Genomic DNA, 113,596 nt, shown 5'->3' on the forward strand with positions numbered 1-113,596 from the left:
AACTACACTGTGGGGCGTAACTCGGGGGTGGGTCGATTCGGTAAGGAATGCGGGCGGCCCCGTTTTTCCCCGGTCTTCGGGGGAACTCGGCGGCGGCGCCTGTGCGTTCAGCGGTTGTACGCGGGTTCCGGCGGTGCCGGGGCCCTCAGTCTTCCGCGCGGGGTGTGCCGCCACCAGCGTTCGGGCCGGTGTAGTCGTCGCCGTAGGCGCCCTTGGAGGGACGGCGGCGGCGCATGGGCGGCTCGACGCCGTCCGCGAGACGGCGGGCGGTGAGCAGGAAGCCGGTGTGGCCGATCATGCGGTGATCGGGGCGGACGGCCAGGCCCTCGACGTGCCAGTTGCGGATCATCGATTCCCAGGCGGTCGGCTCGTTGAAGCCGCCGATCTCGCGGATGGACTCGACGGTCCGTGCGAGCTGGGTGGTGGTCGCCACGTAGCAGCAGAGGATGCCGCCGGGGACGAGCGCCTTGGAGACGACGTCCAGGCACTCCCAGGGGGCGAGCATGTCGAGGATGACGCGGTCGACGTCGGTGTCGCTCAGGTTGTCCTGGAGGTCGCCGACGGTGAGCTGCCAGGCGGGGTGCGGGGCGCCGAAGTAGCGCTCCACGTTCTGCTGGGCGATCTCGGCGAAGTCCTCGCGGCGCTCGTACGAGTGCAGCATCCCCTCGTCGCCGATGGCGCGCAGGAGGAAGCTGCTGAGCGAGCCGGAGCCCACACCCGCCTCGACGACGCGGGCGCCGGGGAAGATGTCGGCGAAGGCCAGGATCTGCCCCGCGTCCTTGGGGTAGACCACGGCGGCGCCGCGGGGCATGGACAGGACATAGTCGGGGAGCAGGGGGCGCAGCGCGAGGTAGGCGACGTTTCCCGTGGTGCGGACAACGCTGCCCTCGGGAGCACCGATCAGCTCGTCGTGGGGGAAGGAACCCTTGTGGGTGTGGAAGTTCTTCCCGGCCTCGAGCGTGAACGTGTAGTGGCGGCCCTTGGGGTCGGTCAGCTGAACCTGGTCCCCGACCTTGAAGGGCCCGCGTCGGCGGGCGGCACCGGTCGGTTCGGACATGTGAACAGCCTACCGGCCCGTTCGGGGGCCGAGGACCAGGGTGGCGGCGTCAGCTGGGGCGGGCCATGGCCTTGACGAAGGCGCGCTCCACGTCGGCGGCGGACAGCACTCCGTAGATCTCGCCGGAGGCCTCGACCACGAGGTACTCGGTGGCGGGCGTCGCCCGGAGGGTGTCGAGGAGCTCCTCGCCGGCCAGTTCGGCGGAGATCCGCATGCCTTCGGTGATGTCCTGGGCGAGGCCGCTGACGGTGACCCAGGGGCGGCGGTGCTCGGGCACGCCGACGATGGCCGCCTCGCGGACGACCGACATGGGGTCGCCGTCGGCGTCGACCACGACGAGGGCGCGGGCACCGGAGTCGTTGGCGCGGCGCAGGGCCTCGGAGAGCGGGGTGCCGGACTCGACGGGGACGGCGCGCCGGGTCAGGGCGCGGGCGCGGAGCTCGGGGAGGTGTTCGCGCAGGCGGGCCATGCGCAGGCTGTTCCCGGCGCCCGTCCAGATGATCGCGGCGAGGATCGCGGCGAGCAGGGCGTCGGTGACGGTGTCCATGCCGCCGATGTCCTGGGACTCGCCGCCGAGCGCGCCGGACTGGTTGAGCAGGGGCAGGCCGATCAGGACGGAGATGGCGAGCGCGCGGCCGACCCAGGCCGCGGCGATGGTGCCGCTCATGGGCTTGCCGGTGATCTTCCAGACGACGGCGCGGAGCATGCGGCCACCGTCCAGGGGCAGGCCCGGCAGGAGGTTGAAGGCGGCGACGATGAGGTTCGAGATCATCAGCCCGGCGAGCAGGACGCCGGGGACGGTGCCGGGCTCCACGAGGCGCATGGCCCCGTAGAAGACGCCCGAGAGGACGAGGGAGAGCAGCGGGCCCACGAACGCGAGGACGAACTCGCGTCCGGGGGTCTCGGACTCCTTCTCGATCTCCGAGACGCCGCCGAAGAACTGCAGCTGGATGCGGCGCACCGGCAGCTTGTAGCGCAGGGCGACGACGGTGTGCGCCAGTTCGTGGACGAGCACGGAGGCGTAGAAGGCGACGGCGAAGAAGAGCGAGACCAGGTAGCGGGCGGCGCCGAGTTCGGGCAGGACGCGGTCGAGTTGGCCGCCGAAGACCCAGGTGATGAGGGCGGCGACGAGGAACCAGCTCGGCGCCACGTACACGGGCACGCCGAAGGGGCGTCCCATCAGGAGCCCTCCCCCGGGGCCCTTCTTGTTCTGGGGCGGGGTGGGCTTCGGGGCGGGGCCGTGGGTGGCGTGCGCGAACTCGGGGTGCGTGTCGTGCGGGGTCTTCCCGGGCGTGTCGTGCGGGGTCTTGGTGAGGCGGTCGGCGGGTCGCGCGGGTTCGGCCGCGGGGCGCGGCGCTTCCGCGGGTTCGGTCGCCTGCGGGGTCGTCGCCTCGCCCGTCCGGTCCCGGGCGGTGTCCTCGGTGCCGTCGTCCCCGGCGGTGCCCGCGGCCGTGTCGACCGGACGTGGCGACTCCGGGTGGCCGGGGTCTTCCGCGGCGCCCGGCCGCCGGCCGTCCGTGCCGTCGGATCGCGGCCTGCCGCTCCCGCCGCTCTCGTCCACGATGTCCCCTCGTTCGAAGCGTCCCTCGCCCCTGCCCGGCGCGGTACACGCACGATCATGCAGGGCGAGAGGGTCTGTCGTCGATGGTATGCGGCCGTTGTCAGTGGCGGGTCGTAGGGTCTGTCCCTATGGAAAGAAGCACCGACGGTGTCGTGACGGCCGTGCGTCCGGCGTCCCTGTCGCCCTCGCGCGCCAGTGACTTCATGCAGTGTCCGCTGCTCTACCGGTTCCGGGTCATCGACAAGCTGCCGGAGAAGCCGAGCGAGGCGGCGACCCGCGGCACGCTGGTGCACGCCGTCCTGGAGCGGCTCTTCGACTCTCCCGCGGGCGAGCGGACGGCGACGAGCGCCAAGTCGCTGATCCCGGGCCAGTGGGACCGTCTGCGCGAGGCCAAGCCGGAGCTGACGGAGCTGTTCGCGGGCGACGAACAGGGCGAGCGGCTCGCGCGCTGGCTGGCGGACGCGGAGAAGCTCGTCGAGCGCTGGTTCACCCTGGAGGACCCCACCCGTCTGGAGCCCGCCGAGCGTGAGCTGTTCGTGCAGGCGGAGCTGGAGTCGGGCCTGAAGCTGCGCGGCATCATCGACCGGGTGGACGTGGCGCCCACCGGCGAGGTGCGGATCGTCGACTACAAGACGGGCAAGGCCCCCCGCCCCGAGTATGCGGAGGGCGCCCTCTTCCAGATGAAGTTCTACGCCCTGGTGGTGTGGCGGCTGAAGGGCGTGGTCCCGCGCCGCCTCCAGCTCGTCTATCTGGGCAGCGGCGACGTCATCACGTACGACCCCAGGATCGAGGACCTCGAACAGGTCGAGCGGAAGCTGCACGCGCTGTGGGAGGCGATCACGCTCGCCACCGAGACGGGTGACTGGCGGCCGAGGCCCACGAAGCTCTGCGGCTGGTGCGACCACCAGGCCGTATGTCCGGAATTCGGCGGGACTCCCCCGCCGTACCCCCTTGCGGTGAGGGTGCCCGAGTCCGAAGAGGACGCGCAGGGCAGAATGGCCCCGGGCTAGCGAAGGAGAGTTACGTGGCGATCCGTGTCCTACTGGTCGACGACCAGCCACTGCTGCGCACGGGATTCCGGATGATTCTGGAGGCCGAGCAGGACGTCGCGGTCGTCGGCGAGGCCGGGGACGGCCTGCAGGCTCTCGACCAGGTGCGGGCGCTGCAGCCCGATGTGGTGCTGATGGACATCCGTATGCCGCGGATGGACGGGGTCGAGGCGACCCGGCAGATCACCGGTCCCGGCCGGGACGGTCCTGCGAAGGTCCTGGTCCTGACCACCTTCGACCTCGACGAGTACGTGGTGGAGGCGCTGCGCGCGGGTGCCAGCGGCTTCCTGCTCAAGGACGCCCCGGCGAACGAGCTGGTGCAGGCGATCCGCGTGGTCGCGTCGGGTGAGGCGATGCTCGCGCCGAGCATCACCCGCAGGCTCCTCGACAAGTACGCCGGTCATCTCCCGTCGGGCGACGAGCCGGTGCCGGACACCTTGCACACGCTCACCGAGCGGGAGGTCGAGGTCCTCAAGCTGGTGGCGCGCGGCCTGTCGAACGCGGAGATCGCGGCGGATCTGTTCGTGAGCGAGACGACGGTCAAGACGCATGTGGGTCACGTGCTCACGAAGCTCGGCCTCCGTGACCGGGTGCAGGCCGCCGTGTACGCGTACGAGAGCGGTCTGGTGCGCCCCGGCGCCCAGTGACCGCGGCACAGCGGGACGAAGGAAGGCGGCCGCCCCTGTCGGGGGCGGCCGCCTTCTTGTGTGTCCGGGGGATCAGGCCTTGCTGAGTTCCCAGAAGCGGAACACCGTCGACGCGTCGAGGCAGGACTCCACGCCGTACACGTCGTCACGGATGACCGCGTACTGCTTGGCCTGCCAGACCGGCAGGATCGGCAGCTCGTCGGCGACGGTCTGCTGGAGCTCGGCGTAGTCCTCGTCGGTCTTGGTGCGGTCGGCCTCGGCGGCGGTGCCGGGGATGATCTTCCGGGTGATGTCGCTGTTCTCGTAGCCATTGGCCAGGACGTTGCCCTTGCCGAAGAACGGCTGCGTGAAGTTGTCCGGGTCCGGGTAGTCCGGCACCCAGCCCTTGACGTACACGCCGTACTTGCCGGACTTGATGTCCCGCTCGTACTGGCCGAATTCGATCGACTTCACGTCGGCGTCGAAGAGACCGCTCGCGTTGAGCTGCTTGGCGATCGCCTTGAGCTCCTGGTCGGTCGAGGGGCCGTAGCGCGAGGGCGTGGACCAGAGCGTGAGCTTGACCTTGCCGCTCACGCCCTCCGCGCGCAGGGCCGCCGCGGCCTTGGAGCGCTGCGGGCGGGCGCCGTAGGTGTCGAAGAAGGCGGTGTTGTGACCGCCGATCCCGGCCGGGACGATCGAGTACAGCGGCGTCGCCGTGTCCCGGTAGACGTCCTTGACCAGGGCGTCGCGGTCGAGCAGGTACGCCATGGCCTTGCGCACGCCCAGCTTGCCGACGACCGGGTCCTTCATGTTGAAGACCAGGTGCTGCACCTCGGCGCTGGTGCCCTCGACGACGTCGATGTTCTGGCTCGCGTCGGAGGTGTCGGCCTCGATGTCCGCGATGTCGGACGCGGCCAGGCCGCGGTACGCGATGTCGACCTTGTCGTCCAGGAGCGCCTTCTTCAGGCCCTTCTGGTCGTCGTGGAAGAACTTGAGGGTGACGCCCTTGTTCTTGACCTTGGCGGTGCCCTTGTAGTCGGGGTTGACCGAGAAGACCGCCTGGTTCTTGTCGAAGGAGTCGAGCTTGTACGGACCCGAGCCCGTGGCCTCGTCACCGCCGCGCAGCGCGTTCATGTCGTACGACGCGTGGTCGACGATGGAACCGGCGCCGGACGCGATCTTGCTGGGGAAGGTCGCGTCGGCGTACTTGAGCTTGAAGACGACCTTCTTGGCGTTCGGGGTCTCGACGCGGTCAAGCATCGGGAACATGATCGCGGGGCCGTCGTCGTCGTTGATCTTCATCATGCGGTCGAAGGAGAACTTGACGTCCTTCGAGGTCAGCGCGTTGCCGTTGCTGAACTTCAGCCCGTCACGCAGCGTGCATGCAAAGACTCTGGTCTCCGTGTCGGTGAAGCCGCACTCCTTGGCGGCCTCGGGCTCCGGCTCCGTGGCCCCGTTCGGGAAGCTCATCAGGGACTGGAAGACGTTGTTGAACAGGAGCCACGAGCCGGGGTCGTAGCCGGACGCCGGGTCGGTGGCCAGGACGTCGTCCGACATCCCCATCACCACGGATTCGCCGTCCTCCCCCGCTCCACCCGTTTCCGTGCCGCAGCCGGTCAGCAGAGCCGCGGCCAGCCCGCCCGAGAGGGGAAGGGCCAGCCACTGGTTACGCAAATTCACGAACGTGCCTTGTCGTTGATGTCATTCGGTGGAGCGAAGCCCGGCGGTCCTGTGTGCCGGTGTGCGCGGAGGTCAGCCGCTCACACCGCGGCCGAGCTCCCACAGCTGCAGGTTCGAGGACGAGTTGAGGGCCCACTCGACGCCCGTGATGTCGTCCCGGGCGGCGATGTACTGCTTGCCCTGCCAGAGCGGAAGCACCGGCACGTCCTCGGCGACGATGTCCTGGATCTTCTTGATGCTCTTGGAGGCGGTGAGCCGGTCCGCCTCACGGCGCGAGTGCGGCAGCAGCTCGTCGTTGATGGTGCTGTTCACGTACGGCGAGCCGAGGATGTTGTCCTTGTCGAGGAACGGCGTGAGGAAGTTGTCGGCGTCGGGGAAGTCCGGGAACCAGCCCATCCCGTAGACGTCGTACGCGCCCTTCTGCTCGGCGGGGCGGAAGGTGTTCCAGGCCGTGCCCTTGATCGACACGTCGAACAGGCCGCTCTCGTTGAGCTGCTTGCGAAGGACCTCGAACTCCTTCTTGGTGCCCGGGCCGTAGTGGTCCGTCGTGTAGTGCAGGGTGAGCTTCACCGGCGTGCTGATGTCGGCCTTCTGCAGCAGGGCGCGGGCCTTGGACGGGCTCGGGTTGCCGTACTGGTTGAAGAACGAGTTGGTGTGGCCGGTGATCGTGGCGGGCACCAGGGAGTAGAGCGGCTCGGCGGCATCGCCGTACACGCCGGAGGCGAGGGCCCCGCGGTCGACGACCTGCGCCATCGCCTGGCGGACCGCCTTGGACTTGACGGTGGTGGCGTCCGTGTTGAAGCCGAGGTAGCGGATCTCCAGGCCGGGCGTCTCGACCAGCTCGATGTCGTTGCCCGGGTCCGCGTCGAGCTGCTTGATCTGCTCGGGCGACATGGTGCGCGTCATCATGTCGATGTCGCCGCTCTTGAGCGCCTTGCCCATGGCGTCGGTTGACGCGTAGGTGCGCATCTCGATCTTGTCGCTCTTGGGCTTCAACACACCCTTGTAGTTGGGGTTCTTGGAGAACACCGTCTTGACGAGCTCGTTGCCCTCGACCTCCTGCTTGGCGGTGTAGGGGCCGGAGCCGTCCAGGTCGAAGCCGTCGCGCAGCTTGTTCTTGGCGTAGTGGTCCGAGCTGATGATGCCCGCGATGGGCGTGGCCAGCTTGTACGGGAACGTCGCGTCGGGGCTCTTGAGGTGGAAGACGACACCGCGGTCGCCCTCGGTCTCGATCGCGTCGACGTTGGACACCATGCCGGCGGAGCCGCTGGGGTCCTTGATCTTGATGTCCCGTACCCGCTCGATGGAGAACTTCACATCGGTGGCGGTCAGCGGCTTGCCGTCGGCGAACTTCAGGCCCTTGCGCAGCGTGCACTCGTAGCGCTCGTTGCCGGTGTCGGTGAAACCGCACTTCTCGGCGGCGTCGGGCTCGGGGTCTCCGCCGCCGCGCGGAGCGGCCATCAGGGTCTGGACCGTCTGGCGCACGACGTTCCAGGATCCCGCGTCGTAGGCGTACGCGGGATCGAAGGGGGCCGGGATCTCGGGTGAGGTGGAGAACCGGTCCGTGGTGCCGACGGCGATCGCGTCGTCTCCCCCGCCGTCGCCCGCCCCTCCGCAGGCCGCGAGCGCGGGAGCGAGCAGACCTATGACGGCCGGCAGCACCAAAGTCTTACGGTTCATGCTCGACGTTCTCCAGAGCTGTTGGTCCCGTCCGGACCGACAACGAGGGGTGGGGTCAGCCGGTCCGTGGGGGCAGGGCGATGTTCTCGCGATGACATTAGTCCGCACCGCCAGGAGGGCTGGAAGGGACCGGAGTTGACCCTCAATCACGCAGCGAAACCGGGCGCGGACACACCGATAACCCAACACGGGAAGGTTTCGTGAGGTTCCCCTCAATCGGGACACAACGCCACTCGACAACTCGCCCAAATCGGAGACCCGGCACAGCTCTGACCAGCTGTCGACCGTCCACGGAGTGGGAAAGGTCACATCTTCAACTGTTCAGCACTTTCCGGCCATCAATCCCTGCAGGAAAGGCAGGTCGACGTGTTCGAGGGACGGGACGACGGTCCTGCCCGATGCCGGTGCGATGGGCGCCACCGACGGTACGGCCACCACGCGGCAGCCCGCGGCCTCGGCCGCCGCCACGCCGGTCGCGGTGTCCTCGATGACGGCACATCTGGCCGGTTCCGCCCCAACCCCCGCCGCCGCGAGGAGGTACGGGTCCGGGTGCGGCTTGGTCCGGGTCACCTCGTCGCCCGCGACGGTGAGCGTGAAGTGGTGGGCCCCGATCGACTCGAGCACGCGGTCGATGATGCGCCGGTGCGACGCGGAGACCAGTGCCATCGGCACCTCGTGCGCGGCGAGTTCGGCGAGGAGTCTGGCGGCTCCCGGCATCAGCGGCAGCGTACGGCCGATGCGGTCCTCGAAGCCGTCGTTGAGCAGCACGGTCAGCTCGGGGACGGTGATGTCGGCGCCGGTGGAGGCGATGAGGAATCCGGCACTGCGCGTCATGGGGCCGCCGACGACGACGTCACGCCAGGCCTCGTCGAGCGTGTGTCCGAGTGCGGCGAAGACCTCCACCTCCGCGTCCCACCAGAACCCCTCGGTGTCCACGAGAGTTCCGTCCATGTCGAGGAGCACAGCCTGCAGGGCGGAGCCTTCGGCCGTTCGGGTACCGAGCGCGGGAACCGTACTGGTCATCCGGATACACCTCCATGAGGGACGAGAAGGCCGGCTGCCCCCTGGTGACGGGAGGGCAACCGGCCTGCACTGGACCGACCAGTGTACGACGGGACCGCTCAGCGCGCGTTGAAGTATTTCGCCTCGGGGTGGTGGATGACGATCGCGTCCGTGGACTGCTCCGGGTGGAGCTGGAACTCCTCGGACAGCTCCACGCCGATCCGCTCCGGCTCCAGGAGCTCGGCGATCTTGGCGCGGTCCTCCAGGTTCGGGCAGGCGCCGTAGCCGAGCGAGAAGCGCGCGCCGCGGTACTTGAGGTCGAACATGTCCTCGACGGCGGCGGGGTCCTCGCCGCCGAAGCCGAGCTCGGCGCGCACACGCGCGTGCCAGTACTCGGCGAGCGCCTCGGCCAACTGCACGGACAGGCCGTGGAGTTCGAGGTAGTCGCGGTAGGAGTCGGAGGCGAACAGCTCGGCGGTGGCCTCGCCGATCTTCGAGCCGACGGTGACGACCTGCAGGCCGACCACGTCGGTCTCGCCCGATTCCTCCGGGCGGAAGAAGTCCGCCAGGCACAGGCGCCGGCCGCGGCGCTGGCGCGGGAAGGAGAAGCGGGTGCGCTCATTGCCCTGGTCGTCCAGGATGATCAGGTCGTCGCCCTTGGAGACGCAGGGGAAGTAGCCGTGCACGACGGCCGCCTCCAGCATGTTCTTGGTGTGCAGCTCGTCCAGCCAGCCGCGCAGCCGGGGCCGGCCCTCGGTCTCGACGAGCTCCTCGTACGAGGGCCCGTCACCCTTGCGGGCCTCCTTGAGGCCCCACTGGCCCTTGAACAGGGCGCCCTCGTCCAGCCAGGACGCGTACTCCTTGAGCTGGATGCCCTTGACGACGCGGGTGCCCCAGAACGGCGGGGTCGGGACGGGGTTGTCGACGGAGACGTCCGAACGGGCGGGGCCCTCGTCCTCGGTGGTCTCCAGGACGGGGGTGTCCTTCTTCGGCACGCGGCGCTGCTTCAGCTCGGGCAGCGTGGCGCCGGGGACACCGCGCTTGACCGCGATGAGGGCGTCCATCAGGCGCAGGCCCTCGAACGCGTCGCGGGCGTAGCGGACCTCGCCCTCGTAGATCTCGTGCAGGTCCTGCTCGACGTACGCACGGGTGAGCGCGGCACCACCGAGGATCACCGGGAAGTCCGCGGCCATCTTGCGCTGGTTGAGCTCCTCCAGGTTCTCCTTCATGATCACGGTCGACTTCACCAGGAGGCCCGACATGCCGATGACGTCCGCGCGGTGCTCGGCCGCGGCGTCCAGGATCGCGGCGACCGGCTGCTTGATGCCGAGGTTGACCACGTTGTAGCCGTTGTTGGACAGGATGATGTCGACGAGGTTCTTGCCGATGTCGTGGACGTCGCCGCGGACGGTGGCCAGGACGATCGTGCCCTTGCCCTCGGAGTCCGACTTCTCCATGTGCGGTTCGAGGTGGGCGACGGCGGTCTTCATGACCTCGGCGGACTGGAGCACGAAGGGCAGCTGCATCTGGCCGGAGCCGAAGAGCTCGCCGACGACCTTCATGCCCTCCAGGAGGGTGTCGTTGACGATGTCGAGCGCCGGGCGGGTCTGCAGGGCCTCGTCGAGGTCGGCCTCCAGGCCCTTCTTCTCACCGTCGATGATGCGGCGCTGGAGGCGCTCGTCGAGCGGCAGGGCGAGAAGTTCCTCGGCCTTGCCCTCCTTCATCGACTTCATGTTGACACCCTCGAAGAGCTCCATGAGCTTCTGCAGGGGGTCGTAGCCCTCTTCGCGGCGGTCGTAGATCAGGTCATGGGCGGCCTTGACCTGCTCGTCGTCGAGGCGCGCGATGGGCAGGATCTTGGAGGCGTGCACGATCGCCGAGTCCAGGCCCGCCTTGACGCACTCGTCCAGGAAGACGGAGTTGAGCACGACGCGGGCGGCCGGGTTGAGGCCGAAGGAGATGTTCGAGAGGCCCAGGGTGGTCTGCACGTCCGGGTGACGGCGCTTGAGCTCGCGGATCGCCTCGATGGTGGCGATGCCGTCCTTGCGGGACTCCTCCTGACCGGTGCAGATGGTGAAGGTCAGGCAGTCGATGAGGATGTCCGCCTCGTGGATGCCCCAGTTGCCGGTCAGGTCGTCGATCAGGCGCTCGGCGATGGCGACCTTGTGCTCGACGGTGCGGGCCTGGCCCTCCTCGTCGATGGTCAGCGCGATCAGCGCCGCCCCGTGCTCCTTGGCCAGGGCGGTGACCTTGGCGAACCGGGACTCGGGGCCGTCCCCGTCCTCGTAGTTCACGGAGTTGATGACAGCGCGGCCGCCCAGCTTCTCCAACCCGGCCTGGATCACGGGCAGTTCGGTGGAGTCCAGGACGATGGGCAGGGTGGAGGCGGTCGCGAAGCGGCCGGCGAGCTCGGCCATGTCCGCGACGCCGTCGCGGCCCACGTAGTCGACGCAGAGGTCGAGCATGTGGGCGCCCTCACGGATCTGGTCGCGTGCCATCTCCACGCAGTCGTCCCAGCGGCCCTCCAGCATGGCCTCACGGAACTTCTTCGAGCCGTTGGCGTTGGTGCGCTCGCCGATCGCCATGTACGCGGTGTCCTGGCGGAAGGGCACGGTCTGGTAGAGCGAGGCGGCGCCCGGCTCGGGGCGCGGCTCACGGCGGACCGTCTCCACCCCGCGCACGCGCTCGACGACCTGGCGCAGGTGCTCGGGGGTCGTGCCGCAGCAGCCGCCGACCAGTGAGAGGCCGTACTCGCGTACGAAGTTCTCCTGGGCGTCGGCGAGCTCCGCCGCGGTCAGCGGGTAGTGGGCGCCGTCCTTGCCCAGGACCGGCAGGCCCGCGTTGGGCATGCAGGAGATCGGGACGCGCGAGTGGCGGGCGAGATAGCGCAGGTGCTCGCTCATCTCCGCCGGGCCCGTGGCGCAGTTCAGGCCGATCATGTCGATGCCCAGCGGCTCCAGGGCGGTCAGCGCGGCCCCGATCTCCGAACCGAGCAGCATCGTGCCGGTGGTCTCGACGGTGACCGAACAGATGAGCGGGAGGTTCGCGCCGGTGGCCTCAAGGGCGCGGCGGGCGCCCAGGATCGCGGACTTGGTCTGCAGGAGGTCCTGGGTGGTCTCCACCAGGAGCGCGTCGGCGCCGCCCGCGATCATGCCTTCGGCGTTGGTCTGGTAGGCGTCACGCAGCACCGTGTACGGGGCGTGGCCCAGGGTCGGCAGCTTGGTGCCGGGACCCATCGAGCCGAGGACCCAGCGCTGCTGCCCCGTCGATGCGGTGAACTCGTCGGCGACCTCGCGGGCGATGCGCGCGCCGGCCTCGGAGAGCTCGAAGTTCCGCTCGGGGATGTCGTACTCGCTCAGAGCCGCGAAGTTCGTGCCGAACGTGTTCGTCTCGACGCAGTCGACGCCGACCGCGAAGTACTCCTCGTGGACCGAGCGGACGATGTCCGGGCGGGTCACGTTCAAGATCTCGTTACAGCCCTCGAGCTGCTGGAAGTCGTCGAGGGTGGGGTCCTGTGCCTGGAGCATCGTGCCCATCGCGCCGTCGGCCACCACCACGCGGGTGGCGAGGGCTTCGCGGAGGGCATCGGCCCGGGTTCCGTTCGAGGAACCGGACGAGGGGGTCGGCAACGAGGCCATGAAAGAGCTCCCTGAGGTGCGACGGCTGTCGGCTTTGCGCTTCGGAGGAAGACGCACTCGGTCAGGGTAACGGGACGAAGGTCCACGGCGTGCGAGTGTTCACGAGGCGGACGCCCGGCGGGTCCGCCCTTCTCGGGGGTGTGGCGCGGCGCACGGCGGGGAACCGCGAGAATCCTGCGGGAACACGGCTTGAAACACAGCCTGCCGCTCTGTCGCGGGAGGTCGGCATCGACCGATAGTGTTCAGCATTGTCGAACGTTGGAGTCAGAGGGGACGGAGGAAGGGGCTGCGATGGCACGGAACATCCAGTCGCTCGAGCGGGCGGCCGCGATGCTGCGGCTGCTCGCGGGCGGAGAGCGACGGCTCGGCCTCTCGGAGATCGCGTCCGCCCTTGACCTGGCCAAGGGCACGGCCCACGGCATTCTGCGCACGCTCCAGGCGGAGGGTTTCGTCGAGCAGGAGTCGACATCGGGCCGCTATCAGCTCGGCGCCGAACTCCTGCGCCTGGGCAACAGCTACCTCGACGTGCACGAGCTGCGGGCCCGCGCCCTGGTGTGGACCGACGACCTGGCCCGGTCCAGCGGCGAGAGCGTCTACCTCGGCGTCCTGCACCAGCAGGGCGTCCTGATCGTGCACCACGTCTTCCGGCCCGACGACAGCCGCCAGGTCCTGGAGGTCGGCGCGATGCAGCCGCTGCACTCGACGGCCCTGGGCAAGGTGCTCGCCGCCTACGACCCGGTGGCGCACAGCGAGGCGGCCGAGGCCGAGGCCGATCGGCAGACCTTCACCACGCGCACCGTCGTGGACACCGAGGCCTTCGAGGGCGCCCTCGACCTGACCCGCGCGCGCGGGTACGCCGCCGACGTCGAGGAGACCTGGGAGGGCATCGCCTCCGTGGCCGCCCCCATTCACGACCGGCGCCGCATGCCGGTCGGCGCGGTGGGCATCACCGGTGCGGTGGAGCGGGTCCAGAAGGACGGGGAGCTGCGCCCCGACCTGATCGCGGCCGTACGGGACTGCGCCCGCGCCGTGTCGCGGGATCTGGGCGCCGGCCGCTTCTAGGCCCCGCCCGCCGAGCGTCCCGCCCCCGTTTTCCGCACGCCCGCGCCCGCCCGAGCCCCCTGCTCAACATGCAGGGGGCATTCTTCTGCGCGAACATCGTTGAACGACGTTTCACCCGGTGGCGACCCCTGTCAGCACCGATAACCCGAAACGATCAATAACGATCGTGTTTTCAATAACAGAACTCTTGACGGGCAAGTAACGGCGGGGTGAGACTCGCGTCCATCGGTCGGCATTGTCGAACACCTACCGGCATTACGCGCTAGAGTGTGACAAGGCCAAGGGCCGGCAACGACCTCACCTGAGGTCGCGGACCACCGGAGGGACCCGGGGTTCGCCTTCCCCTGGACGAAGGACAAAGGAGTCGCGGGTGTCCAGCTCCGACATCTTCATCGGCGAGACCATCGGTACCGCCATACTCATCCTGCTCGGCGGTGGCGTCTGCGCCGCCGTCACGCTCAAGGCCTCCAAGGCCAAGGACGCCGGCTGGCTCGCGATCACCTTCGGGTGGGGCTTCGCGGTGCTCACCGGCGCCTACCTGGCGGGTGGCGTGTCAGGCGCCCACCTCAACCCGGCGGTCACCGTCGGTCTCGCCATCGAGGGCGGCACCAAGTGGAGCGACGTTCCGCTCTACCTGGGCTCGCAGCTGCTCGGCGCGATCATCGGCGCGATCCTGGTCTGGCTCACGTACCTGGGTCAGTTCAAGGCGCACCTCACCGACCCGGCGATCCTCGCCGCGCAGCCGGTGGACGAGGGCCTCGTCGACCAGAAGGCCGCGCCCAAGGCCGGTCCGGTGCTCGGCGTCTTCTCGACCGGCCCCGAGATCCGCAACTACGCGCAGAACGTGCTGACCGAGGTCATCGCGACCGTCGTGCTGGTCCTGGCGATCCTCACCCAGGGCCTGAACGACAACGGCAACGGCATCGGCGTCCTCGGTGCGCTGATCACCGCGCTCGTCGTCGTCGGCATCGGTCTGTCGCTCGGTGGCCCCACCGGCTACGCGATCAACCCGGTCCGTGACCTGGGTCCGCGCATCGTGCACTCCCTGCTCCCGCTGCCCAACAAGGGCGGCTCGGACTGGACGTACGCATGGGTGCCGATCGTCGGCCCGCTGATCGGCGGCGCCATCGCGGGCGGTATCTACAACATCGCGTTCAAGTAGAACCGCGACAGCAGCCGATGACCGCCTGAGACAGACCGCCGAGCAAGAATTCAGGAGCACACCGTGACCACCGACGCACACACCGCTGGCCCCTTCATCGCGGCCATCGACCAGGGCACCACCTCCAGCCGCTGCATCGTCTTCGACAAGGACGGCCGGATCGTCTCGGTCGACCAGAAGGAGCACGAGCAGATCTTCCCGAAGCCGGGCTGGGTCGAGCACGACGCCACCGAGATCTGGACCAACGTCCAGGAAGTCGTGGCGAGCGCCATCTCCAAGGCGGGCATCACCCACGAGGACATCAAGGCGATCGGCATCACCAACCAGCGTGAGACCACGCTGCTCTGGGACAAGAACACCGGCGAGCCGGTGCACAACGCCATCGTCTGGCAGGACACCCGTACCGACGCCCTGTGCAAGGAGCTCGGCCGCAACGTCGGCCAGGACCGCTTCCGCCGCGAGACGGGCCTGCCGCTGGCCAGCTACTTCGCGGGGCCGAAGGCCCGCTGGCTGCTCGACAACGTCGAGGGCCTGCGCGAGCGCGCCGAGGCGGGCGACATCCTCTTCGGCACCATGGACTCCTGGGTCATCTGGAACCTGACGGGCGGTGTCAACGGCGGCAAGCACGTCACCGACGTCACCAACGCGTCGCGCACCATGCTGATGAACCTGCACACCATGAAGTGGGACGAGAAGATCGCCGAGTCCATCGGCGTCCCGATGGCGATGCTCCCCGAGATCCGCTCCTCCGCCGAGGTCTACGGCGAGGTCACCGGCGGCAAGCTCGGCGACGTCCTGCCCGGCATCCCCGTCGCCTCCGCGCTCGGCGACCAGCAGGCGGCCCTCTTCGGACAGACCTGTTTCGCCAAGGGCGAGGCCAAGTCCACGTACGGCACCGGCACCTTCATGCTGATGAACACCGGTGAGTCGGCCATCAACTCCTACTCGGGCCTGCTGACCACCGTCGGCTACCAGATCGGCGACCAGAAGCCGGTCTACGCCCTCGAGGGTTCCATCGCCGTCACCGGTTCGCTGGTGCAGTGGATGCGCGACCAGATGGGCCTCATCAACTCCGCCGCCGAGATCGAGACGCTCGCGTCGTCGGTCGAGGACAACGGCGGCGCCTACTTCGTACCGGCCTTCTCCGGCCTCTTCGCCCCGTACTGGCGCTCCGACGCCCGCGGTGTGATCGCCGGCCTCACCCGGTACGTCACCAAGGCGCACATCGCGCGCGCCGTCCTGGAGGCCACGGCCTGGCAGACCCGTGAGATCACCGACGCCATGACGAAGGACTCCGGCGTCGAGCTCACGGCCCTCAAGGTCGACGGCGGCATGACCTCCAACAACCTGCTGATGCAGACGCTCTCGAACTTCCTCGACGCGCCGGTGGTGCGCCCGATGGTGGCCGAGACGACCTGCCTCGGCGCCGCCTACGCCGCCGGTCTCGCCGTCGGCTTCTGGTCCGGCACCGACGAGCTGCGCGCCAACTGGCGCCGCGCGGCGGAATGGACCCCCCGCATGGACGCGGACACCCGCGCCCGTGAGTACAAGAGCTGGCTCAAGGCCGTAGAGCGTTCCATGGGCTGGCTCGACGAAAGTGGCGAGGAGTAATCACAATGACCACCCTGCAGAGCGTCCCTGCCCTCGGGACGCATCCGGCTGCCGGTTCCCACCCGAGCCGCGCCGAGACCCGGGAGCAGCTTTCCAAGGCGACGTACGACCTCCTGGTGATCGGCGGCGGGATCCTGGGCATCTCCACCGCCTGGCATGCCGCGCAGTCGGGACTGCGGGTGGCCCTGGTGGACGCCGGTGACTTCGCCGGCGCCACCTCCTCCGCCTCCTCCAAGCTCCTCCACGGCGGTCTGCGCTACCTGCAGACCGGCGCGGTGAAGCTGGTCGCGGAGAACCACTTCGAGCGTCGCGCGGTGTCCCGCCAGGTGGCCCCCCACCTGGCGAACCCGCTCACCTTCTACCTGCCCGTCTACAAGGGCGGCCCGCACGGCGCCGCCAAGCTGGGCGCGGGCGTGTTCGCGTACAGCGCGCTCTCCGCCTTCGGCGACGGCGTCGGCCACCTGCTCAGCCCCTCGAAGGCCGCGCAGGACGTGCCGGAGCTGCGCACGGACAACCTCAAGGCCGTCGCCGTCTACGGCGACGACCAGATGAACGACTCCCGCATGGCCCTGATGACGGTCCGCGCGGCCGTCGAGGCCGGCGCCGCCGTCCTCAACCACGCCGAGGTCACCGGCCTGCGCTTCACCCAGGGACGGGTCACGGGCGCGGAGCTCAAGGACCGCATGGACGGCGCCGAGTTCGGCGTCAACGCGCGGCTCGTGCTCAACGCGACCGGACCGTGGGTCGACCACCTGCGCAAGATGGAGAACCCCGACGCGGCGCCCTCCATCCGCCTCTCCAAGGGCGCGCACCTGGTCCTCAAGCGCACCGCCCCCTGGAAGGCCGCGCTGGCCACGCCGATCGACAAGTACCGCATCACCTTCGCCCTGCCGTGGGAGGACATGCTCCTCCTCGGCACGACGGACGAGGAGTTCGAGGGCGACCCGGCCGACGTGAGCGTCACCGAGGCCGACACCGCGCAGATCCTGGACGAGGCCGCGTTCTCCATCCGCGACCAGCAGCTGTCCCGTGACCTGATCACGTACTCCTTCGCGGGTCTGCGCGTCCTGCCCGGCGGCCCCGGCGACACGTCGAAGGCCAAGCGCGAGACCGTCGTCACCGAGGGCGCGCGCGGCATGCTCTCCGTCGCGGGCGGCAAGTGGACGACCTTCCGCCACATCGGCCGTACGGTCATGAAGAAGCTGGAGTCGCTGCCCGGCCACCCGCTCGGCGACGACTACGAGCCGATCTCGCAGCTGCAGAAGCGCCTTCCGCTGCCCGGCATCGCCAATCCGCGCGCGGTCGCGCACCGGCTCCTGGTCGACGGCCCGGCGCCCGGCCCGCGCATGGCGGCCGACACCGCCAAGCACCTGGCGACGCACTACGGCTCGCTCTCCTTCGACATCGCCCGCCTGGCGAACGAGAACCCGGAGCTCGCCGAGCGTGTCTCGCCGGACGCCCCGGAGATCTGGGCCCAGGTCGTCTACGCCCGTGACCACGAGTGGGCCGAGACGGCGGACGACGTCCTGCGCCGCCGTACGACGCTGACGATCCGCGGCCTCGCCACGGACGACGTGCGCGCCAAGGTCCAGGACGTGCTCGACGGCAAGTAGCCGCATCGGGAAGAGAGTTGACGGAGGGCGGTTCCCCGCGGGGAGCCGCCCTCCGGCGTGTGCCGGGCGGCGTGCTCCTCGCGCCCCGCCGTCGGCTACCGTCTCCGGGGCCCGGCGCGCCACGGCAGGCGCCGCCGCGAGCGGCCCTAGGAGCACCCTGATGACGACCGACGCCCGTACGCCCACCGACGCGCTGCCCATCACCCGCGTGCCCCGCACCGGCCTGCCCACCCGTGCGGTCGTCGTCGGCGACCCGGCGCGCGCCACCGCCGTCGCGGACCTCCTCCAGGACGCGAAGGAGGTGTCGTACCACCGCGAGTACCGCACCTTCACCGGCAGTTGGCAGGGCACCGAGGTCGTCGTCGCGTCGCACGGCGTCGGCGCCCCCGGCGCGCTGCTCCTCTTCCAGGAGCTGGCGGACGCGGGCGTCAGCACGATCCTGCGGCTCGGCACGGCCGGCGCGATCCGCCCCGGCATCCGCGACGGCGACCTGGTCATCGCGGACGCGGCGGTGCGCGACGACGGCGTGACCCAGCAGCTGATCCCCGCCGAGTACCCGGCGTTCGCGGCCCCGGAGGCCGTCATCGCGCTTCAGCGGGCGGCCCGCGTGGCCGACGCCCCGTACCACCGTGGCGTGGTGTGGACGCGGGCCGCGTTCCAGCCGGGCTTCCTGCCGCTGCCCGGTGAGGCGTACGCGGCCGCCGGGATCGCGGCCATCGAGATGGAGCTCTCGGCGCTGTACGTCTTCGCGTCCACGCACGGCCTCGTCGCGGGTGGCGCGCTCGTGATCGACGGTGCCAACGCCGACGAACTCGTCGACGCGGAGACGCCTTTCTCGACGAGCGGCTACGACCCGCACCGAGACGTGGTGGCCGAGGGAGTCGACCGGGGCGCACGGATAGCCTTGGACGCGCTTCGTCTCCTTGCCGCCACGGAACACTGACACGGAGCACTGACACCGAGCACTGAGCAGTCACCTGTACGACCTCTGTACGACCTCGTGGAGAACGGAACCGATGCACCCCACTGACCTGCCGGCCCAGGACCGGGGCGGATCCATCGATCTCCTGGTCCACGGGGGCGACGTCCTCACCGTCGACGCGTCGGGCACCGTCGTGCGGGACGGCGCCGTCGCCGTGCGCGACGGCCGCATCATCGAGGTCGGCCCCGCCGATCGGCTGCGCGCCACCCACGAGGCCGCCGAAGAGCTGGACGCCCGCGGCTGTCTCGTCATGCCGGGCCTGATCAACACGCACACCCACCTCGCGATGACCCTGTTCCGGGGCATCGCCGACGACGTCACCCTCCAGGGCTTCCTGGCCCGCGTCATCCCGGCCGAGGCGGAGCGGCTCTCGCCGGAGACGGTGACGGCGGGCATCCGGGGCGCGATCGCGGAATCCGTGCGCGGCGGGGTCACCGCCGCGCTCGACATGTACTGGTTCCACGAGGCCGCCGAGGCCGCCGCCCGCGAGGCAGGGTGGCGCCTGCTGACCGGCCCCACGTTCATGGACGTGCCGGGCCCGCCGGACGGCCGCCCCTACGCCGACCGGCTCGGCTGGGCAGCGGCCGACCTGGCCGCCCGCACCCCGGCGCCGGGCACCCGCCCGGTGGTCTTCGCGCACTCCGCGTACACCCTGGTCCCCGAGCAGCTGACGGCGATCGGCGCGCTCGCCCGCGAGCACGGCGCCCTGCTGCACCTCCATGCCGCCGAGAACGCGGGCGAGGTGGAGATGGTCGCCGAGCAGCACGGCATGCGTCCCGTGGAGCTGCTCGACTCGCTGGGCCTGCTCGGCCCGGACACGCTGCTCGCGCACGCGGTCGACCTCACGGACGCGGAGATCGCGACGCTCGCCCGCACGGGCACGGCCGTCGCGCACTGCCCGGTGTCGAACCTGAAGCTGGGCTGCGGCATCGCGCGCGTACCCGACCTGCTCGACGCGGGCGTCACGGTGGGTCTCGGCACGGACGGCGCGGTGAGTTCCAACACGCTGGACGTCCTCGGCGCGGTGAAGATGGCCGCTCTCGTGCACAAGGCGGGCGGCGACCCGACGGCGGTCGGCGCCGAGCAGGCCGTGCGGATGGCGACCGTTGAGTCGGCGCGGGCGCTCGGCCTCGGCGACCAGCTGGGCTCCCTGGAGGCGGGCAAGCGCGCCGACCTGATCGTCCTGGACCTCTCCCGGCCGCACCTCACCCCGCGGCACGACCCGTGGTCGATGCTGGCCTATGCCGCCACGTCCGGTGACGTGCGGGACACGGTGGTCGACGGCCGGGTTCTGATGCGGGACCGTACGCTGGTGACAGTGGACGAGCAGCGCGCCCTGCGCGCGCTGCGGGACGCGGCGGACTCCGCGGCACCCGGTCCCGCCGGCACGACGAGCACCTCCGAAGTGGCAAGCACCGTATGACCATCGAACCCACCCGCGGTTTCACCGGCCGCGCCCGCGCCGCCGACCGCGACCCGCGGCTGCCCCCCGGGCAGTACGACGCGGCCGACGGCTGGCCCGTCCTGTCCGCCGAGGTGACGCCCGAGCTCTCGCCCGCGGACTGGACGTTCCGCGTGGACGGCCTCGTCACCGCCCCGCGCACCTGGACGTGGGACGCGGCGCACGCGCTGCCCGCGTCCGAGTACCGCGGTGACATCCACTGTGTGACCAGTTGGTCCAAGTTCGGGGTGCGCTTCGGCGGGGTGAGCCTGGACGCGTTCCTGGCCACCGCGGGGCCTCGCCCGGAGGCCACGCATGTCGTCGCGTGGTCGCACACGGGGTACACCACGAACCTTCCGCTGGCCGATGTGACGGACGGCAAGGCGTGGATCGTGTGGGAGTACGGGGACGGCCCGCTGCCTCCCGAGCACGGCGGCCCGGCGCGGCTGATCGTCCCCCACCTGTACTTCTGGAAGAGCGTGAAGTGGGTCGCGGGGCTGCGGCTCCTGGACCACGAGGAGCCCGGTTTCTGGGAGCAGAACGGCTATCACCACCGGGGGAATCCCTGGCGGGAGGAGCGGTACGCCGGTGACTGAGACCTTCGTTCCCCCGACGCGGTTCGCCGTGCCGGGGCGGATCGCGGTGAGCGAGAGCACGGCAGCGCAGTGGCAGCGGGCCGTGGTGGTGGACGTCCGGCGCGAGAACGCGGCGGGTACGGTGTCCAGCTTCCGTCTGAAGGTGCCCCACTGGCAGGGGCATCTGCCGGGCCAGCATCTGATGCTGCGCTTGACCGCCCCGGACGGATATGTGGCCCAGCGCCACTACTCGATCGCCTCCCCTCCCGAGGAGGGCGGCGAGATCGAGCTGACCCTGGACCACGTGCCGGGCGGCGAGGTGTCGGGCCATCTGCACACGGTCGCCCGCGTCGGTGACGTGGTGGAGGTGCGGGGGCCGCTCTCGGGGTTCTTCGCGTGGCCCGGGGACCGCCCCGCGCTGCTGCTCGGGGCGGGCTCCGGTGTGGTCCCGCTGATGTCGATGCTGCGGCACTGGCGGGGGGCGGGGCGGCCGGTGCCGTTGCGGCTTCTGGTCTCTGCGCGGACGCGCGAGGATTTGATCTACGCAGACGAGTACGGCGATGAGACCACGGTGGTGCTGACGCGGGCGGAGGGCCGGCTTCGCGCCGAGCACCTGGCCCCGTTCCTCGGCCCCGGTCAGCCCGAGGGCGGCTGGGAGGCGTACATCTGCGGGTCGAACGGCTTCGCCGAGCATGCGTCGCGGCTGCTGGTGGCCGGTGGCCAGCCGGTTGACCGCATCCGGATCGAGCGGTTCGGGTAAGGCGAGATGTCCTCGAACACCGGACGGGCTGACTCGTCAGCCCGTCCGGTGTTCCATGGACCTTCCTACGGCGAGACCTCCTCCAGCCTCCGCCCGGCAGTCTCCTCGGCCCCGACCGCCGCCACCACACACCCCACCAGCGCCACGGCCCCCAGCATCACGAACACCGTGGACACGTTGCCGCCCGCGTAGACGACTCCCACCACGATCGGGCCGAGGATCACCCCGAGCCGGTTCATCGCCCCGCCGACACTGCTGCCGAGCGCCCGCATCCGCGTCGGGAAGAGCTCCGGCGTGTAGAGGTACAGGCAGATGTTGGAGCCGAAGAAGAACACCGCGGCGAGCGAGGTCCACACCAGGACCTGCACCGGCGTGTCCGCGCCGACGGCCGCGAGCGTCACCAGCATCACCGCCGCCCCGCCCAGACAGCCGGCGATGACCTTCCTGCGCCCCACCCGGTCGACCGTGAGCGCGGCCACCAGGCATCCGAGGAGTCCCGCGCAGGACGTGACCGTCGAGTAGAGGAGCGCGTCGGAGAGGGTCAGGTCGTAGCGGTTCTGGTAGATCGTCGGGAGCCAGGACGTGATGCCGTAGTTGACGAAGTAGCCGGTGAACCAGAGCACGCCGATGATCAGTGTCCGGCGGCGGTAGCGGCCGGTGAACAAACCGCGGAGACCGGAGGCCGCCTCGCCGGGGGCCGCGACGGGAAGTGCCTCGGGAACGGGCGGCAAGGGTTTCTTCGTGATCCGCTCGACGTCGGCCTCGATGCCGGACATCACCGCGTCCGCCTCGGCGAGCTTCCCGTGGTCCGCGAGCCACCGCGGAGACTCGGGGACCTTCCGCTGCACGAGGATGCAGAGCAGGCCGGGCAGCGCGGCGATGGCGTACATCCAGCGCCAGCCGAGCATCGGCACCACCCAGGCCGCGACCAGCGCGCCCACGGTCAGGCCCGCCGGGAACACCAGCTCGTAGAGGAGGACGAACCGGCCGCGCTGGTGGCTGCGGGTGATCTCGGCGATGAAGGTCGCCGCCACCGGCACCTCGCCCCCGATCGCCAGGCCCTGGACGAACCGCAGGGCCATGAAGGCGTCGGGCGAGGTGGACACGGACAGGGCCAGGTTGGCGACGCTGGACAGCGCGATGCACAGGGCGATGACCTTCACGCGGCCGATGCGGTCCGCGAGACGCCCGGAGAGCAGCGCCCCGATCAGCATGCCGATCGAGCCGACGGTGAGCAGCAGTGTCGCGGCGGACGTGCTGAGGTCCCACTCGTGGCGCAGTTCCGGCAGGGCGTAGGCGATCAGGAGCTGGTCGAAGGCCTCGAAGAAGGTGACCGCGCCCACGATGAGCCGGACGGTGACGTGCCAGCGGCACAGGGGTAGCCGTTCGAAGCGGGCGGCTATGGCGGCCCGGACCGATGGGTCCGGGGAGGCGTCGATCGTCATGCGGGCACTCCGCTGCTGAGGGGGCGGGGACGAGGGGAGGAACGCGACGGCCACGGAGTCTGGGGAAACTCAAGCCAAGAAGCGAGTAAGCGCAAAGTTTCTAAGCGCTTAAGTTGTACCGTCCCGGCACCGGAGCCCGTCAAGAGTCTCCGCAGGGGAAATCCACGAAGACCGTCGACGGACAGGTCTTGCGCTTCAGATATTTAAGCCCTTAGATTTCTAGCGCTTACCGAAGAGCATCCGGAACTCGCCTGAGACACGCGGCGGTTCACCCCCGGACACCGCACGCAAGGAGGCCCCATGCCCCGCATCCCAGCCGACGAGGCCCTCATCGCGGGCGAGTGGCGACGCGGCGCGGGCGCCCCGGCCGACACCGTCGACCCCGCGACGGGCCGCGTGCTCGCCACCGTCCACGCCGTCTCCCCCGACGAGGTCGCCGAAGCGGCCGAGGCGGCGGCGAAGGCCGCCGCCGACCCGCGCTGGCGTGACCTGCTGCCCCATCGGCGCGCCCTGCTCCTGCACCGCGTCGCCGAGCTGATCGAGGCAGCCGCGGACGACCTCGCGGCCCTGCAGACCGCCGACACCGGCAAGGCGCTCACGGAGACCCGCGCCCTGGTGGCGAGCGCGGCGGCCACCTTCCGTTACACGGCCGCCGCCCTGGAGACCGCCGAGGAGGCCGTCACCCCCTCGCGCGGCGACTACGTGACGATGAGCGTGTACGAGCCGATCGGCGTCGTCGGCGCGATCAACCCCTGGAACTCCCCGGTCGCCAGCGACGCCCAGAAGCTCGCCCCGGCGCTCGCCGGCGGCAACGCGGTCCTGCTCAAGCCCGCCGAGTGGACCCCCCTCGTCTCGCTCGCGCTCGGCCGCCTGATCAGCGGCGCCCTGGCGGAATTCGGCCTCCCGGCCGGTCTGCTCTCCGTCCTCACCGGCCGCGGCAGCGTCGTCGGGGACGCGATCGTCCGCGATCCCCGCGTCGGCAAGGTCACCTTCACCGGCGGCACGGGCACGGGCCGGACGCTCGCCCACGCGGCGGCCGAGAAGCTGATGCCGGTCTCGCTCGAACTGGGCGGCAAGTCGCCGACGGTCGTCCTCGCCGACGCCGACGTGGAACAGGCGCTGGCCGGCGTGCTGTTCGGGATCTTCTCCTCCAGCGGGCAGTCCTGCATCGCGGGCTCCCGACTCTTCGTCGCCCGCGCTCTCTACGAGGAGTTCGTCGGCGAACTGGTCGCGCGAGCAGGGAAGTTGCGCGTCGGGCCCGGCACCTCCCCCGACACGCAGGTCGCGCCCCTCGTGCACCACAAGCACCGGGACGCCGTCGCCTCGTACGTCGATCTCGCCCGCGAGGAAGGCGCACGGGTGCTGTGCGGCGGGGGCGCGCCGGAGGGTGCGGAGTACCGGGACGGGGCGTACTACCTGCCCACCGTCCTGGACGGTCTCCTCCCTTCCTCGCGCACCTGCCAGGAGGAGATCTTCGGGCCCGTCCTGGTCGCGCTGCCCTTCGACGACGAGGACGATCTCGTGCGGCAGGCCAACTCCAGCGTCTACGGCCTCGCCTGCGGCATCTGGACCCGCGACCACCGCGCGGCCTGGCGGATCGCGCGCCGGGTCGACGCGGGCACGGTCTGGATCAACACCTACAAGCAGTTCAGCATCGCCACGCCCTTCGGCGGCATGAAGGAGAGCGGTCTCGGCCGCGAGAAGGGCCGCGACGGCATTCGCGCCTACCAGCGCCAGAAGTCCCTGTACTGGGGCCTCTCCGACGCGCCTCTCCCCTGGGCCAACTGAACCCCGTACCTCTGCACCTCTGGAGCCGGTCATGCCCCACCCACCCATCGCACGGCTGCGCGCCCTGCGCTCCGTCGAACTGCTCACGCCTTCCTTCACCGAGGCCGCCGACTTCTACCAGGAGGTCTGGGGCCTGGAGACCGTGGAGTCCGAGCGCGGCGCCGCCGCCTGGCTGCGCGGCACCGGCGACGAGCACCACGCCCTCCAGCTCACCCGCGCCGACCGCACGGGCCTGGGGAAGATCTCCTTCGCCGTGGGCACGCCCGCCGAGGTCGACGAGGCCGCCCGCAGGCTGCTCGCCCGCGGCATCACACCGGTGGCGGGGCCCGGCCCGCTCGACCAGGTCGGCGGCGGCTACGGCCTGCGCTTCACCGACCCCGAGCACCGCCTGATCGAGATCAGCGCGGAGGTCCACGCGGTGCCGCCGCGCGGCCGGGACGGCGCCGTGCCGGTCGGCGTCACGCACGCCGTGCTCAACACGGCGGACATCGACGCCTCCGTCGCCTTCTACCGCGACGTCCTCGGCCTGCGCGTCTCCGACTGGTCCGAGCACCAGATGGCGTTCCTGCGCTGCAACGCCGACCACCACTGCATCGCCTTCAACCAGGCTCAGTGGGCCTCGCTCAACCACGTGGCGTACGAGATGAGTTCGGTCGACCACTTCATGCGGGGCCTCGGCCGGCTGCGGCACCACGGGATCGACCCGCAGTGGGGCCCGGGACGGCACGGTCCCGGCAACAACACCTTCTCCTACTTCACCGATCCCTCCGGGCTCGTCTGCGAGTACACCTCCGAGGTCGCGCAGATCGTCGAGGACGCCTGGATCGCCAAGGTCTGGCGGCGGGTGCCCGAGCTCTCCGACCTCTGGGGGACGGCCGGACCGCCGTCGAAGGAGATCCGCTGCCACATGGCGGGAGCGCCCGACCCCGGCCCGCTGTCCGCCCGGAACGAACCGGAGGTTCACGCATGAGCGCCGTACGCAAGGTCGGCATCGTCGGCTGGGGCGCCATCGGGCGCGTCGTCGGCACCGCGCTGGCCGAACAGCGCGTCGCCGGGGCCGAGTTGACGTGCCTCGTCGACAACCGTCCGCTCGGCGAGAGCGCCCCCGCCCCGCAGGTCTCCTTCGACGAGGCCATGGAGCGCTGCGATCTCGTCGTCGAGGCGGCGGGCCAAGGAGTCGTACGGGAGTGGGGCGAGCGTGTCCTCACCTCCGGGACCGACCTGCTGATCGCCTCGACCGGCGCGCTCACCGACGAGGAGCTCGCCAAGCGGCTCCTCGCCGCCGGTCCCGGCCGGGTGTACTTCACCGGGGGCGCGGTCGGCGGGCTCGACCTGCTCCAGGCGGTCCGTTCGCTGGGGCCGCTCGACGAGGTGCGGCTCACCACGACGAAACTGCCCGCAACCCTCGAACAGCCCTGGATGGACGCGGAGTTGCTGGCCCGGATGCGGGCGGCCACCGGCCCGGTCGAGGTCATGTCCGGGACCGCGCGCGATGTCCCCGTGAAGTTCCCCAAGTCGACGAACGTCGCGGCCTCGGTCGCGCTCGCCGTCGGCGATCTGGACGCTGTGCGGGTCCGGGTCGTCGCCGACCCCGGCGCCCACCACACGCGGCATGTCGTCGAGGCGTCCGGCGCGCACGGCTCGTACCGCTTCGAGGTCGCGCATCTGCCGGACCCGGCCAACCCGGCGACCAGCCAGGTCGTGCCGTACGCGGTCCTGCGCAGCCTCGCGGCGCTCGCGGGCCGCACGGGGCAGATCCTGTGACCGCCGTCCACGTGGAGGAGGCGGGTGAGCAGGGCCCTCTCCTGCTCTGCCTGCACGGCATCGGCTCCTCGTCGGCCGCCTTCGCACCGCAGCTCGCCGAGCTGTCCGCGTACGCGCGGGTGGTGGCCTGGGACGCTCCCGGGTACGCCAAGTCCGCCGACCCGGAAGGCCCGTTGGACCTGGACGGCTATGCGGACGCGGCAGCCGCCCTCATCCGGGAACGCGGCGCGAGCGCCCATGTCCTCGGCGTCTCGTGGGGCGGGGTGATCGCACTGCGGCTCGCGACCCGCCACCCCGAACTGGTCGACTCCCTGGTGGTGGCGGACTCCAGCGCCGGTTCCGGCACCGATCCCGCGAAGGCCGACGCCATGCGGCAGCGGGCCGCGGAGCTCGCGGAACTCGGGCCGCGGGAGTTCGCGGAGCGGCGTGGGCCCCGGCTCGTCTCGCCGGACGCGCCCCCTCGGCTCGTCCGCCGGGTCGTCGACACCATGGCCGCCTCCGTGCGCCTGCCCGGCTACGCGTACGCCGCCGAGTCCATGGCCGGCGCCGACCTGCGCCCCGAGATCCCCACGATCACGGCCCCCGCCCTCGTCCTCTGCGGCGACCAGGACCGGGTCACCGGCGTCGAGGCCTCCCAGGCCATCGCCGGGGCCCTGCACAAGACCGCCTACGTGATCGTCAAGGACGCCGGTCACCTGGCCAACCAGGAGCGGCCCGAGGCCTTCAACGCCTGGGTCCTCTCCCACCTGCGCATCACCGCCCGTATCCCCGAAACCCCCGCTTTCGAAGCGCCCACCCCCGAACAGGAGCTCTCCTCATGCCTCTGACCACCACCGAGTACGACAACGGCGGCGACCTCGGCAAGTACACCGACTCACTGATCGCCACCAAGGAGTCCCGGGTGGCGGACTTCAGCACGCTGTCCTTCCAGGAGAAGGCGGGCCCGCAGTACCGCCGCGGCCAGATCCGTTACGTCGGCTCCGGCGCGACCGGCAACCACGAGAACGACAGCCGCATCCTGCCGTCCGGCGGCTTCACCTTCTCCAACATGCTGCTGCCGCCCGGCGCCGAGGGCCCCGAGCACACCCACCACGACGTCGAGGAGGCCTTCTTCGTCCTGGAGGGGCAGGTCAAGGTGGGCATCCACCGGGGCGCCGACGAGGCCGAGTACCGCACGCTCGGCTACCGCGACATGATCGTGGTCCCGGCGGGCGTGGCGCGCTCCCTGAAGAACGAGGGCGACACCGACGCGCTGTTCTGCGTCGTCATCGGCACGCAGAAGCCGCAGGTGCCGACCTACCCCGAGCACTCGCCGATGCACGGCGTCACCCGTGACTGACGACCGCACCACCGACGACCGCACCGTCGTCATCACCGGCGCGGGCCGTGGCCTCGGTCTTGCCATGGCCCGCCGGGTGGGCGAGGACGGCTTCCGGGTCGTCGTCGCCGAGGTGGACGCGGGGCTCGGCGGCGAGGCCGTCGCCGGGCTGCGCGCCGACGGCCTGGACGCGCATTTCGTGCGGTGCGATGTCGCGGACCCGGAGTCGGTGACCGAACTCGCGCAGTATGTAAGGGACTTGGGCCCGTTGTATGGCCTGGTCAACAATGCCGCGCTCGCCAACGGCGTCGGCGGCAAGGAGTTCCAGGACATCGAGGTCGAGGTGTGGGACCGCCTGATGGCGGTCAACGCCCGCAGCCCGTGGCTGGTCGCCAAGGCCCTGCACCCGCAGTTCCGCTCCCCCGGGCGGATCGTCAACATCGCGTCGGACGCGGCCCTGTACGGGTCGCCGCGCCTGGCCCACTACATCGCCTCCAAGGGCGCGGTCATCGCCCTGACCCGGGCGATGGCACGCGAGCTCGGCGACCAGGGGATCACCGTCAACGCGGTGGCGCCCGGACTCACCGAGGTCGAGGCCACCGCGACGGTGCCCGCCGAGCGGCACGCGCTCTACCGGGGCAACCGGGCGATCTCACGCCCGCAGCAGCCGGACGACCTCGTCGGGCTCGTCTCCTTCCTCCTCTCCGAGGAATCCCGCTATCTGACCGGACAGGTGATCGCCGTCAACGGCGGCTTCACCATGAACTGACACGACGGAGCCACCACTCATGGATCTGGGCCTCTCCGACCGGACCGTCCTGGTCACCGGCGGCAGCTCGGGCGTCGGCCTGGCCACGGTCCGCGCCCTGCTCGACGAGGGCGCGCGCGTCGCGACCTGCGGGCGCGACGCCGGCCGTCTCGCCGAGGCCGCGGCCGGCCTCGGCGGCGGTGACCGCCTCCTCACGGGCGTGTGCGACGTACGCGACGCGGACGCCGTGCGGGCGTTCACCGAGCGCGCGGCGGACACCTTCGGCTCGCTCGACGGGCTCGTCAACAACGCGGGGCAGTCCCGGATGAAGGGCCTGGCCGAGTCGACCGCCGAGGACTGGCGCGACGAGCTGGAGCTGAAGTTCGCCGGGGTCCTCAACCCCCTGCACGCGGCCCGCCCGCACCTGGCGGTGTCGGACGCGGCGAGCGTCGTCAACGTCAACGCCGTGCTGGCCAAGCAGCCCGAGCCCCGCCTCATCACCACGAGCGCCGCCCGCGCGGGCATCCTCAACCTCTCCAAGTCCCTGGCCACGGAACTCGCCCCTGAGGGCATCCGCGTCAACTCGGTCTGCCTGGGCCTGATCGACACCGGCCAGTGGACCCGCCGCCACGCGGCCGCCGACTCCGGCCTCAGTTACGAGGACTGGCAGGCGGAGCTCGCGGCGGACCGCGGGATCGCACTCGGCCGCCTCGGCCGGGCGGAGGAGGTCGCGTACGCGATCGTCGCGCTGCTCTCGCCCCGCGCCTCGTACACCACCGGCACCAGCATCGACGTCTGCGGCGGCGTCGGCCGCGGCATCCTCTGAGGAGCTCACCCATGCCACCCACCCCCTCCACGCCACCGACGCGTCACGCCACCGGCGGTGACCTCCTCGTCGCCGTCCTGCGGGAACTCGGCATCGACACGGTCTTCGGCATCGTCAGCGTGCACAACCTGCCGCTGGTCGAGGCGGTCGACCGGGAGCTGCGCTTCGTCCCGGTGCGCCACGAGGCGACCGCCGTGAACGCGGCCGACGCCTACGGCCGTGCCCGCGGTTCGCTCGGCTGCGCGCTCACCTCGACGGGGACGGGCGCGGGCAACGCGGCCGGTTCCCTGGTCGAGGCGCTGAGCGCGGGCACCTCCGTCCTGCACGTCACCGGGCAGGTGGAGAGCGAGTTCCTGGGCAGCGGCCGGGGCTTCATCCACGAGACCAAGGACCAGCTGGGCATGCTCAGGGCGGTCTCCACGTACGCGGCGACCATTCCCTCGGCGGCGGACGCGGGCCGGATCCTGCGCGAGGCGGCCCGTTCCGCCCTGACGGACCCGTGCGGCCCGGCGAGCGTCGAGTGGCCGGTGGATCTGCAGTACGCGGCCCAGACGGACGCCGCCGAACCGGTGACCGCTCCGGACCTGCCCCAGCCCGCCGAAGCTGAACTGGACGCGGCACGCGCCTTGTTGGCGTCGGCCGAGCGCCCCCTCGTCTGGGCGGGCGGTGGTGCCACCCGCGCGGGCGCCGAGCTGGCCGAGCTGCTGCACGTCACCGGCGCCGGGCTGCTCACGTCCAACTCCGGCCGCGGCGCCGTGCCCGAGGACCACCCGCAGGTCATCGGGAACTTCGCCACCACACCGGCGGCCCGGTCCCTCCTCGCGGACGCGGACCTGCTGCTGACCATCGGGACGCACTTCCGGTCCAACGAGACCGCCGACTACGGGCTCACGCTCCCCGAGGCGCACATCCAGATCGACGTCGACGCCGACGCCCTCGGCCGTGTGTACCCGGCTCGGCACGCCCTGCACGGTCACGCGCCCGCCGTGCTCGCGGCCCTGCTCCCGCACGCGCGCCGGGCCGACGAGAGCTGGACGCGTCGGGTCGCCGCCGTCCGCGAGGACGTCCGCGCCACCCTGCACGACAACATCGGCCCGCAGGCCGCGATCTGCGACGCCATCCGTGCCGCGCTGCCCCGCGAGGCGGTCGTGGCCCGCGACGTGACCATCCCGTCCAGCAGTTGGGGCAACCGGCTCCTGGAGATGTACGACCCCCGCGACAACGTCTTCCCGCGCGGCGGCGGCATCGGGCAGGGGCTCGGCATGGGCATCGGCGCGGCACTCGCACGGCCCGACGCGCCCACCGTCGTCCTCGCCGGCGACGGCGGGCTCGCCGTCCACCTGGGCGAACTGCTCACGCTCGCCCAGGAGCGGCCGCGCCTGACGCTGATCGTCTTCAACGACGGCGGCTACGGCGTGCTGCGCAACATGCAGGACCGCTACAGCGAGCGCCGTTCCGGAGTCGATCTCGCCACTCCTGACTTCGAACTCCTGGCCAAGGCCTGTGGGCTGCCGTACGCCAGGATCGCCTCCGAGGAGCACGCGCGGCCGGTGATCGGCCACGCCGTCGAGTCCGACGGGCCGACCCTCGTCGAGGTGGACCTGGCCCGCCTGGGGCCGATGAAGAACCCGTTCACCCCGCCCGTCAAGATCCCCGGCCAGTGAGCCAGTGAGGAGGACTTCACCATGAACGAGAGCGAACTCACGCTGCTTGTACGCCGCATGACCTGGGAGGCGGACGGCGTGCTCTCCGTCGAGCTCGTCCATCCGGACCGCAAGCCCCTGCCCGCCTGGAGCCCCGGAGCGCATCTCGACCTCCACACGGGCGGCCACGTACGCCAGTACAGCCTGTGCGGCGACCCGCGCGACGCGTCCGTGTACCGCATCGGTGTCCTCAACGAGGCCTCGTCGCGCGGCGGTTCGCGGCACGTACACACCAAGCTGCGGCCGGGACAGACGGTCACCGCCTCCGAGCCGCGCAACCACTTCGGCCTCGAGGAGGCCCCCGGCTACCTGTTCGTCGCGGGCGGCATCGGCGTCACCCCGCTGCTCGCCATGGCCCGCGAGGCCGCGCGGCGCGGCGCCGGCTGGCGGATGGTGTACGGCGGACGCAACCGGGGTTCGATGGCGTTCCTCGACGAACTGGCGTCCTTGAGCGGCGACTTGACCGTCGTACCGCAGGACGAGCACGGGCACATCGACCTCGCGTCGGCGCTCGACGGACTCCCCGCGGGGACGCTCGTGTACTGCTGCGGTCCTGAGCCGCTGCTCACCGCCGTGGAGGCGCTCTGTCCGGCGGACCGGCTGCGCGTGGAGCGGTTCGCCGCGCCCGTCGTGGAGCAGGCCGGGGACGCATCGGCGTTCGAGGTGGAGTGCCGGGCGTCCGGCCTCACTCTCTCCGTGGGCGCCGACACGTCCATCCTGCGGGCCGCCGAGGACGCGGGCCTGAGCGTCAGCAGTTCCTGCCAGGAGGGCATCTGCGGCAGCTGCGAGACGCGGGTGCTCGACGGCACGCCCGATCACCGCGACTTCCTGCTCAGCGAGGCCGAGCACGCCGCGAACACCTCGATGATGATCTGCGTCTCGCGCTGCGCGTCCGGCCGTCTCGTCCTCGACCTGTAATCCCCCACCGGAGGCAACAGTGACCACCACCTGGCCGTACCTGGACATCCACCAGTCCCGTACGCACGAGCCGACCCCTTACGAGTACAAGCTCGCCGCCACCCTCGAAGAGGTCTTCACCAAGGAGGGCCATGAACTCTCCGATGTCATCAATGGGCTGAACGCCCGTCAGGTGCACGCGCCCGACGGCGCCCCGTGGACCGAAGAGTCTTTCCGTGCCGAGATGAACCGACTGGGAGCGTGACCCCCATGACCACCCTTGCCGGCCCGACCGCTTCCGCCGACCACATCTACGCCACCGGCCTGCGCAACCAGTGGCACCCCGTCGTCCCCTCGGACTTCGTGGCCCCCGGCGCCATGCGCAAGGTCACCGCGCTGGGCGAGCAGTGGCTGCTCTTCCGCCGCTCCGACGGCGCCCTCTCGATGCTCGCCGACCGCTGTCCGCACCGCGGGGCGCCCCTCTCCCTGGGCAAACACCTCGGTGACCGGGTGGCCTGCTGGTACCACGGCGTGGAGGTCGAGACCGACGGCACCGTCTCCTCCGTACCGGGTCTGCCCGGCTGCAACCTGGAGGGCAAGAAACTCGTCACGTCGCTTCCCGTGCGCGAGATCGGCGGCGCGATCCTGGCGTACTTCGGCGACGAGAAACACCCGGAGCCCGCCGAGCTGACGCTGCCCGAACCGCTCACCGACCCCGAGGTCGACGCGATCCTCTGCTACGCGGAGTGGGACGGCCCCTGGCGGTTCGCTGTGGAGAACCTCCTCGACCCGATGCACGGCGCGTTCCTGCACCACGAGTCGCACACGATGTACGACGGCGACACCACCGCCAAGTTCCGCATCCGGGAGACGGACCGCGGCTACTTCTTCGAGAAGACCGACCAGCGGGGCGTCAACTTCGACTGGGTGGAGCTGTGCCGCACCGGTGTGGACTGGGTGGACCTGACCATCCCCTACCCGCCGTCGGCAGGACCCGGCGGCCCGTTCGGGATCGTCGGCATGGTCTGCCCGGTCGACGAGAACCGCACCGGTGTCTTCTTCTGGCGCTACCGCCGGGTGCAGGGCTGGCAGCGCGACACCTGGCGCTTCCTCTACAAGACGCTCATCGAGGAGCGCCACTGGCAGGTCCTCGAACAGGACCGCGTGATGCTGGAGGCGATGCCCGCCGACGCCGACCAGCGCGAGAACCTCTACCAGCACGACCTGGGCGTGGTCCGGCTGCGCCGGATGTACCGCGCGGAGGCGGAGGCCCAGGCGTCCGCCTCGTGACGGCTCAGGCCTCCGCTTCGTGAGGGGCGTCGGAGTCGGTGATGGACCGCTCCAGCTTGGACATCAGCCGGGCCAGCTGACGGCACTCGGCCGGGGAGAGTCCGTCGAGCATCCGGCGTTCGTTGTCGAGGTGCTCGGCGAACACCTCGTCGATCTTGGCGAGGCCCGATTCGGTGAGCCGTGAGTAGACGACGCGGCGGTCCTCGGCGTCGCGCTCGCGCACGATGAGGCCGTCCTTCTCCAGGCGGTCGATGCGCAGCGTCACGCCGGCCGATGACACGAGTCCGGAGTCGGCGAGCTGGCCCGCCGTGAGCCGGTAGGGCGCCCCGGCCCTGCGCAGCGCGGTCAGCACGTCGAACCCGGCGACCGCGAGGCCGTGCCGTTCGATCGCCGTGGTGAGCCTGGTGTTGTAGCGCAGGAAGGTCCGGTGCAGTCGCGCGAGGACCTCCAGGGGCGCGGTGTCGAGATCCGGCCGTTCCCTCGCCCAGTCCTCGATGATCGACGCGACCGCGTCCCGCTGGGGCCCCGCCGACTTCTTCCCGGCCATCTGCCGTAGCCTCCCTCTCGCCGTCCCGCGGCCAGTGTCCTGCCGCGGTCAGTACGGAAATCTTAGCCCTGAGAGAAGTGCGCGTTCGCGGGACCACCTGCACGACGGCGTGGGGACACGCCATACTCGTCCGATACATCGGATGTCTTTTGTCTTGCGAGGCGAGGTCCCCATGGCTGTCACCGACGAAGCCATCGAAAAGATCAAGGGAATGATCGTCTCCGGCGCCCTGCGCCCCGGCGACCGACTGCCCAAAGAGAGTGAACTCGCCGCCGACCTGGGCCTTTCACGCAACTCACTGCGCGAGGCGGTGCGCGCCCTCTCACTGATCCGCATCCTCGACGTACGGCAGGGCGACGGCACGTACGTCACGAGTCTGGACCCGCAGCTCCTCCTCGAAGCCCTCAGCTTCGTCGTCGACTTCCACCGCGACGACACGGTCCTGGAGTTCCTCGCGGTGCGCCGCATCCTGGAACCGGCCGCCACCGCGATGGCCTGCGTCCACATCACCGAGGCCGAACTGGACGTGCTGAGCGCACAGTTGGACGCGCTCGGCCCGGCACCCTCGGTGGAGGAATTGGTCGCCTGCGACCTGGAGTTCCACCGGGGCATCGTGCAGTCGTCCGGCAACTCGGTGCTCTGCTCGCTCCTTGACGGCCTCTCCGGGCCCACCACCCGGGCCCGCGTCTGGCGCGGCCTCACACAGGAGGACGCCGTCAGCCGCACCCTGCACGAGCACCGCGCGATCCTCACCGCGCTGCGTGCCCGCGACGCCGAGGCGGCCAGGTCATGGGCGACGGTGCACATCGCGAGCGTGGAGCAGTGGCTGCGCTCGACGCTGTGAAGCACGGCTTCTGAGGGAGTGCGCGGGCCTCCCGCGGGGCAATGATCCATCCATCGCGGCCCGCGCAAGGGGGCTGCGGAGGGACCCGCCGGACGCCGTAAGGTTGGGGCGTACGTAAAGGACATCGGAAGGAGGCCTGGGTGATCGAGCTCGAGGGAGTTCCCGAGCTGGTCGACCCGGTCATGGTGGCCGCGTTCGAGGGCTGGAACGACGCCGGCGACGCCGCCTCCACCGCGGTCGCGCATCTCGACAAGGAGTGGAAGGGCGAGGTCTTCGCGGCGCTTGACGCCGAGGACTACTACGACTTCCAGGTCAACCGCCCCACGGTCTTCCTGGAGGGCGGCGTCCGCAAGATCACCTGGCCGACGACCCGGCTCTCGGTGGTCCGCGTGGGCGGCGACAAGCCGCGCGACCTCGTGCTGGTGCGCGGGATCGAGCCGTCGATGCGGTGGCGGTCGTTCTGCAACGAGATCCTGGGGTTCGCCCATGAGCTGGGCGTGGAGCTGGTGGTGATCATGGGCGCACTGCTCGGTGACACCCCGCACACCCGCCCCGTCCCGGTCAGCGGCGTCACGTCCGACCCTGACCTGGCCCGCACCATGGACCTGGAGGAGACGAAGTACGAGGGCCCGACGGGCATCGTCGGCATCCTCCAGGAGGCGTGCACGCATGCGGGTGTTCCGGCGGTCAGCCTGTGGGCGGCCGTCCCGCACTACGTCTCGCAGCCGCCGAACCCGAAGGCCACGCTGGCCCTCCTGAACCGCCTGGAAGACCTCATCGGCCTGCGCATCCCGCTGGGCGACCTCGCCGAGGACGCGCGTGCCTGGCAGGTGGGCGTGGATCAGCTGGCGGCCGAGGACAGCGAGGTCGCCGAGTACGTCCAGTCGCTCGAAGAGGCGCGGGACACGGCCGAGCTGCCCGAGGCGACCGGCGAGGCCATCGCCCGCGAGTTCGAGCGCTATCTGCGGCGACGCGACGGCGGCGGCCCGCCGCAGCCCGGTGGCCACGCCACGGAGGGCGGCGACACGGCCCCGTATCTGCGCGACAGCCCCGGCGACCGCACGCGGCCGGCGAAGCCGCAGACGCGTCCGGACACGGAACCTGGGCCCGGAGCTGCAACGGAATCGGACGAGGAGAGCAGCGACGAATCCGGACCCGCTGATTCCTCCGAGGACTGACAGCGGCGTAGAGCGAACGCGATGGGGCGGCACCCGGGAGGGTGCCGCCCCATCGCGTTCTACGTCTGGCCGGATTGAGGCGTGACATCGCCTTCCGGACGAATTGCACGGGCTTCCCCGATCCCCTTGATTTCAAACCCAGTTGGGGCAAAGGGGGTGGACGACCGCGCCGGGCGGTAGCAGGGTGTGCCCCGGAACGCGCGGCCACAGCGCGCGGCACGGCACCCATCCCCGAGCTCTCCACCTTTGTCGAGCAAGGGGACGCCCCATTGATCGAAGGGAGCGGTGAAGCGATGACCGACCAGGTAGAGCCGGCAGGGGGCCCGGGAGCCAGTGGCCCCGGACCTGACGGGGCGGGATTCACCTACCGCGCGTCCGAGCAGGAGCTGATCGTCGTCGCACGGCCTCAGGCCCGGTTGCGGGCCGGGGCCGAGGGCGTCCGCTCGGCGGCGGGTTCCGACGTGTCGGCCCTGAACATGTTCCTCGGCGACGAACAGCTCGCCCTTGAACCGCTGTTCGGCAACGAGGAGCGGCTGCTCTCCGCGGCCGGGCGGCTCGGCGCACCGGACGGCGGTGACGACGACGTCCCCGACCTGGCGCTCTTCTACCGCGTACGCGGCGGCGAGAGCCGGGCCGAGGAACTGCGCTCGCGGCTCGCCGCGCTGCCGGGGATCGACACGGCGTACGTGAAGCCGGGTGCCGTACCGGCGTCGCTCGGCTCGACCGACAAGCCGCAGACCCCGCTCCAGCCCCGGTCGGGAGATTTCGGAGCGCCCGACGCCGGCGAGTCCGCGCGCCGCAAGGAAGGCGCCCCCGTCACGCCCGACTTCACCGGCCGCCAGGGCTATCTGCGCCCCGCGCCCGAAGGCGTCGACGCTCACTGGGCGTGGCAGCGGCTCGGCGGTTCGGGCGAGGGCATCACGGTGATCGACGTCGAGGGAGCCTGGCAACTGAGCCACGAGGACCTGGCGGGCAAGCTCGCCGGCGTGGTCATCGGGACGCCCGTCCAGGACGTGGCCTGGCGCAACCACGGCACGGCGGTGATCGGCGTGATCGGCGGCGACCGCAACCACGTGGGGATCACGGGCATCGCGCCCGAGGCGATGACCGCGACGGCCTCCTTCCAGCCCCTGGGCACCGCGGCGACGATCCACGCGGCGGCGGAGCGGCTCGGCCCCGGCGACCTCGTGCTGATCGAACTGCACCGCCCGGGGCCGCGGTTCGACTTCGGGCCGCGCGACGACCAGCGGGGCTACATCGCCCTGGAGTGGTGGCCGGACGACTACGCGGCGATCCGGTACGCCACCGCGAAGGGTGTCATCGTCGTGGGCGCGGCGGGCAACGGCGCCGAGTCCCTGGACGACGCGCTGTACGAGCGCAGGCCCGACGGGTTCCCCGCGTGGTGGCGCAACCCCTTCAACCCCTCCAACCGGCCCTCGGGCGCCGTCCTGGTCGGCGCGGGCGCGCCGCCGCCCGGCACTCACGGCCGCGATCACGGCCCCGACCGCTCACGCCTGGGGTTCTCCAACTACGGCGCCCGCGTGGACGCCCAGGGCTGGGGCCGTGAGACGACCACGACCGGCGGCTCCTGGAACCAGCCGGGCGATCTGCAGGGCGGCCCCGACGAGATCGCCTGGTACACGGACACGTTCTCCGGGACCTCGTCCGCCTCACCGGTCGTCGTCGGTGCCCTGGCCTGTCTGCAGGGCATGCTGAAGGCCGCGGGCCAGCAGCTGATGACCCCGGAGCGGGCGCGTGCGATGCTGCGCTCGACGGGCTCGCCGCAGCAGGACGCACCGGGCCGGCCGGCCTCGCAGCGGATCGGCAACCGCCCCGACATCAAGTCGGCGGTCACGAACCTGCTGCCGTCGGCGGTGGGCTCGGGCCGGGCCGAACGCTACTGGGACGAACTGATCCCGTATCCCCCCGAACTCCCGCCGCGCCTGCGGCTGTTCGTCGCCGGCGAGTGGCGCAACCTGAACGACCCGTCCCCGGACATCCGCCAGGCGGTGCGCGCCGCCTTCGCCGGAGGACACCCCGACGTACGCGTCTGGTTCTCGGACGACGAGGTCGTCGGCCTGGTCGTCACGGGCTGAAGCATCACAACCATTGAGGGAAGGTGGCACACGCATGAGCACCACCCCGCAGATGAGTCCCCTGCAGCAGCAAGGCCAGCAGCAACAGGGCCGGCAGGGCCCGAGCACCGCGCCGCCCCAGCAGTTCGGCCAGCAGCAGCAACAGCAGCCGTTCGGTCAACAGCCCTACGGCCAGCACCAGTCCGGCCAGCAGGGCATGCCCGGCATGCAGGGAACGCAGGGAATGCAGAGCCCCCAAGGGATGCAGAGCCCGCAGGGCATGCAGGGAATGCAGGAAATGCAGGAGATGCAGGGCATGCAGGGTGCGCAGCAGCAGGCACCGCCGCACCTCCAGCAGCAGCTCCAACAGCTCGGCCGGCAACAGCCCTACCAGCAGCTGCTCCAGCAGCTGGGCCAGGAGAACATCCCGCAGACGCAGGCGCCCGAGATCTCCACCCAGGCGGTCACGTCGAACGTCGCGACATCGTTCTGGGACGTCGTCCAGCCCCTCCCCGGCCAGGCTTCGGCCCTCTACCTGTGGGTCGACGACGCGTGGCGGGTGTTCATCAACCCCAACCCGCGGGCCCGCGAGGAGGTGCAGGTGGCGTTCGCGTTCGGCCAGCGGGTGTACGGCTACTACGACGCCGGCAACCCGACGTATCTGCTGGCCATCGTGGTCACGAAGTGACGGTCACCGCCGTCGCGTGAAACAGACCGCGGCGCCGGGCGGAGTCCTTCCCGCCCGGCGCCGCTCTCCGTGCCGGATGAACCCGGCGGTCGCCGAGTGACTACAGGGCCACGCCGAGCAGCGCGTCGACCGCGCGGGACACGACGCCGGGCGCGCCCTCCTCCGTGCCGCCCTCGGCCTCCTGGCGGGCGGCCCACGCGTCGACCGCGGCGAGCGCGGCCGGTGCGTCCAGGTCGTCGGCCAGTGCTTCGCGCATCTCCTCGACGAGGGCGTCGGCCGAGGGTCCGTCGGGACGCGAGACGGCGGCACGCCACCGGCCGAGGCGCTCCACGGCCTCGGTCAGGACCGAGTCGGTCCACTCCCAGTCGGCGCGGTAGTGGTGCGCGAGGAGTGCGAGGCGGATCGCGGCCGGGTCGGTCCCGTCCCGCCGCAGCTTCGACACGAAGACCAGGTTGCCCTTGGACTTGGACATCTTCGCGCCGTCCAGGGCCACCATGCCGGCGTGCACGTACGCCTTGGCGAAGGGGTACTCGCCGGTGAGCGCCTGGGCGTGCGAGGCACCCATCTCGTGGTGCGGGAAGGCGAGGTCGGAGCCGCCACCCTGCACGTCGAAGCCCATGCTCAGGTGGTCGAGGGCGATGGCCACGCACTCGATGTGCCAGCCGGGGCGGCCACGGCCGAGCGAGGCGCCGTCCCAGCTCGGCTCGCCCTCACGGGCCGCCATCCAGAGCATCGGGTCGAGCGGGTCCTTCTTGCCCGGGCGGTCCGGGTCGCCGCCGCGCTCGGCGGAGAGCAGCTTCATCGCGGCGGCGTCGAGTCCCGACACCTCGCCGAAGTGCGGGTCGGACTCGACCGAGAAGTAGACGTCGCCCTCCAGCTCGTAGGCGGCACCCATGTCCCGGAGCCGTTCGACGAGCGGCACGATGCCGGGTATCGCCTCGACGGCTCCGATGTAGTGCTGCGGCGGGAGCAGACGCAGGGCGGTCATGTCCTCGCGGAACAGAGCGGTCTCGCCTTCGGCGAGCTCGACCCAGTCCTTGCCGTCGCGGGTGGCGCGTTCCAGGAGCGGGTCGTCCACGTCGGTCACGTTTTGGACGTAATGAACCTGCCGCTTGGTGTCGAGCCACACGCGCTGCACGAGGTCGAACGCGTTGTAGGTCGCCGCGTGACCCATATGGGTGGCGTCGTACGGAGTGATGCCGCAGACGTAGATACGGGCGACGGGACCGGGGTCAAGGGTGACAAGACCGCCGGTCGCGGTGTCGTGGATCCGGAGGTCGCGGCCCTTGCCAGGAAGGGCGGGGACCTCAGAAGCGGGCCAGGCATGCATTCCATGAGCCTAACCGGACGGAGCGTCCGCATACGAGTGGGGGGCCTGGCGTGGGCGCCTTCTTCGGGCGTGGGCGCCTTGGGCGGGGCCACTGCACCACCGCTTCGCGGCGGATCTTTTCCCGCCCACCCACCCGATCACCCGGCAGCGAGCCGCAAGGCGAACAGGTGGACCGGTTCAGACCGGCGGCCACGGAATGGCCGGCCACTCCCCGCCGGGTACCGGGTGCTTCCCAGAGGCCAGCAGGGCGTCCACCCTCGCGCGGAGCGCGTCCACCTCCGCGCCAGTGATCAGCTTCCCCAGCCGGAGGGCCAGCGGCGCCTCGCCGACCAGCGCGTCCCGCAGGGACTCGAGCACCCCCACCGCCTCGGCGGAAAGCGGCTCTCCCGCCCACCCCCACAACAGCGTGCGCAGCTTGTCCTCGGCGTTGAAGGTGACCCCGTGGTCGATGCCGTACAGGCGCCCCGCGTCGGTCAGCAGATGCCCGCCCTTGCGGTCCGCGTTGTTGATCACGGCGTCGAGCACCGAGAGCCGCCGCAACCGCTCGTCGTCCTTGTGCACGAGAAGGGCCGTACGCCCCTCCCCCACGTCGGCGAAGCCGATGGCCTTCCAGCCCTCACCCGGTTCCGCGCCCTCGACGAGGGCCAGCAGCTCCCCGCCGTCCTCGGCGGACTCCGGGTCGGTGTCCGAGCCCTCGATCCACAGCTGGCACATGCCCTCGCCGTGCGGCCCGTCCCGCAGGACGGTCGGCGGGACCAGGCCCCACCCGGTCGCCTCGGAGACCTCGTACGCGGCCACCTCCCGCTGCGCGAGCGTCCCGTCGGGGAAATCCCACAGGGGACGCTCCCCGGCGACGGGCTTGTAGACACAGGCGGCTTCCCGGCCCTCGTACGAGATGGAGCAGTAGAGGACCGCGTTCGAGGCTTCACGGATGCGTCCGCGGACGGTCAGCTCGCCTTGGGCGAGCAGTTCCACGGTGTCGGCGCCGGAGGCCGGACTCACGCGCCCCGCCGGTATCCGTTCTGCCGCGGGCATACGTGTCCTTCCGGGTCGAGCGGGAGGCTGCACAGCGGGCACGGCGGCCGCCCCGCGTTCACGACGTCGAGGGCGCGCTTGGCGAACGCGCGCGCCTGCGCCCCGGTGAGCCGCACGCGCAGCATCGGCGGCCCGTTCTCCTCGTCCTGCAGAAGCCTTTCCTCGGCTTCCGCGAGATCCTCGTCGGACTCGGCGTCCAGCTCGACCAGAGCCTGCGCCTCGACGATCATCCGCTCCTCGTCGCCGTCCCAGGCGAGGGCCATCGTGCCGACGCGGAACTCCTCCTCGACGGGTGCGTCAAGGGGCGCGCTGTCACTGACCTCCGAGGGGGCCACCGCGGGCACGGGGGTGTTGCCGCCACTGCGGCGCACCACCTCGTCCAGCAGCTCTTCCATGCGTTCTGCGAGGGCGGCCACCTGCGTCTTCTCCAGGGCGACACTGGTCACCCGGACTCCCGCGGAGGCCTGGAGAAAGAAGGTACGCCGTCCGGGGAGTCCGACCGTTCCGGCCACGAAGCGTTCCGGCGGGTCGTAGAGGAACACCTGACGCGACACGTCCTGTCTCCATTGGGATCGACTGCGGTTGATCATTTGCGCTCGTTCGGCGCGACGACTGCACCCTACTGCGGGTGACGATCACGGTGCTCCCGCATCGCCTCCCACCGCCGCGTCGCTGCCCGACGGCTCCACGCGGGGCGCGAGCGACCCGAAGTCGCCGGTGTCCCCCAGGCGTACGAGGAAGGGGCGCAGGCGCGTGAAGCGGATGGCGGTGACGGAACAGGGCTCCACGGAGATGCGCTGGAAGAGGTCCAGGTGCAGGCCGATGGCGTCCGCGACAAGGGACTTGATGATGTCGCCGTGCGAGCACATCAGATAGACCGCGTCGGGGCCGTGATCGCGCTCCACGCGCGCGTTCCACTCGCGTACCGCCTCGGCCGCCCGCGTCTGCATGGCCCGCATGGACTCACCGCCCGGGAAGGCGGCGGCCGACGGATGCTGCTGTACGACCTCCATCAGCGGCTCGTCGGACAGCTCGGCCAGCTTGCGCCCCGACCAGTCGCCGTAGTGGCACTCCCCGATGCGGTCGTCGGTGTGCGCCCGCAGGTCCGGCCGGGCGGCGAGCAGCGGCGCGACGGTCTCCTGACAGCGCTGCAGCGGGCTCGCGACGACTTCGGCGAGCGGCAGGTCCGCGAGGCGCCCGGGCAGTGCGGCGGCCTGTGCGGCGCCGCGCTCGTCCAGGGCCACGCCGGGGGTCCACCCGGCGAGCAGGCCCGCGGTGTTGGCGGTGGATCGTCCGTGCCGGACGAGGATCAGCGTGGGCATGCGGGCCAGCCTAAGCCGACGCGGGGGTGCGCCCCGAGCGGAGGTTCGGAAGAATGCCCTCCGTGATCGTGGACTGCGCGATGTATCGGGACGGGCGCCGCACCGAGTGTGCGGCGGACTTCTCGGATGCCCTGGGCGAGGCACGTGCCGCGGGGGACGCCTTCGTCTGGGTCGGCCTGCACGAACCGACGGAGGAGGAGTTCGACGAGGTCAGCAGGGAGTTCGGGCTGCATCCGCTGGCGGTGGAGGATGCCTTGAAGGCGCATCAGCGGCCCAAGCTCGAGGTGTTCGACGACTCTCTTTTCGTGGTCCTGAAGCCGGTCGTGTACGAGCCGGACAGCGACGCCGTGTCGTCGGGCGAGGTCATGGTCTTCATCGGCGATGGCTTCGTGGTGACGGTCCGGCACGGCGAGGGCTCGCCCCTCGGTGCCGTACGCCATCGCATGGAGGCGGAGCCCGAGATGCTCAGGCACGGCACGACGTCCGTCCTGTACGCGGTCGCCGACGCCACGGTCGACCACTATCTGGAGGTCGCGGCCGAGCTGCAGACCGACCTGGAGGAACTGGAGGCGGAGGTCTTCTCGCCCGACAGCGGGGGCAGCCGCAACACGGCGTCCCGGATCTACCGCTTCAAGCGGCAGATCGTCGAGTTCCGCCGGGCGACGGGGCCGCTGGCGATGCCCATGATGCGGCTGTCCGGGTCGGGCCCCTTCGCGCCCAACGTGCCGTTCGTGAAGGACACGGCCCGGCCGTTCTTCCGTGACGTCAGCGACCATCTGACGCGCGTGAACGACTGGGTGGACAGCCTCGACCGGCTGGTGTCCGACATCCTCTCCGCGCACCTGGCGCAGATGAGCGTGCGGCAGAACGACGACATGCGGAAGATCTCGGCGTGGGCGGCCATGGCCGCGGTGCCGACGATGATCGCCGGCATCTACGGAATGAACTTCGATCACATGCCCGAGCTGCGCTGGCTGTGGTCCTATCCGGCGGTGATCCTGCTGATGGTCGGGATCGAGTTCTTCCTCTACCGGCTGTTCAAGCACCGCGGCTGGCTCTAGGCGCCGCGGTGCGTGCGGGTCAGGCGAAACCGGCGACCGATGTGGCGGGTCCGCCGAGGGCGTCGCGCCGCTCGGGCATCTTCAGGGACACCATCCGCCGCCAGCCGCCGAGCCGTTCGAAGGCGTAGAGGGCGTTGACGCCCGAGGCGAGCGCCGCCGACTTGGGCTTCGGCCAGCCCAGGATGCGTCCCATGTGGCCCATCACGGCGATGCTCACGTCGCGGTACACGCGGGTCTCGGCGCGGGCGCACTCGTGCAGGGTGTCCAGGATCGTCCGCCCGTGGCCGGCCGCCGCCAGGCCCAGCAGTTCCTCGTGGCAGTACGCCAGGTGGTTGTCCTCGTCGTGACAGATCATCCGGATGGCCTTGCCGACCTCGGGGTGGTCGCCGAAGTACGTGACCAGCATGTCCATCTGGTCGGCGGCCCGCTGTTCGGTGACGCGGCTGTGCGCGAGGTAGACGACGACGTCCCGCTCGGTCAGCGGTTCCTCGCGGCGCAGCTTGTCGTGCGCGAGGCCGATGCCCTTGCGCTCAAGAAGCATCGTGTAGTCGGTCTCGGGCGGGACCGGGACGGGTTCCAGGCCGCGCTTCTTCAGCAGGGCGTTGAAGATCCGTCCGTGCTTGTCCTCGTCGGCGCCGTGCCGGGTGACTTTATGGGTGAGGCCGCGGTAGCTCTCGGGGAGCAGCGCCGCGATGCGCCCGTTCTCCCAGCCGCCCTGCGTCTCTCCGCTGGCGGCGATGGAACAGAAGAGCTGGAACGACTCGTCGTTGTCGAGGATCTCCTCGAAGACACTCCTGGCCGACAGCATCAGTGGCACCTCCATGCCTCCGCGCGGACCTCCGCAAAGAACAAGTCAAATGCGGTGGCGCGGGCATGGCAACAGGTGTCACGTACAGCTCCGCCAAACGAAGGACAGTTGCCCCCGGGCGGAGCCGTAACCGACGGGCTCCATGGCGCGTTGTGCCCCGTGACGGCCGTGGCGGGGAAGACCCCCGAGCCCCCACCACGGCCGCAGAACTTTTCCCCCGGGTTACGCCAGGCCGGCGCGCTCAAGCGCCTGCGTACCCGCGCGCAGGGCCGCGATCCGCTCGTCCAGCGTGAAGCCGGCGGGCGCCAGCGTCAGCGTGGTGACCCCGGCGGCCGCGTAGGCCCGCATCCGGTCGGCGATGCGGTCCACGGAGCCGAGCAGCGTGGTCGAGTCGATCAGCTCACGCGGCACCGCGGCCGCCGCACCCTCCTTGTCGCCGGACAGGTACTTGTCCTGGATCTCGGCGGCTTCCTTCTCGTAGCCCATGCGCTGGGCGAGCTGGTTGTAGAAGTTCTGCTTGCGGCTGCCCATGCCGCCCACGTAGAGCGCGGTGTACGGGCGGAACATGTCCGCGAGGGCGCTGACGTCGTCGCCGATCGCGAGCGGCACCGTCGGGACGACGTCGAAGCCCTCCATCGTCCTGCCCGCCTTCTCGCGCCCGGCGCGCAGGTGGCGGATGGCGGTCTCCTCCAGGTGCTCGGCGGAGGGGAAGATCAGCAGGGCGCCGTCGGCGATCTCGCCGGTCTGCTCCAGGTTCTTGGGGCCGATGGCGGCGACGTACAGCGGGATGTGCTCGCGCTGCGGGTGGACGGTGAGCTTGATGGGCTTGCCCGGTCCGTCCGGCAGCGGGAGCGTCCAGTGCTCGCCCTCGTAGCTGAGGCGTTCACGCGTCATCGCCTTGCGGACGATCTCGACGTACTCGCGGGTGCGCGCCAGCGGCTTGTCGAACTTGACGCCGTACCAGCCCTCGGAGACCTGCGGTCCCGAGACGCCGAGGCCGAGGCGGAAGCGGCCGCCGGAGAGCGAGTCGAGCGTGGCGGCCGTCATGGCGGTCATCGCGGGCTGCCGGGCCGGGATCTGGAAGATCGCGGATCCGATGTCGATGCGTTCGGTCTGCGCGGCCACCCAGGAGAGCACCGTCGCGGCGTCCGAGCCGTAGGCCTCGGCGGCCCAGCAGACCGCGTAGCCGAGCTTGTCGGCCTCCTTGGCGACGGCGAGGTTGTCCGCGTCCATCCCCGCGCCCCAGTAGCCGAGGTTGATCCCGAGCTGCATGGCCGAATCCCCTTACTGAGCAGTAACGTCCCTGTGCCGGGGACTGTAGCGCGTGGGCGCGGGGCCCGTCAGCGGCGGGCGCGGGGGTGGCCGGGGGGTTCGCGGGTTTTCCACAGGCGCAGGTTTGTCCACAGCCCCTCACGCCGCTGGAGCACGGCCAGTAATCTCAGCGCCCATGGAGCAGAGGCATCTCGGCCGTACCGGCCTTCGCGTGTCCCGGATCGGACTCGGCACCCTCACCTGGGGCCATACCCAGGAGAGCGACGCCGCCGATCTGCTGAAGGTGTTCTGGGAAGCCGGTGGCAGCCTCGTCGACACGGCCGATGTGTACGGCGACGGGGAGGCGGAGTATCTGCTCGGCCGACTCATAGAACGGCTCGTTCCGCGCCGCGATCTGGTCATCGCGACCAAGGCGGGCAGCGTGCCGGACCCCGACCGCCGCTTCGACGGCTCCCGGGGCCACTTGCTCTCCGCGCTCGACGCCTCCCTGGCCCGCCTGGGGACGGACTACGTGGACCTGTGGCAGCTGCACGCCTTCGACCCCTGCACACCCCTGGACGAGACGCTCCAGGCCTTGGACATCGCCGTCAGCAGCGGCCGGGCACGCTATGCGGGCATCTCGAACTTCTCCGGCTGGCAGCTCGCCAAGGCGGCGACGTGGCAGCTCGCGGCCCCGGGCACACGGACCCGTCTCGCCGCCGCGCAGATGGAGTACTCCCTGCTGCAGCGCGGCGTCGAGCGGGAGCTGCTGCCCGCCGCGACGGACCTCGGCGTGGGCCTGCTGCCCTCGTCGCCGCTCGGCCGCGGCGTGCTCACCGGGAAGTACCGCCACTCCATCCCGGCCGACTCGCGCGGCGCCTCCGACCACCTCGCGCCGTTCGTCGCGCCCTACCTGGACGACGCCGCGGGCCGCATCGTCGACGCGCTCGCCACGGCCGCGGACGGCCTCGCGGCCACGCCCCTGCAGGTCGCCCTCGCGTGGGTGCGCGACCGCCCCGGAGTGACCGCGCCGATCGTCGGCGCGCGCAACGCGCAGCAGCTCACGGCCGCATTGTCAGTGGAGACCCTTAGTCTTCCTGACGAGATCTGCCGGGCGCTCGACGACGTGTCGGCGCCCGTGCACCGCTACCCCGATCACGACTGGAGCACGCTGTGAGTACGGAGCCGGAGACCGCTGCCGCGGAGGAAGCGGAGGCCGCTGCCCCGGAGGAGACCGAGGCACAGGCTCCGGAGGCGACCGGGGCACAGGCTCCGGAGGCCGCCGCCGACACAGCCGCCGCGGAGGGCGAAGCCGCCGCGGAGAGCAAGGAACTCTCCGAGACCGAGGCGGAGATCGCCGCCCAGCGGGAGCTCCAGGAGCGGATCGCCGAGCGGAAGGCCGCCAAGCAGGGGCCGGTCGACGCCGGAGCCAAGCTCAGCGGCAAGGCCGCCGACCTGCTGGCCGCCGTGCGCGCGGTGGAGAGCGGCGAGAAGCCGGTCGAGGGCGCCTTCAGCGAGCCCGCGCCCGCGCCCCGCAGGACCGCGCCGGAGCCCGTGCGGCGGACCCATCCCGTCGCGGCGGCCCCCTCGGGCCCCGGCGACGAGGCCGTGGAAGCGGTCCGTGCCGTCCTCGCCGACGGAGGGGCGCCCGCCGCCCTCGCGGCGCGGACGGCGGCGGTGCTCGGCGAGGGTGCGGATGACCAACTGCGCGCGGATCCCTGGCAGTTGCTGCGGGTCAGCGGCGTGCGCACGGAGCAGGCCGACGGGTTCGCGCGTGCGCTGCTCGGCGCGGAGTGCGGGCCCGACGACGAGCGCAGGGGACGCGCGATCACCGCCTGGCTTTTGGAGCAGGCGGCCGTCGCCGGGCACACGGCCCTGGACGCGGCGGCGCTCACCGCGGCGCTCGGTCAGCGCGCCGTGCCCGATCCGGACGCGGCGGTGCAGAGCGCCATCGCGGAGGGCGACATCCTGGTCTTCCAGGACGCCGTCGAGACACCAGGAGCGCCGGCCCCCGCGCGGGAGGAAGCCGACGGAGAGGCCGAGGAGACCGAGCAGCCGGTCCGCGTCCTGGTCGGCCTCGAGCAGTACGCCCTCGCCGAGGAGAGCCTCGCCGACGGCCTCGCGCGCGTGATCAACTCCCTCTCCAAGGAAGAGGGTTCGGGCCCCGAGGCCGCCGACTGGGAGTCCGCGGCAGGCGAGGCGTCGGGTTCCACCGCCGAGCTGATCCGGGCGGTGGCCGGTCACGGTCTCGTCCTGCACACCGGCGGCGAGGCGGCACGCGCCGAGCCCGCCGCGGTGCTGAGGGCCGCCGCGGGCCTCGGCCTGCGCGCCTGGGCGGCCACGCACAGCTCCGCGGGCCGCCGTCGCGTCGCCGGACTCGCGGGAGCGGACGGGACGGGCCAGGCCGAGGCGGGCCCGCAGGAGAGCGGCACCGCGACCGTGGCCGGGCTGCTCACGGGAGCGGAGGGCCCGGGGCGCGACAGGGACGGCGCGCTGGCCCTCGACCTCCTGGTGGTCCTTGACGCGCCGCAGCTGGACGTGGAGACCGCCGCGATGCTGGTGGAGTCCCTGCCGGACGGCGCACGGCTGGTGCTGAGCGGCGACCCTGGGGTGCTCTGGTCGGCGGGCCCGGGCCGGGTCTTCGCGGACCTCCTCGCGGCGCGCTGCTGCCCGCAGGTCGTCTCACGCGTCCCGGACCCGGGACCCATCGGGGAGCTGGTGTCCGGCATCGGCATCGGCGAGCTGAACCAAGTCGAGGCGCCGGGCAAGGAAGTCGTGATCGTCCCGGTGCGCGACGCGGGCGAGGCGGTCCACCGCACGGTCCAGCTCGTGGCGGACTCGGTGCCGCGGGCGATCGGGGTGCCCACGGAGGACACCCAGGTGATCACTCCCGGGCACGGTGGGGCCGCCGGCACGCGTGCGCTGAACACCGCGCTCAAGGAGCGGCTGAACCCCGGCCCCGGCAAGTTCGCCGGGTTCGACCCCGGCGACCGCGTCGCCCACGTCCCGGCGCCCGGCCGCACGACCCTCGGCCGGGTCCTGCGGGCCGACGCGGAGGGGCTGCACCTGGAGTGCGACGGCGCCCCCGTCGTCGTGGCGAAGGAGCAGGTGGAGCAGACGGTGCGGCACGCCTGGGCCCTCACCGCGCACCAGGCCGTGGGCCTGAGCTGGCCCGCGGCGGTCGTGGTGCTGCCCGGTGACGCGACCGCGGCCTTGAGCAGGCCCTGGGTCTACACCGCGTTCAGTCGCGGTGAGCGTCACCTGTCGGTGGTCCAGGGCGCCGAGCAGGCACTGCCGCGCGCGGTGGCGGAGATCCCCGCCAAGGCCCGCACGACACGCCTCCAGACGCTCCTGCGCCCCCAGGTACCCGCCGCGCCCGCCGCGCCCGCCGCGTCCTGAGGCGAGAGCCCTTCCCTCGCCCGCGGGTGCCGGTGACCGCCGGGACCACCGGCACCCGCGGGCGCGAGGGTCAGCGATCCGCGTCCAGGGGGCTCCTGTCGTCGTCGACGTCCACATCGTCCACTTCATCGACCCCGTCGAGTTCCTCGAGCGCCGCCACGGCGTCGACCTCGATCCCGTCGTCGTCCGGCTCGTCGTCGAAGACCGCGCTGACGTCGAACCGGCAGAGAACCCGGTGCGGATCCGCCTGGTCGAAGGGGGTGTCGAGCCACTCCCCCGGCTCGGGGGGCTCATCCGCCGCGGTGACCCAGAGCGTGGAATCGCCCTCCTCCAGGCCGAACTCCTTGTGCCGGGAGGCGATTTCGTCCGGTTCGAACTCACCGAAGAGAACGCCGAGCGCGGCATGCACACTGCTGCCGGCCGCCGTGGCCGCTGGGCTCTCGCCCGACGTGCCCTCGTCGAGGTCCGCGATCCGCTGGGCCTGCGCGAGGAGCCGCTGCGGCTCCGCCACGGCGTAGTCCCTGCGGATCAGCACGCTGAGCGCGTTCGCCTCCTCCGGGCCCTGGTACGGCGGCAGCACTCCGCTGTCCGAACCGGGGATCTCGAAGGGGGTGACCTCGTCATGGCGGTCGTAGAGAAGCTCGTCGTACTCCTCGGCCGCGGCGGCCAGCTCGTTGAACGCTTCGTAGACGGCCGGGTCGTCCTCACCCGACCTGCGTTCGACCGCGGCAAGGTGACGGTCGAGCGCGGTCTTGACCGCCTCGGCGGCGGCGCGTACCTCGGCAGCGGTGGGCTGCGCAGCATCAGACATAGTGCAGACGCTATCCGTACCGGGCCTGTACTTGCACAATAGATGCGATGCCGGAATACGAATTTGTCGACGTGTATGTGCCGCGCGGGGTCACCCGCAAGGAAGCGACGCGCCTGCTGACGGACCACGCGGAGTACGGGCACTGGGAGTTGGACCGCCTGAGCCTGCGTACGGACGGGAGCCGCAGGGTGCGGCTGAAGCGGCGGATCATCCGCCAGCTGCGGGCCACCTGGTGAGGTGAGCCAACGAGCGGGGAGGGTGCCCCGACCAGGCGGGACACCCTCCGTGCTGCGTACCCGCGCAAGGGGCGACGCGCGCCCTGATCAGGCGTTCGACCGCGTCCTGCGGTACAGCACCGTGCCCGCGAGCAGCATGCCCGCACCCACCGGAAGGACGACGCCGACCGGCAGCTCGCTGCCCGTCTGTGCCAGCGTCTCCGAGCCCTTGGGCTGCGCGATGGTCTGCGCCCCCGGCTGATTCGGCATCGCCCGGTCGTCCACCGGCTTCTCACCCGGCGCACCGGGGTCCCCCGGCTCTTCCTGCCCGCCCGGATTCTCCGGCGTCCCCGGCTTCCCCGGTGTCTGGGGCTTCTCCTCCGAGCCGCCCGGCGGCTGCTCCGGCTTCGTGGGCGGCTTCCCGCTGCCCGGCGGGGTTCCCTCGCCCGCGTCGTTGGCGCAGTCGTTGCCGCCGGTCGCGTTGCCGAGGCCGCCGATGGTGACGCTGTTGCCGCAGACGTTCACCGGCACGTCGACCGGCAGTTGGATGTCGTTGCCCGAGGCCACGCCGGGCGAGTCACTGGAGTGCCCGTCCGCCGAGGACCCGCCGCCCGAGGGCTTGCCGTGGCCGCTGCCACCCTCGTCGGAGGTGTTGACGCAGTTGTTGCCCGCCGCGGGGTTGAGCACCCCGACGACGTTGACGCTGTTGCCGCAGACGTTCAGCGGCACGTTGACCGGGAGCTGGACCGAGTTGCCGGACGCGACGCCCGGAGAATCCGAAGCTCCCCCGCGGGCGCCCGAGTCGGCTTGCGCGTATCCACCGCTGATGGCGAGCACGCCCGTCGCGGCCGCCACCGTGATCAGGCCTTTACGAGTGACCTGTCGCATAGGTTTTCCCTGCCTTATGACCTTCAGGAATGCGTACGCGCCTCGGGGCGCGCACACCGAATGCCGGAAGGCCCCGGAGTGCGTGGCTCGCACTCCGAGGCCGACAGACTCAGACCCTCATGGGGTGAGGCACTGCAGCGTCACTTGTTGACGCAGGCGTTGCCGAAGGCGGGGTTCAGGAGCCCGATCACGGAGACCGTGTTGCCACAGACGTTCACCGGAACGTGAATGGGCGCCTGGACGACGTTGCCCGAGAGCACACCGGGGGACTTCACGGCGGCACCCTGGGCGCCGGCGTCGGCAGCAGCGATACCCGCACCAGCGAGCACGAGACCACCAGTGGCAGCCGCAGCAGCGACGATCTTCTTCAGCATTATTCCTCCTTGTTGGCAATGCGATCCCAGCCGCGGACCGCACCACCTGTAACGAGCAGGAGGTAATGGGGCTACGAGCCTATGGCCCCTTTCACTCTTTTCAGTCAAGTACGCACGCGCTGACGATTATTGGAGTGTCGTTCCGGCGTGCGCCCGTCGTCCTCCGGGGGCGCGTGAACCGGCGTTCAGGACGCGTCGATGAACCGGTCGAGCACGCGCACGCCGAACTTCAGGCCATCCACCGGAACCCGCTCGTCCACACCGTGGAACATGCCCGCGAAGTCCAGCTCCGGCGGCAGCTTCAGCGGCGCGAAGCCGAAGCCGCGGATGCCGAGGTCGTCGAAGGACTTGGCGTCGGTGCCCGCGGAGAGCATGTACGGCACGGCGCGGGCGATCGGGTCCTCGGCCTGGAGCGCCGTCTGCATGGCGTCGACGAGCGCGCCGTCGAAGGTGGTCTCCAGGGCCTTGTCCGCGTGCACGTCCGTGCGCTTGACGTGCGGGCCGAGCAGCCGGTCGAGGTCGGCGAGGAATTCCTCCTCGTACCCCGGCAGGAAGCGGCCGTCGACGTGCGCGGTCGCCTGCCCGGGAATGACGTTGACCTTGTAGCCAGCGCCCAGCTGGGTGGGGTTGGCGGTGTTCTTGAGCGAGGCGCCGATGAGCTTGGCGATGCCGCCGAGCTTGGCGAGCGTCTCGTCCATGTTCTCGGGGTCGAGCTCGGTGCCGAGCGCGTCGCCGAGCTCGTCCAGGAAGTGCCGCAGCGTCTTGGTCACCCGCACCGGGAACTTGTGCCGCCCCAACCGGCCCACGGCCTCGGACAGTTCGGTGATGGCGTTGTCCTTGTGGATCATCGAACCGTGGCCCGCGGTGCCGTCCACGGTCAGCTTCATCCAGTGCATGCCCTTCTGGGCCGTCTCGATGAGGTAGAGCCGCAGGTCCTCGTTGACCTGGTAGGAGAAGCCGCCGACCTCGCTGATGGCCTCCGTGACGCCCTCGAAGAGCTCCGGGTGGTTGTCGACGAGGTAGCGCGCGCCGTACGTGCCGCCGGCCTCCTCGTCGGCCATGAACGAGACCACGATGTCGCGCGGGGGCTTGCGCCCGGTGCGCATGCGTTCCCGGACGACCGCGAGGGTCATCGCGTCCATGTCCTTCATGTCGACGGCGCCGCGGCCCCACACGCAGCCGTCCGCGATCTCCCCGGAGAAGGGGTGGTGCTGCCAGTCCTGCGCGTTGGCCGGTACGACGTCGGTGTGGCCGTGGATGAGCAGCGCGGGCCGGGAGCGGTCCTCGCCCTCGATGCGGGCCACGGTGGAGGCGCGGCCGGGGTGCGACTCGAAGATCTGCGGCTCCAGACCCACCTCGGCGAGCTTCTCCGCGACGTACTCGGCGGCCTTGCGCTCGCCCGGGCCCGAGTGGTCGCCGTAGTTGCTCGTGTCGATGCGGATGAGATCGCGGCAGAGGTCGACGACCTCGTCCTCACCGGTGACGGTCCGCGACCGGTCCGCGTCGCCCGCCCTGTCGGCCCTGCTCGGCTCGCTCACGATGGTTCCTCCCGCTATCGCTGCTGGTGGTCCCCCTCATCCTCCCGCGTTCCCCCTCCGACACCCAAGACCGGGCACCCGCCGTCATGCGCCGTTCACGCACCTGACCTGTGTGATCGGAGGCCCCCGAATGTTTGCTATGGTTTTCCACGTCGCCGCGGGAAACCGCGAGAGACCACCGGTCCGGGTGGCGGAATGGCAGACGCGCTAGCTTGAGGTGCTAGTGCCCTTTATCGGGCGTGGGGGTTCAAGTCCCCCCTCGGACACAGAGGTTGACCACGAAAGCGCTGGTCGGGAGCGATCCCGACCAGCGCTTTCGCGTTGCCCGTGACATGGGGCGCTTCCCCCTGTACGCCTGCGGGAGAGGCGCCGTGCCGGATTGATCACCGGCAGCGGGAGTCGGGGTCCTCGGCCGGCTCCGTCCTGCCCGTCACGGTGAGCGGCCCCGCGGGGACACAGTGCGTGTTGTCCTCGGGCACACCGGTGTGCTCCACGCCCTCGTCGTCGCGGTAGTGCCACGCGAACGGCACACCTCGTGCCGTCATCACATCGGGGCCGTCCATGAGCTGGAAGTGCAGATGGGGCTCGGAGGAGTTGCCGGAGTTGCCGCATTCGGCCATCTCCTCGCCGGCCGTCACCCGGTCCCCCACGGCCACGCGCAGCGAGCCGCGCCGCAGGTGCGCGAAGGCCGCGTACACGCCGTCGCCGAGGTCCAGGATGATGTGGTTCCCCATGAGGTGGCTCGGCCAGCCGAGACTGCGGACGAAGCCCTCCAGGTAGAGGAAGAGGAAGGCGGGCAGCGACATGCGCGACAGATGGTCCCGCTGGCGCCGTCCGGTCGCGACGACGACTCCGTCGGCGGGGGCGAGCACGGGCATGCCGTAGGTGGGATAGAGGCGGGGGCGCCGGGCGAGCGGCCAGAGCCAGCGGAAGGGCGGAGCCTGCGGCGGGACTCCGTCGCCGGTCGCTTCGGGGACGTGCTTCAGGTCGATGGCGTAGGTCTGCGCATGGCTGTGGGTGTGGCTGGGAACCTTCGTGGCCGGACCGTTGAGTGCCATCCAGCGCCCGGCGACAGGGGCGCCGAGCACCACCGGCTCGCGGTCCTGGGGCGGGCGCTGGGCACGTATCAGGGTCACGCGCATGGTCTGACCGACGATCAGCAGCGCCACCCCGGTGAACCAGAGCGGGCCGAGCCCTTGACCGTTCACCACGACGCACAAGGCACCGGCGGCGAACACCAGGCCATAGCGCTTCCACAGCATCACGAGCATGTGCACCTCTTCGCAGGCGTGTCAGGTCGGGCGGCGCCCGCATCCTGTCATGGTGGAGTGGCAGGTTCCGGCGGGGATCGGCTTTCGGTCAGGCTCCGACGGTGGCCAACTGCCGGCTGGCGAGGCGCCGGTAGGTGGCGTCCTCCGCCATCAGCCGGGTCGGTCAGTTCCTTTCCCTGCCCACGGTCCCGCCGGCAGAGGAGCGAGCCCACCTGGTCCGCGTCGCCACCGCGCTCCGGCGCCCCCGGCAGGGGGCCGTCAGCCCGGTCCGTCGGGCGGCAGGGCGCGCCGTAGCAGCCGCTCATGGACGAGGCGGCCCACCAGCGCCCCGCCGTACACGACGAAGCCCACCCCCACCAGCCAGGACTGCAGGATCAGGACGGTGCCGAACGGGCCGTACGTCACCGCGTTCGACGCGATCAGGGGGGAGAAGACGAACTGCGAGAATACGCGCAGCCCGAGCAGCCCGAAGGCGGTCACGGCGGCCCCGGGGGCCAGGGCCCGCCAGCGGATCCGGCCGCAGAGCAGCAGGCGCTGTGACCACCAGAAGAAGAGGAACACGCCGATGGTGTCGCCCACGGTGACGAGAGCGGTCTCGGCGGCCGACGACTCCTTCGGGGCGGGCAGGGTGACGAAGAGCAGCAGGAAGAAGACAAGGACGGCCAGCCAGACGACGTGCCGCCACATGGTGTGCCAGCGCGCCGACGGCAGGCCCCACGCACGTTCGTAGCCGGTCTGCACGGCGGATCCGAAGGTCACGCCGAACGCGGCAAGCGCGGCGAGACCGAGTGCCGTGGTCCGTTGCAACGCCCGCCCCGGCACGCCGAAGAGCTGCTCGATCTCCTCCTCCGGCACCTCGGACACCCCGAGACCCTGCACCAGCCACCGGGCGAACCCTTCTCCCCTCGCGAGATCGGCCGCGGCGACCACGACGAGCAGCGGCACGAGAGTCAGGAAGCTCAGCGCCGCGAAGCCCATCGCACGGTGCATCAGCTCCATCTCCCGTCCCCGGTTCCAGGCGAGCCCGGCGAACGACGAGGACGCGAACAGACGGCGGTGCGGTCGCAGGGGTCGACGTCCGTCATCCGGCGGCGTATCGGGTGCAGAGGGCATGTCGGATCGAATACCCGCAATCACCACGAAACCAGCCCGAGGTACCGCCGAACGGGCACCCCACCGGGCTGCTGTCTGCCCAGGGGATCAATCTTGAGGATCACGGACTCCGTCCCACAGATCCCCATGGCGGCGGTGTGCCGGGGTGAGGCCCTGCGTGAAGTACTCGTCGTAGTACTCGTTCTCCACGTGGTGGGCCTGCAGCCAGACGCCGGGGACGTGGATCGCGTCCGTGTGCGCGGGGAAGCGGCGGTGGGTGCGCAGGATGTACGTGCAGATGTCGCGGGCGCACTCGATCACCCGCTCCTCGTACTCGCTCGCCTCGGCGAGATAGCGCCGGCCGTAGTCCTCCCGGTAGATGCGGGTGAACACGTCCTTGTCGCCGTAGACGCCCCCGGGGCCGAACTTCTCGCGGATCACCGCGTCCACCGCGTCGGACATCGAGGCGAACGCGGGCGGGCACGTCGCGGAGATCAGCTGCTCGCCGTCCGGTCCCTTCAGGCCCACCGGGTGCGAGCGCACGTTCGCGTACTTGGGGAGCGGGATGTGCCAGCGCCAGATGTCGGCCGGGCGCCAGCGCGGGGTGACGAAGGTGAAGCCGAGCATCCTGCCGTAGGCCCGGGAGAACTTCGGGTCTCCCAGGGCGATTTGAGGGTTGATGGAGGCGTGGATCCAGGCGCCGAGGCCCATCGCCTCCGCCACCAGCATCAGGTTCTGCAGCAGCAGGTCGGCCTCGATCTGGGTGCGCAGCGGACCGAGGGCTCCCAGCGGGAGCTTCAGCTTCTCGTTCAGGAAGCCGTTCTTGATCCACTTCTGCACGCCCGCGGGACGGTAGAAGTTCCGGTCGTCCACCAGCGTGGGCCGCGCCCCGTCCGGCTGCGTGAGCAGGTACATCAGGGCGTTGATGTACTGGTGGGACAGGTCGACCACCGGGAAGAGGACCGTCGTGCCCGGCAGGTTCGACAGGAAGCGGTTCGAGTCCAGGTAGGCGGGGAAGTCCCGCAGGCCCTCCGCCACGTCCAGGCGGTGGTCGAGGACCTTGACCTTGGCCTCCCGGGCGCGGGCGGTCAGGGTCGCGTCGTCGAAGGGCTCCTCCGGCGCCGGCGGCAGCTTCCGCAGGTAGTACGTGCCCGTGTCGTTGATCAGGAAGAAGTGCGTGCCCTGCGCGTTGTCGGGACTGCCCGCGGTGCGCCCCGCCATGGTCAGGTTCGGCTTCGCCATGATCGGTTTGCCGTTGCGCGGGTCCTCGAAGGGGCGGTCGGGCATGGTCAGCCCCGTACAGCCGGTGAGGGCGATCAGGACCGCCTCCTCCAGCTCGGTCAGGGGCTGCGGGGCGTCCTTGGAGACGTAACTCATCGAGCCCGCGGGGACGGTGGCGCCGCGGCTCACCCGGTGGGTGCGGCGGCGCCAGACCGTCTCCAGAAGGGGACGCACGAAGAGGTCGGCGAGCCCGGGGTGGTGGCCGTCGTCCCGGTTCTCGGGCCCGGCCTCATCCGGCGGCATCACTGCCTCCGTCCCGCACCGGCTTGACCTGCCGCCACGGCGCGAACGCGCTCGCGTCGCGGGGCAGCAGGCCCGCGAGGTCGGGTGCGTGCCGCTGGATCACGGACTTCATGCCGCTCTTCTCGACCCATTCGATGCCGAGCGGCGTGTAGATCTCGGGGCGGTAGTCGACGGTCAGGAAGCGGTCGCTCTGCAGGCGCCGGGTGGCCATCAGGATGAAGACGCGGAAGGCCGTGTCGCTGAAGCCGAAGCCGGTCGGCGGGTTCTCGGCGAACAGGCCGACCACGGTGTCGATCTCGTCGACCGAGCTGTAGACGTCCTTGAGGCGCGCGACGGTCTCCGGGTCCTGGCTCAGCTCCTCGAAGTGGCGGATGCGCGGCTTGTGCAGGCCCGCTCGGAAGTCGTTGTAGCGCGGCACGCCCCGCCTGCGGGTGCGGACGAGGTCGACGACCGACAGGTCGATGATCTCGCCGTCGCGCTCGAAGCGCTGCAGCGCGCGCGGGAAGTTGTTCAGGGTGATCGCGCCGGGGTGGGCGATGCCCAGCGAGTAGAGGGTGTCGGCCAGGCCCGTCTTGCGGATGGCGGCCTCCGCGGCGGCGCCCTGGATGTCCTGGAAGGTCAGGCTCTCCAGGCGCTGCCCGAAGTGGTGCTCGCGCATCACGTAGTCGTCGGGGATCAGCGGGTGCATCCGGTAGACGGTGACGAAGTCCTCGGTGAGCGAGTACGGCGCCGCGTGGTGGTCCGGCAGGGTCTTGGGGATGCCGGTCAGCGAATGGGACTCCAGGAGCCACAGGCCCAGCTTGTTGAGCCAGTTGTTCGGCGGGCCCTCCCAGTTGGTGTGCAGGCCGAGGTCGATGGCCTCGGTGGCGAGGATCGCCGGGGTCCACTCCACCGTGTGGATCTTGGCGATGAGGGCGGAGACCACCAGACGCGCCGTGTGGTAGACGCTGTCCTCGCTCATCGCCGGATACTCGCGGCGCAGGGCGGCGCAGACCGCGTTGTGTTCACGGGCGAACAGCGTGTGCATGGCGCTGAGGCCGAGCCACCAGCTCTCGTTGAAGCCGGTGAGCGGGATGCCGTTCTGGCCGGTGGGCAGGTGGCCGTCCTCCAGGCGCAGGTCGGCGCTGCCGTCGGCCTCGCGCAGGAACCTGGCGGTCTGCTCGTCCGCGCCGTACACCTCGGAACCGTCCCACCAGTGGGACGCCGTGTTGGCGAAGAGGATCGGCGGCTGGTCGCCGGGGAGCTGGATGCCCTCGTTCTCGGCGAAGCGCATGACGTTCTCGGGCGGGCCGCCGGGGGTGTTGTGCCAGGTGCTGCCGGGCGGCAGCGGGACCTCGACCGCCTTGCCGCCCGCCGGATAGCGGCGGTGGTTGACCCAGTCGTGGACCTGGAACTGGATCCAGGCGGCCGCCAGGACGTTGAGCGAGGTCGCGGGGATGAAGGTGTCGCGCTGGAGGAGCGTGCGGCTGACGGTGACCGGGTTCGGGGTGTCGAAGAGGTCGGGCCGGTAGTCCGGCTTCAGGTTGCGTCCGAAGGCCGCGCCCACGGCTCCCATGGAGGGCGCGGAGAGGTCGTTGTACGTCCCGTCGTACGACCGGGCCGTGCGCAGCCGTTCGTCGACCGGCGGCGGCACCCGGACGGCCTTCGGCGGCGCCTCGTGGACATCGGTGTCGATGAGATTGAGGCGCCGGAGCACCTTGCGCAGGAAGACCAGGTTCAGCAGGCTCGCCGACACCGGCAGCCTGTGCCACGGCACATAGCGGTTGAGCGCGCCGAAGAACCGTCCGACCGGGATGCCGAGGACGGTGTTGCGCAGCGGCTCGCCGGTGGTGAAGCGCAGGCCCTGGCGGTGGGCGACGCTCGCTTCGTACGCGGCCTTGCGGGCGCGGTTGAGATTGCCGAGGGGCCGGAACTCGTCGGTCGTGTACCAGGGGTTGAAGGCGAGCTCCTCGACCCGGCCGGCCGCCGCCTGCGCGTCGGCGGTGGCCAGGTCCTGGCGCGGCACGGTGAGGCGTGCGACGGGCACGGGGGGCGCGACGGTGTCCTTCCACTCCACGGAGCCGTCCTCGATGGGCGTGCGCTGTTCGTCCACGTACCGCTGGACGCACAGGTCGAAGACGACATCCGACGTGACGAGTCGGTGCGCCAGCTCCCGGTGCAGGAAGCCCGGGTCGCGGCGCTCGGGCTTGGGGTCGGGGGCGCTGCCCACGACGGGGCGCAGGAGGTAGCGGACGGGGCCCGCCTCGCCCCAGAGGATGGCGCCGCGGCTCCAGTACGTCTCCTTGGCGAGGCTGGTGACCTTGTGCCGGGTGGCCGCCTGGATGTTGCGCCGCATCCGGGTCGCGGTGGAGAACCCGACGGCGAGCGGGAGCTTCACGAACAGGCCGAAGGCCTTCTGCAGCGCGGTGTTCGCGCCCGCCATGGCCTTGGCGAAGGCCACGAACTCGCGGGCGTCGCGGGCGTGCGACACCGGGAAGTTGGTGGCGAGCAGGTCATGGCTCTCCTCGGCCGACACCGTCACCCGCACGGCCACGCCACGCAGGTCGGCCACGGCGTCGGGCTGCCGGGTGCCGCTTGCGTTGGAGAGCCGCACGGTCGCCGCGTACGCGGCGCCCGGCCGGGCGAATCCGCCGCGCAGGGCCTCGGGGAGGTCGTCGTGGAAGGTGAGGCGGGCGTTCTCCACGCCGAGCGCGGGTTTCGCGTGCTGGGTGCGGGCGAGCGAACCGGCCGCGCCGGTGCGCCGGTTCTTCGCCTGGACCTTCATGATCTCGCGGGCCAGGCGCTCGAAGAGACGGTGTTCCGCCTCGGGGCTGCCGCCCACGTATCGCTCGTAGGTCTGCTCGTACTGTCCGGTGTCGGCCATCAGGCGCTTCCTTCGCACGCAGGCATACGGGACGGGGCTGGGTCAGGGCATGGCGCCCTGTGCGACGACAGGGCTCTAGGACGCTACTGGCGGCACCGGACGGCCACAGCGCGGGTTCCCGCCTATGTGCGGGGCACGGTCCGGGCGTCGAACAGGCAGACGGGCGGCGGTATTTGGGCCTGTCGGGCGGCCGAGGGCGGGCGTGCGGCGCGGCGCGGGTGATCGTCGGGCTGTCCCTCTGGGGTCTCCTCCCCCAGCAACCCCAGGAGCGGGGCACGCCGGTGGCCGGTCCGTGCCGGGTGGGCGGGGCACCGGCACGCGCGAGGTGACTGCGGTCCGGGCCGATGGTGTGTCGCAACTCCGTTGCCGTCGCCGCCCGTTCCGGGGGGAACCATGCGCGACCACCACGCCCGGGCTCCGTCCTTCAGCGATCTGCGCCGCCCGTACAAGGCCGGCGCGGACACCGGCCCCGGTCCACCCGGACCTGGTGGAACGGCTGCTGGCGGACACGTCGCAGCCCGACCCAGAGGCGTGGTCCCGCACGCGCTCGCGACGTGCGCGGCGGTGCGCGAGCCGGCGCCGCGCTACCCGCAGATGGACAGCCTCGCCGGGCTCGCGGTGGTGGCGCCCCTCGCGTTCTTCGCGACCCGCCTCGCGCTGACCCGCTCGATCCCGTTCACGTACTCCTTCGAGGACCACGGGCCGGGGCACTACGTGAACGCGCCGGCTCCGCCGGGGGTCATGAGCGAGTACGGCGACGTCCTGTGACGCGGCGCCAGGTGCCTGGAGCCCCTAGTCGATGAAGGCTCCGTCGACGTAGACCCAGGTCCCGTCGACGCGCTCGAAGCGGCTGCGCTCATGCAGGGCGTCGGGGCGGCCCCCGTCGGTGTAGCGGGCCCGGAACTCGACCGTGCCGGTGGTGTGGAACGCGGTCCCCTCAGCCGTGTCCAGGATCTCCAGCCCGACCCAGCGCATGCCCGGGTCGAACTCGACGCGGGGCGGCCGGGTACGGGGGTGCCAGGTGCGCAGGAGGTACGCCTCGTCCCGGACGGCGAAGGCGCAGTACCGGGAGCGCATCAGCTCCTCGGGAACGGCGGCCGCGGCCTCCCCCTTGTGCAGCCGTCCGCAGCACTTCTCGTACGGCTCGGGGTGGCCGCAGGGGCAGGTGGTCTGAGGGCGGGGGGCACGTCGGGACATGCCGACCATTGTCCCCGACGCTACGGGGCGAGGATGTCCAGCTCATGCAGCGCTCCCACCGCGATCTCCCGCGTCAGCTCCTCCGCGCGCGCCGGATCGCCCTCCCGCACCGCCTCCGCGAGCCTGACGTGCAGGGTGACGGCGGCCGGGTCCGGGTCCTCGAACATGACCTGATGGTGGGTGCGGCCCGCGAGGACCTCCGCGACGACGTCGCCGAGGCGGGCGAACATCTCGTTGCCCGACGCGTTCAGGACGATGCGGTGGAAGTTGATGTCGTGGAAGAGGTAGCCCTCCAGCTGCTGGCCCCGCGAGGTGGCGACCATGCCGAGGGCGCATTCGGTGAGGGCCGCGCACTGCTCCGGGGTGGCGTGCTGGGCGGCGAGCCCCGCGGCCGCCGGTTCGATCGCCGAGCGCAGGACCGTGAGGGAGCGCAGCTGGCGGGGCCGGTCGGCGCCTGCCAGACGCCACCGGATGACCTGGGGGTCGTAGACGTTCCACTCCGCGGTGGGCCGCACCGTCACACCGACCCGGCGCCTGGACTCGACCAGGTGCATCGACTCCAGGACCCGCACCGCCTCGCGCACGACGGAGCGTGACACCTCGAAGCGCTGGGCGAGCTCGTCGGTGCGCAACACGCTGCCCGGCGGGTACTCGCCACCGGTGATGGCTGGCCCGAGGCTTTCCAGTACGCGAGCGTGCAGCCCACGGGCCTGATCGGTCATGTCGTCAGGGTATGTGGGGACCCGCGGGAACAAAAAGTCAGACTTTTGTGTCACAGCCTCTTGAATTTGTCAGACCTAATGGGTTTCAGTGACGTGAACGAGCCACGGGTCTCCCCCGTCCCGTGGCTCGTTCCGGACCGATGGCTCGTTTCGGACCGATGTCGAAGAAGACAGCGAGGCAGGACAGCGATGAGCACCCCCCACGTCGTCGTAGTGATGGGCGTGGCAGGAACCGGCAAGACGACGATCGGTCCCCTGCTCGCGGCACAGCTCGGCGTTCCCTACGCCGAGGGCGACGACTTCCACCCCCCGGCGAACATCGCCAAGATGTCGGCCGGGACCCCGCTGACCGACGACGACCGCTGGCCGTGGCTCGATGCCATCGGCGCCTGGGCCCACGGCAGGGCCGGACTCGGCGGCGTGGTCAGCAGCTCGGCGCTGAAGCGCTCCTACCGCGACCGTCTGCGGGCCGAGGCGCCCGGCATCGTCTTCGTCCACCTCACCGGAGACCGGGCCCTCATCGAGGACCGGATGTCCCACCGCCAGGGCCACTTCATGCCGACGGCCCTGCTCGACTCGCAGTTCGCCACGCTGCAGCCGCTCGGCGCGGACGAGGCGGGCGTCGCCGTCGACGTCACCGGCAGTCCGGAAGAGATCAGCGAGCGCGCCTTCCAGGCACTGGCCGCGCTCGACCAGTAGGTCCCCGCAGTTCCCCGTAGCTCCCGTAGGCCCCCCTTCCCCCGCACCCCCCTCCCCTGACGTACAAGGAAGACACCGTGACCAGTCTCAGCGTTGAGATGCTGGCAGCGGACGCCGTCGAGCCGATCACCTCCGCTGGCCATGCCCAGCTGGGTATCGCCGTCCTCGCGGGCATCGCCGTCATCGTCCTGCTCATCACGAAGTTCAAGCTGCACGCGTTCCTGGCCCTGACCATCGGTTCGCTCGCCCTCGGCGCCTTCGCGGGCGCCCCGCTCGACAAGGCGATCGCCAGCTTCACCGAAGGTCTCGGCGCGACGGTCGCGGGCGTGGGTGTGCTGATCGCGCTCGGCGCGATCCTCGGCAAGCTGCTCGCCGACTCCGGCGGCGCGGACCAGATCGTCGACACGATCCTCGCCAAGGCGGGCGGGCGCTCCATGCCGTGGGCGATGGTCCTGATCGCCTCGGTGATCGGGCTTCCGCTGTTCTTCGAGGTCGGCATCGTGCTGCTGATCCCGGTCGTCCTGATGGTCGCCAAGCGCGGCAACTACTCGCTGATGCGGATCGGCATCCCGGCCCTGGCCGGTCTGTCCGTGATGCACGGGCTCATCCCGCCGCACCCCGGCCCGCTGGTCGCGATCGACGCGGTGGACGCGAACCTCGGCATCACCCTCGCGCTCGGCGTGCTCGTCGCCATCCCCACGGTGATCATCGCCGGACCGGTCTTCTCGAAGTACGCGGCGAAGTGGGTGGACGTCCCCGCCCCCGAGAAGATGATGCCGCAGCGTCCTTCGGAGGACCTGGAGAAGCGTCCCGGGTTCGGCGTGACGGTCGCGACCGTGCTGCTGCCCGTCGTGATGATGCTGGCCAAGGCCCTGGTCGACATCATCGTCGACAACCCCGAGCACACGGTGCAGCGCGTCTTCGACGTCATCGGCTCACCGCTGATCGCGCTGCTTGCGGCGGTCATCGTGGGCATGTTCACGCTGGGCCGTGCGGCCGGCTTCACGAAGGAGCGTCTCTCGACCACCGTCGAGAAGTCGCTCGCGCCGATCGCCGGTGTGCTGATGATCGTGGGCGCGGGTGGTGGCTTCAAGCAGACCCTCATCGCCTCCGGTGTCGGCGAGATGGTCCTGGACATCTCCAAGGACTGGTCGATCCCGGCGCTGCTGCTCGCGTGGCTGATCGCCGTGGTGATCCGCCTCGCCACGGGTTCGGCGACGGTGGCCACCATCTCGGCGGCCGGTCTTGTGGCACCGCTGGCCGCGGACATGTCCGACGCGCACACGGCGCTGCTCGTGCTGGCCATCGGAGCGGGTTCGCTCTTCTTCTCGCACGTGAACGACGCGGGGTTCTGGCTGGTGAAGGAGTACTTCGGGATGAGCGTCGGGCAGACGATCAAGACCTGGTCCGTGATGGAGACGATCATCTCCGTGGTCGCGGGTGGGCTGGTGCTGTTGCTCTCCCTTGTGATTTAGCCGGGCCGGGGGCCTTGGTTGCCGTCATCACCGGCTTCGCCGAGTTCGTCCTCAAACGCCGGACAGGCTGGATTCCAGCCCGTCCGGCGCCTTCACTTCCGCCACAGCGGATGCTCCCTCTCCGCCCACTCCGGGTCGACGGACCCGGTCCGCATCCCCCGCCGCGCCTCCGGGTCCGCCCACGCCATCCCCACGTGCCCGGCGGTCACCACGCCGAGCGTCAGGGCGAGCCAGTCGTGGACGAACGTGCTTCCCGTACGCCAGGACAGCGGGGTGAGGTGCGTGAACCACATCAGCAGGCCCGTGCCCAGCATCACCAGGACCGCTCCGGCGAGCCAGCCCGCGTACAGCTTCTGGCCCGCGTTGAACTTTCCCGCCCGGCGGTGCGGGTTCCGGCGCCTCAGCCACGCCCTGTCGTGCGGGCCGAAGCGGTTCAGGAGGCGCAGGTCGCCGCGGAAGGCGCGGGACGCGAGGCCCGCGAGGAAGGGCGCGGGGAGCAGCAGGCCCGACCACTCGTGGACGGTCACCACAAGGGCGCGGCGCCCCACCAGTTCGGCCAGCTGAGGAACGTACAGGCACGCCGCGGTCGCGACGCACACCCCCATGAGTAGCGCCGTCACCCGGTGCACCCACCGCTGTGCCGGGCTGAACCTCCGCACTCGCGCCGCGGCCGCCTCAAGCCGTGGGGTTGTCGTCCCTGCCATTCGAATCACCCACCCACGCGTCGACGTCGTAGCCCCGCTTCTCCCAGTAACCCGGCTGCACCTCGTCGGTGAGCGTGATCCCGGAGAGCCACTTCGCGGACTTGTAGAAGTACATGGGGGCGACGTAGAGGCGGACCGGGCCGCCGTGGCTGTGGCTCAGGTCCTTGTCCTGCATGCGCAGCGCCACCAGGACGTCCTTCCGCCGGGCCTGCTTCAGCGTCAGGCTCTCGCTGTACGTGCCGTCGAAGCACGTGAAGCGGACGGCGCGGGCGGTGGGGCGCACCCCTGCCGCGTCCAGGATGTGGGAGAGGCGCACGCCCTCGAAGGGGGTGTCCGGCACCCGCCAGCCCGTCACGCACTGGACGTCGCGCACCAGGCGGGTCTGCGGCAGGGCACGCAGCTCGGTCAGTGTGTACGTCGTGGGGCGGTCCACCAGGCCGTCGATCTTCAGGCGGTACGTGGACGCGCTCTTGTGCGGGACCGAGGAGGCCACCGAGTAGTAGCGGAATCCGCCCCCGTTGGGGAGCAGGTCCGTCAGGCCCGTGGGGTCCTTGTCGGACGCGGCGCCCAGGAAGGATTCCAGGCCCCGCTGGAGCTGTGGCGCGGCGGCCACCCCCGCGACGCCGAGGCCGAGCATGCCCAGGACCAGACGGCGGCCGACCGGTGTCCCGGCGCCACCGTCCTCTTCGGGCGGGTGCGGAAGGGGAGTTGTCACCCCCCGATTCGAGCACCCGCGGACCCCCGGGTACAGGGGCCGCGGGTGTCCGTCAGCGTTTCGTCATACCTGGGCGCGCGGCTGCTCGCCCGGTGCCTCCGCCGCCTTCTCCAGCTGGAACGCCTCGTTGCCCAGGCCGATCCGTGCGTGCGCGTCCGGCTTGGTCGAGCGCAGGAACAGGCCGTAGACCACGCCGATGAGGGCGGCGAGCAGGATGATGCCGGGCAGCACCCAGCTGAGCGCCGAACCGGAGTCCGCGCCGACCAGGACGTCGAAGTCCTTGACGGTGAAGCCCGCGATGACGAGCAGGCCGGCCGCGGCGAGGGCGGAGGCAGTGATGCGCCAGGCCTGGGCCCGTGCGGCGCCGCGTCGTACGAAGAAGACGATGACCGCGACGGACGCCGTGGCCATCAGGAGGATGACGCCGAGGGCGCCGATGTTGCCGCCCCAGGTGAACAGGTGCAGGACCGGGGCGGTCGGATCGCCGAACGGGCCGTCGTCGGTGACCGCGAAGGCCACCACGATGACGACGGAGATGACCGTCTGGAGCAGGGAGCCGGTGCCGGGCGCGCCGGTGGAGGTGTTGGTCCTGCCGAACGCGGCGGGCAGCAGACCCTCACGGCCCATGGCGAAGGCGTAACGGGCGACCACGTTGTGGAAGGAGAGGATCGCCGCGAACATGCCGGTCACGAACAGGACATGGAGTACGTCGGTGAAGGTGCCGCCGAGCCGGGACTCGGTGAGCCCGAAGAGCAGCCCCGCGCTCTGTTCCTGTGCGGCGGAGACGATGCCGGAGGGACCCGCGGCGACCGAGAGCGCCCAGGAGCTGATCGCGAAGAAGATCGCGACGAAACCGACGGCGAAGAACATCACGCGGGCGACGACGACCTGCGGGCGGCTGGTCTCCTCCGCGTACACGGGTGCCTGCTCGAAGCCGGTGAACGCGGCGATGCAGAAGCAGAGCGAGGTGGCGACGCCCGCGCCCGTGAGGGTGTCGAAGTGGAACGCTTCCAGGGACAGGCCTTCCTTGGCCGGGTCCGCGATGGCCGCGATGTCGAAGATGACGACGAGCGCCACCTCGATGAGCAGCAGCACGCCGAGCACGCGCGCGTTCAGGTCGATCTTCAGCCAGGCGAGCACGCCGACGACGGCGACGGTGACAAGGGCCGGTATCCACCAGGCGACTTCGACGTCGAAGTAGGTGTTCAGGAGCCCGGACACCTCGAAGCCGAGAAGGCCGTAGAGACCCGCCTGCAGCACGCTGTAGGCGACGAGTGCGACCAGCGAGGCGCCCGCGCCCGCGGTGCCGCCCAGGCCCCTCGATATGTACGCGTAGAAGGCGCCCGCGTTGTGGACGTGCCGGCTCATCTCGGCGTAGCCGAAGCTGAACAGACCGAGGACCACGCCGAGGATGAGGAAGAGCAGCGGCTGTCCGACCACACCCATCACGCCATATGTGGTGGGCATGACACCGGCGACGACCATGAGCGGTCCGGTCGCCGCGAGCACGGACAGGAGGAGGCCCGCCGTGCCGAGCCGGCCGGCGCGCAGTGCCGTCTCCTGGCCCTTGTACGTGCTGATCCCGCTGCCGTCGGCGGCGCCCTTGGGGCTCGCGGGTCTCGTGTCGCTCGTGCTGCTCGAACTGCCCGTCGCCATGGCGCGGTTGTCCTTTCGAATCGGCCGGTTGGTGCGGTGGGTCAGGCGGAGCCGAGCGCGGCGCTGCGCGCGGCGGTGAACGCCTTGTACGGGTCCCGGTCCGGGTACGACCAGGGGGCTCGGGTCGCGTGCCGCCCGATGCGGTGGAAGAGGGCGGCCGCCTCGGCCGCCCGGCCCTCGCAGAACTTGGCGTGAGCGAGGAAGTTGAGGTCGACGAGGCCGCGCGGGTGGGTCCCGCCCGTCGGCAACTGCCACTCCAGCCACCAGTCGAAGGCGGCCTTCATGACCTGCCGGGCCCGGCGTCCCGTCCAGTGCTCGGAGGCCGCCGGGTTCACGGGCTCGCTGCCCGCGGCGGCGAGCACGCGGTAGCGCTCGGCGTGCGCGATGACGGGCAGGACCGCCAAGGGCGAATCCGCGGGCGCCTGTTCGGCCGCCCAGGCGGCGAAGTCGTACACCTCGTGCAGCGGGTCCTGGCCCGCGGCGGGGCGTCGCTCGGCGAGCCTCGCCACCATCAGGTGGTGGGCGTGATGGTGCTCGGGGTGCCGGTGGCGGACCTCGTCGAAGAGCCGGACGACGTCCTCCTCGCGGCCGAGGGAACGCTCCAGGGTGAGCAGTGCGAGCCACGGCGTGGGGTCGGCGGGCAGCAGCGCGGCCACTTCGCGGCAGGCGTCCCGCGCCTTCTCGGAACGCCCCTTGCCGCGCAGCGCGAGGTGCACGGACGCATAGGCGAGCAGCACGAGGACATCGGTGCTCTCCGGCTCGGCGAGCCGCCAGTCACGGGCCCAGGCGGTGGTGGTCTGCTCCTGCGCGAGTACGTCGAACCGGTGGCCCCTGCGGTCCCAGTCGTCACCGGTGGCGGCCAGCAGCGCGCGGACCTCGGTCCAGCGGCCCTGGGCCAAGGCGGTACGGGCGTCGGCGAGTTCGGTGTCGTCGAGTGCGGAGTCGAAGGCGTAGGCCGCCCGCTTGCGGGAACGGCCCAAGGGGGGTGGGGGTGGTGACACCGCGGGACTTCCTCCCCGGCGCGGCTCGCGTACGGATGATCACGCACAGCAAAGCGGTAGGCAGCCCTCCAGTCAAGGTCTGCCTTACCCGGGCCCCTTCACCAACTCGTTTCAGAATCCTCAGACTTCACCCCCCACCTGCGGAGTTGACCGACAGGACACGATTCGGACAAGCGGCGACGATCACGTCATGACGTGGCGAACGCGCCCGTCAGCTCACCGACTTGGCCGCCGCCCGGCCCGCCGTGCGCCCCGAGAAGAGGCAGCCGCCGAGGAAGGTGCCTTCGAGCGAGCGGTAGCCGTGCACTCCCCCGCCGCCGAAGCCGGCCGCCTCCCCCGCCGCGTACACCCCGGGCAGCGGTTCGCCGCCCTGGGCCAGGACGCGCGAGGACAGGTCGGTCTCCAGGCCGCCGAGGGTCTTGCGGGTGAGGATGTTGAGCCGCACGGCGACGAGCGGGCCCGCCTTGGGGTCGAGGATGCGATGCGGGGCGGCGGCCCTGATGAGCCGGTCGCCAAGGAACTTGCGGGCGCCGTGGATCGCGGTGACCTGGAGGTCCTTGGTGAAGGGGTTGGCGATCTCGCGGTCGCGCGCGGTGATGGTGCGGCGCAGCGCGGCCTCGTCGATGAGGGGTTCCTTGGTGAGCGCGTTCATGCCGCGCACCAGGGAGGAGAGGTCCTTCTCCACCACGAAGTCGGCGCCGTTGTCCATGAACGCCTTCACGGGGGCGGCCACGTCGGCGCGTGCCCGGTCGATGACGCCGCGCACGGACTTGCCGGTGAGGTCGGGGTTCTGTTCCGAGCCGCTGAGCGTGAACTCCTTGCCGATGATGCGCTGGTTGAGCACGAACCACGTGTACTCATAACCCGACTTCATGATGTGTTCGAGCGTGCCGAGGGTGTCGAAGCCGGGGAAGAGCGGCACCGGCAGCCGGTCGCCGCGCGCGTCGAGCCAGAGCGAGGAGGGGCCCGGCAGGATGCGGATGCCGTGGTTGTCCCAGATCGGGTTCCAGTTCTGGATGCCCTCGGTGTAGTGCCACATGCGGTCGCGGTTGATGAGCCGCGCGCCCGCCTCCTCGGTGATGCCGAGCATCCGTCCGTCGACGTGCGCGGGCACACCGGAGACCATCCGCTCGGGCGGAGTGCCGAGGCGCTCGGGCCAGTTGGCGCGCACGAGGTCGTGGTTGCCGCCGATGCCGCCGGAGGTGACGATCACCGCCTGGGCCCTGAACTCGAAGGAGCCGGTGACCTCGCGGCTGCTTGCCGTGCCGCGCTCGGCGTCGGAGGGCGCGAGGACCTCGCCGCTCACGGTGTCGACGCTGCCCGCGCTGCGGGACAGACCCGAGACGCGGTGGCGGAACTTGAGCTGGACGAGGCCGCGGGCGACGCCTTCGCGCACCCGGCGCTCGAAGGGGGCGACGAGGCCGGGGCCCGTGCCCCAGGTGATGTGGAAACGCGGCACCGAGTTGCCGTGCCCCTGCGCGTCGTAGCCGCCGCGCTCGGCCCAGCCCACCACGGGGAAGAACCGCACGCCCTGCCCGTGCAGCCAGGGCCGCTTCTCGCCCGCGGCGAAGTCGACGTACGCCTCGGCCCATTTGCGGGGCCAGTGGTCCTCGGGGCGGTCGAAGGCGGCCGTGCCCATCCAGTCCTGGAGGGCCAGGGCGCGGGAGTCCTTGATGCGGAGCCTGCGCTGCTCCGGGGAGTCGACGAAGAAGAGCCCGCCGAAGGACCAGTGCGCCTGGCCGCCGAGCGACTGCTCGGGCTCCTGGTCGACGAGGATGACCCGGCGGCCCGCGTCGACGAGTTCCGCGGTGGCGGCCAGGCCGGCGAGGCCCGCACCGATCACGATGACGTCCGCGTCGTAGGCCATCCGGGGGTTCCTCCTCAGCAGGTGCTTACTGGTGAGTTCAGATCCTGAGTAACCGCGGGAGCGGCGTCAACCTTCTGGGCCCGGCAACCTCGGGGATGACGGCCTCGCTTTTAATAATGGTCAGCATTAACATAACTGTATGGCCAGGACCTCAGGACCCGAGACCCGGGAGAAGCTGATCCGCGCCGGCGAGGAGGTCTTCGCCGCGCAAGGCGTGCACGGCGCGCAACTGCGGGACATCGTGCGACTCGCCGGACAGAGCAACCCGTCCGCCGTCCAGTACCACTTCGGCAGCCGCGCGGGCCTCCTGGACGCCGTCATGGCCGAGCGCCAGACCCGTACGGAGAAGATGCTCACCGCCGAGCTGCGGCAGGCACCGGACGGACTCCGCGGGCTGCTCACGGCCCTGGTGCACGCGGAGGCCACCGAGCTCCGCTCGGAACGGGGCCGCCGCTGCCTGCGCATCTCGGCCCAGCTCAGCCACGAGAGCGGCGTCCGCACCCGCACCCCGCACCCGACGCTCGACGGCACCGTCTACTGGGACCTGATCGGCCGCGTGGAGGACTGCCTCACCGATCCCCCCGCCGTCCCCGATGTCCCCGATGTCCCCGATCTCCCCGAGCCGCTGCGCCTTGAGCGGCTCGACCTCGCGCTCACCCTGATCGGCGCCGCCCTGGCCGACCGCGCGGGCCAGTACCTGGCAGGCACCACCCCCCTGACCGACGAACCGCTCTTCCTCGCGGATCTCGTCGAGACCACCACGGCCCTGCTTCGGGCCCCCGTCCCGCGGAGACAGACATGAGCGCAGCGCACGACCTCACCGGCAAGACCGTCGTCATCACCGGAGCCGCCCGCGGCCTCGGTGCCGAGGCCGCACGCCAGGCGGTCGCCGCCGGTGCGAACGTCGTCCTGACCGACGTGCTCGACAAGGAGGGCGAGGTCACCGCCGCCGAGCTCGGCGAGCGCGCCCGCTTCGCGCACCACGACGTGACCTCGGAGGAGGACTGGCAGCGCGTCGTGGCCCTCGCGGTCGGCGAGTTCGGCGGGGTCCACGGCCTGGTCAACAACGCCGGTATCTCCACGGGCCAGTTCCTGGAGTCGGAGTCGGTCGAGCACTTCCGCAAGGTCCTCGACATCAACCTCACCGGCGTCTTCATCGGCATGAAGAGCGTCGTCCCGGCCATGAAGGAGGCCGGTGGCGGCTCCATCGTCAACATCTCGTCGGCGGCCGGGCTCATGGGCCTGGCTCTCACCGCCGGTTACGGCGCGTCCAAGTGGGGCGTCCGCGGGCTCACCAAGATCGGCGCCGTGGAGCTCGGCACCGCCCGCATCCGCGTCAACTCCGTCCACCCGGGCATGACGTACACCCCGATGACCGCGCAGGTGGGCATCGAGAAGGGCGAGGGCAAGTACCCCAACACCCCGATGGGCCGGGTCGGCGAGCCGCACGAGATCGCGGGCGCCATGGTCTTCCTGCTCTCCGACGCCGCCTCGTACGTGACCGGCGCCGAGCTCGCCGTCGACGGCGGCTGGACCGCGGGCCCCACCGTCAAGTACGTCATGGGTCAGTGAGATCGGCGGTGGGGTTGGATGGTCGGCATGACGACGAACAGCCGGCCCGTGCCCGATCCCAGCGAAGAGATCCTGCCCATCGTCGACGAGAACGACGAGGTCGTCGGCGAGGCCCCGCGCGGTGAGGTGTACGCGCGCGGCCTGCGCCACCGCTGCGTCTTCATCCAGGCGCGGGACGCCGACGGCCGCGTGTTCGTGCACCGGCGCACGCCGGTCAAGCTGGTCTTCCCCTCGATGTACGACATGTTCGTCGGCGGTGTCGTCGGGGCCGGCGAGTCCTACGACGACGCCGCCCTGCGCGAGGCGGAGGAGGAACTCGGCGTCCACGGCCTGCCGCGGCCCACACCGCTGTTCAAGTTCCTGTACGAGGACGGCGCGGGGCACAGCTGGTGGTCGTACCTGTACGAGGTGCGCTGTGACCTGCCGGTGGACCCGCAGGCCGAGGAGGTCGCCTGGCACGCCTTCGTCACCGAGGAGGAGCTGGCGGAGCGGCTCGGCGAGTGGGCGTGGGTGCCGGACGGGCTCGCTGCGTACGAGCGGCTGCGGGAACATCGCGCCAGCTAGGGTCGGCTGGTGAGCAACTTCGTACACAGCCTTCGCCTGTGGTTCGCGCCCGAGCGGATCCGGGACGAGGGCGACACCCCCGACTACCGCTTCTCGCTCGCCAACGAGCGCACCTTCCTCGCCTGGCTGCGCACCGCGCTCGCCCTCATCGGGGGCGGTTTCGCGGTGGACCAGTTCCTGCCGGACCTGCGCTGGGGGTGGCGCATCGGGCTCGCACTGGCCCTGCTCGCGGCGGGCGTGCTCAGCTCGCTGCGCGCGGTCAATCACTGGGTGCGCTGCGAGCGGGCGATGCGGCGCGGCGAGGATCTGCCCGTCTCGCGCTTCCCGACCGTCCTGAGCCTGGCCGTCGCGGTCGTGGCGCTCGCCATGGTCGTCGTCGTGCTCTTCGGGTGGGAGGGGTGACCGACCGGGAGGTGGCCGTCCCCGAGCGCGATCCCGGGCTGCAGCCGGAGCGCACCCGGCTCGCATGGCGGCGTACGACCCTGTCCTGCACCGTCGCGTCGGTCCTCGCGGCGCGCGCCGCCCTCCAGGAGGGCACCACCGCGGTGGCCGTCGTCGCCTGCGCCCTCTGCCTGCTCCTGTGGCTCGGTTTCCTGGTCGTGGCGCACCGCAGGATGACCGAGCTCGCAGCGAGCAGCAGGCCGCTCCGGCTTCCGGCGCGGGCCGCGGCGACGGCCGCCCTATGCACGATGGCGCTCGCGGTCTGCGCGAGCGCCATGGTGTTCTGAGCGGCCCGGCGCGAAAGGGCGCCGCCGTCAGTGCCCGGCGGGCCCTTCCTCGGTCGTCCAGTCCACGGTGACGACGATCTTGCCCCGGGTGCGGCCCTCCGCGTTCAGGCGGTAGGCGTCCGCCGCCCGCTCCAGCGGGAACGTCTCGGAGACGTGGACCGTGACGACGTCCTGCTCCACGAGCTGCGTGAGGCGCTGGAGATCGTCCGCGTCCGGACGCACGAAGCAGTAGTGGCCGCCGAGGCCGATGACCGCGCCGTCCGCGATCGACGCGAGACGGCCGTCCGGTGCGAGGAGTTCGGCGGACACCTTGAGGGTGTCGCCGCCGATCGTGTCGAAGACCGCGTCCACCCCGTCCGGGGCGAGGGCCCGCACGCGGTCGGCCAGACCGTCGCCGTAGGTGACCGGCTCCGCGCCGAGTTCCCGCAGGAAGTCGTGGTTGCGCTCGCTCGCGGTGCCGATGACGCGGGCGCCCGCGTGCCGGGCCAGCTGGACGGCGATCGAGCCGACGCCGCCGGCCGCCGCGTGCACGAGGACGATCTCACCCTCCGTCACCGCGAGCGTCTTGACGACCACCTGATAGGCGGTGAGCCCGGTGAGCGGCAGGCCCGCGGCCTCCTCGAAGGTGAGGTTGCGCGGTTTGCGGGCCAGGGTGCGCACGGGCGCCGCCACGTACTCGGCGAAGGTGCCGCGGGAGAGGAAGTCCTCGCGTACGTAGCCGATGACCTCGTCCCCCACCGCGTACTCCGGGACGGAGGCGCCCGGCTGCACCACGACGCCCGCAACGTCCCAGCCCGGGATCACCGGATAGACGGGGTCGAGGATGGCGTCGAGGTGCCCGCCCATGCACTTCCAGTCGACGGGGTTCACCGACGCGGCGCGGACTTTCACCAGGACGGAGTCGGGGCCGACCTTGGGGTCGCGGACGTCGCCGTACTCGAGGACTTCGGGGCCGCCGTACCGGCGGTAGCTGATCGCCTTCATGGGGTCGGCTTCCTGGGAGCGCCTTCGTGGGATCGCCCTGGTGGGGCAACGGGGCGGGGCTGGTCCGGTGGGTCCGGTGGTGGAAACATCCACGAGGCTTCCATATCCCCATCAATGGGGCATTGGGTACTAGCCTGAGAGGGTCACCGCCTCCCACAGAAGGTGTAGTCGCCATGACCACGCTCCACCACGAACACCCCGTCCACGAGCACGTCCACGGCCCGGCCTGCGGCCACCCCGAGGTGCCGCACGGCGACCACGTCGACTACGCGCACGACGGCCACATGCACCGCCTGCACTCCGGCCACTGGGACGAGTGCGAGCCGGCCGAGCACTCGGTGCACGAGGGGCACGACCACCGGCACGGCGAGGGCTGCGGGCACAGCTCGGTGCTGCACGGCGACCACGTCGACTACGTCCACGACGGCCACCGGCACGCGGCGCACGACGGGCACTGGGACGATCACTGAGCCTCCGGGCCGCACCGAGGGGCAACCGCCTCCGCCGACTTCCCCCGCACGGGCGCCGACTGGCAGTCTGTGGCGGGGGATCGGCGTGTGCGGGTGTCTGCGCCCCGCCGCGATCCCGATCACGTTCCCCCTGCGCTCTGGACTACATACCGACTGGTCGGCATCATGAACGTCAGCGCGACGCAGCGCGCACTCGACGACGACCGTCCGACCAGGAGCGAAGATGAGCTCAGACCATCCACCAGGCCTCGACCTCGACCAGTTGCGCGGCCATCTGGACCGCGAGCGGCCGGGCCTCGTGGGCGGCCCGCTCACCGCCCGGCTGATCGAGGGCGGCCGGTCGAACCTCACGTACGCCGTGACGGACGGCACCACGCGCTGGGTCGTACGGCGGCCACCGCTCGGGCACGTCCTCGCGACCGCGCACGACATGAAGCGCGAGCACCGCGTGATCAGCGCCCTGCACCGCGGGACCGAGGTACCGGTGCCCGCCCCGGTGCTGCTCTGCGAGGACGTCGACGTGCTCGGGGCGCCCTTCTACGTCATGGACTTCGTGGACGGCACGCCGTACCGCACCGCCGAGGAGCTCGCCCCGCTGGGCGCCGAGCGCACCCGCGCGGCGGTCATCGGACTCGTCGACACCCTCGTCGACCTGCACTCCGTGGCCCCCGAAGCGATCGGTCTCGGTGACTTCGGACGGCCCGAGGGCTTCCTCGACCGCCAGCTGCGCCGCTGGGGCAAGCAGCTCGACGCCTCGCGCAACCGCGACCTGGCGGGGATCGACGAGCTGCACGCCAGCCTGGGGCGGCAGCTGCCCGTCTCCCCCGCGCCGACCGTGGTGCACGGCGATTACCGCCTCGACAACGTCCTGATCGGTGAGGACGACCGGATCAAGGCGATCCTCGACTGGGAGATGTCCACCCTCGGCGATCCGCTCACCGACCTGGGCCTGCTGGTCATGTACAGCGCCCGGCTCGAACTGCCGGACTCCCCCATCAGCACCACGGCGGGCGCGCCCGGGCACCCGGAGGCCTCCGAGCTGATCGAGCGGTACGCCGCGCGCTCGGGGCGCGACGTCTCCGCTGTCTCCTGGTACACGGCGTTCGCGTGGTTCAAGCTCGCCGTGATCCTGGAGGGTATCCACTACCGGTACACGCTCGGCCAGACGGTCGGCGCGGGCTTCGACCGCATCGGGGAGCTGGTCCCCGTCTTCATCGAGCACGGCCTCACCACCCTCCAAGGACGACAGGAAGGCTGAGACAGCCATGGACTTCGCATTCGACGCCCGTACCGAAGAGCTGCGCGACAGGCTCCTCACCTTCATGGACGAGCACGTCTACCCGGCGGAGAAGACCGCCGAGGAGCAGCGCGCCCTCCTCGACTCGCCCTGGGACACCCCGGCGATCGTCGGCGAGCTGAAGGCCGAGGCACGCAAGCAGGGCCTGTGGAACCTCTTCTTGCCGGACGCCGAGCACGGCGCCGGGCTCACCAACCTGCAGTACGCCCCGCTCGCCGAGATCACCGGGCGCTCCCCGCACCTGGCGCCCACCGCGCTGAACTGCGCGGCCCCGGACACCGGCAACATGGAGGTCCTCGCCCAGTTCGGCAACGACGAGCAGAAGAAGCAGTGGCTGGAGCCGCTGCTCGCGGGTGAGATCCGCTCGGCATTCGCGATGACCGAGCCCGAGGTGGCCTCGTCGGACGCCACGAACATCACGACGCTCATCGAGCGCGAGGGTGACGAGTACGTCATCACCGGGCGCAAGTGGTACATCTCCGGGGCGATGAACCCGGACTGCCAGATCTTCATCCTGATGGGCAAGACGGACCCCGAGGGCTCGGACCCCCGCCGCCAGCAGTCCATGGTCCTCGTGCCGCGCGACACCCCCGGCGTCGAGGTCCGGCGCGCGATGCAGGTGTACGGCTACGAGGACCACTCCCACGGCGGGCACGCCGAGGTCGTCTTCGACGGGGCCAGGGTCCCCGTCAGCAACCTGATCGGCGAGGAGGGCGGCGGCTTCGCCATCGCCCAGGCGCGGCTCGGCCCCGGCCGCATCCACCACTGCATGCGCCTGATCGGCATGGCCGAGCGTGCCATCGAGCTGATGTGTCAGCGCGCGGTGGCGCGTACGGCCTTCGGCAAGCCCCTCGCCCAGCAGGGCGTCGTCCAGGAGTGGATCGCGGACGCCCGGGTCGCGGTGGAGCAGCTGCGGCTCCTCGTCCTGAAGACCGCGTGGCTGATGGACACCGTGGGCAACAAGGGCGCGCACACGGAGATCCAGTCCATCAAGATCGCGACCCCGCGGACGGTCGTGGACATCCTCGACCAGGCGGTGCAGCTGCACGGCGCGGGCGGTGTGAGCCAGGACTTCCCGCTGGCCGAGCTGTGGGCGTCTGCGAGGACTCTGCGTCTGGCGGATGGCCCGGATGAGGTGCACCAGCGGTCGCTGGCTCGGCGCGAGCTGAAGAAGTACCTGTAAGGACCGCTACGGCCGCAACGCCCTCAGCAGCAGGTCCGCCAGGTGGTCGGCGACCTGCTGCGGGGTGAGCGGGCCGTTCGGGCGGTACCAGGTGGACAGGTGGTGGACGGAGCCGAAGTGGTAGTCCACCACCAGGTCCGCGGGGGTCGCCTTGGAGAAGACGCCGGCCTCCTGGCCCTCCTCGATCAGCGCGCGGAACCGCTCGTGGTAGCGGCGGCGCTCGGAGCGCACCTGCTTGTTCTTCTCCGGGCTCAGGTGGTGCATGGAGCGGAAGAAGATCGAGGCGTCGTCGAGGTTGTCGATCGTCGTGACGACCACGTCCGCCGCCGCGTCCCGCACCCGCTGCTCGATGGGCGCGTCGGCGTCCGCGTAGGCGTCCAGACGTTCCTGCTGGACGCGCAGCACCCGCGCGTACACCTCGTGCAGGAGGTCGTCCTTCGAGCCGAAGTAGTGGTAGAGCGCGCCCTTGGTGACGCCTGCCGACTCCACGATCTCCTGCACCGATGTGCGGTCGTAGCCGCGGTCGGCGAAGAGCCGCGTGGCGGCGGCGAGCAGCCGCTGAGGGACGGGCGTGCCGTCACCGTCCGTCGTCCTGGCCACTGCCGCCACCTGCCTTTCGAGGTATTCAGCTCTCGTCGTGCCGAGAGCCCGTGTCGATGCGGGAACGCAGTTCCCGCCGGAGGATCTTCCCACTTGTGGTCTTCGGCAGCTCCGGCAGGATCTCGACCGCGCGGGGGTACTTGTACGCCGCGAGCCGTTCCTTGCAGTACGCCGCCAGGTCGTCCGGCGCGACGTCGGCCTGCGGGCGCAGGCTGACGAAGGCCTTGACCGTCTCGCCGCGGTAGCTGTCCGGGACGCCGATGACCGCCGCCTCACGGACGGCTGCGTGACTGTAGAGGACGTCCTCCACCTCGCGCGGCCATACCTTGAAACCGGACGCGTTGATCATGTCCTTCTTGCGGTCGACCACATAGAGCCAGCCCTGCTCGTCCATGAAGCCGATGTCGCCGGTGCGCAGCTCGCCGTCGGGGAACGCCTCATCCGTGGCGTCGGGGCGCTTCCAGTAGCCGGGCACGACCTGCGGGCCGCGCACGGTGATCTCGCCCTGCTCCCCGAAGGGGACGTCCACGCCGTGGTCGTCGACGATCCTGACGACCGTCTCGGGACCGGGGACGCCGACGGCGAGGGTGCCGGACACCGGGTCGACCGGCGCCTCCTGGCCCGGCGGCACGGAGGCACAGGGCGCGGTGCACTCGGTGAGGCCGTACCCGTTGTGGATGTAGGGGCCGAAGCCCGCGCGGAACTTCTCCACCAAAGCGGGCGGCAGCGGCGCGCCGCCCGAGGAGATCATCACGAAGGAGTCGAAGTGCTCCCGCGAGGCGGAGGGGTGGGCGGCCAGCGCCATGAAGGCCGTGGAGGGGCCCACGGTGTACGCCGGCCTGTGCTCGGCGAAGGCGTCGAGGACGACCCCGGCCTCGAAGCGGTACGCGAGCGCGAGGGTGCCCGCGTTGGTCAGACAGGCGGCGACCTGGGCGACCATGCCGGTGATGTGGAAGAGCGGCGCCATCGCGAAGTAGCAGGCGCCTTCGGGGATGCCGGAGCCGGTGCGCTGCCGCTCGGCGTTGTAGGTGATGTTGCCGTGGGTGTTCATGGCGCCCTTGTGCGTGCCGCTCGTCCCCGACGTGTAGCTGATCAGCGCGATGTCGGCGGGGCCGAGCTGCCGGTCGCCGGGGGCCGGGAGTCCCTGCCGGGCGACGGCCACCAGGTCCTCGGCGTCGGCCGCCTGCGGGAGGCGTTCGAAGTCCAGGACGCGCGTGTCGTTCCGGGTCTGCAGATCGAGCTGGCACGCGGTGAGCACGATGCGTACGGGCGAGGCGGCGGCCGTCTCGCGCAGATACGTCTCCCACGCGCGGTCCGCGCAGATCAGCGCGGTCGCGTCGGCGTCCGCGAGGACGTGCCCGACCTCCGCCGACTTGTACATCGGGTTCACCGGCACGACCGTGGCGCCCGCCTTCCACGCGCCGAGCAGCGCGATCACGAAGTGCGGGGTGTTCTGCAGCAGGATCGCGACCCGGTCGCCCCGGGCAAGGCCGCGGGCGGCCAGGTGCCCGGCGACGGAGTCGCTGAGGGCGTCCACCTCGCGGTAGCTCAGGCGCCCGTCGAAGTAGGCGAGTGCCGTGTGCTCGGGGGCCCTCAGCACCGCGGCCCGGAAGGCGTGCACGACGGACGCGGCGGGTTCGACCGGGCCGCGCTGGGCTTCGGTGAGGCGGCCGAGCCAGGGCTTGGCGGCGTAGATGGAGGCACCGGCGGCCGTGGAGGAGGTCGTGGAGGAGTCGCTCACCGCTCCGTCGCCTCCCACTTCTGCTGGATGTGGTTCATGCCGGTGAGCCACTTGTCCGGTTCGGCGGCGCGGATGCGGTAGTACTCCGCGACCTCGGGGTGCGGCAGGATCAGGAAGCGGCCCTCCTCCATCCCGGCGAAGAGCGCCTGCGCGACGGCGTCCGGCTCGATCGCGGTGGGGGTGAGCACCAGGTCGCCCGCGGTGCCGGTGGCGGCGAGCATGTCGGTGCGCACGCCCTGCGGGCAGATCGCGTGGACGTCGATCCCGCGGTGGCGGTAGGTCAGCGAGAGCCACTCGGCGAAGGCGTACGCGCCGTGCTTGGTGACGCTGTAGGGCGCGGCGCCGATCATGGTGAGCAGCCCCGCCGCGGAGACGGTGGAGACGAAGCGGCCGCTGCCGCGCTCCAGCCACTCGGGCAGCAGGGCGTGGGCCGCGCGGACGTGGGCCATGACGTTGACGTCCCAGGCCGTGGCCCAGACCTCCTCGGGCGCGGCCTCCGAGCCGCCGGAGCCGAGGCCCGCGTTGGCGCAGTACACGTCGATGGTGCCGCTGAGCGCGTCTCTGGCCTCCGGCACGACCGTGGACGCGTCGCCCGGTACGGCCACGGCGCCGATCTCGTCGGCCACCGCCTTCGCCTTGGCGGCGTCCAGGTCGTTGACCACGACCCGCGCCCCGGCGGCGGCGAACCGGCGGGCCAGCGCGGCCCCGATCCCGCCTCCGGCACCGGTGACGACAACTCCCTTGTCCTGCAGGGTCTCCACGATCAGTCTCCTTCGACTGCGGCTCCGCTGTGATCGCAGACTAACCAGTCGGTATGTTCGGATGGAAGAGGCCAGGGCAGCCAGGTTCGTTCCCCGGCCGCGGTCCGCGCGCTAGCGTGCGTGGGCATGACAGCCACCGCGCACACGGAGGTCTCTGCATGAACCTGTCCCGCCGCAGCTTCTCCAGACGGGGCCTGCTGGCCGCCACCACCGCCACGGCCCTCACATCGGCGGCCCCGGCGGCCGCCGCGGGAGGCGGGGGCGGATCGGGCGGCGGCCGGCGGCTGCGCACCGGCTTCGATCGCCTGGCTGCCGACGGCTACGCCCTCCTGGACGGCGAGCGGGTCGGCGTCGTCACCAATCCGACCGGCGTGACCAGGGACGTCCGCCACATCGTCGACGTCATGCACGCCGACGAGCGCGTGAACCTCGTCGCGGTCTTCGGCCCCGAGCACGGTTTCCGGGGGACGGCCCAGGCGGGCGGTTCCGAGGGCCGGTACGACGACCCGGTCACCGGGCTGCCCGTCTACGACACGTACCAGAAGAGCGGCAAGGCGCTCGCCGACATCTTCACGGCCTCCGGCGTCGACACGATCGTCTTCGACATCCAGGACGTGGGCGCGCGCTTCTACACGTACATCTGGACGCTCTTCGACTGCATGGAGTCCGCCGAGCTGGCGGGCAAGCGGTTCGTCGTCCTCGACCGGCCGAATCCGGTGACGGGACGCGCCGCGCTGGGGCCCGTGCTGCACAAGGAGTTCGCGACGTTCGTCGGCCGGCAGCCGATAGCGCAGGCGCACGGCATGACGGTGACGGAGCTCGCGCTGCTGTTCAACGGCGAGTTCCTGGAGCGCCCGGCCGAGCTGGAGACCGTACGGATGACCGGGTGGAAGCGCTCGGACTTCTACGACGCGTCCGAGCTCCCGTGGGTGCCGCCGAGCCCGAACATGCCCACGCCCGAGACCGCCCTGGTCTACAGCGGCACCTGCCTCTTCGAGGGCACGAACCTCTCCGAGGGGCGCGGCACGACCCGCCCCTTCGAGTTGCTGGGCGCCGAGGGCATCGACCGGAAGTGGGCGGCCGCCGCGAACGGCCTCGGACTGCGCGGCGTGCACTTCAGGGAGGCCTATTTCGCGCCGACGTTCTCCAAGTTCCAGGGCAAGACGGTCGGCGGTGTGCAGCTCCACGTGCACGACCGGGAGTCGTTCGACCCGGTGCGCACCGGCATCGCGCTGCTGGTGACCGCCAAGAAGACGTGGAGCGGCTTCGCCTGGCGCCCCGACAACTGGATCGACAAGCTGACGGGCACCACGCGGGTCCGCACCATGATCGACGCGGGCGCGGACACGGACGAGGTGGTGGCGGGCTGGCACGACGACCTCGCGCGCTTCCGTGCCGTGCGCAAGCGGTACCTCCGCTACCCCTAGGTCCTCGGTGGGGAAGGCCCCACCGGCGAGAGGGGTGCCTGTCGGCTGGCAGGTGCCCCTGGCGGGCCGGAATCCTGATCCTCAGCTCCGTACACCCGAGTTGAGGAGATCCGGCATGGCACGGACAGTACGACGCATCGCTCCCCTGGCGGTGGCCGGCACGCTCGGCCTGGGGGTGCTCGTCGCCCCTCGGGCCGCGGCGGCGCCGGCGTCCACCGATCCGGTCCCGGCGATCGAGCGCGCGGCCCATCCCTTGCGCTCGACCGATCCCGGCGGCTCCACGAAGGACCTGCGGCCGATGGGCCGGATGGTGGGTGACGCTTCGGTGGTGGGCCTGGGTGAGGCCACACACGGTTCGCACGAGTTCTTCACCATGAAGGACCGGGTTTTCCGCTACCTCGTGGAGGAGAAGGGGTTCACCACCTTCGCGCAGGAGGTCAGCTGGACCACGGGGCTGCGTTTCGACGCGTACGTGCGCGGGGGCGAGTCGGACGTGCGCGCGCTGGTCCACAAGGAGCTGGCGAAGACGCCCTGGGACACCGAGGAGTACGTCGAGCTCCTGACGTGGATGCGCGCGTACAACGACGAGCACCCGAACCGGCAGGTGCGCTTCATGGGCAACGACCTCAACTACCCTCAGATCGGCACCGAGTTGTTCGACGGGGTGGAGGACTACGTCCGTGCCCACGAGCCCGGCCTGCTGCCCAGGATCACCGAGCTCTACGCGCCGATCCGCCGCCTCGCGGACGGGGACGCGTACATGGGCAGGCCGCTCGACGAGCGCAAGGAACTGGCCGGGAAGGCACGGGAGGCGCACGACCTGCTGGAGAAGCTGCGCCCCGCGTCGCCGGACCGCGCGTTCACGATGGCCCTGCAGCACGCCCGGTCCGTCTCGCAGACCGCCACGATCTACGCGTTCCCCCTGGACACTCCCGAGGGGATCAAGGACGGCATGCTCTATCGCGACCGTCTCATGGCGCGGAACACCGCGTGGTGGCAGCGGCAGACCGGCGACAAGGTGCTCCTGTCGGCACACAACGCCCATGTGGGGTACGAGAGTTACGATCCCCGCTACCCGAAGATGCAGGGCGCCTTCCTGCGGGACCGGCTCGGCAAGCGCTACGTCAGCATCGGTTTCACCTTCGACCGGGGCTCGCTCATGGCGCAGAGTGCGGAGTCCGAGGTGTGGAAGCCACGCTCCGTGGGCGCCGCCACGCGCGGGATGAACGAGCACACGCTCGACAAGGTGCGGCACGACGACTACTTCCTGGACATGCGGACCGCTCCCGCGACCGCCCGGAAGTGGCTGGGCAAGAGCCGTCCCACCAAGAGCATCGGCACGGCGTTCCCGGACGGCCCGCACAAGATCCGGCTCGCGCCCTCGCACGACATCCTCATCCATCTGCACCGCGTCACCGCAGCTCACCGCCAGTCTCAATGACCGAGACAAGCCGTCCCGGCTATTGACTGCCCCCTACATCCAACGCGACAGTGCCGGTCGTGCGGAGTGAAACGACAGCAGCAGAGAAACAGCAGGTCCAGGACGCCGACGGCAGCCCCGAGAGCATGCGCCGGGTGGCCGTCGCGTCCTTCATCGGGACGGCCATCGAGTTCTACGACTTCTACATCTACGGCACGGCGGCCGCGCTCGTCCTGAACGAGGCGTTCTTCCCGACCCTGGACCCGGTCAACGCCACCCTCGCCTCCTTCTCCACCTATGCGGTGGCGTTCGCGGCGCGGCCCATCGGCTCCGTGGTCTTCGGACACTTCGGCGACCGCGTCGGCCGCAAGTCGGTGCTCGTGGCCTCGCTGCTGCTGATGGGTCTGTCGACGGCGCTGGTCGGACTCCTGCCCGGATACGGCACGTTGGGCATCTGGGCGCCGGTTCTGCTCATCCTGCTGCGCTTCCTGCAGGGCATCGGGCTCGGCGGCGAGTGGGGCGGGGCCGCGCTGCTCGCGGTGGAACACGCGCCGAGGAAGAAGCGCGGCCTGTACGCCGCCTTCCCGCAACTCGGCCCGTCCGTCGGGTTCTTCGCGGCGACCGGTGTCTTCTGGCTGCTCTCGGCTGTCCTTTCCGACGACGCGTTCCGCACCTGGGGCTGGCGCGTGCCGTTCCTGCTCTCCTTCCTCCTTGTCGGCGTCGGACTCTTCGTACGTCTGCGCATCAGCGAGACACCGGTCTTCGCGAAGGTCATGGACGCACAGGAGGCCTGCAAGGTCCCCACGCTCGACGTGCTGCGGCACCACCCGCGTGAACTGCTGCTCGGCGCGGGCGGGATGGTCGTCGCGTACGGCCTCTTCTACACGGCGACGACGTACTGCCTCGCCTACTCCACCGGCACCCTGGGCGTCTCCCGCAACACCATGCTGGGCCTCTCGCTGGTGGCCTGTCTTTTCCTCGCGGCCGGTACGTGGCTCGCCGCGACGCGCTCGGACGGTGCGGGACGCCGCAAGCTGGTTCTCGTGGGCGCCGGGCTCGCGGTGGTGTGGGGCCTGGTGCTCTTCCCGCTCCTGGACACCGAGCAGCCGGTGCTCATGGCGCTGGCGCTCGGCGGCGCGCTGTTCTGCATGGGGGTCGTGTACGGGCCGATGGGCGCCTACCTTCCGGAGCTGTTCGGCACGAAGGTGCGCTACTCGGGCGCCTCGCTCGCCTACAACCTGGGCGGGGTGCTCGGCGGCGCGGTCTCCCCTCTGGTGGCGACGCGGCTGCAGTCCGCGTTCGGTTCGTCCTCGGTGGGCTGGTACGTGAGCGCGATGGCCGTCGTGTCCCTGGTGTGCGTCCTCGCGCTGCCGGAGACCCGGGAGCGGGAACTGACGTGACCCGGTGACCGTGGTGGGCGCCTGTCCCAATGCGTGCTGCGGGACATCTGGTCAGTACACCGGGGCCGCAGGACGATGGTCCGCGTGGAGCCCTACTGGGAACTGACCTTCGACGCCGACGGGGATGTCGACACCACGCAACGCGACCATCTCCTCGCCGAGGTGGCCGACGAGAACGTCACCGATCTCCTCGTCCTCGCGCACGGCTGGAACAACGACCAAGACATGGCGACCGACCTCTACCGGCGGTTCTTCGCGCCGTGCCGGGACCTCGCGGGACCGCGCGTACGCCTGGGATACGTGGGCGTGCTCTGGCCCGCCATCCGCTTCCCCGACGAACGGATCCCGGACTTCGAGCCCTCGGTCACGGCCACCGGGCCGGGGCCCGTGCCGGGCGCGGGACCCCTGCTCGACGAGCCGACGCGGCTGCTGCTCGCCCGCACGTTCCCCGATCACGACGACGACCTGCGGCGGATCGGAGCACTGCTTGAGGAACGCTCCGAGGTGACCACGCGCTTCTACGAGTACAGCCGCCTCGTGCGCAACCTGGTCGCCGTGCACCAGAACAGTGCCGCATGGCGCTTCGCCAACGACACCTGGACGGGCCTGCCCGCCATGCTGACCGACGACGCGGTCGAGGTGTGCCAGGTGTTCGCCGCCGCGATGGAGGGCACCGGCCAGCAGGAGCTCTTCGGCAGCCTGCGCAAACGTCTGTGGAACGGGGCGCACGAACTGCTGCGCCAGGCCAGCTACTACGCCATGAAACGCCGGGCGGGCTCCGTGGGCCAGCTGGGGCTCGGCCCCGCGCTCGGACTGCTCGCCCGGGAGGCACCGGACGTACGGGTGCATCTCATCGGGCACAGCTTCGGCGCACGGCTCGTGTCGTACGCCCTGCGCGGGATGCCGGCGCCGGTGCGCAGCGTGAAGTCCACGACCCTGCTGCAAGGGGCCTTCTCGCACTACGCGTTCTCCAAACGCCTGCCGCACGCGCCCTCGCGCAGCGGCGCGCTCAACGGCGTGCAGCGGCGGATCGACGGGCCGCTGGTGTCCTGCTACTCCCGGCACGACGACGCCCTGGGCAAGATCTATCCCCTGGCATCGAAGATCGCCGGTGACTCCTCGACCTTCCTCGGCCTCTGGGAGCGCTGGGGTGCCATCGGGTACGACGGCATCCGGGCGGTGGACGGCGCCAGGCGCGTCAAGCTGGGCCGGGCGATCCCGGCCAAGGGGTGCGTCAGTGTGGACGCGTCGGCGGTGGTGCGGCGCGGCGGTCCGCCCTCCGGCGCGCACAGCGACATCTGCCACGAGGAACTGGCGCGTGTCGTGTTCGCCGCAGGGCGGATCGCTCTGGCCTGACTCCTCCTCGTCTAGCGGTGCTCGGGGAACTCGACGACCTGCTGGTAGGTGGGCCGGTTCTGCCACTGGATCGGCCCGTGCGTGATGCCGCCGAGCGCCCGGTGGATGATCGAGTCCGCGCACCACTGCTCGCCCGGCTTGCAGCTGTCGTCGCCGGGATAGACCTCGGTCGCGGGCTTGGCGACGGCCTGCGTCAGGGTGGCGAGGAGCGCGTCACGGCAGGCGTCCAGCTTCCCCGCGCCGCAGTACGCGTCCCCGAGCCCGCCTTCCACGGGTTGCCCGAGCACGGCCCGCAGATCCTTGTCCGCGTAGCCCCACCAGCCGTACTGGAAGGCCGATCCGGCGTGCGCCCCGGTCGGACCGTGCCCGGCCGACGGTGACTCGTCGGTGCTCAGCTGCGCCGTCAGCGCCTCGTACAGCTCCTTGCCCAGGCCCGGCTTGAACTCCGCCTCGATCAGCAGGGGCCACCAGGCGTCCATGATGCGTACGGCGTCGGGGTGGGCGTAGGTCTTGGAACCCGCCGCCGTCTGGTTGCGCTGTGAACCAGCCTTGTGCCAGGCCTCCAACTGCTGCACTGCCTTGGCCTGTTGGGGGTTGGTCACGGGCTTGCTCCGCACCACCTTGAGCAGTTCGGGAAGCACCTGCTCGCCGCGCAGATCGGTGACCGCCGCCTCGGACATGGCCTGGGTCAGCGAGGCGCGCGTGACGCCGCCCTCCTCGGTGAGCTTCTTGACCCGTCCGTCGAGCAGGTCACCGCGGTGCACCGCGCTCACGCCGAAGCCCGCCGTGCTGAAGTCCTTGGCCTGTTTGTTGTTCCAGGAGATGTAGTAGTCCTGGTTGACGGACTGCGGGTGTTCTGACGACGGGGTCCGTGCCGACGTGTTGTTCTCCGGGTCGAAGTCCGTCCATTCATATGCCGGTTGGGCCGTGACTGGTAGGGCGGGGTCGACGTCCTTCGCGCGCTCGGGGTTGGCGCCGCTGTTGTAGTACGCGGTGTCGCGCGAGTCGGCGTAGAACCAGTTGAAGGCGTAGCTGATGTTCTCGGCGGCCTTCTTGAACGTCGACGCGTCCTTGACGTACGTCGGGTCGTTCAGCATCTGGAAGCCGATGATCGAGTCGGCCTCGTGACGGTAGGTGGAGCGCAGCGAGACGTACGCGACGGGCTTGCCCGCCACGCTCGCGCGGTGCGTCACGACGCCGTACTTCGTGCGGAACACCTGCATGCGGTAGGAGCCCGCGGCGGTGGAGTCGGCGAGGGTCGGCTTCCAGGCGTTCTTGCGCTCGAGCTTCTCCATGGGCGTGCAGGTGCCGTCGTGGAGATAGTGGGCGGACTGCTTGGTGGGGGCGCCGCCGCCCGGTTCGCAGAGCTCGACGGCGTAGGTGTCCGTGATGTCCTGCCCGGCGGACGTGGCCGACCAGGCGTAGTCCTGGCCGCGCCCCAGCTGGACGTACATCCCGACGCCCGCGAAGGAGACGCCGCGCGCGCTGATGCCGGGGCCCTGCAGTTCCTGCTGCATGAGGAGCTGCGGGGCGAAGTAGCCGGTCTGCGGACCGAAGACTGCGACCGGGTTTCCGCTCGCGGTGTGCTTGCCGGAGACGAGGAGGGCGTTCGACATGCCCTTCTTGTGGCCGTCCTGCTTGAACAGGTCGGCGGGCAGCACCCCGTCGTCGTACATCCCCTGCAGGGGCTTGAGCTTCTTGGGCGCCTTCACCGGGTCCTTGGGGGCCTCGGACGCGGACTTGGCGCCGCCCTCGCGGTCGTACACGAGCTGCTCGCGTTCGACCGAACCGGCGTCGGGCATCGCGGTGCCGCGGGCGTTCTCCGGTTTGCCGGCGTACGGGAAGCTCGTGCCGTCGTGGATGGTCCGGACGGCCTCGGGGTCGTTGCGGGCGCGGAAGGACTCCCAGACCTTCGTGCCCTTCTCGACGCCGTACTTCTCCTGGGACTTGAGGAGGGAGAGGGCCGCGTCGACCTCGCCGCCGCCGCCGTTGCCGAAGAGACCGCCGACGACGGACGCGAGCGCGATCATGTCAGTGATCTTGAAGGGCTCTATCTCGCCGATGTTGGTGATCGCGTCGATCTTGCCGGTGAGGACGTACTCACCGGGAAAGTAGCGGCCGTTCTTCGACTTCACGCGGTAGGCGTTGAGCCCGTCGATGTAGGCCTGGGCGTCCTCCATGGCCTGCTTGCCGCGCTCGCCCTGCGTCGACCTGATGTACTCGACCTGCTTCTCCAGGTCCTTCTCCGTGTACGGGGCCTGCGGCCAGAACTGCTGCTCGAGGCCCTGGTTGGCGAGCGCGCCGCCCGCGAAGGAGGTCAGCTCGCCGCGGCCGATGTGCCGGAACAGGTCGATCAGCCAGAGCCGGTCCTGCCCGGCCGCGAAGCCCGCGCCGAACTCGGTGCCGTAGCGCGTGGAGCCCTTGATGTGCGGGATGCCGTACTTCTTGTCCCGGGTGATCGTCACGTCGTCGCGCGGCCTGGTGACGGAGGCGACCTGGCCGTCGCGGACGCCGAAGGAGGCGTCGTTGAAGAACTCCGTCAGCTTGTCGTCGGTGAGGGACGGATAGCCGGAGGAGAGCGCGTCGTACGGGCCCAACTGGTCGTTCGCGTGCTTGGGCTGGGTGCCGAGGACGCGGTGGGCGAGTATCTCGGCGAGCGTGGCGTTCCCGTTCGCGCCGGGCGGAAGGATGTCCGCGCACTGCCCCTCGCAGTAATCCGTGACGGCCGGTGGGGGCTCGTCGGCTTTCGCCGCCGCCCCCGGCTGCGGCGCGAGGAGGGACGCGGCGAGGGCGAGCGCCGCGGTGGCGGTGAGGGTTCTGAGCCGGACGATGCGTGGTCGCATGTGTGCTCCTTCGGGCTCCGCTTGTGCACCTGTGGGAGGGAGTTGGGGCGGAGGTTACTGGCGGGTTGCCGAACCGGGAAGATGAACATGCGTCGCCTTTCCAGAATCCGCACATCGGCACTGCTCACAGCCCTGCGTGTCGGGCCCGATGACATCCGTCCGAAATCGGATGCCTCACAAGGGAGCCGAATCGCGTGTCGATACGTCTACTCGGCAACGTCCGAGAACGTGCGACGGAGGTGCAGGGCGATGGCCGGATTCCGGAGTCTCGCGAGACAGGTGCGTGATCCGCTGAGCGATTTGGCACTGCGGCGGTATTCACTGCGCAAGTGCCTGGAGAGGTTCGCCCCTTACGGCCACCGGGCGACCTGGGACCATTTGTGCTCCCGGGCGGGCTTCGGGCCCGAGGACCGCTCGCCCGATCCGGCGCGGTTGGTGGCCGCGCTCGACGAACTGGAGGCGGCACGTGCGGTCTGGCTCGCCTACGAGCGGGACTTCGCGGAGCGCCGACGCAAGGAGAAGCACGACGGGCTGCGCCGGCCCGGCAGCGTGGACGACTGGCACCGGTGCACCTGGGGCGGGTTCGGGGTCGCCTGGTGCGACGATCCCGGCATCCACCCCTCGGGACCCCTCGCCGAGGTGCTGCGGCGGCTGATCGCGGCGCTGGAGCGGGAGCCGGGCACGTTCTGCCCGGTGTGCGACCGCACCGACCTCGTCTGGACGCACGGGCTGGCGCACGAGCCCTCCGCGGGCGCCGTCTGCACGGGCTGCGGCATCGCCGTGCCGGCCCCGGTGCTCACGCCCGACGCGATGGCGCGGGCACGCCGGGCACGGCCGCTGGTCTCCGCATGACGTCCGGCCGGAGCGTCCGCGGGCGCATACGGGCTAGGGCGTCGCCACGTCCGTCTGTATGGCCAGCTTGAACTCGGCGAACATGAGCGGCGCGGCGATCTTCACGTCGCCGGGGCCGCGCGCCGACATCTTCAGGCCGATCGGTGTCTGCGGGTGGACGAACATCTGCCACATGTGCGTCCGGTACTGCCCGCCCCTGGTGGGCGCCCAGTCGATGGTGGCCGTCGAGTCGTACCCGGTGGAGTGCCCGAGCGGATCGCGCACGAAGCGCGCGCGGTACTCGGTGGGCCGGTCGTCCGGCTCCCAGAAGATCATCGCCGACAGGGTGCCCCAGCCGTGATGGCTCGGCCAGATGAGCCCGGACCGGGCGTCCGGGAAGCCTGACGGGCTGGTGGCACCCTTGCCGGGGTCGTGCATGTGCCACGGGTCGTACGACTCCTCGGTGCCCGTGTACGGAAAACGCACGAGGTGGTAGCCGTCGCTGTCGTAGGCGATCTTCTGCCGCCCGCTGCGCGAGGCACTCCACAGCAACGAGCAGATGACTGTTCCCATCGGCCTTCCCCCTGTGAGTCGTCTGTGTTCGTCGTCTGTGCTGTCCTGTGGTGATGCAGGTATGTCTGAACGGCGCCCGCGACGCGGGCGATGGTGCGTTGATCCCTCTCTCACCCGGGGCGATGGCCGAGTCCGTGGCGGCGGCCGTCGCGGCCGGTGCGCGGGACGTTCATGTTCACCCCAAGTCCCCCTGTGGGCAAGACACGTTGGCGCCACGTGCGGTTGCGGCCGCGCTGGCAGCGGTCCGCTCCGTGACCTCCGTACCGGTCGGGGTGACCACGGGCGCCTGGGCCGGATCCGACCCCGGGGAGCGGGTGGCGCACATCCGCGCGTGGACCGTGCTGCCCGACCACGCGTCGGTGAACTGGCACGAGCCGGGGGCGGAGGCGGTGGCCGAGGCGCTGATGGACCGGGGTGTGGGCGTGGAGGCCGGCATCTGGTCGGGCACGGACGGCACGGAACGCTTCATGGCGTCGCCGCTCGGCCCACGCGTCCTGCGCGTCCTCGCCGAGGTGACGGATCCCGACCCCGGTACGGCCCGCGACTCGGCCCGCGCCCTCCTCACCGCGCTCGGCCGGGCACACGGCCGCCCCGTCCTGCTGCACGGCGAGGAGGGTGGCACCTGGCCCGTGCTGCGGCTCGCGGGACGCCTGGGCCTCGCCACCCGCATCGGCCTCGAGGACACGCTGGTCCTGCCGGACGGAGAACGGGCCGCGTCGAACGCCCAGTTGGTGTCGGTGGCGCTCTCGATGCTCAGCACGCCCTCACCGTAGGGACGGGCCCGGACTCGGAGGGCGTGACGCTAGCAGGCACATATTCGGTCGCTCCAGCGCTTTGCCGTCGGCACAGTTGGTGTCGATGACCGTCGAATTCCCGTGCCCACACGGCACGTAGAACTCAGGAGCCCGCCCCATGTCGACGCTGCGCGTCACCGCCGAAGTGCTGACCATCCACGAGCATCCGAACGCCGACGCCCTCGAACTGGCCCAGGTGGGCCTGTACCGCGCGGTCGTCGCCAAGGGCGCCTACCGCACCGGCGACACCGCGCTCTACATCCCCGAGCAGTCCGTGCTCCCGGCGGAGCTGATCGATGAACTGGGGCTCACCGGACGGCTCGCGGGCGGCAGGTCGGACCGGGTCAAGGCGGTACGGCTGCGCGGCGAGCTGTCACAGGGCATCGTGTGCCGGCCGCGGGCGCTCGCGGAGGTGGACCTGGCGCGGGCCGCGGCCGAGGGCACGGACTTCGCGGACCGTCTCGGGGTCGTGAAGTGGGTGCCGCCGATACCGCCCACCATGAGCGGCGACGTCGAGCCCGCGCCGGAGCTGCTGCCGTGGGTGGACATCGAGAACGTCCAGCGCCACCCGGACATCTTCGCGCCCGGCGAGGCGGTGGTCCTCACGGAGAAGCTGCATGGTTCCGCCTGCCTCTTGACGTACGTCGCGGGTGAGGGCGAGGACGGGCGGGTGCATGTCTCGTCGAAGGGCTTCGGCTCCAAGTCCCTCGCCCTGAAGGAGGATCCGCGCAATCTCTACTGGCGCGCGGTGCACGGCCACGGAGTCGTGGCCGAGGCCGCCGCCCTGGCCGAGCGGCTCGGCGCGCGCCGGGTCGGGATCTTCGGTGAGGTGTACGGAGCGGGGGTCCAGGACCTCACGTACGGCGCGGACGGGCGCCGCGAGACGCTCGGCTACGCGGTCTTCGACGTGAGCGCCGACATCGACGGCGAGGTCCGGTGGCTGGACCCCGTGGCCCTGCTCCAGGACCGGCTCCCCTTGGTGCCGCGCCTGTACGAGGGTCCGTACGACGCCGAGCGCGTCCTGGAGGTCGCCTCCGGCCGCGAGACGGTGTCGGGCCGCGCCCTGCATCTGCGGGAGGGCGTCGTGATCCGGCCCGCGGTCGAGCGGTACTCCCCCGTGACCGGCGGCCGCGCCATCGCCAAGGCGGTCAGCGCGGACTACCTGACGCGGAAGGGCGGCACGGAGTTCGAGTGACTCCGCGGGCCGACGAGCGGGCGGACGAGCGGGCAGCCGCGTCAGCGGCCCCTCTCGTCCGTCACCCGCACCCCGTCCGCGATCCCCACCACCAGCACCCGCGTCCCCTCCTCCAACGGGCGCCAGCGGTGCGGTAGTTCCGCCGCGCAGTACAGCGTGTCCCCGCGGTCCAGGCGGTACACGGAGTCGTCCGCCTCCACCTCGGCCGAGCCGTCGGCCACGTACAGGATCTCGTCGTTGCGGTGGCGGTACTCGCGGCCCCAGTCGTGATCCCCGGTGAACTCCAGTGCGTGCAGCCGCTGGTGGCCGCGGACCAGCGGACGCATCCGGGCCTCCCGGCCGCCCTCGCCCTCGCCCACCGAGGCCGAGCCGCCGCGCACCACGTCCACCGGCCTCGGCGGATCCGCCGAGGCGAGCAGCTGCACGGCCGTGGTGTCCAGGGCGTCGGCGATGCGCTGCAGCGATCCCATGCTGGGCCGGGAGCGGCCGTTCTCCACCTGACTGAGGAAGGGCGCCGAGACCCCCGCCCGCGCCGCCACGTCCGCCAGTGTCAGGTCGAGGGCCCGGCGGAGCCTGCGGATCCCGGGACCGACCTGCGGGACGCCCGCCGCACTTTCATCACTCGTACCCATGTCCCTCAGCCTATCCGGCGGGTTAATCTCTTCGACACCACTTAAGAAAGTTAAGTGACCGAGCGAACCGGACCGAGAGGACGGGACTTCCATGACCCGCGTGGACCAGAATCAGCGCCGCCGCCGCGGCACCGGCCTGATGGCCCTGGACGAGGACGCCGCTTACGGCGGCTACACCCTCTTCGCACCGCTCACCGGAAGCGGTGAGGTCTATCTCATCGACGCCCACGGCGAGATCGCCCACCAGTGGAACCTCCCGCACCGCCCGGGGCGGCACGCGCGGATCCTGCCGAACGGCAACCTCGCCTACAACGGCGTACTCCCCGACGAGCCCGCGCTCTTCCCCATGTGGCACAAGTACCGCGGCGGGATCATGCAGGAGATCACCCCGGACGGCACGGTCCTGCGCGAGCACCGCGACCGCTTCCAGCACCACGACGCGCACCACTACGGCGACGGGCGGCTCCTCTACACCGCCCTCGAACCCCTGACGGGCCAGGACGCCGCGGCCGTACGCGGAGGCGTGCCCGGATCCGAGGCCGGCGACGGGACCGTGTGGGCCGACACCATCGTCGAGGTGGACGCCGAGGGGAACACCACCTGGGAGTGGAAGGTCTCCGAGCACCTCGGGCGCGCGGACTTCCCGCTCCACCCGGACTACGCCCGCGAGCACTATCCGCTGATCAACAGCGTCCTGCCGACGAGCGACGGCAACATCCTCGCCAGCTTCCGCTCGGTCTCCGCCGTCGTCGTCATATCCCGTGCGACGGGCGACATCATCTGGCGCTCGGAGCCCGGCGTCGTCTCCCAGCAGCACTGCCCCACCGAGCTGGAGAACGGCAACTTCCTCGTCTTCGACAACGGCGTCTTCCGGCCGCACTGGGACGTGCCGTTCAGCCGGGTCATCGAGATCGAGCGCGCCGGCGGCAAGGTCGTCTGGGAGTACCACGACCCGGCCCGCGAGTCGTTCTTCGCGCCGTTCATGGGCAGCGCCCAGCGCCTCCCGAACGGCAACACCCTGGTCACCGACTCCCCCGCGGGCCGCCTCTTCGAGGTCACCGCGGACGGCTATCTCTGCTGGGAGTACGTCGTGCCGTTCTTCGGCGGCTACGCGGAGGAAGAGGTCCGCAAGCTCTTCCCCTCCGAGCCCAACGCCGTCTTCCGCGCCTATCGCTACGCCGCCTCCGAACTGCCCTGGCTCACCCCGGCTCCCGCTCCAGCGAAGGGCTGAGCCCGTGGTGGCCGCCGTCGACGAGCGCCTTCCGCTGCCGCGCCTCGCACCGCTCGCCCTCCAGCACCTCCTCGCCGGGATCGCCGCGCCCGTCTCCTCGGTGATCCTGATCGGCACGACGCTGCGGCTGACCGCCGCTCAGACGGCCTCGCTGCTCAGCGCGACGCTGGTGCTGTGCGGCATCGGGGCGCTGCTCCAGTCCCTCGGGGTGCGGGCGTTGCGGGTGGGCGCCCGGCTGCCGTTCCTGATGCTGCCGGGCGGGGCCGCGGTGGCGATCTTCCTGCAGATCGGGAAGGAGTACGGAGCCGCGACGGCGTCCGGCTCCGTCCTGATCGCCGGGGTGTTCCTGATCTGCGTACTGCCCTTCTACGGACGCGTGGTGCGGCTGTTCCCGCCCCTGGTGATGGGGACGACGGTCGTCCTGATCGGCATCAACATGATCAAGGTGACGGCGCCGATGGTGGCCTCCGGGCCGGGGCCGGGCTTCGCGACGCTCGGCGTCATCGCGCTCCTCTTCCTCGTCCTGCGGGGCGTCTGGCGGCAGATGGCGGTGCTCTTCGGCCTGGTGGGCGGCACGGCCGTCGCGCTCCTGCTCGGCACGGACATCCATCTCGCCTCCGGCGCCGCGTTCGCGCTGCCGGACCCCTTCCCGTACGGCGCCCCGCACTTCGACCTGCTCGCGGCGATCCCGCTCCTTGTCTTCGCGCTCGCCTCGCTCGCCGAGGCCACCGGCCAGACCGTGCTCAACAGCGAGGCGGTCGGCCGCACCCCGGACGCGGGCCGGGACGTACCGCGCATCGCCCGCGCCGACGCCCTCGTGTCGCTGGGCGCGGGTGTCTTCGGCACGTCGTTGATGGTGACGAGCGCCGAGAACATCGGCATCGTCCAACTGACGCGCGTACGCAGCAGGTTCGTCACGGCGGGTGCGGGTGTGCTGCTCGTCGTCTGCGGTCTGCTGACCCCGTTGACGCGTCTCCTGGCCGCCATCCCCGAGCCGGTGGTCGGCGCGGCGGGCCTGGTGATCTACGCGGTGATCGCCGTCCTCGGCTTCAGCATGCTGTCCCGGGTCGATCTCACGCACGGCACCGACAGCATCGTGGTGGCTCTCGCCCTGGTCGTGGGTCTGCTTCCGGTGATGACTCCCGGCCTGTACGCGCCGCTGCCGCCCTGGGCGCACACCATCTTCGGCAGCGGAGTGGCCGCCGGAGCGCTCGCGGCGGTGATCCTGAGCGCGGCCTTCCGCCACCTGGGACCGCGAGAACGGCCCGAGGTGACGTCCGAGGTCACGACTGAGGTCACGACTGAGGCCGGCGCTCCACCAACAGACGGGAGCCGGTGAGGCGTTCGCCGAAGACGTCGTCGGGGTTGGAGAGCACGCAGTTCTCCAGGGAGAGGCAGCCGCAGCCGATGCAGTCGGTGAGGTGATCGCGCAGCCGCCCCAACTGCTTGATCCGCTCGTCCAGTTCGGAGCGCCAGTCCTCCGAGAGGCGTGCCCAGTCCTCGCGGGTCGGGGTGCGCTCCTCGGGGAGCGAATCGAGCGCCTCGCGGATCGTGGCGAGCGGGATGCCGACGCGCTGGGCCGCGCGGACGAAGGCGACGCGGCGCAGCGCGTCACGGTGGTAGCGGCGCTGGTTGCCCGAGGTGCGGCGGCTGGTGATCAGGCCCTTGGTCTCGTAGAAGTGCAGGGCGGAGACGGCGGCGCCGCTGCGGGCCGAGAGCTGGCCGACCGTGAGCTCGTGGATCTTCTCTGGGATCTGGGGCACCCGCCCCACCCTAATGGCAGGTCCAGGGGCCGCCGAGGTCCGGCCCGTTGACACACGTCGACACACGCAGCATGCTGAGCAACCGCTTAGTTTGCATTCTTTGAGGAGGCCAGTGACATGGCAGAGCCGAGGATCTTCGCGTCGCCCGACGACCTGCGTGCCGGAGTCGGCGAGCAGCTCGGACACAGCGAGTGGCTGGAGGTCGACCAGAAGCGGATCGACCTGTTCGCCGACGCCACGGGCGACCACCAGTGGATCCACGTGGACGCGGAGAAGGCGGCGCAGGGCCCCTTCAAGACGACCATCGCGCACGGCTACCTGACGCTGTCGCTGCTGCCGAGCCTGGTGCCGGGGGTCATGCGCGTCGAGGGCATGAAGATGGGCGTCAACTACGGCACCAACAAGGTCCGCTTCCCCTCGCCGGTGCCCTCGGGCTCCCGCGTGCGGGCGACCGCCGTGCTCAAGGAGGTCGAGCAGACCAAGGACGGCGGCGTACAGGTCACCGCCGTGGTCACCGTCGAGCGCGAGGGCTCCGAGAAGCCCGCCTGCGTCGCGGAGTCGGTGTCCCGCTACTACTTCTGAGGCGGGCGGGTATTTCTGAGGCGGGCGGCGCTCAGGAGGCCCGCTGCCGGGCCCCCACCATCCGCAGCACGAGGTCGGCGTAGAGCGCGCCGACCTCGTCGGGCGTCCGGGTGCCCGCCACGTTGAACCAGCGGGCCACGTCGATGCAGAGCGAGAGCACGGCCAGCGTGGTGCCCGGCACGTCCTCGACGTCGAACTCCCCGTCCCGCACCCCGTCGTTGATCATGTCCCGCACCGCGGCGTCCGACTGGCGGCGCAGCGCGACGATCTCCGTGCGGTGCTCGTCCCCGAGCGCGTCCAGCTCGTACTGGACCACGCGGGCGGTGGTGTGATGGTCGGCGTGCCAGCGGACGAAGGAACGTACGGCGTCGTCGAGCCGCTCCGCCGCGGTGCCCGGAGCGTCGGCCGCCTCGCGCAGGAGCCGCAGCGCCTTGTCGTGGCCGATGCGGCTGATGCGGTGGAGCAGCTCTTCCTTGGTCTTGTAGTGGATGTAGAGCGCCGCCGGGCTCATGCCGGCACGGCCCGCGATGTCCCGGGTCGTCGTCGCGTGGTACCCACGCTCGGCGAAGGCCTCGACGGCGGCGACCAGCAGCCGCCGCGCCGCATCAGGCGTGACCTCGCCCCATGGCAGGTCCTCGCCCTCGGTCTGCTCCGCCGTGCTCATCGCCCACTCCTTCCGCCGGTCGGGAGGGACACCATACCCCTGACGGTGAGCAAGCGCTTAGGACGCCGGTCAGGCCACGGGCTTGAACGGGTCGTGTTCGGCGAGAATCTTCTCCAGACGGGCCTGGTCGACACGGCTGACGAGCTGGTCCGCCTCCTGCCGGTCCCTGATCACCTTGGCGAGGGTGAACGCCGAGGTCGTCAGGTACAGGACGGAGATGGCGAGGAAGGCGCGGATCCATCCGCTGACGTCGAGGCTGTAGACGCCGATCGCCACGGCGCCGATCGCCACGGCGAACGACGCGATGGCCTGACCGTAGTAGGCGGTGGTGCTCTGCTGCTTGACCGGTGCCGGTGTCTCACTCATGGTCAGAGCTTCGCCCGCGGGGCGCCGCGCCACATCCGTTGCCGTACTCAGCTCACGTACTCAGCCCGCACGTCGGTCACCCGCGCTCAGAACGCCGAGACCCCGGTCAGCGCCCGCCCGATGACCAGCTTCTGGATCTGGCTCGTGCCTTCGTAGAGCGTCATCACGCGCGCGTCGCGCAGCAGCTTGCCCGCCGGGTACTCGTCGATGTAGCCGTAGCCGCCGAAGACCTGGAGCGCGTTGTTGGCGGCGCGCACGGCGGCCTCGGAGGCGAACAGCTTGGCCTTGGAGGATTCCGTGGTGAAGGGCTGCCCGCGGTCGATGAGGTCGGCGACCCGCCAGGTCAGCAGGCGGGCGGCGTCCACGTCCACCGCGATGTCACTGATCAGCTCCTGCACCAGCTGGTGCCCCGCGATGGCCTTGCCGAACTGCTCGCGCTCGGTCGCGTACGTCACGGCCGCGTCGAGGGCGGCCTGGGCGATGCCCACGCAGCCGGCGGCGACCGACATCCGCCCCTTGGCGAGCGCCGACATGGCCACCGAGAAGCCCTTGCCCTCGGGCGCCATCATGGCCGACGCCGGGACACGGACGTCTTCGAGGACCAGCTCGGCGGTGGCCTGGCCGCGCAGGCCGAGCTTGCCGTGGATCGTGCGGCGGCTCAGGCCGGGGGTGTCGGTGGGCACGAGGAAGGCGGAGACGCCCTTGTGCCCGGGGGCGTCGTTCGTCCGCGCGAAGAGCAGCACGACATCGGCCCAGGTGCCGTTCGTGATGAACATCTTGGAGCCGTTGATGACGTAGTCGCCGCCGTCGCGCACCGCCTTCGTCGAGAGGTTGCCCGCGTCGGACCCGGTGCCCGGCTCGGTGAGCCCGAAGCACCCGACGAGCTCCCCGGAGGTGAGCCCCGGCAGCCACTGCCGCTTCTGCTCCTCGCTCCCCCAGTACGCGATGGTCTTGGCCACGAGACCCAGCGAGACCGACACGATGCCGCGCACGGACGAGTCGCCGCGCCCCAGCTCCTCGGTCACCAGGCAGTAGGCGAGGTGGTCGCCGCCCGAGCCGCCGTACTCCTCGTCGACGGTGAGCCCGAGGAAGCCGACCTCGCCGAGCTTCTTCACGATGGACCGGTCCACGCTCTCGGCACGGTCCCACTCGATGACATGGGGCGCGATCTCGCGGGCCACGAAGTCCTTCGCCAACTGCCGGACGGCGGACTGCTCCTCGCTGAGCTCCAGATTCATCGCGTGGCACCTCTTCGGGTCGACTCGTGGACCAGTCCGCGGACCGGCATGTGGCACGGATTTAAATTAGCACTGCTAGTTTCTTACGGCAGCCCTACTATGTGCCGCATGGCCCGACCGCGCAAGCCCCTCCTCAGCAGAGAACGCATCGTCGAGACGGCGCGCGCGCTCGTGGACACCGAGGGCCTCGCCGCCGTCTCGACGCGTCGCCTCGCCGCCGAGCTCGGGGTCAGCGGGCCCTCGCTCTACAACCACTTCCGCACGAAGGACGAGATCCTGGAGGCGGTCGCGGACTCGGTGAGCGCGCAGGTCGACCTGTCGATGTTCGAGGCCGCCGACGAGCGCGACTGGCGCACGGCACTGCACGACTGGGCCGTCTCCTACCGCGCGGCGCTCACCCTGCACCCCAACATCGTTCCGGTGCTCGCGAGCGGCCCCGGCCGCCGCCCGGCCGGACTGCGGCTCGCGGACGCGGTGTTCGGGTCCATGGTCGACGCGGGCTGGCCCGCCGCGCAGGCCACCTCGATCGGCGCCCTGATGCGGTACTTCATCATGGGCTCGGCGCTCGGCTCCTTCGCCGGCGGCTTCGTGGACGACGCGACCGCGTACGACCCGGCCGACTATCCGCACCTGGGCCAGGCCCACCTCCTGGCCGAGCGCCAACAGGAGATCGACGAGCGCGCCTTCGAGACGGGCCTGCAGGCGCTGCTCGACGGGCTCGCGCTGCAGTACGCGCAGGTGGCGGCCCCCGCAGCGCGGACAGCACGGTGACGGTCCGGCGCTTGGCGGGGGCCGAGGCATGCGAGGCGCACCTCGGTATCGCGGACTCCGGCAGGTAGATGTAAAGTCCATCCGTCTTGCCGGGCGAAACATGGACGTAACACGGGAGTGAGCCGTGCGGCACTCAACGGACGCCGGTCGCCTGCCTTTTGGCGCGCCGGTCTTCGCCGCCCAAGTCCTGCGCGGCCAGGCGCAGGTCACCTTCCTGCCCAGCGCCGCGGCGGGCGCCGTGTTCTGTGCGGCGCTGTTCGCGGCGGGCTGGGAGTACGGGCTCTACGGCCTTGCGGGCACAGCCGTCGGCACGGCCACGGCGCGGCTCCTCGGGGCGGCGCGGGACCGCGTGACGACCGGGCTCGAAGGCTTCAACGCCTGCCTCACCGCCCTGTGTTTCGCGGTGTTCCTCGGCGCCGGGTACCTGTCCACCGCCGTGCTCGCCCTCGCGGGCTGCGTGGTGGTCACGGTCGTGACGGCGGCGGCCTCCAACGTCCTGGCCGTCTGGGGGCTGCCCTCGCTCACGCTCCCGTACTGCCTGCTCGCGAGCGTGACGACCATGGCCGCACCCGGCTTCGAGCGGGTCTGGCACCACAGGGTCGACCCGGCCGCGCTGACGCAGGCGGCGAGCGGCCCGACAGCGCTCCACCCCCTCGATCTGGCCGACGCGTTCTTCGCGGGATTCGCCCAGATCTTCTTCATGCCGCAGTGGTACGTCGGCGCGGTGGTGCTCCTGGGGCTCTTCGTCGCGAGCCGTCGCGCGGGGGCCGTGGCCTGCCTCGGCAGCCTGACCGGCATCGGCACCGCGGTCGCGCTCGGGGCGCCGGCCGCGCGGATCGCGGACGGCACGATGGGATACAACGCGGTGCTCGTGGCGCTCGCGCTGTGCGGCGTCTTCCTGCCCGTCCGGGGCATGACGCTCGCGTACGCGCTCGTCGGCGCCGCCACGGCGACCATCGCGGGTTCGGCCCTGACGGCGCTGCTCGCGCCGTCCGGCGGGCACGCGTTCACCTGGCCGTTCGTGCTGACGACGCTCGCGTTCCTGGCGGCGGCGAAGTCCTTCTCGCGCCTGGGCGGACCGGCCGCGGCGCCGTCGGAGGAGACGGAGCCGCAGCCGGTCACGTCCGCTGCCCTCAGCGGGAACTCGCCCGCCCCGCAAGCACCTTGATGGAGATCAGGGCGATCACCGCGAGGCCGATGATGTACGCGGAGACGGCCATCGAGGTGCCCGTCGCCTCCAGGAGCAGCACCATCACGAAGGGCGCGAGCCCGCCGCCGAACACGGCCGCGATCTGGTAGCCGAGCGAGGCTCCCGTGTAGCGCATCTCGGCGGTGAACAGCTCCGCGAACAGCGCGGCCTGCGGCCCGTACATGATGCTGAGGAAACAGCTGGTGACGAAGGTGCCGACGGCCAGCCACAGCAGCGAACCGGTGTCGATGAGCAGGAACATCGGCACCGCCCAGACCGCGAGCCCCGCGGCGCCCAGCGCGTAGATCCGCAGCCGTCCGATGCGGTCGGAGAGTGCGGCGGACGCCGGGATCAGGACGAGTTGGGTGAGGCTCACGCAGAGCGAGACGGTGAGGACCGCGCTGCGCTTCATGTCGAGTTCGCGGGTGGTGTAGTCGAGGACGCCGGTGATGATGATGTAGAAGGTCGCGGTGTTCACCGCGAAGGAGCCGCCCGCCAGGAAGACGGTGCCGAGGTGGTGGCGCAGGATGGTGCGCAGGGGTGAGTTGCCCCCTTCGCCGCCCGCGGCCTTCTGGCTCTTCTCCTGCTCCGCCAGGGCCTTCTCCGCCGCACGGAACTCCGGGGTCTCCTCCACGCGCGTGTGGATGTACCAGGCGAGCACGAGGACCAGGAGCCCGACCATGAAGGGCACCCTCCATCCCCACGCCTCGAAGGTGCTCTCGCTGGTGACGGCACCGGCGATCAGGAAGACCGTGTTGGCGCTCACCACGCCGATGGGCACGCCGAGCTGGACCAGGCTGCCGTAGAGGCCGCGCTTGCCCTCGGGGGCGTACTCGGTGGCCATCAGCATCGCGCCGCCCCACTGCGCGCCGACCGCGATGCCCTGGAACACGCGGAGGGTGACGAGGAGGATCGGCGCGGCGATGCCGACGGTGTCGTACGTGGGGAGCAGGCCGATGCCCGTGGTGGAGAGGCCCATCAGGGTCAGGGCGAGGACCAGCATGGGCTTGCGGCCGCGCTTGTCGCCGAGGTGACCGGCGATGATGCCGCCGACGGGGCGGGCCAGGAAGCCGACCGCGAACGTGGCGAACGCGGCGAGCACTCCGGCGGACGAACTGCCGGAGGGGAAGTACAGGTCGCCGAGGACGAGGGCCGCGGCGATGCCGAAGACGAAGTAGTCGTACCACTCGACGGCCGAGGCGAGGGCGGCGGCGGTGGCCACTTTGCGGCGGTGGGGATCCGCCGGGTTCGCGGGCCGAGCGGATGCGGGGTGGGGGGCCGCCGTGGGGGCGGACGGTGCGGGGTCCATGCGGTGCACACTCCGGTGGGTCCGGGGACGGGACGGGGGGTGGGCGTGTGATGGCAGGGACCGTACCGACCAGTGGGTATGTGGTCAACGGTTTGATCAGGGGGTTCTTTTCCCCAACCCCGCCCCTTCCCGAAAACCCGCTCTGGCGCGGGGGCCCTGGGCGCCGTTGATCACCGGCTTCGCCGAGTTCGTCCTCAACCGCCGGACGGGCTGAAACCGCCCAGCCCGTCCGGCAGCCCCGCGGGGCCCGCCCCTAGAACACCACCAGCGCCCGCCCGCCCTTCCCCGCGACCATGTTCTCGAAGGCCGCCGGGATGCCGTCCAGTTCGATCCGGTCGGTCACCAGTGAACTCAGGTCGAAGCGGCCCGCCCGGATGTGATCGGCCAGGACCGGCAGGTCCACCGCGGGGTTCGAATTGCCGTACACGCACCCCGACAGCGTCCGCCCCCAGTGGAAGATCTCCAGGGCGTTGAAGGTGACCTGCTGGTCCTTGCCGCCGATGCCGACCACCGTCGTGCGCCCGCCGCGCCGCGTGGACTCCCAGGCCGTACGGATCGTCACCGCGCGGCCCACGCACTCCACGGCCACGTCCACGCCCTGGCCGTCGGTGAGCCCACGGATGCCCTTGGCCGTCTTCTCGGAGGCGACGACGTACTCCGTCGCTCCGGCCGACCGCGCCAGCTCCTCCTTCTCCGGGGATACGTCCACCGCGATGATCCGCGAGGCTCCGGCGATCCGAGCGGCCTGGAGCGTGGCGAGGCCCACTCCCCCGACCCCGAAGACCGCCACCGTCTCGCCCTCGCGCACCTTCGCGGAGTGGTGCACGGCGCCGTAGCCGGTGAGCACGGCGCAGCCGAGGAGGGCGGCGTCCGTCAGCGGGACGCCGTCCGGGGCGGGCAGCACGCAGTTGGCCGCCACCACCGTCTCCTCGGCGAACGCGGCGACGTTCAGGCCGGGGTGGAGGTCGGCACCGTCCGATGTGCGGTGGGCGTACACATCGGCGGCACCGGCCAGCGCGTTCACGCACAGCCACACCTCACCGAGCGAGCAGGGGTGACAACTGCCGCACGAAGGCGCCCAGTTGAGGACGACATCGTCACCGGGGGCGATGTACGTGACACCCTCACCCACGGATACGACCGTCCCCGCGCCCTCGTGCCCGAGCACGGCGGGCACGGGCAACCGCATCGTGCCGTTGGTCAGGGACAGGTCGGAGTGGCAGACCCCGGCGGCGGCGAGGCGCACCCGCACCTGGCCTGGCCCCGGTTCGGGCAGGTCGATCTCGGTGATCTCCAGCGGAGAACCGACGGCGGGCAGAACGGCGGCGCGGACCACGGTGGCGTACTCCTTGAAAGGCGGGTGGCGAAGGGATCAGAACTGGAGGGACTTCGTCTGGAGGTACTCGGCGAGCCCGTGCGGGCCGAGCTCGCGCCCCACCCCCGACTGCTTGTAGCCGCCGAACGGGGCGAGGGGGTTGAAGCTGCCGCCGTTGATGTCGACCTGCCCCGTGTCCATGCGGCGGGCGAAGGCGACCGCCTCGGCGTCGTCGGCCGCCCAGACCGCGCCCGCGAGCCCGTACACGGTGCCGTTGGCGATCCGCAGGGCGTCGTCCTCGTCCTCGTACCGGATGATCGAGACGACCGGGCCGAAGATCTCCTCCTGGGCGATGGTCATCTCGGGGGTGACGTCGGCGAACACCGTCGGCTGGACGAAGTAACCCTGCTCGCGCGGCGCCTCGGAGCCGCCGGCCACCACCCGGGCGCCTTCCTCGACGCCCTTGTCGATGTAACCCCGCACGCGCGCCTGCTGCTTGGCGTTGACGACGGGGCCGATGCGGGAGCCGTACTTGGCGGCGGCGGCCGACGCGAGCTCCACCGCCTCGTCGTAGCGCGCGGAGTCCACCAGCATGCGGGTCCAGGCGCTGCACGTCTGGCCCGAGTTGGACATGACGTTGGCGACGCCCACGTTGACCGCCTTGCCCAGGTCGGCGCTGGGCAGGATGACGTTGGCGGACTTGCCGCCGAGCTCCAGGGCGACGCGCTTGACCGCGGCGCCCGCGGTGGCGCCGATCTGCTTGCCGACGGCCGTCGAGCCGGTGAAGGAGACCAGGTCGACGTCCTCGTGCTCGGCGAGCGCCTGCCCCGCGACCGGCCCAAGGCCGGTGACCAGGTTGAAGACACCGGCGGGGATGCCCGCCTCGTGCGCGGCCTCGGCGAAGAGCTGGGCGGTGAGCGGAGTGTCCTCGGCGGGCTTCAGGACCACCGTGCAGCCCGCGGCGAGCGCGGGGGCGACCTTGTTGACGATCTGGTGGAGGGGGTAGTTCCAGGGGGTGATCGCGCCGACCACGCCGACCGGCTCCAGGTAGACCGTGGAGTTGCCGATCTTCTCCTCGAAGGCGTACGTCGCTGCGAGCTCGGCATAGGAACCGGAGACCAGGATCGGCACCCCCGCGTGCACCATCTGCGAGAAGGGGAGCGGCGAGCCGAGCTCCGCCGTCACCGTCTCGGCGATCTCGTCCTTGCGGGCGACCAGCTGGTCGCGGAGCGCGCCGATGAGCGCGCCGCGCTCGGCGGGCGGGGTCGCCGCCCAGGCGGGGAAGGCCTCGCGGGCGGCGCGCACGGCCGCGTCGATGTCCTGTGCCGTGCCTGCCGGAACCTGGCCGATCGGCTGCTCGTCGGCCGGGTTCAGGACCGTGATCGTGTCCGTGCCGGCGGCGGGCCGCCAGGCGCCGCCGATGTACATGCCGTCGTGGGCCTTCATCGCACTCCTCAGATAGTCGTCCGCACCCCAAACTAGCGCTGATAGTTTTCTGACACCAGGGGCGTCGGAAGGGCGTCAGAGCCAGGGACATTCACCCCGCCACGACATCTACCCCCCAGACGGTCCGCCGACATTCCGTTTCGTGCATGTGACAGATACATGTCAGGGTGCCAACTCCCTTGATCTACGCCTGTAGAGCCGACATTCTGCTGAGCGCGCCGGGAGCGGAACGCACCGCTCCCGGCTGTGTGTGCGATCACGCACACGCCCCCACAGTTGCGCCGCCCGACCCCTGGGCGAGCGCCGCCAATGAGGAGGACTCCCTCGTAATGGCAATGCTGCGCAGCAAGAAGACTGTGATCGCCGCGGCGATCTCGACCGCCACCGCCGCCACCCTGTTCGGTGCGGTCACCGCCCTTCCGGCCCAGGCCGCTCCCGCCGAGGGCACCGTGATCGGAGCCGGTTCCGCCGACGCCGTCAAGGGCAGCTACATCGTCACGCTGAAGAAGAACTCGGGCTTCAAGGCCGCCTCGACCCAGGGCAAGGGCCTGATATCCGAGTACGGCGGGTCGGTGAAGAAGACCTTCAAGTCCGCGCTGGACGGATACACCGTCGAGCTGAGCGCGGCGGAGGCGAGACGCCTCGCCGCCGACCCCGCGGTCGCCTCGGTGGAGCAGAACCGCACCGTCCGGGCCGACGCGACCCAGACCAACGCCCCCTGGGGCCTGGACCGCATCGACCAGACGAGCCTGCCGCTCTCCGGCACCTACACCTACCCGGACACCGCGGGCTCGGGCGTCACCGCGTACGTGATCGACACCGGAGTGCGCATCACGCACTCCGAGATCAGCGGCCGCGCGGTGAACGGCTATGACGCGGTCGACGGCGACAACACCGCCCAGGACGGCAACGGCCACGGCACGCACGTAGCCACCACCATCGCGGGCAAGACGTACGGTGTCGCCAAGAAGGCCAAGATCGTGGCCGTCCGGGTGCTCGACAACAACGGCTCCGGCACGACCGCCGGTGTCATCGCGGGCATCGACTGGGTGACGGGCAACCACGCGGCGGGCGCACCCGCCGTGGCCAACATGTCGCTCGGCGGCGGCGCGTCCACCTCGCTGGACAACGCGGTGAAGAACTCCATCGCCGACGGTGTCAGCTACGCGGTCGCCGCGGGCAACGAGGGCGTCAACGCCTCCTCGTCGTCCCCCGCGCGGGTCCCCGCGGCCATCACGGTGGGCGCCACCAGCAACACGGACGCCAAGGCCAGCTGGTCCAACTACGGCTCGGTCCTCGACATCTTCGCGCCGGGCGTCTCGATCAAGGCGGGCTGGCACACCGGCGACACGGCCACGAACACCATCTCCGGTACGTCGATGGCCACTCCGCATGTCGCGGGTGCGGCGGCGGTCTACCTGGCGGGCCACACCTCGTCGACTCCGGCGCAGGTCGCGTCCGCCCTGGTGAACGGAGCCACCTCGGGCAAGGTCACGAGCCCGGGCACCGGCTCGCCGAACAGGCTGCTCAAGATCGTTCAGTAGCATCCGCGCAAGCTCGGCGGCACTCACGCGAGTGGTGACCGCGCAGCACGTGTAGTACCCCGTTCCCCGGAGGCAGCCGGCGCCTCCGGGGAACTTTGCGGTGCGCCGCCGGTCCTCTCCTCTAGGCTTCTCGTCAACTCCGGTGTTCCGGAAGGCTTCTGCAAAGTTTCGACCAAGCGTCCGGAACGGTAAGGGCGTGGCGGGACTCGTCAATGGAGGTGGAGAAGTGAGCCGGTCGAGGAGCAAGGTGACCATCACGGAGATAGCCAGGCAGGCCGGCGTCTCGGTGCCGACGGTGTCACGGGTGGTCAACGGCCGGTCCGACGTCTCGGAGGACACCCGCGCGCGCATCGAGGACCTGCTCCGCGAGCACGGCTACGAACGGCGGGCGAGCGCGCCCGGCAGCCGGGCCGCCCTCGTCGACCTGGTCTTCAACGACCTCGACAGCCCCTGGGCCGTGGAGATCATCCGCGGGGTGGAGGAAGTGGCACACGCGGCCGGCGCGGGCACGGTCGTCTCCGCGATCCACGGGGCCTCGGGCTCGGCACGCCAGTGGATGAAGAACCTGCGGGCCCGCGCATCGGACGGCGTGATCCTGGTGACCTCCGTCCTGGAACCGGTGCTCCACGACGAACTGCGGCGGCTCGGCGTACCGCTCGTCGTGATCGACCCGGCGGGATCGCCCGCCCTGGACGCACCGACGGTGGGCGCCACCAACTGGGCCGGAGGGATGGCCGCGACGGAGCATCTGCTCTCCCTCGGCCACCGCAGGATCGGCTTCATCGCGGGGCCGCCGCGGCTCCTGTGCTCCCGGGCCAGGCTCGACGGCTACCGGGCGGCGCTGGAGAGCGCGGGCGTGCCGGTCGACGACGCGCTGGTCGTGCCGGGCGACTTCTACCACGCGTCCGGGTTCGCCGGGGCGGGCGAACTCCTCGGCCTCGCCGAGCCGCCGACCGCGCTCTTCGCCGCCAGCGACCAGATGGCGCTCGGCGCGATCGAGGCCCTGCGACGGCGCGGCCTGCGGGTTCCCGAGGACCTCAGCGTGGTGGGCTTCGACGATCTGCCAGAGGTCAGCTGGTCGGCGCCGCCCCTGACGACCGTGCGCCAGCCGCTTTCCGACATGGGGAAACTGGCGGCCCGTACGGTTCTGCGGCTCGCGCTCGGCGAGGAGCCCGCGTCGCCCCGCATCGAGCTGGCCACGGAGCTGGTGGTGCGGGCGAGCACCGCGACCCACGTCTGAGCTCCGCCCGCCGCTGCCGAGGACCGCGAACTCCCTTTCCTTTCACAGGCGTTGACACACGGTGTCGCTCGCCGCCCGTGACTTCCGTGCGCATCGACCAATAACTTTCGGAACTCTTCCGGAAGGTGCGGTGCGATGCCTACCATGGCCCTGACGCTCACTGCCACCGGCCTCTCCGCGTGCGGCAGCAGCGGCTGCGGTGCGAGATGCGGGTGAAGTAGGGCGGCGGGCCAGGCTTTTCAGCCCCTCCGGCGTTTGAGGAGCGGGGGCCTGGGGGCGGGGTTCTCGGTTTCGGGACGGGGTGGGCCTGCGGAAGGCGTCGCGGGGCTTCGCCTCAGCCCCAGCCCGGCAGCCACCAGCAACAGCCCTCCGAGCATCACGAACGGCGCGGCCACGCCCGCGACTCCGGCGATGAGGCCCGCCCCCGCGGGGGCGGCGACCTGACCGAGCCGGTTGCCCGTGAGCCGCAGGGCAAGCGCGGTGGACCGCGCTCCCTCAGGAGCGGCCTGCACCACGGTCGTCATCGACAACGGCTGTCCGACCCCGAGACAGAATCCCAGCAACACCAGCATGACCGCGAGCCCCCACACGGGCACCGGCAGCGCGACCCCCGCACACAGCAGGGCGGCCAGCAGACACGTGACCACGATCAGCACCGTACGCCCGAGCAGATTGATCAGCGGTGTCATCACGAGCCGGCAGGCGATCGTCGCGGCGGCCCGCAGCGAGAGCAGCACCCCGACCGTCGCGGGCGCGATGCCCCGATGCTCGCCGACCACCGGCAGATAGGCGGTGAGGATGTCCGTCGCGGAGAGCACCGCGAGGCTGATGAAGATCCCCGCGGGGACACCGCGGGTGCGCAGGATGCCGAACACCGGGACCTTGTCGCCCCGCTTCGACGAGGCGCCGGCGGCGCGGGCGTGCTCGATGCGCCACAGCGAGGTGAGCGAGACCGCCGCGACCGCGCCCGACACCAGCAGGGCGAGGGCGCTCGTACGGCCCATGTCCCCGCCGATGAGGGAACCCGCGGCGATCGGCCCGATCAGCTGGCCGAGCGAGGCGCCGATCGTGAAGTGCCCGAAGTTGCGGTCCTGTTCGTCGGGGGAGGACTGCCGGGCGACGATCGACTGGGCGCCGATCACGAAGCAGAGGTGGCCGAGGCCCATCACGCCGCTCCAGGCGGCGAGCGCGCCGAGCGTCCCCGCCGTACCGCTGAGCGCGCACCCTGAGGCGATCAGCACGACGCCGACCGGAAGGAGCGGCGCGCACCGCCCGTGGTCCGTCCTGCGGCCGAGCGGCACGGCGGCGAAGAGCGGGAGCAGGGCGTACACACCCGCGATGACGCCGATCGCCCGCTCGTCGGCACCCAGCGAGAGCGCCCGGTAGGAGACGGCCGGACGCGCCATCGACACCGCCCCCTGCGCGAAGCTGAAGGCGATGACGAGGCGCAGCAACCAGGCCCGGCCCGGTGTCGATGGCATCAGATGATGCCGAAGAGGATTCCGGAGCCGAGCACCACCAGCGAGGTGAGCACGGCCCATTTGACGGTGAACTTGGTGTGGTCGCCGAACTCGACCTTGGCCATGCCGACGAGGACGTACACGGCGGGGACCAGCGGGCTCGACATGTGCAGGGCCTGGCCCGCGATCGAGGCGCGGGCGATCTCCAGGGTGCCCACGCCGTGCGCCTGGCCCGCCTCGGCGAGGACCGGCAGGACGCCGAAGTAGAAGCCGTCGTTCGACATGAAGTAGGTGAGCGGCAGCGACAGGAGGCCGGTGACCAGGCCCATCTGCGGGCCCATGCCCTCCGGGATCGCGTCGACGAGCCACTTGGCCATGCTGTCGACCATGCCGGTGCCCTGGAGGACGCCGGTGAAGACGGCGGCCGCGAAGACCATGCCGGTGACGTTGAGGACGTTCTCGGCGTGGGCGCCGATACGGGCCTTCTGGTCGGGCATGTGCGGGAAGTTGACCGTCAGGGCGAGCGCGGCGCCGAGCAGGAAGAGCACCGGGATCGGCAGCCACTCCATGATCATGGCGGTGAGCAGGACCACGGTGAGACCGGCGTTGAACCAGTAGAGCTTCGGGCGCAGAGTGGAGCGGTTCGGGTCGAGCCCCTGGAAGCCGTCGTCCTCGTCGGCGTCGTCGGAAGCGCCGGAAGCGGCGTCCGCATCTGTGTCCGCGTCCGTTCCCGAGCCCGCTCCCCCGGTGGACTTCTTCGTGAGCGACGTACGCCCGGTGCCCGTGCCGCCACCGGCACCCACCAGGACCGTCTCGCTCGCCGTCTCCTTCTCCAGGACCTCGTCCAGGGAGAGCATGCCGAGCCGCTTGCGCTCCCGGAGGCCCAGTGCGTAGGAGAGCAGGAAGACGGCCACGAGGCCCATGGCGAGCGCCGGGATCATCGGCACGAAGATGTCGGCGGCGTCGACCTTGAGGGCGGTCGCGGCACGGGCCGTCGGACCGCCCCAGGGCAGGGTGTTCATGACGCCGTTGGCGGTGGCCGCCACACCCGTCATGACGACGAGGCTCATCTTGAGCCGTTTGTAGAGCGGATACATCGCCGAGACCGTGATCATGAAGGTCGTCGAGCCGTCACCGTCGAGCGAGACGATCGCGGCGAGCAGCGCGGTGCCCACCACGATGCGCACCGGGTCGGCCTTGCAGAAGCGCAGGATGCCCCGGACGATCGGGTCGAACAGGCCGACGTCGATCATGACGCCGAAGTACACGATGGCGAACATGAGCATGGCCGCCGTGGGCGCCAGATTCCCGACGCCTTCGAGGACGTAGTCCCCGAGATGGGCTCCCTTTCCTACGAACACGCAGAAGAGCGCGGGGATCAGCACCAGTGCCGCGATCGGCGACATCTTCTTCATCATGATCAGCACCAGGAAGGTGGCGATCATGACGAATCCGAGGATTGTCAGCATGGGGGCTACCTAACGTTCACCATCGAACTCCCACCAGGTCTGGCGGTCCGGATGACGTTAGGACCCGTCTCGATCCGTTAACAAGATGTTGACGTGTGAGCAATAAGCGCAAAACTCCAGGTCAACGACTTGCTGCCGGAGCTGCCTCCTCAGTGAGGGCGGTGAGCGACACCGGGAAGCCATTGAGTACGGACGTCCCGGAGAGCGGGTCGAGGAGGGTGCCGTCCAGGAGCTGGTTCACATTGGCCCCGGGGTTCTCGGCGGCGACGGCCAGGCGGGTGCCGGGGCGGTCGTGGCCCCAGCCGTGCGGCAGGCTGACCACTCCGGGGCGCACGGTGTCGGTCACCTCCACGGGGACGTCGAGCGAGCCGCCGGCGGCCTCCACGCGCGCGTGGCCGCCGTTCTGCAGGCCGACGCGGGCCGCGTCATCGGGGTGGACGTGCAGGGTGCAGCGGTTGGAGCCGCCGACGAGGGTGCGGACGTTGTGCATCCAGCTGTTGTTGGAGCGCAGATGGCGGCGGCCCACCAGGACGAGCTCGTCCGGGGCGCGCCGCAGCGCGCTCGTGAGGCGCGGCAGGTCGTCCGCGATGGGTCCCGGGAGGAGCTCCACCCGGCCACTGCGTGTCCTGAGGACCTGCGGGAGGCGGGACTCCAGCGGTCCGAGGTCGATGCCGTGCGGGTGGGCGAGGAGCCGCTCCAGGGTGAGGCCGTCCGCGCGGTCGTCGCGGCCACCGAATCCGTCGCCGTAGGGGCCGAGCCGCAGCATCAGGTCGAGCCGCCGCTCGGGGCCGCTCTCGCCGGTGAGGAGGGCGGCCAGTTCCTCGGGGTCACGGCCGTGGACGGCGGAGTGCGGGTCGGTGACGGCCTTGCCGAGGACCTTGTCGACCACCATCGTGTCGACGGCCGCCGGATCGGCGCCGTGCATGCCTCCCCCAGACTCCGTCCGGGAGGTGCCCCCAGCCGCCAGGACGAGCCGCGCGAGGATCTCCGTCTCGGGGATCCTGCCGTCCGCCAGGGGCAGGGCGGCGCGGGTGTAGCGGACCTGGTTGCGTACGGCGAACCCGTTGAAGGCGAAGTCGAAGTGCGGGCTCTGGGAGGGCGGGGGCGGCGGCAGGACCACGTGGGCGTGGCGGGAGGTCTCGTTGAGATACGGGTCGACGCTGACCATGAAGTCCAGTGAGGCCAGGGCCTTGTCGAGCCGGTCGCCGTCCGGCGCCGAGAGGACGGGGTTGGCGGCGACGGCGACGACCGCGCGGATCGCGTCGTCGCCGGGGGTGTCGATCTCCTCGGCGAGCGCGGCGATCGGCAGTTCGCCCTTGGCCTCGGGGTGCCCGCTCACCCTGCTGTGCCAGCGGCCGAGGGTGAACCCCTTGCCGGGGCCCGCGGGGCGGGGCGCGCGGTCGGTGGCCGAGAGCGGGAAGAGGGCGCCGCCGGGGCGGTCGAGGTTGCCGGTCAGCACGTTCAACACGTCGACCAGCCAGTTCGTGAGCGTGCCGTGGGCGACGGTGCTCGCGCCGACGCGGGCGTAGACGGCGGCGGTGGGCGCGGCGGCCAGGTCGCGGGCGAGGGTGCGGATGGTGTCGGCGGGCACGTCGCAGGCCGCGGAGACGGCGTCGGGGGTGAGGTGGCCCACGGCCTCCCGCACCTCATCGACGCCCTCCACCTGGTCTTCGAGCGCCCCGAGGTCGGTGAGTTTCTCCTCGAAGAGGACCTGGACCATGGCCGCGAGCAGCAGCGCGTCCGTGCCGGGCCGGATCGCGAGGTACCGGTCGGCGAGCTTGGCGGTACGGGTGCGGCGGGGGTCGACGACGGTGAGCGTGCCGCCTCGCGCGCGCAGCGCCTTCAGCTTGCCCGGGAAGTCGGGGGCGGTGCACAGGCTCCCGTTGGACTCCAGGGGGTTGGCGCCGAGCAGGAGCAGATGGTCGGTGCGGTCCAGGTCGGGCACGGGGATGGCGAACGCGTCGCCGAAGAGGAGCCCGCTGGACACGTGCTTGGGCATCTGGTCGACGGTGCTCGCGGTGAAGATGTTGCGGGTGCCGAGCGAGCCGAGCAGCACGGGCGGGTAGAGGCCGCCGGCCATGGTGTGCACGTTCGGGTTGCCGAGCACCACACCGACCGCCTGCGGCCCGTACCGCTCGATCAGGGGGCGCAGCCCGGCGGCGACGGCGTCGAACGCCTCGTCCCAGCTTGCCTCGTGGAGTACGCCGTCCCTGCGTACCAGAGGGCCCTTCAGTCGGTCGGGGTCCGCGTCGGCCTCTCCGAAGGAGGCGCCCTTGGGGCAGATGAAGCCGTGGCTGAACACATCGTCCCGGTCCCCGCGCACTCCGGTCACGCGCGCGGCCTCGGTGCCGTCAGGGGGCCCTTCGATGGTGAGCGTGAGCCCGCAGGTGGCTTCGCAGAGGGGGCAGATACGCAGGGCTGTGCTGGGCATGGAGACCCTCCAGGGCGGCGGCTACGGCGCACGTGCGCTCTCACCATACCGACCGGTATGCATGCCGTCAGGCCCCGCGAAGGACCGGATCGCGAAACCGCGACCCCGGCCTTCGGTCCGGCGAACCCGCGCTTCAGTCCAGCGAACCCGCGAAATAGGAGTGCAGCAGGGTCCGCGTCTCGTCGATCAGGTCGGGATCGCCCGACGGGTGCGCGCGGAAGGCGAGTTGCAGGACCGCGTCCACCGCCTCGACGCCGACGAGCACCGTGCGGCGCAGCTTCTCGTCCAGCGGCCGGCCGAGGTGGTCGGCGAGCAGTCCCGCCACCCGCTCGGCGACGTCCGAGTTGGCGTCGGGCATCGCACCGGGGGCGGAGGGGATGCCGAAGTCGACCAGGCCGAAGCCGGGGACGCTGCGCTTCATGGCGAGGTACTCGTCGAAGGCCGCGTCGACGGCGCCGCGCCAGTCACCGCGCTCCACCCCGGCCATGCGCGCCGCCACGCGCTCTCCGTAGGCGTCGAGGTTGCGGTGGGCCAGGGCGTCGGCCATGGCGCGCTTGTTGCCGAAGAAGCGGTAGACGGAACCGATCGGAACGCCTGCCCGGGTGGCGACGGCGCGGGTGCTCAGGTCCTCGTAGCCGACCTCGTCCAGAAGTTCGGCGCAGGCGTCGAGGATGCGGGCCAGCCGCTCGGCGCTGCGCTCCTGCACGGGCACCCGGCGCAGGGTCTTCGGCGGCGGCGGGGGCTTCGGCTGATCACGGTGGGACATCCACGGGAGAGTAGAGCATTGTTCACATCCATGGACCCCCTTGCGGAAGGAAAAGGCGAATCCTACGGTGTCCCATAGGAATCGTTGACGAGGGAGCGATGATGAGCCGGGAACACACCAGCGACGCCAGCCGTGGAGACGGGAACGACCCGCGCAAGACGGCCGAGGCACTGACGTACCTCTCCGGCTTCGGCAACGAACACAGCTCCGAAGCGGTGCCGGGCGCCCTGCCGCACGGCCGGAACTCGCCCCAGCGCGCCCCCCTCGGCCTGTACGCGGAGCAGTTGAGCGGCACCGCCTTCACCGAGCCCCGCGCGCACAACCGCCGCTCCTGGCTCTACCGCATCCGCCCCTCGGCCGCGCACCCGACGTTCACCCGCGTCGACAACGGCGCCCTGCGGACGGCACCCTTCGCCGAGACGCCCGACCCCAACCGCCTGCGCTGGAACCCGCTCCCCGAGCCCGCCCCCGGCACGGACTTCGTCGCGGGACTGTGGACGCTGGGCGGCAATGGCGACGCCACACAGCGCACCGGCATGGCCGTGCACCTCTACCACGCCAACTCCTCCATGACGGGCCGGGTGTTCAGCGACTCGGACGGCGAACTCCTCGTCGTACCCGAGCAGGGCGGCCTCCTCCTTCGCACCGAGTTCGGGCTGCTGCGCGCCGAGCCGGGCGAGGTGGCGCTCATCCCGCGCGGGGTGCGCTTTCGCGTGGAACTCCTCGACGGGACCGCGCGCGGCTATGTGTGCGAGAACTACGGGGCACCCTTCCAGCTCCCCGACCTGGGCCCGATCGGCGCGAACGGCCTCGCGAACGCACGGGACTTCAGGGCGCCGGTGGCCGCGTACGAGGAAGACGAGCGGCCGGTGGAGGTGGTGAACAAGTTCTGCGGCAACCTGTGGCAGGCGACCTACGACCACTCGCCGCTCGACGTCGTCGCCTGGCACGGCAACCACGTCCCGTACGTGTACGACCTGCACCGCTTCAACGTCATCGGCACCATCAGCTAC

General features: G+C 71.0%; 102 protein-coding genes and 1 tRNA gene (1 of these 103 cut by a window edge). 56 read left to right on the forward strand and 47 right to left on the reverse strand.

From position 1 onward, the window contains the following. Positions 1–145 precede the first annotated feature (145 nt). Both ACWGIH_RS15300 and ACWGIH_RS15305 read right to left on the reverse strand, forming a co-directional pair. Positions 146–1,057 (reverse strand): tRNA (adenine-N1)-methyltransferase, encoded by a 912-nt coding sequence (locus tag ACWGIH_RS15300; RefSeq protein ID WP_453451987.1) that lies wholly within the window; start codon positions 1,055–1,057, stop codon positions 146–148. Positions 1,058–1,106: 49 nt separating this feature from the next. Then, complete coding sequence (locus tag ACWGIH_RS15305) at positions 1,107–2,618, reverse strand: site-2 protease family protein (RefSeq protein WP_453451986.1); 1,512 nt, start codon at positions 2,616–2,618, stop codon at positions 1,107–1,109. 128 nt (positions 2,619–2,746) lie between these two features. Here ACWGIH_RS15305 and ACWGIH_RS15310 point away from each other — a divergent pair, with 128 nt between their 5' ends. Continuing rightward, a complete protein-coding gene (locus ACWGIH_RS15310) occupies positions 2,747–3,628 on the forward strand; it encodes a RecB family exonuclease (RefSeq protein WP_453451985.1) in 882 nt (293 codons plus the stop codon). A gap of 14 nt (positions 3,629–3,642) precedes the next feature. Beyond that, positions 3,643–4,314, forward strand: a complete 672-nt coding sequence (locus tag ACWGIH_RS15315) for a response regulator (protein WP_135332738.1) — start codon at positions 3,643–3,645, stop codon at positions 4,312–4,314. Positions 4,315–4,386: 72 nt separating this feature from the next. Here the strand turns inward: ACWGIH_RS15315 and ACWGIH_RS15320 are convergent, their stop codons facing one another. From ACWGIH_RS15320 to metH, 4 genes are all read right to left on the reverse strand, one after another. Continuing rightward, positions 4,387–5,973, reverse strand: coding sequence for an ABC transporter substrate-binding protein (locus ACWGIH_RS15320; protein WP_453451984.1), 1,587 nt, complete (start codon positions 5,971–5,973; stop codon positions 4,387–4,389). Between the two features lie 72 nt (positions 5,974–6,045). Continuing rightward, on the reverse strand, positions 6,046–7,653 hold the full coding sequence (locus ACWGIH_RS15325; protein ID WP_453451983.1) for an ABC transporter substrate-binding protein: 1,608 nt from the start codon (positions 7,651–7,653) through the stop codon (positions 6,046–6,048). Between the two features lie 321 nt (positions 7,654–7,974). Then, a complete protein-coding gene (locus ACWGIH_RS15330) occupies positions 7,975–8,676 on the reverse strand; it encodes an HAD-IA family hydrolase (RefSeq protein ID WP_453451982.1) in 702 nt (233 codons plus the stop codon). A gap of 98 nt (positions 8,677–8,774) precedes the next feature. Next, positions 8,775–12,293 carry a methionine synthase gene (gene metH, locus ACWGIH_RS15335; protein WP_453451981.1) on the reverse strand — a complete coding sequence of 1,173 codons (3,519 nt, stop codon included), beginning with the start codon at positions 12,291–12,293 and terminating at the stop codon, positions 8,775–8,777. Positions 12,294–12,584: 291 nt separating this feature from the next. Between metH and ACWGIH_RS15340 the strand changes: the two genes are divergently transcribed. The 8 genes from ACWGIH_RS15340 to ACWGIH_RS15375 all read left to right on the forward strand — a co-directional run bounded on the left by ACWGIH_RS15340 (position 12,585) and on the right by ACWGIH_RS15375 (position 21,499). Beyond that, a complete protein-coding gene (locus ACWGIH_RS15340) occupies positions 12,585–13,355 on the forward strand; it encodes an IclR family transcriptional regulator (protein ID WP_453451980.1) in 771 nt (256 codons plus the stop codon). A gap of 370 nt (positions 13,356–13,725) precedes the next feature. Then, on the forward strand, positions 13,726–14,517 hold the full coding sequence (locus tag ACWGIH_RS15345) for an MIP/aquaporin family protein (RefSeq protein WP_453451979.1): 792 nt from the start codon (positions 13,726–13,728) through the stop codon (positions 14,515–14,517). Positions 14,518–14,580: 63 nt separating this feature from the next. Further along, a complete protein-coding gene (gene glpK, locus ACWGIH_RS15350) occupies positions 14,581–16,128 on the forward strand; it encodes a glycerol kinase GlpK (protein ID WP_453451978.1) in 1,548 nt (515 codons plus the stop codon). Between the two features lie 5 nt (positions 16,129–16,133). Then, complete coding sequence (locus ACWGIH_RS15355; protein ID WP_453451977.1) at positions 16,134–17,741, forward strand: FAD-dependent oxidoreductase; 1,608 nt, start codon at positions 16,134–16,136, stop codon at positions 17,739–17,741. Positions 17,742–17,901: 160 nt separating this feature from the next. Continuing rightward, positions 17,902–18,684, forward strand: coding sequence for a phosphorylase family protein (locus ACWGIH_RS15360; protein WP_453451976.1), 783 nt, complete (start codon positions 17,902–17,904; stop codon positions 18,682–18,684). 73 nt (positions 18,685–18,757) lie between these two features. Next, the gene (locus ACWGIH_RS15365; RefSeq protein WP_453451975.1) at positions 18,758–20,146 is read left to right on the forward strand and encodes an amidohydrolase; all 1,389 of its coding nucleotides are present in this window, start codon (positions 18,758–18,760) and stop codon (positions 20,144–20,146) included. 2 nt (positions 20,147–20,148) lie between these two features. After that, positions 20,149–20,760, forward strand: a complete 612-nt coding sequence (locus ACWGIH_RS15370) for a sulfite oxidase-like oxidoreductase (RefSeq protein WP_453451988.1) — start codon at positions 20,149–20,151, stop codon at positions 20,758–20,760. Next, positions 20,753–21,499: a ferredoxin reductase gene (locus tag ACWGIH_RS15375; protein WP_453451974.1), complete on the forward strand. Its 747-nt coding sequence runs from the start codon at positions 20,753–20,755 to the stop codon at positions 21,497–21,499. The genes ACWGIH_RS15370 and ACWGIH_RS15375 overlap by 8 nt, the downstream gene beginning before the upstream one ends. A gap of 65 nt (positions 21,500–21,564) precedes the next feature. Here ACWGIH_RS15375 and ACWGIH_RS15380 read toward each other — a convergent pair whose 3' ends face one another. Continuing rightward, on the reverse strand, positions 21,565–22,944 hold the full coding sequence (locus tag ACWGIH_RS15380) for an MFS transporter (RefSeq protein ID WP_453451973.1): 1,380 nt from the start codon (positions 22,942–22,944) through the stop codon (positions 21,565–21,567). 300 nt (positions 22,945–23,244) lie between these two features. On the opposite strand from ACWGIH_RS15380, the gene ACWGIH_RS15385 reads away from it, so the two are divergent. Genes ACWGIH_RS15385 through ACWGIH_RS15435 form a run of 11 tightly spaced genes read left to right on the forward strand, consistent with a single transcriptional unit; the run spans position 23,245 to position 33,278 of the window. Then, positions 23,245–24,732, forward strand: coding sequence for an aldehyde dehydrogenase family protein (locus ACWGIH_RS15385; RefSeq protein WP_453451972.1), 1,488 nt, complete (start codon positions 23,245–23,247; stop codon positions 24,730–24,732). 31 nt (positions 24,733–24,763) lie between these two features. Continuing rightward, entirely contained in the window at positions 24,764–25,702 is a 939-nt protein-coding gene (locus tag ACWGIH_RS15390) for a VOC family protein (RefSeq protein ID WP_453451971.1), read from the forward strand. Further along, a complete protein-coding gene (locus ACWGIH_RS15395; RefSeq protein WP_453451970.1) occupies positions 25,699–26,496 on the forward strand; it encodes an aspartate dehydrogenase domain-containing protein in 798 nt (265 codons plus the stop codon). Before ACWGIH_RS15390 ends, ACWGIH_RS15395 begins: the two co-directional genes overlap by 4 nt. Beyond that, a complete protein-coding gene (locus ACWGIH_RS15400; protein WP_453451969.1) occupies positions 26,493–27,323 on the forward strand; it encodes an alpha/beta fold hydrolase in 831 nt (276 codons plus the stop codon). Before ACWGIH_RS15395 ends, ACWGIH_RS15400 begins: the two co-directional genes overlap by 4 nt. Beyond that, positions 27,314–27,835: a cupin domain-containing protein gene (locus ACWGIH_RS15405; RefSeq protein WP_451213923.1), complete on the forward strand. Its 522-nt coding sequence runs from the start codon at positions 27,314–27,316 to the stop codon at positions 27,833–27,835. The genes ACWGIH_RS15400 and ACWGIH_RS15405 overlap by 10 nt, the downstream gene beginning before the upstream one ends. Beyond that, complete coding sequence (locus ACWGIH_RS15410) at positions 27,828–28,583, forward strand: SDR family oxidoreductase (protein WP_453451968.1); 756 nt, start codon at positions 27,828–27,830, stop codon at positions 28,581–28,583. The genes ACWGIH_RS15405 and ACWGIH_RS15410 overlap by 8 nt, the downstream gene beginning before the upstream one ends. Positions 28,584–28,602: 19 nt before the next feature. Beyond that, positions 28,603–29,388, forward strand: a complete 786-nt coding sequence (locus ACWGIH_RS15415) for an SDR family oxidoreductase (RefSeq protein WP_453451967.1) — start codon at positions 28,603–28,605, stop codon at positions 29,386–29,388. Positions 29,389–29,399: 11 nt separating this feature from the next. Further along, on the forward strand, positions 29,400–31,052 hold the full coding sequence (locus ACWGIH_RS15420; protein WP_453451966.1) for a thiamine pyrophosphate-binding protein: 1,653 nt from the start codon (positions 29,400–29,402) through the stop codon (positions 31,050–31,052). A gap of 21 nt (positions 31,053–31,073) precedes the next feature. Then, complete coding sequence (locus ACWGIH_RS15425; protein WP_453451965.1) at positions 31,074–32,009, forward strand: PDR/VanB family oxidoreductase; 936 nt, start codon at positions 31,074–31,076, stop codon at positions 32,007–32,009. 19 nt (positions 32,010–32,028) lie between these two features. Beyond that, positions 32,029–32,253 (forward strand): recombinase-like helix-turn-helix domain-containing protein, encoded by a 225-nt coding sequence (locus tag ACWGIH_RS15430; protein ID WP_363210856.1) that lies wholly within the window; start codon positions 32,029–32,031, stop codon positions 32,251–32,253. A 5-nt stretch (positions 32,254–32,258) separates the two neighbouring features. Next, positions 32,259–33,278, forward strand: coding sequence for a Rieske 2Fe-2S domain-containing protein (locus ACWGIH_RS15435; RefSeq protein ID WP_453451964.1), 1,020 nt, complete (start codon positions 32,259–32,261; stop codon positions 33,276–33,278). 4 nt (positions 33,279–33,282) lie between these two features. On the opposite strand, the gene ACWGIH_RS15440 is transcribed toward ACWGIH_RS15435, so the two are convergent. After that, on the reverse strand, positions 33,283–33,825 hold the full coding sequence (locus ACWGIH_RS15440; RefSeq protein WP_453451963.1) for a MarR family winged helix-turn-helix transcriptional regulator: 543 nt from the start codon (positions 33,823–33,825) through the stop codon (positions 33,283–33,285). Positions 33,826–33,997: 172 nt separating this feature from the next. Between ACWGIH_RS15440 and ACWGIH_RS15445 the strand changes: the two genes are divergently transcribed. The 4 genes from ACWGIH_RS15445 (at position 33,998) to ACWGIH_RS15460 (ending at position 38,610) form a co-directional block, all read left to right on the forward strand. Next, positions 33,998–34,669, forward strand: coding sequence for a FadR/GntR family transcriptional regulator (locus ACWGIH_RS15445; protein WP_453451962.1), 672 nt, complete (start codon positions 33,998–34,000; stop codon positions 34,667–34,669). 140 nt (positions 34,670–34,809) lie between these two features. Continuing rightward, positions 34,810–35,847 (forward strand): PAC2 family protein, encoded by a 1,038-nt coding sequence (locus tag ACWGIH_RS15450; protein WP_453451961.1) that lies wholly within the window; start codon positions 34,810–34,812, stop codon positions 35,845–35,847. Between the two features lie 293 nt (positions 35,848–36,140). Beyond that, a complete protein-coding gene (locus ACWGIH_RS15455) occupies positions 36,141–37,943 on the forward strand; it encodes a S8 family peptidase (protein ID WP_453445004.1) in 1,803 nt (600 codons plus the stop codon). A 34-nt stretch (positions 37,944–37,977) separates the two neighbouring features. After that, entirely contained in the window at positions 37,978–38,610 is a 633-nt protein-coding gene (locus ACWGIH_RS15460; RefSeq protein ID WP_453445005.1) for a hypothetical protein, read from the forward strand. 100 nt (positions 38,611–38,710) lie between these two features. Here ACWGIH_RS15460 and mshC read toward each other — a convergent pair whose 3' ends face one another. From mshC to ACWGIH_RS15480, 4 genes are all read right to left on the reverse strand, one after another. Next, positions 38,711–39,940, reverse strand: a complete 1,230-nt coding sequence (gene mshC / locus ACWGIH_RS15465; RefSeq protein ID WP_453445006.1) for a cysteine--1-D-myo-inosityl 2-amino-2-deoxy-alpha-D-glucopyranoside ligase — start codon at positions 39,938–39,940, stop codon at positions 38,711–38,713. A gap of 177 nt (positions 39,941–40,117) precedes the next feature. Beyond that, positions 40,118–40,975, reverse strand: coding sequence for an SCO1664 family protein (locus ACWGIH_RS15470; RefSeq protein ID WP_453445008.1), 858 nt, complete (start codon positions 40,973–40,975; stop codon positions 40,118–40,120). After that, a complete protein-coding gene (locus ACWGIH_RS15475; protein ID WP_453445009.1) occupies positions 40,939–41,529 on the reverse strand; it encodes a DUF3090 domain-containing protein in 591 nt (196 codons plus the stop codon). The genes ACWGIH_RS15470 and ACWGIH_RS15475 overlap by 37 nt, the downstream gene beginning before the upstream one ends. Before the next feature lie 81 nt (positions 41,530–41,610). Next, positions 41,611–42,297, reverse strand: coding sequence for a histidine phosphatase family protein (locus ACWGIH_RS15480; protein WP_453445011.1), 687 nt, complete (start codon positions 42,295–42,297; stop codon positions 41,611–41,613). Positions 42,298–42,359: 62 nt separating this feature from the next. Here ACWGIH_RS15480 and corA point away from each other — a divergent pair, with 62 nt between their 5' ends. Continuing rightward, entirely contained in the window at positions 42,360–43,358 is a 999-nt protein-coding gene (gene corA / locus ACWGIH_RS15485; protein WP_453445212.1) for a magnesium/cobalt transporter CorA, read from the forward strand. A gap of 19 nt (positions 43,359–43,377) precedes the next feature. On the opposite strand, the gene ACWGIH_RS15490 is transcribed toward corA, so the two are convergent. Next, positions 43,378–44,166, reverse strand: a complete 789-nt coding sequence (locus ACWGIH_RS15490; RefSeq protein WP_453445213.1) for a ferritin-like domain-containing protein — start codon at positions 44,164–44,166, stop codon at positions 43,378–43,380. A gap of 222 nt (positions 44,167–44,388) precedes the next feature. Beyond that, complete coding sequence (locus ACWGIH_RS15495; protein WP_453445012.1) at positions 44,389–45,438, reverse strand: LLM class F420-dependent oxidoreductase; 1,050 nt, start codon at positions 45,436–45,438, stop codon at positions 44,389–44,391. A gap of 175 nt (positions 45,439–45,613) precedes the next feature. On the opposite strand from ACWGIH_RS15495, the gene ACWGIH_RS15500 reads away from it, so the two are divergent. Both ACWGIH_RS15500 and ACWGIH_RS15505 read left to right on the forward strand, forming a co-directional pair. Next, on the forward strand, positions 45,614–46,594 hold the full coding sequence (locus ACWGIH_RS15500; RefSeq protein WP_453445014.1) for an aldo/keto reductase: 981 nt from the start codon (positions 45,614–45,616) through the stop codon (positions 46,592–46,594). After that, positions 46,591–48,816 carry a helix-hairpin-helix domain-containing protein gene (locus ACWGIH_RS15505; protein ID WP_453445016.1) on the forward strand — a complete coding sequence of 742 codons (2,226 nt, stop codon included), beginning with the start codon at positions 46,591–46,593 and terminating at the stop codon, positions 48,814–48,816. The genes ACWGIH_RS15500 and ACWGIH_RS15505 overlap by 4 nt, the downstream gene beginning before the upstream one ends. A gap of 70 nt (positions 48,817–48,886) precedes the next feature. Here the strand turns inward: ACWGIH_RS15505 and ACWGIH_RS15510 are convergent, their stop codons facing one another. Next, a complete protein-coding gene (locus tag ACWGIH_RS15510; protein ID WP_453445018.1) occupies positions 48,887–49,627 on the reverse strand; it encodes a hypothetical protein in 741 nt (246 codons plus the stop codon). Positions 49,628–49,674: 47 nt separating this feature from the next. On the opposite strand from ACWGIH_RS15510, the gene ACWGIH_RS15515 reads away from it, so the two are divergent. After that, complete coding sequence (locus ACWGIH_RS15515) at positions 49,675–49,863, forward strand: DUF5703 family protein (protein WP_363210842.1); 189 nt, start codon at positions 49,675–49,677, stop codon at positions 49,861–49,863. 87 nt (positions 49,864–49,950) lie between these two features. Here the strand turns inward: ACWGIH_RS15515 and ACWGIH_RS15520 are convergent, their stop codons facing one another. The 3 genes from ACWGIH_RS15520 to ACWGIH_RS15530 form a co-directional block, all read right to left on the reverse strand. Further along, positions 49,951–50,730 carry a chaplin family protein gene (locus ACWGIH_RS15520; RefSeq protein ID WP_453445020.1) on the reverse strand — a complete coding sequence of 260 codons (780 nt, stop codon included), beginning with the start codon at positions 50,728–50,730 and terminating at the stop codon, positions 49,951–49,953. A gap of 140 nt (positions 50,731–50,870) precedes the next feature. Then, positions 50,871–51,104 (reverse strand): chaplin ChpH, encoded by a 234-nt coding sequence (gene chpH / locus ACWGIH_RS15525; protein WP_453445022.1) that lies wholly within the window; start codon positions 51,102–51,104, stop codon positions 50,871–50,873. A 185-nt stretch (positions 51,105–51,289) separates the two neighbouring features. Beyond that, the gene (locus ACWGIH_RS15530) at positions 51,290–52,642 is read right to left on the reverse strand and encodes a M20/M25/M40 family metallo-hydrolase (protein WP_453445023.1); all 1,353 of its coding nucleotides are present in this window, start codon (positions 52,640–52,642) and stop codon (positions 51,290–51,292) included. 181 nt (positions 52,643–52,823) lie between these two features. Between ACWGIH_RS15530 and ACWGIH_RS15535 the strand changes: the two genes are divergently transcribed. Then, positions 52,824–52,908: transfer RNA gene (locus ACWGIH_RS15535), tRNA-Leu, on the forward strand. Between the two features lie 117 nt (positions 52,909–53,025). Here ACWGIH_RS15535 and ACWGIH_RS15540 read toward each other — a convergent pair. The 4 genes from ACWGIH_RS15540 to ACWGIH_RS15555 form a co-directional block, all read right to left on the reverse strand. After that, entirely contained in the window at positions 53,026–53,913 is an 888-nt protein-coding gene (locus ACWGIH_RS15540) for a M23 family metallopeptidase (protein WP_453445025.1), read from the reverse strand. A gap of 258 nt (positions 53,914–54,171) precedes the next feature. Further along, positions 54,172–55,026: a YhjD/YihY/BrkB family envelope integrity protein gene (locus ACWGIH_RS15545; protein ID WP_453445026.1), complete on the reverse strand. Its 855-nt coding sequence runs from the start codon at positions 55,024–55,026 to the stop codon at positions 54,172–54,174. Positions 55,027–55,113: 87 nt separating this feature from the next. Beyond that, positions 55,114–56,529, reverse strand: a complete 1,416-nt coding sequence (locus ACWGIH_RS15550) for a hypothetical protein (protein WP_453445028.1) — start codon at positions 56,527–56,529, stop codon at positions 55,114–55,116. Next, on the reverse strand, positions 56,516–59,392 hold the full coding sequence (locus tag ACWGIH_RS15555) for a peroxidase family protein (RefSeq protein ID WP_453445029.1): 2,877 nt from the start codon (positions 59,390–59,392) through the stop codon (positions 56,516–56,518). Before ACWGIH_RS15555 ends, ACWGIH_RS15550 begins: the two co-directional genes overlap by 14 nt. Before the next feature lie 393 nt (positions 59,393–59,785). Between ACWGIH_RS15555 and ACWGIH_RS15560 the strand changes: the two genes are divergently transcribed. Beyond that, entirely contained in the window at positions 59,786–60,160 is a 375-nt protein-coding gene (locus ACWGIH_RS15560; RefSeq protein WP_453445031.1) for a hypothetical protein, read from the forward strand. Positions 60,161–60,184: 24 nt separating this feature from the next. Here the strand turns inward: ACWGIH_RS15560 and ACWGIH_RS15565 are convergent, their stop codons facing one another. Then, entirely contained in the window at positions 60,185–60,589 is a 405-nt protein-coding gene (locus ACWGIH_RS15565) for a YchJ family protein (protein ID WP_453445033.1), read from the reverse strand. Positions 60,590–60,609: 20 nt separating this feature from the next. Beyond that, the gene (locus tag ACWGIH_RS15570; RefSeq protein ID WP_453445034.1) at positions 60,610–61,311 is read right to left on the reverse strand and encodes a FadR/GntR family transcriptional regulator; all 702 of its coding nucleotides are present in this window, start codon (positions 61,309–61,311) and stop codon (positions 60,610–60,612) included. A gap of 189 nt (positions 61,312–61,500) precedes the next feature. On the opposite strand from ACWGIH_RS15570, the gene ACWGIH_RS15575 reads away from it, so the two are divergent. Beyond that, a complete protein-coding gene (locus ACWGIH_RS15575; RefSeq protein ID WP_453445036.1) occupies positions 61,501–62,010 on the forward strand; it encodes a gluconokinase in 510 nt (169 codons plus the stop codon). A 77-nt stretch (positions 62,011–62,087) separates the two neighbouring features. Then, positions 62,088–63,485 carry a GntT/GntP/DsdX family permease gene (locus tag ACWGIH_RS15580; RefSeq protein ID WP_453445038.1) on the forward strand — a complete coding sequence of 466 codons (1,398 nt, stop codon included), beginning with the start codon at positions 62,088–62,090 and terminating at the stop codon, positions 63,483–63,485. Between the two features lie 92 nt (positions 63,486–63,577). Here the strand turns inward: ACWGIH_RS15580 and ACWGIH_RS15585 are convergent, their stop codons facing one another. The 5 genes from ACWGIH_RS15585 to ACWGIH_RS15605 all read right to left on the reverse strand — a co-directional run bounded on the left by ACWGIH_RS15585 (position 63,578) and on the right by ACWGIH_RS15605 (position 69,428). Next, positions 63,578–64,189, reverse strand: a complete 612-nt coding sequence (locus ACWGIH_RS15585) for a cytochrome b/b6 domain-containing protein (RefSeq protein ID WP_453445040.1) — start codon at positions 64,187–64,189, stop codon at positions 63,578–63,580. Continuing rightward, complete coding sequence (locus ACWGIH_RS15590) at positions 64,161–64,826, reverse strand: molybdopterin-dependent oxidoreductase (RefSeq protein ID WP_453445215.1); 666 nt, start codon at positions 64,824–64,826, stop codon at positions 64,161–64,163. Before ACWGIH_RS15590 ends, ACWGIH_RS15585 begins: the two co-directional genes overlap by 29 nt. 141 nt (positions 64,827–64,967) lie before the next feature. Next, a complete protein-coding gene (locus ACWGIH_RS15595) occupies positions 64,968–66,560 on the reverse strand; it encodes an APC family permease (protein ID WP_453445041.1) in 1,593 nt (530 codons plus the stop codon). Positions 66,561–66,601: 41 nt separating this feature from the next. Beyond that, complete coding sequence (locus ACWGIH_RS15600) at positions 66,602–67,561, reverse strand: hypothetical protein (RefSeq protein ID WP_453445043.1); 960 nt, start codon at positions 67,559–67,561, stop codon at positions 66,602–66,604. 211 nt (positions 67,562–67,772) lie between these two features. Beyond that, complete coding sequence (locus ACWGIH_RS15605) at positions 67,773–69,428, reverse strand: FAD-binding dehydrogenase (protein WP_453445045.1); 1,656 nt, start codon at positions 69,426–69,428, stop codon at positions 67,773–67,775. Between the two features lie 139 nt (positions 69,429–69,567). Here ACWGIH_RS15605 and ACWGIH_RS15610 point away from each other — a divergent pair, with 139 nt between their 5' ends. From ACWGIH_RS15610 to ACWGIH_RS15630, 5 genes are read left to right on the forward strand one after another with little or no spacing between them, the layout of a single operon-like run. Further along, positions 69,568–70,230 carry a TetR/AcrR family transcriptional regulator gene (locus ACWGIH_RS15610; protein ID WP_453445046.1) on the forward strand — a complete coding sequence of 221 codons (663 nt, stop codon included), beginning with the start codon at positions 69,568–69,570 and terminating at the stop codon, positions 70,228–70,230. Then, on the forward strand, positions 70,227–71,000 hold the full coding sequence (locus ACWGIH_RS15615; protein WP_451213785.1) for a glucose 1-dehydrogenase: 774 nt from the start codon (positions 70,227–70,229) through the stop codon (positions 70,998–71,000). The genes ACWGIH_RS15610 and ACWGIH_RS15615 overlap by 4 nt, the downstream gene beginning before the upstream one ends. Before the next feature lie 27 nt (positions 71,001–71,027). Next, positions 71,028–71,564: an NUDIX hydrolase gene (locus ACWGIH_RS15620; protein WP_453445048.1), complete on the forward strand. Its 537-nt coding sequence runs from the start codon at positions 71,028–71,030 to the stop codon at positions 71,562–71,564. Between the two features lie 9 nt (positions 71,565–71,573). Further along, complete coding sequence (locus ACWGIH_RS15625) at positions 71,574–71,966, forward strand: YidH family protein (protein WP_453445050.1); 393 nt, start codon at positions 71,574–71,576, stop codon at positions 71,964–71,966. Then, entirely contained in the window at positions 71,954–72,292 is a 339-nt protein-coding gene (locus ACWGIH_RS15630) for a DUF202 domain-containing protein (RefSeq protein ID WP_453445052.1), read from the forward strand. The genes ACWGIH_RS15625 and ACWGIH_RS15630 overlap by 13 nt, the downstream gene beginning before the upstream one ends. Positions 72,293–72,319: 27 nt before the next feature. On the opposite strand, the gene ACWGIH_RS15635 is transcribed toward ACWGIH_RS15630, so the two are convergent. Further along, a complete protein-coding gene (locus ACWGIH_RS15635; protein ID WP_453445053.1) occupies positions 72,320–73,276 on the reverse strand; it encodes an NADP-dependent oxidoreductase in 957 nt (318 codons plus the stop codon). A 173-nt stretch (positions 73,277–73,449) separates the two neighbouring features. Between ACWGIH_RS15635 and ACWGIH_RS15640 the strand changes: the two genes are divergently transcribed. The 3 genes from ACWGIH_RS15640 (at position 73,450) to ACWGIH_RS15650 (ending at position 76,226) form a co-directional block, all read left to right on the forward strand. Next, the gene (locus ACWGIH_RS15640; protein ID WP_453445054.1) at positions 73,450–73,746 is read left to right on the forward strand and encodes a hypothetical protein; all 297 of its coding nucleotides are present in this window, start codon (positions 73,450–73,452) and stop codon (positions 73,744–73,746) included. Between the two features lie 223 nt (positions 73,747–73,969). Continuing rightward, a complete protein-coding gene (locus tag ACWGIH_RS15645) occupies positions 73,970–75,004 on the forward strand; it encodes a phosphotransferase family protein (RefSeq protein WP_453445056.1) in 1,035 nt (344 codons plus the stop codon). A 7-nt stretch (positions 75,005–75,011) separates the two neighbouring features. Continuing rightward, the gene (locus ACWGIH_RS15650) at positions 75,012–76,226 is read left to right on the forward strand and encodes an acyl-CoA dehydrogenase family protein (RefSeq protein ID WP_453445057.1); all 1,215 of its coding nucleotides are present in this window, start codon (positions 75,012–75,014) and stop codon (positions 76,224–76,226) included. Positions 76,227–76,232: 6 nt separating this feature from the next. On the opposite strand, the gene ACWGIH_RS15655 is transcribed toward ACWGIH_RS15650, so the two are convergent. The 3 genes from ACWGIH_RS15655 to ACWGIH_RS15665 are packed head-to-tail and all read right to left on the reverse strand — an operon-like array spanning position 76,233 to position 79,331. After that, positions 76,233–76,826, reverse strand: a complete 594-nt coding sequence (locus ACWGIH_RS15655; protein ID WP_453445059.1) for a TetR/AcrR family transcriptional regulator — start codon at positions 76,824–76,826, stop codon at positions 76,233–76,235. Positions 76,827–76,851: 25 nt separating this feature from the next. Then, the gene (locus ACWGIH_RS15660; RefSeq protein WP_453445061.1) at positions 76,852–78,567 is read right to left on the reverse strand and encodes a class I adenylate-forming enzyme family protein; all 1,716 of its coding nucleotides are present in this window, start codon (positions 78,565–78,567) and stop codon (positions 76,852–76,854) included. Beyond that, positions 78,564–79,331 carry an SDR family NAD(P)-dependent oxidoreductase gene (locus tag ACWGIH_RS15665; protein WP_453445217.1) on the reverse strand — a complete coding sequence of 256 codons (768 nt, stop codon included), beginning with the start codon at positions 79,329–79,331 and terminating at the stop codon, positions 78,564–78,566. Before ACWGIH_RS15665 ends, ACWGIH_RS15660 begins: the two co-directional genes overlap by 4 nt. Positions 79,332–79,486: 155 nt before the next feature. Here ACWGIH_RS15665 and ACWGIH_RS15670 point away from each other — a divergent pair, with 155 nt between their 5' ends. From ACWGIH_RS15670 to ACWGIH_RS15685, 4 genes are all read left to right on the forward strand, one after another. Further along, the gene (locus tag ACWGIH_RS15670; protein WP_453445063.1) at positions 79,487–80,755 is read left to right on the forward strand and encodes an exo-beta-N-acetylmuramidase NamZ family protein; all 1,269 of its coding nucleotides are present in this window, start codon (positions 79,487–79,489) and stop codon (positions 80,753–80,755) included. Positions 80,756–80,870: 115 nt separating this feature from the next. Further along, positions 80,871–82,196 (forward strand): erythromycin esterase family protein, encoded by a 1,326-nt coding sequence (locus tag ACWGIH_RS15675; protein ID WP_453445065.1) that lies wholly within the window; start codon positions 80,871–80,873, stop codon positions 82,194–82,196. A 125-nt stretch (positions 82,197–82,321) separates the two neighbouring features. Next, positions 82,322–83,575 carry an MFS transporter gene (locus ACWGIH_RS15680; RefSeq protein WP_453445219.1) on the forward strand — a complete coding sequence of 418 codons (1,254 nt, stop codon included), beginning with the start codon at positions 82,322–82,324 and terminating at the stop codon, positions 83,573–83,575. Between the two features lie 75 nt (positions 83,576–83,650). Then, positions 83,651–84,931, forward strand: coding sequence for a serine-threonine protein kinase (locus ACWGIH_RS15685; protein ID WP_453445067.1), 1,281 nt, complete (start codon positions 83,651–83,653; stop codon positions 84,929–84,931). A gap of 11 nt (positions 84,932–84,942) precedes the next feature. Here ACWGIH_RS15685 and ACWGIH_RS15690 read toward each other — a convergent pair whose 3' ends face one another. After that, the gene (locus ACWGIH_RS15690; RefSeq protein WP_453445069.1) at positions 84,943–87,774 is read right to left on the reverse strand and encodes a penicillin acylase family protein; all 2,832 of its coding nucleotides are present in this window, start codon (positions 87,772–87,774) and stop codon (positions 84,943–84,945) included. 249 nt (positions 87,775–88,023) lie between these two features. Here ACWGIH_RS15690 and ACWGIH_RS15695 point away from each other — a divergent pair, with 249 nt between their 5' ends. Beyond that, entirely contained in the window at positions 88,024–88,626 is a 603-nt protein-coding gene (locus tag ACWGIH_RS15695) for a hypothetical protein (RefSeq protein WP_453445071.1), read from the forward strand. Positions 88,627–88,659: 33 nt separating this feature from the next. On the opposite strand, the gene ACWGIH_RS15700 is transcribed toward ACWGIH_RS15695, so the two are convergent. After that, a complete protein-coding gene (locus tag ACWGIH_RS15700) occupies positions 88,660–89,178 on the reverse strand; it encodes a hypothetical protein (RefSeq protein WP_453445073.1) in 519 nt (172 codons plus the stop codon). Between the two features lie 50 nt (positions 89,179–89,228). Between ACWGIH_RS15700 and ACWGIH_RS15705 the strand changes: the two genes are divergently transcribed. Together ACWGIH_RS15705 and ACWGIH_RS15710 are read left to right on the forward strand one after the other, a co-directional pair. Beyond that, on the forward strand, positions 89,229–89,951 hold the full coding sequence (locus tag ACWGIH_RS15705; protein ID WP_453445075.1) for a 3-keto-5-aminohexanoate cleavage protein: 723 nt from the start codon (positions 89,229–89,231) through the stop codon (positions 89,949–89,951). 139 nt (positions 89,952–90,090) lie between these two features. Further along, positions 90,091–91,167 (forward strand): RNA ligase (ATP), encoded by a 1,077-nt coding sequence (locus ACWGIH_RS15710; RefSeq protein ID WP_453445077.1) that lies wholly within the window; start codon positions 90,091–90,093, stop codon positions 91,165–91,167. Between the two features lie 41 nt (positions 91,168–91,208). On the opposite strand, the gene ACWGIH_RS15715 is transcribed toward ACWGIH_RS15710, so the two are convergent. Continuing rightward, positions 91,209–91,799 (reverse strand): helix-turn-helix domain-containing protein, encoded by a 591-nt coding sequence (locus ACWGIH_RS15715; RefSeq protein WP_453445078.1) that lies wholly within the window; start codon positions 91,797–91,799, stop codon positions 91,209–91,211. A 91-nt stretch (positions 91,800–91,890) separates the two neighbouring features. On the opposite strand from ACWGIH_RS15715, the gene ACWGIH_RS15720 reads away from it, so the two are divergent. Together ACWGIH_RS15720 and ACWGIH_RS15725 are read left to right on the forward strand one after the other, a co-directional pair. After that, positions 91,891–93,030, forward strand: a complete 1,140-nt coding sequence (locus ACWGIH_RS15720; protein ID WP_453445080.1) for an arylsulfotransferase family protein — start codon at positions 91,891–91,893, stop codon at positions 93,028–93,030. Positions 93,031–93,034: 4 nt separating this feature from the next. Further along, complete coding sequence (locus tag ACWGIH_RS15725) at positions 93,035–94,369, forward strand: uracil-xanthine permease family protein (RefSeq protein ID WP_453445081.1); 1,335 nt, start codon at positions 93,035–93,037, stop codon at positions 94,367–94,369. Here ACWGIH_RS15725 and soxR read toward each other — a convergent pair. Then, entirely contained in the window at positions 94,326–94,793 is a 468-nt protein-coding gene (soxR, locus tag ACWGIH_RS15730) for a redox-sensitive transcriptional activator SoxR (protein WP_363210805.1), read from the reverse strand. The genes ACWGIH_RS15725 and soxR overlap by 44 nt on opposite strands. A gap of 117 nt (positions 94,794–94,910) precedes the next feature. On the opposite strand from soxR, the gene ACWGIH_RS15735 reads away from it, so the two are divergent. Continuing rightward, positions 94,911–95,375: a MaoC family dehydratase gene (locus ACWGIH_RS15735; protein WP_453445082.1), complete on the forward strand. Its 465-nt coding sequence runs from the start codon at positions 94,911–94,913 to the stop codon at positions 95,373–95,375. Between the two features lie 31 nt (positions 95,376–95,406). Here ACWGIH_RS15735 and ACWGIH_RS15740 read toward each other — a convergent pair whose 3' ends face one another. From ACWGIH_RS15740 to ACWGIH_RS15750, 3 genes are all read right to left on the reverse strand, one after another. Further along, positions 95,407–96,039, reverse strand: a complete 633-nt coding sequence (locus tag ACWGIH_RS15740; RefSeq protein WP_453445083.1) for a TetR/AcrR family transcriptional regulator — start codon at positions 96,037–96,039, stop codon at positions 95,407–95,409. 69 nt (positions 96,040–96,108) lie between these two features. Beyond that, on the reverse strand, positions 96,109–96,405 hold the full coding sequence (locus ACWGIH_RS15745) for a YiaA/YiaB family inner membrane protein (protein WP_453445085.1): 297 nt from the start codon (positions 96,403–96,405) through the stop codon (positions 96,109–96,111). A gap of 86 nt (positions 96,406–96,491) precedes the next feature. Continuing rightward, positions 96,492–97,643 carry an acyl-CoA dehydrogenase family protein gene (locus tag ACWGIH_RS15750; protein WP_453445086.1) on the reverse strand — a complete coding sequence of 384 codons (1,152 nt, stop codon included), beginning with the start codon at positions 97,641–97,643 and terminating at the stop codon, positions 96,492–96,494. A 108-nt stretch (positions 97,644–97,751) separates the two neighbouring features. Here ACWGIH_RS15750 and ACWGIH_RS15755 point away from each other — a divergent pair, with 108 nt between their 5' ends. Both ACWGIH_RS15755 and ACWGIH_RS15760 read left to right on the forward strand, forming a co-directional pair. Further along, entirely contained in the window at positions 97,752–98,414 is a 663-nt protein-coding gene (locus ACWGIH_RS15755; RefSeq protein ID WP_453445087.1) for a TetR/AcrR family transcriptional regulator, read from the forward strand. 124 nt (positions 98,415–98,538) lie between these two features. Beyond that, a complete protein-coding gene (locus tag ACWGIH_RS15760; protein WP_453445089.1) occupies positions 98,539–99,582 on the forward strand; it encodes an urea transporter in 1,044 nt (347 codons plus the stop codon). On the opposite strand, the gene ACWGIH_RS15765 is transcribed toward ACWGIH_RS15760, so the two are convergent. From ACWGIH_RS15765 to ACWGIH_RS15775, 3 genes are all read right to left on the reverse strand, one after another. Then, entirely contained in the window at positions 99,548–100,912 is a 1,365-nt protein-coding gene (locus tag ACWGIH_RS15765) for an MFS transporter (RefSeq protein ID WP_453445090.1), read from the reverse strand. The two genes, ACWGIH_RS15760 and ACWGIH_RS15765, sit on opposite strands and share 35 nt — an antisense overlap. Before the next feature lie 253 nt (positions 100,913–101,165). Continuing rightward, complete coding sequence (locus ACWGIH_RS15770; protein ID WP_453445091.1) at positions 101,166–102,248, reverse strand: Zn-dependent alcohol dehydrogenase; 1,083 nt, start codon at positions 102,246–102,248, stop codon at positions 101,166–101,168. Positions 102,249–102,284: 36 nt separating this feature from the next. Beyond that, positions 102,285–103,673 carry an aldehyde dehydrogenase family protein gene (locus ACWGIH_RS15775; protein ID WP_453445093.1) on the reverse strand — a complete coding sequence of 463 codons (1,389 nt, stop codon included), beginning with the start codon at positions 103,671–103,673 and terminating at the stop codon, positions 102,285–102,287. Between the two features lie 329 nt (positions 103,674–104,002). On the opposite strand from ACWGIH_RS15775, the gene ACWGIH_RS15780 reads away from it, so the two are divergent. Both ACWGIH_RS15780 and ACWGIH_RS15785 read left to right on the forward strand, forming a co-directional pair. Beyond that, on the forward strand, positions 104,003–105,217 hold the full coding sequence (locus ACWGIH_RS15780) for a S8 family peptidase (protein ID WP_453445094.1): 1,215 nt from the start codon (positions 104,003–104,005) through the stop codon (positions 105,215–105,217). 247 nt (positions 105,218–105,464) lie between these two features. Beyond that, the gene (locus ACWGIH_RS15785; protein ID WP_453691652.1) at positions 105,465–106,457 is read left to right on the forward strand and encodes a LacI family DNA-binding transcriptional regulator; all 993 of its coding nucleotides are present in this window, start codon (positions 105,465–105,467) and stop codon (positions 106,455–106,457) included. 239 nt (positions 106,458–106,696) lie between these two features. Here the strand turns inward: ACWGIH_RS15785 and ACWGIH_RS15790 are convergent, their stop codons facing one another. From ACWGIH_RS15790 to ACWGIH_RS15805, 4 genes are all read right to left on the reverse strand, one after another. After that, complete coding sequence (locus tag ACWGIH_RS15790) at positions 106,697–107,938, reverse strand: MFS transporter (RefSeq protein WP_453445097.1); 1,242 nt, start codon at positions 107,936–107,938, stop codon at positions 106,697–106,699. Then, complete coding sequence (locus ACWGIH_RS15795) at positions 107,938–109,386, reverse strand: CitMHS family transporter (RefSeq protein ID WP_453445099.1); 1,449 nt, start codon at positions 109,384–109,386, stop codon at positions 107,938–107,940. The genes ACWGIH_RS15790 and ACWGIH_RS15795 overlap by 1 nt, the downstream gene beginning before the upstream one ends. A gap of 121 nt (positions 109,387–109,507) precedes the next feature. Continuing rightward, on the reverse strand, positions 109,508–111,817 hold the full coding sequence (locus ACWGIH_RS15800) for a molybdopterin-dependent oxidoreductase (RefSeq protein ID WP_453445100.1): 2,310 nt from the start codon (positions 111,815–111,817) through the stop codon (positions 109,508–109,510). A 133-nt stretch (positions 111,818–111,950) separates the two neighbouring features. Continuing rightward, positions 111,951–112,583: a TetR/AcrR family transcriptional regulator gene (locus tag ACWGIH_RS15805; protein WP_453445101.1), complete on the reverse strand. Its 633-nt coding sequence runs from the start codon at positions 112,581–112,583 to the stop codon at positions 111,951–111,953. Positions 112,584–112,684: 101 nt separating this feature from the next. Here ACWGIH_RS15805 and hmgA point away from each other — a divergent pair, with 101 nt between their 5' ends. Continuing rightward, a protein-coding gene (hmgA, locus tag ACWGIH_RS15810) for a homogentisate 1,2-dioxygenase (RefSeq protein WP_453445103.1) crosses the window boundary here: on the forward strand, positions 112,685–113,596 show its 5' portion. The gene runs 435 nt beyond the window's last position; 912 of the gene's 1,347 nt are visible here — the first part of the coding sequence; its start codon is at positions 112,685–112,687; its stop codon lies beyond the right edge, outside the window.

This window comes from Streptomyces sp. NPDC054872, from assembly GCF_053610705.1.

Coding starts and splice junctions, on each gene's coding strand:
- ACWGIH_RS15300 (WP_453451987.1), bottom strand. CDS start 1,057: ATGTCCGAACCGACCGGTGCCGCCCGCCGACGCGGGCCCTTCAAGGTC.
- ACWGIH_RS15310 (WP_453451985.1), top strand. CDS start 2,747: ATGGAAAGAAGCACCGACGGTGTCGTGACGGCCGTGCGTCCGGCGTCC.
- ACWGIH_RS15325 (WP_453451983.1), bottom strand. CDS start 7,653: ATGAACCGTAAGACTTTGGTGCTGCCGGCCGTCATAGGTCTGCTCGCT.
- ACWGIH_RS15330 (WP_453451982.1), bottom strand. CDS start 8,676: ATGACCAGTACGGTTCCCGCGCTCGGTACCCGAACGGCCGAAGGCTCC.
- metH (WP_453451981.1), bottom strand. CDS start 12,293: ATGGCCTCGTTGCCGACCCCCTCGTCCGGTTCCTCGAACGGAACCCGG.
- ACWGIH_RS15340 (WP_453451980.1), top strand. CDS start 12,585: ATGGCACGGAACATCCAGTCGCTCGAGCGGGCGGCCGCGATGCTGCGG.
- ACWGIH_RS15355 (WP_453451977.1), top strand. CDS start 16,134: ATGACCACCCTGCAGAGCGTCCCTGCCCTCGGGACGCATCCGGCTGCC.
- ACWGIH_RS15360 (WP_453451976.1), top strand. CDS start 17,902: ATGACGACCGACGCCCGTACGCCCACCGACGCGCTGCCCATCACCCGC.
- ACWGIH_RS15365 (WP_453451975.1), top strand. CDS start 18,758: ATGCACCCCACTGACCTGCCGGCCCAGGACCGGGGCGGATCCATCGAT.
- ACWGIH_RS15380 (WP_453451973.1), bottom strand. CDS start 22,944: ATGACGATCGACGCCTCCCCGGACCCATCGGTCCGGGCCGCCATAGCC.
- ACWGIH_RS15385 (WP_453451972.1), top strand. CDS start 23,245: ATGCCCCGCATCCCAGCCGACGAGGCCCTCATCGCGGGCGAGTGGCGA.
- ACWGIH_RS15390 (WP_453451971.1), top strand. CDS start 24,764: ATGCCCCACCCACCCATCGCACGGCTGCGCGCCCTGCGCTCCGTCGAA.
- ACWGIH_RS15395 (WP_453451970.1), top strand. CDS start 25,699: ATGAGCGCCGTACGCAAGGTCGGCATCGTCGGCTGGGGCGCCATCGGG.
- ACWGIH_RS15405 (WP_451213923.1), top strand. CDS start 27,314: ATGCCTCTGACCACCACCGAGTACGACAACGGCGGCGACCTCGGCAAG.
- ACWGIH_RS15415 (WP_453451967.1), top strand. CDS start 28,603: ATGGATCTGGGCCTCTCCGACCGGACCGTCCTGGTCACCGGCGGCAGC.
- ACWGIH_RS15420 (WP_453451966.1), top strand. CDS start 29,400: ATGCCACCCACCCCCTCCACGCCACCGACGCGTCACGCCACCGGCGGT.
- ACWGIH_RS15425 (WP_453451965.1), top strand. CDS start 31,074: ATGAACGAGAGCGAACTCACGCTGCTTGTACGCCGCATGACCTGGGAG.
- ACWGIH_RS15435 (WP_453451964.1), top strand. CDS start 32,259: ATGACCACCCTTGCCGGCCCGACCGCTTCCGCCGACCACATCTACGCC.
- ACWGIH_RS15440 (WP_453451963.1), bottom strand. CDS start 33,825: ATGGCCGGGAAGAAGTCGGCGGGGCCCCAGCGGGACGCGGTCGCGTCG.
- ACWGIH_RS15445 (WP_453451962.1), top strand. CDS start 33,998: ATGGCTGTCACCGACGAAGCCATCGAAAAGATCAAGGGAATGATCGTC.
- ACWGIH_RS15455 (WP_453445004.1), top strand. CDS start 36,141: ATGACCGACCAGGTAGAGCCGGCAGGGGGCCCGGGAGCCAGTGGCCCC.
- ACWGIH_RS15460 (WP_453445005.1), top strand. CDS start 37,978: ATGAGCACCACCCCGCAGATGAGTCCCCTGCAGCAGCAAGGCCAGCAG.
- mshC (WP_453445006.1), bottom strand. CDS start 39,940: ATGCATGCCTGGCCCGCTTCTGAGGTCCCCGCCCTTCCTGGCAAGGGC.
- ACWGIH_RS15470 (WP_453445008.1), bottom strand. CDS start 40,975: ATGCCCGCGGCAGAACGGATACCGGCGGGGCGCGTGAGTCCGGCCTCC.
- ACWGIH_RS15480 (WP_453445011.1), bottom strand. CDS start 42,297: ATGCCCACGCTGATCCTCGTCCGGCACGGACGATCCACCGCCAACACC.
- ACWGIH_RS15490 (WP_453445213.1), bottom strand. CDS start 44,166: ATGCTGTCGGCCAGGAGTGTCTTCGAGGAGATCCTCGACAACGACGAG.
- ACWGIH_RS15495 (WP_453445012.1), bottom strand. CDS start 45,438: ATGCAGCTCGGGATCAACCTCGGCTACTGGGGCGCGGGGATGGACGCG.
- ACWGIH_RS15500 (WP_453445014.1), top strand. CDS start 45,614: ATGGAGCAGAGGCATCTCGGCCGTACCGGCCTTCGCGTGTCCCGGATC.
- ACWGIH_RS15510 (WP_453445018.1), bottom strand. CDS start 49,627: ATGTCTGATGCTGCGCAGCCCACCGCTGCCGAGGTACGCGCCGCCGCC.
- ACWGIH_RS15515 (WP_363210842.1), top strand. CDS start 49,675: ATGCCGGAATACGAATTTGTCGACGTGTATGTGCCGCGCGGGGTCACC.
- ACWGIH_RS15520 (WP_453445020.1), bottom strand. CDS start 50,730: ATGCGACAGGTCACTCGTAAAGGCCTGATCACGGTGGCGGCCGCGACG.
- chpH (WP_453445022.1), bottom strand. CDS start 51,104: ATGCTGAAGAAGATCGTCGCTGCTGCGGCTGCCACTGGTGGTCTCGTG.
- ACWGIH_RS15540 (WP_453445025.1), bottom strand. CDS start 53,913: ATGCTCGTGATGCTGTGGAAGCGCTATGGCCTGGTGTTCGCCGCCGGT.
- ACWGIH_RS15545 (WP_453445026.1), bottom strand. CDS start 55,026: ATGCCCTCTGCACCCGATACGCCGCCGGATGACGGACGTCGACCCCTG.
- ACWGIH_RS15550 (WP_453445028.1), bottom strand. CDS start 56,529: ATGCCGCCGGATGAGGCCGGGCCCGAGAACCGGGACGACGGCCACCAC.
- ACWGIH_RS15555 (WP_453445029.1), bottom strand. CDS start 59,392: ATGGCCGACACCGGACAGTACGAGCAGACCTACGAGCGATACGTGGGC.
- ACWGIH_RS15560 (WP_453445031.1), top strand. CDS start 59,786: ATGCGCGACCACCACGCCCGGGCTCCGTCCTTCAGCGATCTGCGCCGC.
- ACWGIH_RS15565 (WP_453445033.1), bottom strand. CDS start 60,589: ATGTCCCGACGTGCCCCCCGCCCTCAGACCACCTGCCCCTGCGGCCAC.
- ACWGIH_RS15570 (WP_453445034.1), bottom strand. CDS start 61,311: ATGACCGATCAGGCCCGTGGGCTGCACGCTCGCGTACTGGAAAGCCTC.
- ACWGIH_RS15575 (WP_453445036.1), top strand. CDS start 61,501: ATGAGCACCCCCCACGTCGTCGTAGTGATGGGCGTGGCAGGAACCGGC.
- ACWGIH_RS15585 (WP_453445040.1), bottom strand. CDS start 64,189: ATGGCAGGGACGACAACCCCACGGCTTGAGGCGGCCGCGGCGCGAGTG.
- ACWGIH_RS15590 (WP_453445215.1), bottom strand. CDS start 64,826: ATGCTCGGCCTCGGCGTCGCGGGGGTGGCCGCCGCGCCACAGCTCCAG.
- ACWGIH_RS15595 (WP_453445041.1), bottom strand. CDS start 66,560: ATGGCGACGGGCAGTTCGAGCAGCACGAGCGACACGAGACCCGCGAGC.
- ACWGIH_RS15605 (WP_453445045.1), bottom strand. CDS start 69,428: ATGGCCTACGACGCGGACGTCATCGTGATCGGTGCGGGCCTCGCCGGC.
- ACWGIH_RS15610 (WP_453445046.1), top strand. CDS start 69,568: ATGGCCAGGACCTCAGGACCCGAGACCCGGGAGAAGCTGATCCGCGCC.
- ACWGIH_RS15615 (WP_451213785.1), top strand. CDS start 70,227: ATGAGCGCAGCGCACGACCTCACCGGCAAGACCGTCGTCATCACCGGA.
- ACWGIH_RS15620 (WP_453445048.1), top strand. CDS start 71,028: ATGACGACGAACAGCCGGCCCGTGCCCGATCCCAGCGAAGAGATCCTG.
- ACWGIH_RS15635 (WP_453445053.1), bottom strand. CDS start 73,276: ATGAAGGCGATCAGCTACCGCCGGTACGGCGGCCCCGAAGTCCTCGAG.
- ACWGIH_RS15640 (WP_453445054.1), top strand. CDS start 73,450: ATGACCACGCTCCACCACGAACACCCCGTCCACGAGCACGTCCACGGC.
- ACWGIH_RS15645 (WP_453445056.1), top strand. CDS start 73,970: ATGAGCTCAGACCATCCACCAGGCCTCGACCTCGACCAGTTGCGCGGC.
- ACWGIH_RS15650 (WP_453445057.1), top strand. CDS start 75,012: ATGGACTTCGCATTCGACGCCCGTACCGAAGAGCTGCGCGACAGGCTC.
- ACWGIH_RS15670 (WP_453445063.1), top strand. CDS start 79,487: ATGAACCTGTCCCGCCGCAGCTTCTCCAGACGGGGCCTGCTGGCCGCC.
- ACWGIH_RS15675 (WP_453445065.1), top strand. CDS start 80,871: ATGGCACGGACAGTACGACGCATCGCTCCCCTGGCGGTGGCCGGCACG.
- ACWGIH_RS15680 (WP_453445219.1), top strand. CDS start 82,322: ATGCGCCGGGTGGCCGTCGCGTCCTTCATCGGGACGGCCATCGAGTTC.
- ACWGIH_RS15685 (WP_453445067.1), top strand. CDS start 83,651: ATGGTCCGCGTGGAGCCCTACTGGGAACTGACCTTCGACGCCGACGGG.
- ACWGIH_RS15690 (WP_453445069.1), bottom strand. CDS start 87,774: ATGCGACCACGCATCGTCCGGCTCAGAACCCTCACCGCCACCGCGGCG.
- ACWGIH_RS15695 (WP_453445071.1), top strand. CDS start 88,024: ATGGCCGGATTCCGGAGTCTCGCGAGACAGGTGCGTGATCCGCTGAGC.
- ACWGIH_RS15700 (WP_453445073.1), bottom strand. CDS start 89,178: ATGGGAACAGTCATCTGCTCGTTGCTGTGGAGTGCCTCGCGCAGCGGG.
- ACWGIH_RS15710 (WP_453445077.1), top strand. CDS start 90,091: ATGTCGACGCTGCGCGTCACCGCCGAAGTGCTGACCATCCACGAGCAT.
- ACWGIH_RS15715 (WP_453445078.1), bottom strand. CDS start 91,799: ATGGGTACGAGTGATGAAAGTGCGGCGGGCGTCCCGCAGGTCGGTCCC.
- ACWGIH_RS15720 (WP_453445080.1), top strand. CDS start 91,891: ATGACCCGCGTGGACCAGAATCAGCGCCGCCGCCGCGGCACCGGCCTG.
- ACWGIH_RS15735 (WP_453445082.1), top strand. CDS start 94,911: ATGGCAGAGCCGAGGATCTTCGCGTCGCCCGACGACCTGCGTGCCGGA.
- ACWGIH_RS15740 (WP_453445083.1), bottom strand. CDS start 96,039: ATGAGCACGGCGGAGCAGACCGAGGGCGAGGACCTGCCATGGGGCGAG.
- ACWGIH_RS15745 (WP_453445085.1), bottom strand. CDS start 96,405: ATGAGTGAGACACCGGCACCGGTCAAGCAGCAGAGCACCACCGCCTAC.
- ACWGIH_RS15750 (WP_453445086.1), bottom strand. CDS start 97,643: ATGAATCTGGAGCTCAGCGAGGAGCAGTCCGCCGTCCGGCAGTTGGCG.
- ACWGIH_RS15755 (WP_453445087.1), top strand. CDS start 97,752: ATGGCCCGACCGCGCAAGCCCCTCCTCAGCAGAGAACGCATCGTCGAG.
- ACWGIH_RS15765 (WP_453445090.1), bottom strand. CDS start 100,912: ATGGACCCCGCACCGTCCGCCCCCACGGCGGCCCCCCACCCCGCATCC.
- ACWGIH_RS15775 (WP_453445093.1), bottom strand. CDS start 103,673: ATGAAGGCCCACGACGGCATGTACATCGGCGGCGCCTGGCGGCCCGCC.
- ACWGIH_RS15780 (WP_453445094.1), top strand. CDS start 104,003: ATGGCAATGCTGCGCAGCAAGAAGACTGTGATCGCCGCGGCGATCTCG.
- ACWGIH_RS15790 (WP_453445097.1), bottom strand. CDS start 107,938: ATGCCATCGACACCGGGCCGGGCCTGGTTGCTGCGCCTCGTCATCGCC.
- ACWGIH_RS15795 (WP_453445099.1), bottom strand. CDS start 109,386: ATGCTGACAATCCTCGGATTCGTCATGATCGCCACCTTCCTGGTGCTG.
- ACWGIH_RS15800 (WP_453445100.1), bottom strand. CDS start 111,817: ATGCCCAGCACAGCCCTGCGTATCTGCCCCCTCTGCGAAGCCACCTGC.
- ACWGIH_RS15805 (WP_453445101.1), bottom strand. CDS start 112,583: ATGTCCCACCGTGATCAGCCGAAGCCCCCGCCGCCGCCGAAGACCCTG.